Source organism: Aquimarina agarilytica ZC1, assembly GCF_000255455.1.
In the GTDB taxonomy this organism is placed as follows: domain Bacteria; phylum Bacteroidota; class Bacteroidia; order Flavobacteriales; family Flavobacteriaceae; genus Aquimarina; species Aquimarina agarilytica.
The window spans coordinates 1-95,935 of record NZ_JH621250.1; the positions used below are offsets into that span (position 1 = coordinate 1).

Genomic DNA, 95,935 nt, shown 5'->3' on the forward strand with positions numbered 1-95,935 from the left:
AATCCAAAACTTGAATTTATCAAATTTTGGATTTTTTATGTATAATTTATGAGAATCAGGCTATTCTCTGAATGCGCCTTTTAATACTAATTAAGCATTAACTACTTGTTCTTCATGTTTGCCTTCAGCTATTTCTTCAACTAGCTTATCAATAAAATCAGGCAAATCTGCAGGTTTTCTACTGGTTACTAAACCACTATCCACTACAACAGATTTATCGACCCATTTGGCTCCTGCGTTAATTACATCGTCTTTTATACTATGGTATGAGGTCACTTCTCTATTCTCAATCACTCCTGCACTAATTAATAACCATGGCGCATGACAAATAGCCCCTACAGGCTTTCCACTTTCAAAAAACGAACGAATAAAACTTAATACATTTTCATTTACTCTCAACAGATCTGGGTTGGCAACACCTCCTGGTAAAACCAAAGCATTATAATCTGCTTCGCTTACATCTTCAATTACACGATCTACCGTGATCGATTTCCCCCAATTATCACCATCCCAACTCTTAATTTCACCTAGTTTTAATGAAATAACGTGTACCTCTGCCCCAGCTTCTTTTAAAGCTTCGAAAGGTCGAAATAATTCTGATTTTTCAAATCCGTTGGCAGCTAAAATTGCTACTTTTTTGTTGTCTAAATTCATGTTGAAAAAATTTTATTTTTAAAAAGCATCATTGCTTGTTATATAAAATTATTAGTAATCTGATTGAAAAAATAACTGTATCGATTTACAAAATAACGCTATCAATTTGAAGTAAACTACCTCGGAGCAAGCCCACGAGGCATTCGTTTGATACAAGCTTTCAATTTCGAGGCAAGCCTCGGGGTATTATACCCTTTGGCGGTGCCAATAAATGTTAAAAAATGCGCCTGCAAGAATGTCTTTTTTTTGAGTTCGAACAAGATCTAAAGGAGCACACTAAAACGCCTATGCATGCATAAATTAGCTAAAAAAAATATGATAACAATAGTACTACTTATAACCGCGATTTCAGTTGGATTTGGTTTACTAGCTATTTTCGCCTTAGAATATAGAGCAATAAAGAAATCTCTCAATAAGATTTCTATAAAGTCTGAAAACAATGCTAGCATAAAACGTTTTTAAAATTATTACTGCAATGAAAATGCTAATAATAGCTCTATTTTCATTGAATAATTAAAACAATAAAAGCTACTCAAATAATGAATAGCTTTTATTGTTTTATTTAATTTTAAGTAAGTAAGACTAGAATTTTTTAAGTATTTTATTTATTAGTACCGACAAACCGTATTTACCAGCAAGCTGCAACAACGGCGAGGTAATAAAACTTGAAACACTTAATTGACTCGACGTAATATTTTTTAGCGCTTTTATTTCTTCCACAGCTATTTTACGTTTCAACTGTAATATAGTCAAGTCTTTTTCTATTTGCTGAAAACTAGTATAATTCATTTTTTTATTTTTTTTGGATAAAAAAAGTTTTGCTTATTTTTTTTATAATGTGGCTATCAATAAGTGGTTTTCTTAGTAAATAAATTAGCGTACCTAAAGCAAATAGTATTAATGCCGTATAGAGTAGTGCTAAATTATCGTTTTCTAGATAATCTCCCCAAGCCAACACACCTGCAACAATTACTAATATCAAGCCCATAAAGCAGAGACCTCCTATAAGTAAAATTTTGGCCAACAGTGCAAATAAAAAAGACAACTGTTGAAACACTTTTAATTCAATATAATCTTGGGTAGCATCAATATAATCTTCTCCACTTTCGGTGGCTTTTTTTGATGCTAATTTTACCGAGTCAAGTACACTCATAACTTATTGAATTTACGCTGTTAAACTAGAAGTGCTTTTGTTTGTATTTTTTCTAATTTGCTTATTTTTTTCTTTTAAAATTGCTAATTTGTTTTCTAATGTAGTTATTAAATCTTCTGCTTTATAACTCGTGTTATTTACTATGCTTTCCACTTGCTCATCCAGCGTTTGAGTTTTTGAATTGATACTACTCACTACATTATTCTTTAGGTGATTAGTCTCGTCAACAATTTTTGATTTTAATGTATGGGCTTCATCTTGAATTGAATGTTTTAAGTTTTCAGCTTCATCTGCTAATTTATTGGTGGCTTTTGTTACCTTATCATTAATTAAATTTCTTGTAACTTTCCCTTTGTTTGGAGCATATAACATGCCTAAAATGGCTCCAGTTGCTAAACCTGCCAATATTCCAATTCCTTTATTACTACTATCACTCATAATTTCTTTTTTAATGGTTACTACTTGACTTACTTCACAAATATGACTAATCTATTCAGTTTTTATTAGCTCGATAAAAAAAGAACTGTGCTGCATAAAAAATCTCTTTTTAATTAAAAGCCTCCAATTATAATAGAGGACTAAAAAAACGAGCACATCCCTCGATCAAACGCTGTTTAATGGATCGAGTTTTAAAAGATTCTAGATCTAATTTTTCGCAAGATTGACAATCCTCTAAAAAAATTGAGTTCAGTTTGCTGGCGATTTTTTCATTATAAATTAAAACATTAGTTTCAAAATTGTGTTCAAAACTACGGTGATCAAAATTGCCCGAACCTACTGAAGCTACCTCCGTATCTACTACAATGACTTTACTATGAGTAAATCTTCCATAAAGTAGATAGATCTCTACTCCTACTTCCAACAACTCTTCAAAATAAGAAAACATGCTATAAGTTGCCATTCTAGAATCTGTTTTTTTTGGTACTAAGATTCGAACATTTACACCACTCAATGCCGCAATTTTTATAGCCTGTAACAAAGATTGATTGGGCACAAAATAAGGATTGGTAATACTTATGCTTTTTTGCGCAATATTTATAAGCATCAAATACTGCTGAAGTACTGAAAGCTGCTCAGAATCTGGACCACTAGCCACTAATTGAATATCCGTATTCCCTTTTTTAGATTGTTCTGGCAAATAATGATCTCCCAAAAGCAGTTCTTTATTACTGGCAAAAAAATAATCTTTTATAAATACACGATGTAAACTATTAACAATAGGACCTGATAATTTTAAATGCATATCTTCCCATTTACCTAAGTCATCCTCAGCATTTATATACTTATCAGAAATATTCATCCCTCCTGCAAAAGCGACTTTACCATCAATAATTATTGCCTTACGGTGATTTCTATAATTCATGGTAAACAAAAAACTTCCATAACGCAACGGCATTACTGGAAAAACACTAGCTCCTAAAATTTTTAATTTCTTTAAGGTACTACGCTTAGCATGATAACTACCAAAGGCATCGTATATAATACGCACTTCTAAGCCTTCCTTTATTTTTTGTATTAGTAATTGAGCTAATCTGTCCAATACTTCTCCTTCTTCAAAAATATAGTACTGCAAGTGTATAAATTTTTGAGCCTGAGAAATGGATTCAAAAATGTAATCATAAGCCAAAGCTGCATCATCCAAAATTTGCACATTATTATGGGCTAAAACTTTAAAATGAGTTGTTTGCTCAATTAAACTGGCAAGTCGTTGTTTATTGATAGCCTTAAAGATAACTTCTGACTTAGTATTAACATCGCTATCGAAATTTTTATCATACAATTGCCTCTTGTTAGTCTGTTTTAATTGAAAAAATTTGAATTTTCTTCGGTTTATACCCAAAAACAAGTATAAAATAACTCCCACAAAAGGAAAGAATAAGACCAACAATAGCCAACTAAAGGATCGTGTTGGTCTTACCCCAAATAATATAATAACCACAACAGTAGGTAAAGCTACTATTAAGTGTATGGTAAAAATAATCCAAAACATAAATAAAATTAAAGTAAAAACGGATACCCTGTAAAGATATCCGTTATAATTTTAAAGGTAATCATTATTTATACCCTGCGTCCTCTTATCAATGAAATTATAAATAAAATTAAAAATAAAAAAAAGCATATTTTAGCTATAGTTGCAGCTCCTGAGGCAATACCTCCAAAGCCCAAAACTCCTGCTATTAATGCTAATACTACGAATGTAACTGTCCAACCTAACATAATTTTTCGATTTTAGTTAATTGTTAAGTTTTATACTTAACTTATACAACAAATTACTTTAAATAAATACATTTTAGTTAACTGTAAAAAAATAATGATTGGTTCAATAAAAAGTTTTTAGCGTAACTATAGTAACTTTATTTATTTTTGTAAGGCTTTTATATAGCTATCAATTAATATTTTGAATAAGTTATTGAATCTTAAAATAGTATGACTAAAAAATTTCAAATTACCGATAAAAAAGCCAAAAACATTGTCATTGGAATGGCAGAGCACTTCGGTATTGACTATGAACATGATATTAATGAATATTGCATAAGAATTCCCGAAACGGAAGGTTCTGGTTACGTAAAAGCAACTATTTTTGACTGTGGTATAAGTGTGATTGAAGCGGATTATCTTATTAAACAGCAATTCAATTTTAAATTAGAAAACGATCTTATTAACCCCTTAAAATTAATCTTTAACAGGAAATCAACCTTTATCCATAAATTTACTGGTAAAAAAGAGGCTCACGAGGTTAAAAATCTCGAAAATATGATCGCTTCTGCCTCTCCGAAATTCCCTCATGACTTTTCAATACCTGCCAATAATCCTATATGCCTATTTAGCTTAGAGATTAACCGAAAAAAATTCGAAAATTATATTGAGGATTTTTTAAGTGATATGAATGAAGATTTAATTCAATTATTTAGGGATGTAAACGGTCTAAATGAATTTTATCACAAATCCCAATTCAGTTTGGAAATTTCTGAATTAATCTCTGATTTTACCGACTGTGACTTAGAGGGATTTATGCGTTCTGTATATTTGGAAAGTAAAGCTAAGGAAATATTAGTGCTCCAACTAGAACAGTATTTAGATGATTTAAACGAGCCCGAAAAGCGTAAAATTCTCAGACAAGCCACTATTGAGAGCGTAAAAAAAGCCGTAGATATAATTAAAACTGAAATAGATAGTATTGATAATGTATCGAAATTGGCTAAAAGAGTTGGACTGAGTGCAAATTCGCTTCAGCAAGGTTTCCGTGTACTGCACAAAGTTTCGGTAAACGATTTTATAAAAAATTACAGGATTGAAAAAGCCAAATTACTTATTGAAACTACAGCACTTAACATCACTGAAATTACATATCAAATTGGTATAAATTCGCGCAGTTATTTTTCAAAATTATTTAAAGAGAAATATGGAATAAATCCAAGCCAATATTACGCTAAAGTCCGCTCAAATAAAAAAGATGATACTATTTCTGCGTAACGTAATTTACGTCTAAACAATTTTGTTTAATAAGCAACTGATCACCTACCTCTATAAATTATTAGTAAAGTTCGGGAAGATTTTTATACACTACTGGTTCTAACATGCTATTATAAGTTATTCCCATTTTATAGAGTTCTTTGGCAATGGTATGTGATTTTAATTCTAACTGACTATCTTTTTCTAAAAGTTTAGTGATATCATTATTTGTTGAAGAATTTGACACCCAAACATCTTTTTCATTTTTAGATAAAATCTTCGGTGAATAGTCACTCAAATTTTGAATTTTTTTTATTGATGGTTCTACTTTATTTAAAAGGATGCTAAACGTAATAAAACCATCTGCAAGTTTATTGTAATACCCAGCCAAGTAAAACGGCTTTTTGTTTTTGGCATACACATAAAAGGGAAAAATTTCACCCTTATACAGGTAAGTCGTAAAAAAACCAGTAACAATAACTGCACATCTTTTTAAATTAACTGAATCTTTAAGGAAGGTATTGGATATAAAATCTTTTTTTTCGATGGTTAATGTATCAATTATAGTTTGAAAAACCTGCCAATCTTCATGATAATTGTCTGGCAAAAGCCCCCATATACCATATTCAATTTCTTTATCATTATCCGAAATAATTAAAGGCACAATAGTTTCTTCAAATCCTGTAACTACTGGATTGGAAACATAAATATTTGGATATTTCAATGGCATTCCAACATGCGCTTCCAAAGTTTCTCTAGCTGCTGTATTTGATATTTTATACTTCATAATTGTAATAGCAAAGTAACATCAACTTTCGCGTTACTTATAGTCCTATAAAATTTTTAATGTACTCATATACTGTAATAAAATATATTGCCTTTTTATTGAAATCAATTATTACACTGATCATTAAAGCTATTAAGCGTTGTAATATATTACTGCCTAAAAAACAAAAGTACTTACAACGCTTACATCTAATAACACTAAATTCTAGCTATTCAATTTGATTAAGCAACTATTATAAAACTAATTAATATCTTCTAAAGATTTAACTGTTGCTAAGCTATTTTGAATCATTGACAACTGACTTTCTATAATATTTTTAGCCTGTGCAGAAAGATATGTTTCATTTAACACCTCTTTGTAATCCTCTACAGCCTTTTTTTCACCACGAATGGCTTCCTCAAGTATAGCTTCGTTATTATCTACAGAAAATGTAGTTTTCAAATCCATCCATACGCGATGAGCAGAACCTTGCATGCTACCCTCAGTTTCGGTGGCATCTTCTCCTAAGGAGCCAATAACTGCTTTTAACTGATCGGCAAACATTTCACGTTCTGTAACCTTTTTATCAAAATATGACTTTAACGAAACATCTTTTACATTTTCGAAAGCCATTTCATAACCTTTTTTGGCATCAATAGTTCTTGCTAATAATTCATTTACTTTGCTTCCTGTTTTTTCAGAATATGTTTCCATTTTTACTTGTTTTGTGTTTTGCTAACTCAATAAAGATGTGAGTTATTTACATCGTCTACGTCAAAATTATTATAATAACACACTGACTATTAATTCAAAAAATAGATTTCTTGACTCTAAAAATGGCTTTAACACATTTTAACTAACGATCAATAAATAGCTAAGCGGTAAGGCTTTTAATGTTTTCTAGAGAATTACTTTAATCATTTACACATAAACAATATCACTAGAACGAATGCGGCATAACCAAGGCTGGAGTACAAATGCTTTCTGAAAATAATGTATTTGCCTATTAGTAAATGAGAACGTATAGCTACCTTTTGAGCTAACAAAAAATGACCACTAATCATAATTTTGTACTATATAAATTTAAAACCATATGAACATGAATTATTTAAATATGAACAAAGAAGAGGTTGAACCAGTAGTAAATAAGTTAAATATCTTATTGGCTGAATATCACATGTATTACCAGAAATTAAGAAATTTTCACTGGAACATCGTTGGCAAAAGCTTTTTTGATTTACACGAAAAATTTGAAGAATTATATGGAGATGCCAGAATTAAAATTGACGAAATTGCTGAACGCATACTTACGTTAGGATACCATCCAGTAAGTCAATATAGTGATTACATGAAAATTGCTATAATTAAGGAATCTGATTCTTTGATAACCGATCGAGAAATGGTAGAAATCTTATTAACAGATCATTCCACATTGCTTGCTACCATGAAAAATGTAATTAGTAAAGCAGGTCCTATTGGAGATGAGGGAACAATAGATATGATAGGTGCTTATATCCGTGAGTTAGAAAAATCTAGTTGGATGCTTAACGCTTGGTCAAAAAAGACTGACGAAACTTTAAATACATTAAGTATTTCTAAAATAGCTTAATAAAAACTTATGAAAGAAAACGAAATTATTGAAAATGCAAAGAAGCCTTTAGAAATGATATTAGGTAAATTAGGTGATTGGTATGAATCGCTGATTATTAATTTACCTAATATTGCGATTGCCATCGTTGTATTGATTATTTCATATTTACTTTCGCGATTAGTATTTAATTTAACCATTAAAGCTACAAACAATAGAATAAAACAAAAATCTGTACAGCGATTAGTAGCTAGAGGATTAGCTATTGTTGTTGTTTTAATGGGTTTATTTTTAGCACTTGGTGCACTTAACTTAGGCAAAACGTTAACAGGTTTGCTGTCTGCTGCTGGTGTTTCTGGTATTGTTATTGGTTTAGCATTACAAGGGACTTTATCAAATATGATCTCGGGTATTGTGCTTTCTTTTAGAGAAAATATTCAATTAGGCAATTGGATTGAATCTAGCGGATTTTCGGGTGAAGTTACTGATATCAATCTTAACTATTTTGTGCTGAAAGAAGCCGACAATAATTATGTGGTTATACCTAATAAAACAATTTTAGAAAGTCCTTTTAAAAATTATTCACTAACTACGCAAATGCGTATAACTATTGAATGTGGTGTAGGTTATGGAACTGATTTAGAAAAAGCGCAGCGTATTGTTTTAGATATTATTAGTACATATTTTAACCAAAAAGATATTGGTAGAGAATCCGAATTTTATTATACCGAGTTTGGCGATAGTTCAATTAATTTTATTTGCCGTTTTTGGGTGGATGGAGAAAGCAGTTTAGAAAAATTACAAGCCAAGAGCAAAGCAATTATAGAAATCAAAAAGGCTTTTGATAAAGAAAATATTAATATCCCATTCCCTATCAGAACATTGGAATTTAATGACAAACTGAGCCTAAAAGCCTCAGAGAATAATAAAAATTCCATATCCATTAATTAGAATCATAAAATTAACTAGCATACAAGCTAAACAAAGCATTTATCTTTAATAAAAAAACGTAAATTATGAATAACGTATATGAATATACAAACGTAAGTGGAAGCGAACGTTTAGAATCTTTTTTTGAAAGTAAAATAAAAAAATTAGAAAAAAAATACCCTTTTATTACTCGTGCAGATATTTTTTTTAAAAAAGAAAACACAAATAACGATACTAATAAAAACTGTGGTATTCGGATAAGCGCTCCAGGACCTAGACTTTATGCCGAAGCTACCGAAAATAGTTTTGAAGAAGCTATTACAACAGCCATCAAAAGCTTAGATGTACAGTTAGAAAAAAAGAAAAGTCTATTCAATATTAATTTGAATTAAAATGCTTATTCATAATCGAAACTATGGGTTATAAATACCATAGTTTCGGTTATGACTGAAAGTTACCATCTTTTTAAACATCCATTTTTGCTCTTAGCTATTAACAATAGAAATTTGATAAATATATAAAAGCCAAAAGCTAACTGCCAAGAGCTCTTTGTCCTATTTTTAGAGACTTTATTTATCTATTAGCTACGATACCAAATTATTTTCAATTCAAATTGATGAACGTTTTTGAAAAAAGCTCTTTCTCTGTAAAAAAAACTACACTCATATTCGTTATTGGTGTAGTTTGCTTGTTGAGTATTTCTTTACTTGCTTTTAGAGAACTCCTTGCGCTAAAAGATTCCTATACTTGGGTAAATCACACCTTTAATGTTGAAAATCATATTAGAAAAGTTTCTGGTAATATTGACGAATATTACATTCAAAGATTACAATCCGCAGATAACGATAGTATTAACAATGTTAACGAATTAGCTACAGAACAAAAAATATACATTGATTCCATACGAAGTCTTACAAGTGATAATTTATACCAACAACAGAATAGTATCAAACTAGCTGTATTGACCAATGAATTTTATAATGACTCCAATAGTATAAGTAATTCTAATATAGAAACCTTATATAAAAAAATTCAGCATTCTATTGATACAATGCTACTAGAAGAACAACGTTTGTTATTAAAAAGGCAAAAAACTTTTGAAGAAAAAACACGGGCTTCTCTCATACTATTTCTAATAGTTATTATTGTTGTCATAGGATTTTTCACGTATACTTATATACGAATCAACAAAAATAGGTTTGAACTTCAGCATACGCAACAGTTTTTAAATAGAATCATTTCAAGCACAGATAATATTACCTCGTATTTCTCTCCAATCTATAATGCAGATAATGAACTTATCGATTTTAAAATTGTTTTTACTAGCGAAGATATCAAAGAAGTAATTGGTGAAAAATCTACAAAAATAAGAGGAAAATTAGTTTCTGAAGTATATCCTATTCTCTTCAAAAATGGGGTTTTTGACATATTAAAATCTTGTGTTGAAAATCCTGGAGAACTCAAAAACTATGTGCGCAAATTTAACTTTATTGGCGAGGATTTTTGGTTTGATAGTTCGGCATTAGAACTTGATGGTGGCGTAGTTATTAGTTCTAAAAATATTACAAAGCTTATAACTACCGAACAAAAAACAAAAAAATTAAATAAACAACTTACTAAACAAAACAAAGCTTTAGTAACTAGTAATGAAGAATTGGAAGCTTTTAGCCGAATTGCAAGCCATGATTTGCAAGAACCTTTGCGTAAAATACAAATGTTTGTTGATCGGGTTTTTGAATCCGATGTGGATAATTTATCCAGTTCTGGAAAAAAATACTTAGCAAAATCTATGGATGCTGCCGATCGCATGCAAAATTTAATTAAATATTTACTCACTTACTCTCGTGTAAATCGAAAGGACGCCAAATTAACAACAGTTGATCTAAATACAATAATTAACTCGGTAAGTACCGAATTTTTTGAAGCACTTCAAAATTCAAATGCTGTAATTACCACCGAAACGCTTCCTGTAATCAAAGGAGTAGCATTTCAGTTAGAACAACTATTTAATAATTTAATTTCAAACTCAATAAAATACCGAGATGCTCACCGACCTTTAAAAATTAAAATTAGCAGTAAAATTGTATCAGGTACTTCACTTCCTAAAACTATAGCAACCAAACCAGAAAAAACCTATTATTGTATTGAAGTTAATGATAATGGTATTGGGTTTGATGAACAAAATAGCACTCATATTTTCGAAATATTTCAACGCTTGCATCTAAAAGACGAATATTCTGGCTATGGCATTGGTCTGTCTATTTGTAAAAAAATTATGCATTTCCACGAAGGCTATATTAGTGCTTATGGAGAAAAAGATAAAGGTGCCACTTTTCAGCTATTTTTCCCGAAAAAAAACCTATAATACTTTAATTCAAATAGTTGAATTAAAAAAACAACAAGACTTCTAAGTTTACATTTAGTATATACCCTATATCCTTTTACAAAATCACACAAAGTGTGACTAATTATTGTTGTATTTTAATCAAAATTATTTGATAGAGCACACATTTGTTTTATAAGAGTTGAAATAATCTATTTTAAAAAAAATGGAATAATTAACTTTACCAAATAATTTTAAACGAATGAATAATTTGTTTAGCTAAAAGTATCGATGAAATTATATCTTAAATACGACATTAATAAAACTTTTAAAAGTGTGCTTGAAGAGCAATTAAATAAACTTGAAATATCCTATCAAATCAATGGCTTAGGTGAAGTTGAATTTATGGAAAGTGTTAGTATTGAAAAAATGAAAGAATTGACTACACTTCTTTCTATTTATGGTATTTCTATTGTGAATGATCACAAAACTCAAATGGTTCAAAAAATTAAAGATCTAATTACCGAGGCTATTAACTCGAATGAAAAAGTAACTACTAACTTTTCCACCTATATAGCCGAAAATTTAGGCTACTCCTACGCTTATTTATCTAGTCTATTTTCTAAAACAACTTACACATCAATCGAAAATTATATTATCATTACCAAAGTAGATAAGGTTAAAGAGCTTATTACCGCTCAACATTTAACACTTACAGAAGTTGCTCATCAGCTAGGTTACAGTAGTGTAGCACATTTATCTGGGCAGTTTAAAAAAACTACAGGATTAACACCTACCCTATTTCAAAAAATAATTAAACAACGTAAAAAACTAGGATAAGATGGTTAGAGATGCACTACACATAGTTTTAGTTGATGATGACGAAGACGATAGAGACTTTTTTAGAGAAGCTATTGAAGAAATTGATATGGATACCACTTTGTCGATGTTTGTAAATGGCCAAGAATTTTTGGATCACATTACCATACCCAATCAAAAACTACCTCAAATCGTATTTTTAGATTTAAATATGCCCATTAAAAATGGTTTGGAATGCCTAAAAGAAATCAAAGAAAATAATCTTTTAGAAAAATTATCGGTAGCTATTTATTCAACATCATCTTCTGAAGAAGATATTGAACGTACTTTTGTGTTAGGAGCCAATGTGTACATAAACAAACCCAATAGTTTTAAAAAATTAAAAAAAGCTGTTGAAGAAGTATTAAAAGTGAATTGGCAATACCACACTTCAAATCTTAATAAAGAAAATTTTTTGTTGAGAGTATAACTGACTAAGCTTACATTTAAAAAAAAAATTCCATATCAATACACTTTCTATTTGGTATTATTTATGATTTTAAGAATAACCAATTGGGTTAATTCTTAAATCAATTATGAGTTATATTGCAATTAAACCTTTCACACAATTACAACAAATTGTTAGTAAAAAATAGTTCAAACAATTTATGTTAGACTTTAACAACCATAGTTTTCTGAATGAGGTATTAAAATATTCTGAAGGAATGATTTCATTCTTTAAGCCAGTGTATACCGAAGGGCGAATTACAGATTACAAATTATATTTTTTATCTGAAAATTTCAAAAAATATATTCACTTAGAAATTGATTTAATTTTACACAAAAAACTCTCCGAAGTATTTCCCGTAATTTTTCAAAACGGAATGTTCGAAATTTTCAATTCGTGCATGAATAAAGCAGATTTTGAAATAAACTTTGAACGCAGAATAGACTTTTGTAAAAATAAGGTACGGTTTGAAAATAAAGCCATTAAGTACAACGAATATATTTTATTAAGTTCTAAAGAAATTACAAGACTTAAAAGCGCTGAAACCAAATTAAAGCAAGTATTAAAAGATGTTTAATACAATAACACCATATTAAATGATTCCGAATCCATATCAAAAACAGGTAGTTTTAGATGGAATCTGAAAAAAAACTCTTGGCAATTTTCAAAAAATATGATAGCATTCTTTGATCAATTTCAAGTTACTGCTGAGCAATACAATAACTTGGGTGTTTTTAGCTTATTAAACGATACTGATAAAGAAAAATTAACTAATGAAATTGAAAATTTTAATTTTATAGTAATCAACAAATTAAAAACCACAACTTATTTTTCATTAAGAGCTGGTTTTTCACCTTCTAAAACAGGACCTATTTTATTAGGTGTTATAAAAGATATTACTGAGATCACCAATAATGCATTTTTGCTAAAAAGTAAAAACTCTGAATTAATAAAATCAAATGAAGAATTGGCTTCTTTTAACCAAGTGGTAAGTCATGACCTGCAGGAACCTCTAAGAAAAATTCAGATGTTTATATCAAGAATAAACAGCGAAAATTCTGAAGAAAAAAATAAAAATTACCTCAGTAAAATTGCCGACACATCAAATAAAATGCAACAACTTATTAAAAGTATTTTGCATTATGCTTCATTAGACGCTAATGAACACAAATTTGTGGAACTGGATCTTACTACTATAATTAATGATACCATTGATGATTTAGATCAACAAATTGAGGATGCACATGCTAAAGTCGAAGTAAAAAATCTTCCCTTTGTTAATGGGGAATACCACCTTTTAAAACAATTGTTTAATAATCTTTTAAGCAATGCCATAAAATACAGAAAACCCAATAAGGATTTAATTATTAGTATTGAAAACGAATCTTTTTTAGAAGACACATTACATATTAACAATAAAATTTGCTTGTCTAGTAAAGATTATCATAAAATATCAATTAATGATAATGGTATTGGTTTTGATCAACAATTTGCTCCTAAAATTTTTAAAGTCTTTCAAAGGCTTCATAACTTTTCTGAATCTAAAGGTACTGGCATTGGCCTAGCAATAGCCGAAAAGGTAATTAAAATTCATCAGGGATTAATTGATGTAAGTAGTCACCCCAATCAAGGCACTTCGTTTTATTTATATTTACCTAAAAACGCTTAAGTATGGACAATCCATCTTCATTATATCCAAAAGAAATAAACTTAACTAACTGCGATAAAGAGCCCATTTATCTAATTGGTCATGAACAAGATTTTGGATACTTAATGGCTTTGGATAAAGATGTGTATACCATCAATTTTATAAGCGAAAATATCTTAGATATCCTTCCAAACTCTAATAAAGCTATCAGTGATTTAACTATTGCTGATTTTATTAATGAAACTACACTCAACAAAATTACCAGTGATATTTCTAGCGAAAAATCATCCCAACTAACTACAACTATTGATACTAAGGAGTATACACTGATTTATCACCTCAGCGGTTCACAATTACTATTAGAACTTGAGCAAAAAGTGATAACTACCGATATATTTAAGTATCAAGAAAATTTAACGCTTGCCATGAGCGAACTCAATGCTGTGGAAGATGAATTTTCAATGTGTGATAAAGCAGCGGAATTAATTAAAAATTTTTATGAGTACGATCGGGTAATGATCTATAAATTTGATGCGCAATGGAATGGTCAAGTCATTGCAGAACGTAAAGAAGATGAATTAGAAAGCTGGCTAGGATTGCACTACCCTGCAACCGATATTCCGCAGCAAGCACGTAAATTATTTTTAAAGCAAGGAGTCCGAATTATTGAAAATGTAAGTTCAAAACCCGTACCGATTAGAAGTATGGGAAATGCTACTGTTCTGGATTTATCTAGGAGTGAAACACGTTCGGTTTCTCCAATTCACATCGAGTATCTAGAAAATATGAAGGTAAATGCTACCTTAACAGCGGCCATAATTTTTCAAGATGAATTATGGGGATTAATTGCTTGTCATAACTATAGCCCAAAGTTTATCAATCATTTTCAGCGATTATCTTGTAAATTTATAACGCAGGTTTTTTCTAGTCAATTAGGATTACGAGCTGCCAACTCTTTATTAAAAAAAGTAAACACCTCAACCAATGTACGCTCTGTACTTATTGAACAAATGAGTCAAAATTGGGATATCCATGCAGGTCTTTCTGGTGGTAAGTATACTATTCTAAATATTACCGAGGCGCATGGAGCTGCCATTTGTATCAATAACAAAATAACTACGGTTGGAATTACACCAAATGATCAAGATATTAAAGCGCTAATAGAAGCTTTTTTTAACTCCGAAGATTCTAGAGTTTTTAGAACTTCAAATTTAGAAGGTGATTTCAATAAATTTGCTACTATAAGCGATATCGCTTCTGGGGTACTAGGCATATTCATTTCTAAAACTAGAAAAGATGCTTTATTATGGTTTAAACCAGAAGTATTGCAAAGTGTTAATTGGGCAGGAAATCCTGAAAAATCTATTGTTCAGGAATCCAATGCTAGGATTTCACCTAGAAAGTCATTCGAAAAATGGTCGCAACAACGTAGCGGTCACAGTGATTCATGGAAAGATTATGAAATTGCGGCAGTAAAAGCTTTAAAAGAAAATATCTCTGAAATTATTATTCAGAAATATGACGAAATTACCGAACTCAATCAAAAACTTAAAATAGCTTATAAGGAATTAGAGTCCTTTAGTTATAGTATTTCTCATGATTTACGTTCTCCGTTAAGAGGTATCGACGGATATGCCCAAATTATAAAAGAAGATTATTATGCTACACTTGATGATTATGGTAAACAAGCTGTAGAAACTATTATTAGTTCAACTGGTAAAATGAATTTGTTGATAGATGATATTTTATCTTTTTCTGGATTAGGGAAAAAAAATACTAGCATTACTGAATTTGATATGAATCAGCTGGTCAAAGAGGTACTCAACTACTTACATGTAAAACAAACCGATAATTATCCTAATATAAATGCATCTCAATTACCAAAAATTTTTGGAGACCGATCCATAATTTTTCAGTTACTCACAAATTTGATTGGTAATGCCATTAAATATTCGTCAAGAGTATCCAATCCAACTATTGAAATAAGTTATGTAAACGACACCTTTTTTGTTAAAGATAACGGTATTGGATTTGACCAAAAACATCATAAAAAATTATTTGGTATTTTTAGTCGTTTGGTCAATGATGATTATGAAGGCAGTGGTATTGGTTTAGCAGTCTCACACAGAATAATTGAAAAACACAACGGCAAAATTTGGGCGGAAAGCGAACCCGATAAAGGTGCTACTTTTTATTTTACTTTAAATACAACTAATGAAGACTAAGTATATCTTATCTATTGAGGACAATAGTACCGACATCGAATTAATGAATCGTATTTTTAAAAAACAAATCGAACAATGCGAAGTCAAATACATTCAAGATGGAGAATCAGCTATTCAATTTTTTGAGTCTCAAGATTTTGAAGACCATCCCCCCAAATGTATTTTACTAGATATTAAACTACCTAAAATGAATGGACTGGAAGTATTAGATTATTTTAGAAATAAAAAAAAGATAAAAACTATTCCAGTGATTATGCTTAGCTCATCGGATAGGCCCGAAGAAATTGAAGAAACTTATAATCTAGGAGGAAATAGTTTTATTGAAAAACCAAAGGATTTTTTAGACCTCAAAGAAAAATTGCCAACTATAGTTAACTATTGGGTTAATTTTAATAAATAATATGTTACAAGAACTTAGAGCAGCCACCAAACCAATACACGATAAAGCAGAAACACTCTCTTTAGCTAGTAAAATTATTGATCACACTATTACCAAAGAAGAATACAAACAATTGCTTTTACAACATTTTAAAATTTATAGTGCTGTGGAAATCTTTGTAATTAAAAATAAAGCCCTATTACCAAATCCAATATGTACATATGCAGGTAAGCTTAAGTCTTCAAAATTAAAACAAGATTTAAAAGAAAACTACGGCATTTGTGAATCTGATCTACCACAAATTACTCCCATACAATTGCCTGCAACATTACCCAGTATTTTAGGAGCACTTTATGTAATTGAAGGCTCGATGCTTGGTGGGTTATTGATTAAAAAGAATTTACAAGAATGTGTTCAGCTTAATTTTATAACAGAGCATTATTTTTTTAATGATCATCCCAAAGATGTAATTTCAAAATGGAAAAGCTTTTGCACTTACATAGAATCCACTTCTTTTAGCAAAGAAGAAACTGCAATGGCTACTTATGCTGCCGAAGAAACTTTCACAATTTTTATTAATAATTATATATCATCACAAAATAAGTTATAAAATTAAGCTGAACACATCCGTAAACATTAGTTCCTACTGGTGCATAAAGATCCAATCCATCATGTTTTCCTCCAGACCTACCTTTGTAATCACTCTTAATAGGAGTCCACTGACTATCAGAATACCACCCTCTTAGTTCCATATTGTCTAATGGTTGTCTCCATAAACTTTTCTTATACGATTTGCTGATAATAATTTCGTATAAATATGCTGAATTATTTTTTGTTAGTCTAAGGCAAAAAAATCAAGCATAGCCTTAGTTACGATTGCTTTTTTTAACGCCAGAATAGTGAAAAAGAAACAGCATATATGCGAAATTTTTGTTAGTAAATCGTATTATTCCTTAACCCAAACTGTTTTCCTTCTTCTTTTAACCATACATTAGGTGTGGCGTCAAAAACTTCATCATAGAGTACTTCTTTCCAATTCTTATCCTTACTCTCTGCATCAATAACTAGGTATAGTTTTGTTTCCTTACATTCTGTCAAATACTCTAAATATTCTTCTTTCTTATTAGCATCTTTTGGTTCAAGGGTTAGTTTGGCTATAGCCCAGTTTTTAAAATCATCTTTGTTTTCAATAGTTTCGCTATCACATCCAAACTCCCCAACGGTAGCTACAATACACTTTACTTGCTTGTCGTTTTGTTGTACCGAAATTGCTTTATTTAATTCTTCAATACCATCTGCTTTGGCTTGCTTCAAGTTTATTTTAATTTCTTTATCGAGTAAATTTTCGGTTTTAATAACCACATATATTTCATCGCCTAGGTTTGCCGAATCTATTTTTTCAAAAGTGACCTTTTCTTTTAATAATGGGATTTTTATAACTTCCCCTTTGTTATATTCATTTTTGATAAGTACGCTTATTATTTTATCTACAGAGGAACGCTTTTTTTTTGTTTAAATGTCCATTTTTAGTTTCTTTATTAAAAATAATAGTGGCTATTTTCTTTTTTCCTGCTTCGGTACTGGTATTATTACCATCACTCCCAAAAGTATACTCTAAAGTTTCGGAGCTATTAACCTCTGTAGATACCTTTTTGTCAATATAAGCAGTATTTACTCTTTTGTATTGTATGTTTAGTGTGTTCCTTGGTTTAATTGTTGTATTTGCCATAATTAACTTTCAATTGTTTCGGGTTGTCCTTCTTGCTGCGCTACAACTTGGAGTCTTATTTTATCCTTATCACTATTAATTATATAGCCTCTTATAATATCATCTTCTAAAAAGGTTCCATTATACATAAAATCTTTAGCTTGATTGGACAAATTAATATCTGTGGTTTCGCCCACACCGTTTTCTGTATGTAATACCACATAAACTTCATCGCCAATTTGAGGTTCTGCAACTTCATTTCCTTCTAAATCGGTATAATAACAGTCAATAACTTTAAGCCCTTGAGTTTCTCTAACTATTGGTGCTGGTTGTTCTTCAAAAGCGGTACCATCATCCCAAGTTTGTTTATGTATGGTGTCATTATTTCCATTTATGCGAAGAATACCAGCGGTTATGGTTATAGTATAATTCATAGGTTCTGACGATTGTGACCCATAAATATAGGTTGCCGAAGTGGCGTAAGCATTTGCAAATTCCATTTTAAAACCAATGCTAGCACCATCTCTAGCCATAATTTCAATACGGCCACTTTTTTGCATCGAGCTATGTATAGTCCAATCTAGCATACTTAAGTCTTTGTCAGTGCTAGGAATAGTTACTTCTAGTTGGCCACCTCTTGGAATACTACATGGTTTATTATTGACTCCAAGGCTTTGATTAAAATTGAAAAATAAATGAAGTAGTCTGTACTTTTTATTGTCCAAATATAGGTATGCATTTATCATTTAGTTGGTTCTATCTGATTTTAAGTCAAATGTATACTATAGATAGATTAATAAGAATGTTGATTTAGTAGTATTATTCTTATAGAAATATAAAAAATCAATATCTATTTTCTAAAAACTGTATAACGTTTTCCAAAAATCGTGTAACAAAATACAAGGACTACTCCTGTAACTTTGTAAACACAAAACAAAAAAAACTCAAAAAAACAATATACCATGGAAAACGCAATAAAATATACTGAGGTTAAAACATATTTCACATTATTAGAAGAGCAACTTCAAGGTCGTTTTGAACAAGTTTACGGGGAGCAAATTATGAATATTAATAACTTAATTGCAAAAGGAACCGTAAAAGCTGTAGAAGTTAGAAAAAATAAATTCTACTTTGAGTTTGATTTAGAGGTTAAAAGAGAATTCAGTCTTGAAATACCACCTAAAGGATACAACGCAATCAACTTTTTATATTGCGAAAATGGTCAAATAGATCATGCTTTTGGTGAGTCAAATGTGTATAATACCATTAATGAATTTCAAACGGCAATTGTAGCCCACAAAACACAAAAAACCGTTTTGAGGTTTAGAGCAAATTCAAAAACAAATTTTATTATAATATCTGTTTGTAATCAAGGTGATACCAAACCTTCGCCGATGATTGCTACGATACATTCTTTATTTACTAATAAAATGGAGAATAATAAATTTGCCTATTTTGGATCAATAAACTTGAAAATTTCCGAACAAATAAGTGCCTTAAAAAATATTACTGAAACAGGTATTGTTAGAAAGCTTTTACTAGATGGTACAGTCCAATTAATATTAGGCATGGAAATTAAACACCACAAAGAAGACCTTGCCAACAAAGCAGTACATTCGAGTTCCTTAACTCGTAGAGAACTAGTGATCATTAAAAAAATTGGGGAACGTATAAAAAACAATGTTGCAGATCAATACAGTATAGAAATGTTAATGGATGAAACTGGAATTTCTGCTTCAAAATTACAAGAAGGCTTTAAATTACTATACAATAGAACAGTAACAGACTACATTAAAAATTTGCGTGTAGAAGAATCAGAACGCTTAATTTGCGAAACAGATTTAAATGTATCTCAAATAGTATATACCATAGGTTTTAGCAGTCGTAGTTATTTTTCTAAAATATTTCGTCAAAAATATGGGTGTAGCCCAAATGAATATTTGAATAAGCGAAGAGTAGCCGTATCGGCATAAAATATATTAGTTAGTTTTATTTATTAGTTGGTTTGAACCCTTCATTAACACCATTGTGCTGATTGAAGGGTTTTTTATCTCCGTTAGATATATAAAGTGATTGAAAAAAATCGCGTATCTCGTTTTTTTATACAATTCATACATTAAAAAACAGTTCAACCACTTTTGAATGAGGTCACTTACAAAAAACATCAAAAACACAAAACCCCTTGAATTTCAAGGGGTTTGTTTTGTAGCGAGAACGAGATTTGAACTCGTGACCTCCGGGTTATGAATCCGACGCTCTAACCAACTGAGCTACCTCGCCGTTTTTGTCTGCTAACACTAAACATAACGCCTAGCCCTTTAGCGGGTGCAAATATAGTAAGTTATATCAATTCTCCAAAAACAAATTGTATTAATTTTTTTATATTGATTTTTGTATGGACAATAATTAATCTATATATTGTCTGCCTAACATTACAATTGATTATGTCTAGTAAAATTAAATACGAATTAGAATTCATTATACATGCGTCACCCCAAATGCTATATAACTATATATCATCACCTTCTGGCCTATCGGAATGGTTTGCTGATAATGTAAATTCACGTGGTGAGTTATATACCTTTATATGGGATGACAGTGAAGAACAAGCTAAATTACTTTCTAAAAAAAATAACGAAAAGGTCCGTTTTCAATGGCTAGATGACGAAGATGAAGATTATTTCTTTGAAATTCGAATTCAGGTTGATGAAATTACTAAGGATGTTTCCCTAATGGTAACTGATTTTTCTGATGATGACGAATTGGAAGAAAATAAAATGTTATGGGAAAATACCATTGGAAATTTAAAGCATGTTATTGGGTCTGTATAGAAAAAATAACTTTTTATAACTGTATATTTGTCCCTTATTTTAAGGGACTTTTTTTATGATTAATTTTAATGGAGAAATAGTATCAAATACTCAAGCTAACCTAAGTGTATTTAACAGAGGTTTTGCTTATGGTGATGCTGTATTTGAAACTATTCGTGTAAATGGAAATACCATTTTATTTTGGGAAGATCATTATTTCCGTTTAATGGCTTCAATGCGAATTTTACGAATGCGCATTCCTATGGAGTTTACATTAGAATACCTTGAAAAACAAATACTAGACACTGTAGCAAGTCACGGTATACCAAAAAACCAAAGCATACGTGTTAAATTGAGTGTTTTTAGAGACAGTGATGGATTATATACCCCTCAAAAAAACAGTGTTGGTTTTTTTATTAGTATTGCAAAAATTAGTCAAGCCTTTTACACCCTAAATGATATAAAAACAACCCCTTATGAAGTTGAATTGTATAAAGATCATTTAGTAGCGAATGATTTACTATCAACTTTAAAAACGAACAATAGAATATTGAATGTTTTATCTGGAATTTTTGCTAAAGAAAATGGTTTTGCAAATGTACTTCTTTTAAATACAGAAAAAAAGGTTATTGAAGCAAGTAACGGAAATATTTTCTTGATAAAAGGAAACACTGTTAAAACTCCACCCACAGCTGATGGTTGTATAAGTGGTGTTTTAAAAAAGCAATTACTTCGAATTCTTAAAGAAAATAAGGAAATAACCCTAACAGAATCATCTATATCAGCCTTTGAACTTCAAAAAGCTGATGAACTATTTGTTACTAATGTTATAAGTGGAATTACATCAATTTCAAAATATCGTAAAAAATATTTTTCAACTGATGTAACTAAAAAAATATTGAATTTATTGAATACGGATATTCGATTAAAGAAATAATTTAATTATCCGAAGGATTATCTGGTGAATTTGCCCACAGCAAATACTCCCCTCCTAAATCAAGCATGTATTCCCTCCAAAAATCCTGTGTAGGTTTGGAAATCATATTACATAAATCTGAATTTACGGCAACCCATAAATTTGAGTTCATCTCTTCGTTTAATTGATCCGAAGACCAACCTGAATACCCTAAAAAGAATTTAATATCCTCTGGTGTTATTTCTCCTTTTATAATTAAATCTGCTACTACATTAAAATCGCCACCCCAAAATATATTTGAACAAATTTCGACACTATTAGGTATTAGGTGAGGTATTTTATGAATAAAATACAAACTGTCCTGTTCAACAGGACCTCCATTAAAAATTCTGAATTCATTAGTTATATTGGGGATAACGTCAGCTAACGTATACGTTAGTGGCTTATTCATTATAAAACCTATTGAACCATTGCCGCTATGGTCAGCAATTAAAACAACAGAGCGTTGAAATGATACATCACCTATAATTGAAGGTTCTGCAACAAGTATACTGCCTGTTTTTGGTTTAGTTAATAGCATTTTGTGGTAGTTTTGTTTATTGTCTAAAAATTAGTTTTGAATTACATAAATTTAAATTAAAATTCAATACAAAGCAATTTTTATTGAAATAATCACACTCAAACCCTTAAAAAATTAGCATATGATTAATAATTAACGATTTACATTTAAACAAATACTAAATTCACGTTAATAAAAATGAACTAATATATATAAATAGTGTTCCAAAAACTTAAAAATACAAAGAGGAGCCTATAAAAAGCTCCTCTTGTAATTGAAAAAAAATATTTATTAGTTTACTGAAGCAGATAATTCAGAACCTGCTTTAAACTTAACTACATTTTTAGCAGCAATTTTTATAGTTTTTCCAGTTTGAGGATTTCTTCCATCTCTTGCAGCTCTTTCAGAAACTGACCATGATCCGAATCCTACAAGTGATACACGATCTCCTTGTTTTAAAGTTTTTTCAACATCACCTAAAAAAGTTTCAAGAGCAACTTTTGCAGCAGCCTTAGTTATACCTGCGCTTTCAGCCATGCTTTCAATTAATTCTGTTTTATTCATAATTACTGATTTAAAATTAGTATAGTGTTTAATCGTTTCTTTGATTATACACACACAAAATTATATGCTTTTTGCTCTCATGCAAGTGGTAGCCTACGTTTTAGGGCTTTTTGTTAATAAAACATAGCGATTGTTAATAAAACTAGTCATTAAAACGGTATTAAAACGTTTGAAATCGGTCTTTTTACATTAAATAGGCATCTTCATCAAAAGAATAGCCATTCAATAAATCCTTAACTTCCATTGCTTTTTTACCCGGAAGCTGCATTTTATTAACATAAATACAACCATCTTTAACGAAAATACATATCTTTTTATCGACTATTTTTAATGCTCCAACAGTTTCATTATGCAGCTCTTTTTCAAAAGAAACATTTAAAATCTTTACCTGTTGCTTTTTATTCTTATCGTTTAAATAACACCAAGCTGATGGATATGGACTTAAGCCTCTTACCAAATTATAAATAATCTTTCCATCTAATGACCAATCTATTTTGGTATTTTCTTTAGTTAATTTATAAGCTGTTTTAGGTTCTTTTTCTGGTTGAGCAGTAGTCTGTACTTCTCCTTTTTCTATTAAGTCAACCGTTTGTAATACCAACTGTGCTCCTCGTAGCATTAAACGATCATGTAATGCTCCCGCATTATCGGTATTCGATATAGGAATTTGTTGTTGTAAAATTACATTTCCCGTATCTATTTTTTCATCAATAAAAAAAGTGGTATTTCCGGTTACTGTTTCTCCATTAATCACTGCCCAGTTTATAGGTGCTGCTCCCCTATACTCTGGTAATAATGAAGCATGTAAATTAAATGTCCCAAGCCTTGGCATTGCCCAAACTACTTTTGGTAACATTCTAAATGCTACAATAATCTGTAAATCTGCCTCTAAAGCTTTCAATGCTTCTAAAAAAGATTCCGCCTTTAAATTTGTAGGCTGAAGTATCGGTAAATTCACCGAGTCGGCATAAGTTTTTACTGCCGAGGCACGTAATTTTTGTCCTCTCCCTGCTGGTCTATCTGGTGCTGTAATTACACCTACCACATTATATTCATTTTCAACTAAACTTTTTAGGGTAGCTACTGCAAAATCAGGAGTTCCCATAAAAACTATTTTTAGTTTTTTCATGCTTGTATTAATTTATATGTATTATCTGACTGAATGCTTATAATGCCTTCTTCCATTAAGCTTTGCAAGATACGAATAAGGTCAACTTCGGCATATTTCAAATCGGCTAAAATTGTACGAGAATCTTTAGCTTCATGAGCTAATATTTTTTTTATTTCTTGTTTTATAGTTGCATCACTAATAACTGACTTATCTTTCTTTTTAATACAAACAGAACATATGCCACAATGAGTGGAGTCTTCATCAAAATATTTTAATAATTGTATGGACTTACATACTTCGTTATTTTCTACATAATTGATAACTTCTTTTATTTTTCGAAATTTATTTTCTAAATGAACCTTTATATACTTAGAAATACCATTAATGGCTATTTCATCTTCTCGGGGCTGTAAATACACCAATTGACTATCATAAGCTTCATTATGAAAATAAATAATTTCCTGTGCAGCAAGTTTTTGCAATTTTTCAATTAAAGCATGCTGAGATATTTTAAGTGTTTGCGAAATTTTCTCTAAATCAATTTGTATACGATCTACATATATTCCTGGGTAACTTCGTCCTAACTGACTCAAAATAGGTTCATAGCCAGGATGCTGATCAATAAAATTATTTAAAACATGAATGGAAACTTGTATTTGTAATAGTGTAGTTTCCTTAAATACTTCTGTAAAACTTAAAATTCCGTTTTTATCCAAAATTTTAAACGTAGCATATACTTTTGATTTTGATAATTGATAACGCTCACAAAATTTAGAAAACTCAATATAATAGGGGTGATCCTCACCTTCGCCATAACTAATTTGTAAATAACTTGATAATTTCCGATAAGTGTATTTTATAAAATCAATATCTGGAGTTTGAGAATGGTATTGATTTTTTAATTTTTGAACAGCATTCCCTGTTTGTAACAATAGTGCATATGCTGGTTTCCCATCACGCCCTGCCCTACCGGCCTCCTGAAAATAACTTTCGATACTTTGCGGAATATGCATATGAACCACTGTACGCACATCGGATTTATCAATTCCCATTCCAAAAGCATTTGTCGCTACCATTACTTGAACCTCATTTTGCATCCAAGCTTTAAAATTTGATTGTTTTATTTTTGAATGCAATCCTCCGTGATAGGTTACACATTTTATATTATGGTCTGTAAGGTAATCGGCTATTTTTTTTGTCGAATTCCGTCGCGGAACATATATTATTGTCGCCCCTTTTTGTTTATTCACTATTTGTAATAACAGGTATTTTTTATCCTGTGTTTTATAAATACCATAACTCAAATTAGTCCTTTTATAGGACGTTTTAACTAATTGATGATCGCTAAAATTCAATTGCGTAACAATATCACCCTGTACCTGTTTAGTGGCTGTAGCAGTAAGTGCTACTAAGGGAATATTAGGTAACAATTCACGCAGTTTATTTAACAATAAATAAGAAGGTCTAAAATCATGACCCCACTGTGAAATACAATGGGCTTCATCAACAGCTAATAATGAAACATTCATTTTTTGAATACGTTCCTTTACTAATTCCTGTTGTAAGCGCTCTGGTGACACATATAAAAACTTATAATTTCCGTGTATACAATTAGTAAGCAATCTATCTAATTCAGAAAAAGAAGTGCCACTAGGTAGCATCATTGCCTTTATTCCTTTTTCTTTTAATTGTGCTACTTGATCTTCCATTAAAGCGACCAATGGAGAAATTACCAAACAAATTCCATTGTTAATCAAAGCGGGTACTTGATAACAAATTGACTTGCCTCCTCCCGTTGGCATAAGAACTAATGTATCTTTCTTATCAAGAACGGACTGTATAATTTCACGTTGCCTAGACCTAAAACCATCATAGCCCCAATACGTTTTTAATATAGCTTCGGGGGTTTTCATTTACAATGGTTTAAAATGAACAAAACACGATCGGTAACAGTCCCAAATGGCACTTCAATAATTGCATACCCATAACTTAAATAGGTGTTTTTTATATGCTCAAAAACAGTCTTTGCTTGTTCAAATGTTTCATATCGTTCCTTATCCTGTATATGAATTTCACTCCATGGTGGAAGTAAAAAAACTTCATCATAAATAGCTGCTTTACATTCCAATAAAAACGATTCTGGAATGGGTTGATTAGCATACTCCATGTAAGCCACTACATCAAGCATACCTCGATCATAAAAACTATAAGGTTCAGTTACTTGATCGGCTTCTTTAAATTGCACTAGCCTACTTTGTAAAATAGCGGTATTAAATGCTTCTGGTTGTGTTAAAAAAGGTTGGGCTATTCCCTTTTTCTGTGCTTCGCGAATTAAATCCCTAGAAACCTCGTGAAAACAATGCTTACCAAGTCTTTCTAATTCATTAATTAAAGTAGTTTTTCCTGAACTTGGTCCTCCAGACAATACAATTCTTTTAGTTTTCACGTGTTTTTTAGCTAATTTCAGTATAATTTTTATCAAATAAAAACCTTCTCTTCTTTTGATCCTAAAAGATAAGCTACTATCAAATAAAATACTACTATAATTTGATTACTAAAAAAATTTAAATCACTCCATTTATTGATTTGTTACTCACTTAATGTGGTTTGTAATATTAATGAACTTATTTTCCCTACATCATCTGGAAAAACAATACTGACATTTGTTTCTTTTTCAAGTAAAGCTGTTTCAAAAGGAATTTCGATCACACCAAAAAAATCATCTCTTGCAACTTGATCATAGCCTTTCCAATTATTAGGCACTTCAACCTCAGTACCATTTATACTAATTTTTGGTTTTTTAGACCTATCATGCTTACGCCCTATTCCCATTTTTAACACCGCACTGCCTTCCCCAACAGGGACATTTGTAAATGCAAAATCATTGGGAATATTAGCCTCAATATCTTTTAAATACGTGTTTGAATAAGTGTTCACTACTTTCTTTATAGATGTAAAAGATATATTGGATGCTAATTCATAAGCTAAAATCACTGTCTCATGAGGTATCAATGTTATTTCTTTAGGTGCTTCTTCTAGTTTTTCTTTAGTAAAAACAGGAGCATCGTTATCATAAATTTTCAAAGCTTTCTTGGTCACTTTTTTTACTTTTGTTCCAAGTGGCTCTAGTTGTAATGCTATCTTTTGATTTTTATCATCTATATTACTCAAAGCAACATATAAGGTCTTATTATTTAAAAATGCTTGAGTCTGAATATCTGGATTAGAGGATTCTATATCCACTCGCTTTCCTTTAACTTCTTTCCATAGATCATAAAAATGAATTCGAGCTGTAAACTTCCAATCACTTAATAATGGCTTATTAGGATTACTTGTTTTTTCAATAGTTAAGGGCCGCCATAAAACTGCTTGATACGGTTCATAATTATTTTTTTCATTTATATGCCATGTAGCTTTTCCAGTTATAAAAGGAATCGAAATAAGCATACGATCTTCGCGATCAAGCAAACTAAACAATATATGATTTATTGAACGTACGGTTTGTATACTTTTGGCATCACTATACTCGGGAGCATACCCCTCCTCAATAGCTCCATACTCCGTAATGGCATGGGGTTTTATTTTTTTCCATTTTATAAAACTATAGGCTTCAATCAAATCCAATATAGCCTCTGCATTACTACCAGATCTAATGTTATCTTGCCCCGCTACATTTATCCCATCATATAAATGTGTAGCAAAAGCATCCATATGCTCCCCTGCTGTGTCCATAAACATTTTCATGTTCTCATTCCAATGATCAAAATTATTCAACTCCATGGAAGGCCATGCCGATGAATAACCCACTACTTTTATATTCGATAAAGCAGGAGTTTTATGAAAAGCCTTTCCACATTCGGCAAACAACTGAGCCATTTGTTTTTTTATCTGCACTTGTTTTAAAGGATCCCATCCTCCTGTATAAAAATCCTTAGCATGCACAAAAGGTTCATTCATCGGTTCAAAAAAGGCCGGACGCTCATTTACATGATACATATAGTATTCAACGGCCCACTTTGCCGCTTTTTTTGTATCCATACCATTAACAAAAGCATCTCTAGGATGTGCAGTTGCTATATTTTGAATAACTTTAAATGCAGATTTTATTTTTCCTTTTTTACTAAATGGATACTTGCCAACCTGTTTTGTTTTATTTTTTGCTTCGGCAAAAGGCCCCCAAAACATCCGTCCTTTATTTACATTATATTTACTCATCAATTGATTCATATCCGAATCATCTGACGAGTTGTGTATATTAAAATAAACATCTCTATTTAAGGTAGACACATCTCCTAAAAATTTTTGACATCTAGGATTGATACGCACTTCTGTTAGTTGCGCTTTCGCAGAAGTAATAATGCTAATCACTGTAAGAATACGTAACAAATAAGTGGGTATCATAATGAAATGTTTTACTTTTTTTAAAGATACTACTATAATAAGTTAATCTTAGCTGTATTGTTTTTAATAGGCATACATATGGTTAAGTCTTATACGATTTACTAACAAAATTTCGCATATATGCTGTTTCTTTTTCACTATTCTGGCGTTAAAAAAGCAATCGTAACTAAGGCTATGCTTTTTCCTGCGAGCATCAACTGGCTCATCACTATAGTGCTGCCCTGCCTTAGACTAACAAAAAATAATTCAGCATATTTATACGAAATTATTATCAGCAAATCGTATTAATTATAAAACACTTTGGGGTATAACAAAAAAAGGAAGCATAAACAGCTTCCTTTTTTATTATCAAACTTGGTAATACCAAATTTATGCTACAAACAATGGACGTCCAGACATCATTGCATTTACTTTTTCTTTTACTTGTTTTAAAACAGCTTCATTCTCTGTATTTTCAATAACCTCATCAATTAAATCAATTACAGTTTTAAAATCAGCTTCTTTTAAACCACGAGTAGTTGCTGCTGCAACACCAATTCGAATACCCGATGTAATAAATGGTGATTTATCATCAAAGGGAACCATATTTTTATTTACAGTAATATCTGCTACTCCTAAAGCTTCTTCAGCAACTTTTCCTGAAACATTTTTACTACGTAAATCAACTAACATCATATGGTTATCCGTACCATTTGAAATTACTTTATAACCTTTAGCTACCAATGCATCTGCCGCTACTTTAGCATTTTTTTGTAATTGAATACAATATTCTTTAAACTTAGGATCTAAAGCTTCGCCAAAAGCAATTGCTTTTGCTGCAATAACATGCTCTAATGGGCCTCCTTGATTTCCTGGAAAAACGGCACTATTAAGCATAGAAGACATTTTTCTCAACTTTCCATTTTTTAATGTAATCCCTTGTGGGTTATCAAAATCCTCACCCATTAAAATAAGACCTCCACGTGGTCCTCTTAATGTTTTATGAGTAGTCGTAGTTACAATATGACAGTGTGCAATAGGGCTTTGTAATAATCCCGCCGCTATTAAACCTGCAGGGTGCGCCATATCTGCCAATAAAATAGCATTTACACTATCGGCTATTTGGCGGAAACGCTTATAATCAATTTCACGAGAGTAAGCAGATGCTCCAGCTATTATTAATTTTGGTTGTTCTTTTTCTGCTATTTCCTGGATTTTATCATAATTTAATTCTCCAGTAGCTTCTTCAACACCATAAAAACTTGGGGAATATAATTTACCCGAAAAGTTAACAGATGAACCATGTGTTAAATGTCCTCCGTGAGATAAATCAAAACCTAAAATTTTATCACCTGGCTTAATGGTTGCTGCAAAAACAGCTGTATTTGCTTGTGATCCTGAGTGAGGTTGCACATTAGCATAAGCCGCTCCAAAAAGCTCTTTTGCTCTATCAATAGCTATTTGCTCCACTATATCAACAACTTCACAACCTCCATAATATCTTTTACCAGGATATCCTTCAGCATATTTATTTGTTAATACTGAACCTTGTGCTTCCATCACCTGGTCACTTACAAAGTTTTCAGAAGCAATTAGTTCCAAACCTTTTAATTGGCGTTGATTTTCTTGCTCAATTAGGTCAAAAATTCGTTGATCGCGTTGCATTGAATGTTCTTTAAAATTGAAAGTGCAAAAATAAACATTCATTTTCAATACATCACCCTCAACAAATTAAAAAATAACTTTTTAATTGCTCAATCTTTAATTCGACCAGTTTTTATCCAAATAGCTATTCTAAAAATTGATAACCTATTTATTTAATTTACTCATTTAATAGCCTAAAACAGCTAAGATTAATAGCTGAACTTTATACTTTTTTATTTACTAAAACATTAGAGTTGTATTGGTTAAAAAAATAAGCATACTCAAAAATGAAAAAAAATTCTTACAAACAACTAAAAATCAACACATAACATTTTTATCAATAAAAAGCTTTTTCTAGCAATCTTTAAACAATAATATTCGTCTTATATTTATCACCTAATTTAAAATAATTTGATATGACCCAAATAGATCAAATTGAGTTAAATAACTTAAAACACAAAGCTGAAAATGCTTTACAAGAAAATGTAGGTTTAAAAAAGCAGCGAACTATCCTTGCAATAGTTTCAGCAATACTTCTTTTATTATTTTTAAGCTGTATTATTTATTTCTCTACAACGTCCATTACTCAAAATAATTTAGAAGAAAAAGGCTTAACGCTCATATCATCTGAAGAATACAAAACCCTGATTGATTTCAAACATGGTATTGCTGAACAAAAGCAATTGGAAGCAGAAGAAAAAGAAGAACTAGCAAATCTGGAAACTGAAGATGAACCTGAAATTACAGAAACTGCACAACCTAGTATTGATGATCAAATTATTTACGCCATACAAATAGGTGCGTTGGATGAAAAAAGTATTTCATTATACACTGACTCTTTTCCTCAATTTAGAGAATTTTATACCGATGAATTTTATAAATATACCTTAGGAGCTTTTGAGAGTTTAGAAGAAGCCCAAATTTTTAGAAAAGAGGTACTTCAAATGGGATTTGAAGATGCATTTATTGGTTCATACAAAAACGGTAAGCGTATTCGTATTGAAGAAGCTTACTAAATTAAATTCATCATTTATTTCTTGCCACTGCTTTTAGTTTTCACATAGCTAATCATTATGAATATCGTAATAAAAAGCGTTTATTTTGTGATATTCTCATTACCCTAAAGAAAAATAGTTAAAAAAAACTTAAAATAGAAAAACAAGGTAGGGTAAAAGTATAACTCACTCGTAATAAGGTTTTAACACTTTAAAACACTTTAACATGAGTACACTAAAAACATGTCTTGGAGTTGCTTTGGTGAGCACTTTTTTTGTGAGTTATCAAGTAAGCGCGCAACAAGAAAAGCCTAATGATCTGCTAGATTATTTACACACCAATCAACTATCAAATTTTAAAATTACAAAAACCGCATCTGGAATTAAAGGCACCAGAATGATGGAACAAAATATTTTTTGTAATAAAAACTTAACTGGCTTAAACGCCGAAGAATTAAAAAGAATAACTAATAAATCAAATGCATTAAAATCTACAAATACAAGTTTACCTGCCTTTAGTGAAACAGAATTAGATTTATCAAACACAAATGATGAAGCACCTGAAAAAATTAATTTAAATGTAGGAAGTTCCAACAACCAAATTAATAGATTTACCATTAATGGTATTTATGGAAAAAAATTAGACCTAAGCGAAGCTATTTCAATAGGAGATTTTGCTGAAGCACTTGACGAGGATAATGATGAGATAGATAATGCCACTCCATTACCCGAATTTCCAAGCAGTTTTTCAACAATTAGTGCTACTGGCTTTTTAGGTGATGGTAGGCATAGTACCCAAGGAACTGGCTATGGTGATTTTGATGTTTATGGCATTGACCTGAAAGCAGGTGAATCAATTAATGTTATAATTGAAGCAACCGGTGGACGTATTGACCCAGGAATTGCAACAACTGATAATTTGGGTGCACCAACTGGACAGATAGCACTAGAAAAAAATAATCCAAATTCTATAGCTATAACAGCTAGATTCACCGGTACCCATTATATTGCTGTATTTGATATTGATAATGTATTACGAGAAGTGGAAGTAGATGGTCGCTTGGGACAGGAATTTGTTTTTAGTATAGTAGATGTAGATCCAGACTTTAGATTTCCTACACCAGATAAAGCAGGTCCTTATAAATTAACTGTAACCAAAGTAGCTAAACCAGATATAGATTCCTTTGAATTACCTCTAAAAAAAGGAGATGTACTCGCTTGTTCTTTTACTAACACTGTGCTTATGGGTTTAAAATCAAAAAAAGATAACAAATTTGTATTTTTACCTCAATCACCTACACCTATTAGAAATTTCCTTCCGCAAGACACTTCTTTTCCTCTGGGGGGTACTGCCGATTTACAGTTTGTTATTCCCGAAACAGGTGATTATATTTTACAATCATTTGGTCTTGCAGATATTTATGAAGGTGAAGTTTTAGTCACTCGATCAGGTTTGGAATCTGTCCATAGAGGTAAAAAGCAAATTATTTATTTAGACTTTACTGGGTTTACAGGTTTACCTACAGATTTTCAAAATATTGATCCTGATCTAGTTTTAACACCTGAAGCAAAAAAAATATTAGAAACAGAAATTACATTTCAAGCCTTTGAAAACTATCTTGAAAATTGGGGTATAGTAAACACAAAACAAAATAGAACTGATTTGGCCAACCAAATCAAAAATGTAGTCTCCGAAAATTTTCAAGATATTATTGAATCACAAATTAATCCTAATGCCAATACCCTTATAGTTAGTGATTATGGTTCTCCCTTTCTTGGTACCGCTATCCCTAAGTTTTTGAACAAATTAAACCTTCCTTTTAGTCGAATTATAATTGGCGGAAGTACCGAAGAAGTCGGTTTTAATACTATAGGCCTAGCTCAAACTCTTGATGTTGGTAATTTTAAATTAGATGATGATGCTTTTGTGCTATTAGATGATTTGAGTAGTCAAAAAGCTAGTGATACTGATACAGGAGATGATATTAATATACTTGATAACGACGATATTGATATTCAATTCAATCAAAATGATTTACCCGATTCTAAAGAAGTTAGCTTAAATTTTATACCAATTGTTGAAAATAATATTGAAACATTCAAACAACTAATAGCCGTTGGTGTTGGTAATATTGCCGCTCACGAAATTGGACATCTTTTAGGAAATTTACATACCAATAACTCAAATGATAAACTTTCTATAATGGATGCTGGTGGAAATGGAGTAACTACAACTGTAGGTATATCTAAAAAAGGAGGCAAATTTGGTGATGAAAACACCGTGGACGTTGATTTTGTAACAGATGATTATGCACGTAACGAAGTTCCATTAGGAATAAATAACACCGTTATTAATACTGCTTTTGCACTAAGCCGAACTTTTAAAAAGCGCTATGGATATAAATCATTAGATAATTCAATTACAGAAGATATTACATCTGCCGAATTTGAATTAAAAAAACTAGAAGATCAAGTATTAGCTCAACTTAAAAATGATTTTAGTCCTTCTAAAATTAGTATTGATAATAATTTCATTTCTGCCAATAGTTCTGCAAAATTAGATCTAACATCTACTGTAAATGGTACAGCTACCGTTGATATTTATGATATTAATGGAAAAAAAATAAGTCAACTATTAAATAGCACCATTAATGAAAATGAAACCATAAACTTATCGATTGTACCGACTGAATTAAAAGCAACAACAGGTGTTTATATTTGTAAAGTTACGTTACCGAACAAAACAAAAACTATTAAACTTGTTATTGAGTAATCTTAACTATTGTTTTATTTTTAAACACATAAATTGAAAAATGAAATGATATATATATGAACTATTTTTTCATATAGCATTAGACTAAGTTTTTAAAATAATTGTACATTAAAAAACCCTAAGATTTGATTGATTTCAAATCTTAGGGTTTTATTTGTATTTAAAACTTTGAATTAAATTATCTCATCCCAAGTAAGTATTGTCCCCTTCAGAACAATCAACATCTACTGATATTTAAATGAAAATATAGTCGTACTTTCAAATTTTTCTTTTCCTTTTAAAATAGATTTAGGTCCATTAATATTGGGACCATTAGGATAACGATGGGTTTCAAAACATAATGCTTTATATTTCCCATATTGCACTCCATTTTCACGTTTCAATTCATTAGAAGTGAATTTCCCTGTATAAAACAACACTCCAGGTTCCGACGTGCTTACTTCCATTGTTAGTCCTTTTTCTGGACATGTTATGCTTGCCACGTTTTCTAAGGCAAAATTATTTTTATCAAAAATATAATAATGCTCAAAACCATCATTCATGGCTTCATGCACATTTTTTATTGTTTTTGCAGTTCGTAAATCATCAGCTGCTCCATTTAAATCAACAATAGCACCAGTACAAGCACCACCTTCGTCCATTGCTAATTTTTTACCTGCTTTTATAGTTACTTGATGCTCCTCTATTGAGGTAGCAAAACCCGATAAATTAAAATAAGTGTGATTAGTCATTGTAAATGGGGTGTCCTCATCACTTAAGGCTTCATAATCAATTTTTAATTCATTTTCTGCCGTTAAAGTAAACATAACGGAAACAGTTACATTACCAGGGAAACCTTCTTCCATATCTAAACTATCCAAACGCATTTTCACTGCTGTTCCCTCGGGTGTATTAAATGGTTGCGCTATCCACATACGCTTGTCATAACCAACATTCCCTCCGTGCAAGTTATTATCTCCACAATTCTGTGCAATACAAAAATGCTCCCCGTTTAAAAAGAATTCGGCATCTTTAATTTGAGAGCAATAACGACCAACTGTACTTCCAAAATATGGTGCATTATCTTGATAGGCATCAGAAAAATAACTTTCAAATGAGTCAAAACCACAAGTGATCTCTTCTATTTCACCCTTTAAATTAGGCACTTTAATAGATGTAATTGTGGCTCCATAATTCATTATATGAACCTCCATACCATTAACATTAGTTAGTACATATTTTTCTACTACGCTGTCTTTATAGACTCCAAAGGTTAATTGTTCAAGGCTCATAAGTATGTTAAAGTTAGGTTGCTTGTAAATTTACGCTCACTACAAGGTTGCAGTGAGCGTAAAAAATTAAAGTTTGCAATTGCAAACTTTAATTTTTTTTAATTTAAGGAATTATTTTTCAAATTCAGCAAGTTTTTTCCAATCAAATTCTACCCCAACACCAGGAGTATCTGGTGCAACTGCTCTATAGTTTTCTACAACTAAAGGACGAGTCGTATATTCATCAATTGGGAAACTATGCACCTCTAACCAACCCGAATTAGGTTGTGATGATACTAAACTTACATGCAATTCTTGCATTCCGTGCGAACATACAGGAATATTATTTTCATCAGCTAATTTAGCCGCTTTTAACCATCCTGTAACTCCACCACAATTAGAAGCATCTGGTTGTATGAATGATAATTTTGATTGTTCAAAAGCATATTCAAATTCATGAATAGTATGTAAATTCTCTCCCATAGCTAATGGAAAACCAGTTTTTTCAACTATTTCAGCATATCCTTTATAGTTATCTGGAATAATTGGTTCTTCAAACCAAGTAATATCACATTCTTTAAAACGCTCAATAGCTTCAATAGCTTTTTCAATAGACATCGAATAATTGGCATCGACCATAAAAGTAACATCTGGTCCAATAAATTCACGCACTGCTTTGATACGTTCGATATCTTCGTCTAAATTTTCACGACCTATTTTTATTTTAACAGCATTAAAGCCTCTGTCCATGTAAGATTTCATGTTTCCTAAAAGCTTTTCTAATGGGAACATTAGATCAATACCTCCACAATAGGCTTTACAAGTATTTCCTTGCCCTCCAGCTACTTTCCATAATGGCTGACCTAACTTTTTACAACGGATATCCCAAAGTGCAATGTCCACTGCCGAAATAGCAAAAGATGCAATTCCTCCACGACCTACATAATGTATGTGCCATTCTAAAAAATCATAAATACTATCAATATCAGCACCATCCTGTCCTTTTAAAGCATCGGCAAAATCGTAATCAACCATAGCTTTAATAGCACGACCACCTTTACCACCAGTATAGGTATATCCTGTTCCTTCCGATCCGTCTTCTAAAGTTACGGTTACCGTAACTAACTCAAAGTGATAATGATCTCCGTGTTTTGCATCCGAAAGCACTTCTGGAAGTGGTACTTCAAAAAGACGTGCTTTTACATTTGAAATTTTTGTACTCATAAAATTTATACTATTCTTTATATGCCGTAAAAATAATAAAACTTCCTTTTAAAAAAGGACTATTCTAAAATGAGTTTTGTATAAATAACCTTAAGAAAAAAGCAACAAACATACATACATAACTCACTGTATAATAACAGTTTTTATTAAAATTTATGCAATTATCTTTTTTCTAGATTAATACTTTATGTAAAATGTTTTCTTTTCTAAATATTGCTCAAATCCATATTTCCCATCTTCACCCCCAGAGCCACTTAATTTATAGCCATTATGAAAACCTTGATGCTGTTCTCCATGACCACGATTCACATAAATTTCACCACACTCAAGCGCATCATTACAACGCATAATAGTTTGCATATCTTTAGTAAAAATCATGGCTGTCAACCCATATTCGGAATCATTTGCGTATTCGATTACTTGGTCAAAGTCCTTGAACTTAATTACAGGTAAAATTGGTCCAAATGCTTCTCTATGCACCACTGTCATTTCCTGTGTAACATCTGTAAAAACTGTAGGCTCAAACCAAAATCCTTTTTCAAATTCAGCCCCTTCAGGTCGTTTACCTCCATGTGCTAGAGTAGCCCCTTCTTCTAAACTTACCTTTACCAAATCCTCCATATTTTTGAATTCATTCGCATTTACTTTGGGTCCCATTTGAGAAGATCTATCTAGTGGATTTCCTACTTTTAGGTGCTTTACCTTATCCATGAATTTCTCCATAAATACATCATAAATAGCTTCATGCACATACATACGCTCATTACACGTACATACTTGCCCACAGTTATCAAAACGTGATTGAAATGTAGCTTCTACAGCAATATCTAAATCAGCATCGGCAAATACAATACTTGGCGCTTTACCTCCTAGTTCCAACTGTACATGAGTTAAATTATCGGCCGCAGTTCTAAAAATAGCTTGTCCTGCAGGTGTACTCCCTGTCATGGTCACCATTTTAGTAATTGGGTTTTTTACCAATGCATTCCCAAGTACCCTACCCGTTCCTGTTACTATATTTAAAAGTCCTTTAGGTATTCCTACTTTTTCGGCCATAAAACCTAGCTCCAAAGTAGCCAAAGGAGTTTCCTCCGTAGGTTTAATTACTACGGCATTTCCAGCTACCAAAGCCGGTCCTAATTTTCTTCCTGCCAAAGCAAGTGGAAAATTCCAAGCTGTAATTGCTACCACTACTCCCCTAGGGATTTTATGAATATAAATATGTTCATCCTCATTATCCGAAGGTAAAATATCACCTTCAATGTGACGTGCCCAATCACAGGCGTAATCAATAAAGGAAGCACATGCTTCTACCTCATTCTCGGCAACAGAAATAAGTTTCCCTTGTTCTTTAGTTAATAACTCAGATAAATAAGGTTTATTCGCTCTAATTTCAACAGCTAACTTCCTTAATAACTCTGCTCTTTTTCTTGCTGGAACTTTTTTCCATTCTTTCTGAGCTTTTTCTGCTGCTTTTAAAGCAATTTCCGCATCAGCTTCCCCTCCCATTTCTATAGTGGCCACAACACTTTCGTCAATAGGACTAATAATTTCTAGTGTTTCTCCAGTAGTTGATTTTACCCACGCTCCATCAATAAATAATTGATATTGTTTTAATGACATAATATGCTTTTTGATACGTTTAATTTTTTTGTTGAGGAACTATATCTTTTAAAAATAAAGTTAGAAAATTACATTTCCCACAACCTGCTCCCAATATAATAAACTAGAGTTATATACTACAAAATAAAACCTGTAAGATTAATTATCTTACAGGTTTTATTATATCAATTTTGATTATTTAAATCAAAAAATTAAAATGACTGGCTTAGTACTTTACGTAGAAAGTTTTCTTTTCTAAATACTGCTCAAATCCATATTTTCCATCTTCACCACCAGAACCACTTAATTTGTATCCGTTATGGAAACCTTGGTGCTGCTCTCCGTGACCTCTATTTACATAGATTTCACCACACTCAAGCTCGTCATTACAACGTAAAATTGTAGCCATATCTTTTGTAAATACCATTGCCGCTAAACCATACTCACAGTCATTAGCATAACCAATAACTTGGTCAAAGTCTGTAAATTTGATCACTGGCAAAATAGGTCCGAAAGATTCTTCGTGAACAATAGTCATATCCTGAGTTACATCAGTTAAAACTGTTGGCTCAAACCAGTGTCCTTTTTCAAATTCTGCTCCTTCAGGTCGTTTACCTCCATGTGCTAAAGTAGCTCCTTCTTCTAAACTTACTTTTACTAAATGCTCCATGTTTTTCAACTCGTTTGCATTTACTTTAGGTCCCATTTGAGTATCTCTGTTTAATGGATTACCTACTTTAAAGCTTTTTACTTTCTCCATGAATTTCTCCATAAATACATCGTAAATATCTTCATGCACATACATACGCTCATTACAAGTACAAACTTGTCCACAATTATCAAAACGTGAATTGAACGTGGCATCAACAGCAACATCAATATCAGCATCAGCAAACACAATACTTGGTGCTTTTCCACCTAACTCTAACTGAACGTGAGTTAAGTTTTTTGCAGCAGCTTTAAAAATAGATTGCCCAGCAGGTGTACTACCTGTCATGGTCACCATTTTAGTAATTGGGTTTTCAACTAAAGCATTACCTAATACTCTACCAGAACCTGTAACAACGTTTAATAAACCTTTAGGAAGCCCTACTTTTTCAGCAAGGAAACCTAACTCTAATGTTGCCAAAGGAGTTTCTTGAGTTGGCTTAATAACCACTGCGTTACCTGCTACTAAAGCTGGCCCTAATTTTCTTCCTGCCAAAGCAAGTGGGAAATTCCAAGCTGTAATAGCAACCACTACACCTCTAGGAATTTTATGAATATAAATATGCTCATTTTCATTATCCGAAGGTAAAATATCACCCTCAATATGACGTGCCCAGTCACATGCATATTCAATAAAAGTAGCGGTAACTTCAACTTCGATTTCTGCTAAAGAGATGATTTTACCTTGCTCTCTAGTTAATAAATCAGCTAAATAGGCTTTGTTTGCTCTAATTTCAGCAGCAAACTTACGCATTAATTCAGCACGTTTTCTTGCTGGAACTTTTTTCCACTCTTTTTGTGCTTTTTCTGCTGCTTCTAATGCAATATTTGCATCTTCTTCAACTCCCATCGCCACTTCTCCAACAACACTTTCGTCAATAGGACTTGTAATTTCGGCAGTTTTACCAGTAGTAGAATCTACCCATTCACCACCTATAAATAATTGATATTTTTTTGCTGACATACAATAAAATTTAATACGTTATAAAAAGTTATTTTGGGTTATCTCCCCATCCATCCACCGTCTACTAATGTAATAGAACCATGCATGTAATCTGATGCTTTTGAACATAAGAATACAATTGGTCCAGCAAAGTCAGTTGGCTCTCCCCAACGACCTGCAGGAATACGTGCTAAAATAGAATCGGCACGCTCTGGGTTATTACGTAAAGCTTCTGTATTATCGGTAGCAATGTAACCTGGAGCAATTCCATTAACATTTACTCCTTTACCAGCCCACTCATTAGCAAAAGCCATGATCATTTGACCAATTGCTCCTTTACTTGCAGCATAACCTGGTACAGTAATACCTCCTTGGTATGTTAATAATGATGCTGTAAATACAATTTTACCTGAACCACGCGCGATCATGTCTTTACCTAACTCACGTGTTAAAATAAATTGTGCATTCTGGTTTACTTCAATTACTTTATCCCACATTTCATCTGGATGTTCTGCAGCAGGAGTTCTTAAAATAGTCCCGGCATTATTAACCAAAATATCAATTTGAGAATGATCTGCTTTAACTGCTTTAATAAAAGCATAAAGTGCTTTTCTATCTGAAAAATCACACTGATAAGCAGTAAATTTTCTACCTAATGCAGTTACTTCTTTTTCAATCTCGCTACCGGTTAACTCTAATGAAGCTGAAACACCAATGATATCAGCACCTGCTTCTGCTAAAGCGATGGCCATTCCTTTTCCAATTCCTCGTTTACATCCAGTAACAACTGCTACTTTTCCTTGTAAACTAAAGCTATTTAATATACTCATTACAATTTAGTTTAACATTTACAGCACTCTTATTTACTGTAAACTTGCTTATTTTAGTTTGTTTGTTTAACCCAAATTATGCATTAAAAAATCTATTCCGTATCAAAATCTCTGCAAAATCAAAGGCTTTGTTGCTTTTTTTGATTTAACCATATCGGTGCTATGCTGAAAATCAAGAAAATGCTCCACTGCATCAGCTGGCTCTTTCATAACAAGCCAAACCTTTGGCTTGTTATTTCAGCTCTAATAAGCTTTCAATACTGATAACGAAGTTCTAATCCATAATGCGGGTAATCTATTAAGAAACAAAAAGTATCAACATTTGATATTGATACTTTTGCTTATTATTTTTATGCTTGACAGTCCATTAAAACTTTCATCCCGTCAGGGTTATTATCTATATTTTCAAATACTTGTTGAATATTTGATAAAGGCTGTACATCCGTAATCATTTCTTCGAATGGTAATTCATTAGCCGTGATTAATGAAATTGCTTTTTCATAATCTTCTCTTTCATATACTCTGGCTCCAATTAATTTTAATTCTTTCCAGAAGAATTTAAATAAATCAACAGGTTTCTTTTCTCCATGTATCGCAACCATAAGGATACGTCCTCTAATACCTGCAACCTCAGTCATAATATCCAAAGCTGGTTGTACACCGGCTACTTCAAAAACAACATCTGCTAAACGTCCTTCTGTTTGTTCTTTTACGTAAGAAACTAAATCTACTTTAATTGGATTAACAGCATCAAAACCTAACTCTTTAGCCTTAGCAATACGATTTTCATTTACTTCAGAAATAATCACATTTGCTCCGGCATCCTTAGCTACCATTGCCACTAACAAACCGATTGGTCCACCACCTAAAACCACAGCAGTTTCACCTCTTGTTAGTTCACTTAAACGCACATCATGCGCTGCTACCGATAACGGCTCAATAAGAGCTGCTAATTTTAAATCTGTTTCCTCTTTTAATTTATGTAATGTAAAAGCTGGAACATTCCAATATTGTTGCATTGAACCTGGACTATCAATTCCAATGAATTTCAAATCCTCACATACATGATTGAAACCTTTATCTGAAGCTTTTGCTCCTCTATCATCCAATGGACGAACAACTACTTTTTCTCCTTCTGCATATCCTGTAACACCCTCTCCAATAGCATCAATTGTACCAGACATTTCGTGTCCAATAGTTAATGGAGCGTCCACACGCTTATCCATCATACCATGATAAATATGTACATCAGTACCACAAACACCACTATAAGCTACTTTTATACGAACTTCACCCGCTTTTGGAGCTTCAACTTCCTTTTCTATTATAGAGAATGTTTTATTCCCTTCGTAAATACTTGCTTTCATTAATTATATAATTACCTAAATTTAGTCTTTCGCTATTTTTTATAAAACTTTATCAATAATATGTGTAAATCTATATTTCAAAAACAGACTATACATTTGATTTTAAAATAATTTAAACGATCTATTATTACATCGTTATCCTAATTTTTCAATAGGTATAAAAACTATTTTAATATACTTTCAAAAATAAAACACCATCAAAACCATGTTTAAAAACACTAGTCCCCTAAAAGGAGACTAAAAGTATTATTTTTTTTCCATTTTTATATGTTAATTTTCAGACACTTCTCATTGCTTTAAAACCTCGCAACAATCTGTTTACCAAATAAAAAACATCTCAAATACTATTAAAATGTAAAAAAAAAGAAATAGCTCATTTTTGAAGCCTTAAAAGTATGAAAAAATACATTGATATATCCACCTCTAATAAGGTTAATTTAATCCATCTATTTCTTATCAAATTACAACCCCATAGATCATAGGATTTACTATAAATTCATTAATACTAAATACAAGTATTGACCTCTTTTACATTGAACTTTATTAAAAGAAATTTCAACTACTAAAATCCACTTAATAAACTTAGTCTATACGAACTATCTTAGCACCTATAGCTTTTAAACGACCATCAATATCTTCATAACCTCGATCAATTTGTTCAATATTATGAATAGTTGATGTTCCTTTTGCACTTAAAGCGGCTATTAACAATGATATTCCAGCTCTAATATCTGGTGAAGTCATCGTAGTTGCTTTTAACGAAGATTTAAAATCATGCCCCATTACATTAGCCCTATGTGGATCACATAAAATAATTTTAGCTCCCATATCGATCAATTTGTCCACAAAAAACAAACGACTCTCAAACATTTTTTGATGTATTAGCACTTCTCCTTTTGCTTGAGTGGCTACTACGAGAATAATACTCAACAAATCTGGGGTAAACCCTGGCCAAGGGGCATCACTAATAGTCATAAATGAACCATCAATAAACGTGTCTATTTGATATCCATCTGTATGTGCCGGGATATACATATCATCCCCTTTTTTCTCAATAGTTATTCCTAATTTTCGGAATGTACTGGGTATTTGACCCAAATTTTCCCAGCTTACATTTTTTATGGTAAGCTCACTTTTGGTCATAGCTGCCAAACCTACCCATGATCCAATTTCAATCATGTCTGGCAAAATACGATGATTACAACCTCCTAAAGAAGCGACACCTTCTATAGTTAATAAGTTAGAACCTATTCCCTGTACATTAGCTCCCATTGCCACCATCATTTTACACAACTGTTGTAAATAAGGTTCGCAAGCAGCATTATATATAGTAGTTGTACCTTTTGCTAACACAGCTGCCATAACAATATTAGCTGTACCTGTAACCGAAGCTTCATCCAATAACATATCCGCTCCAACTAATCCATTTGGAGCCTCAACACCATAAAAACGTTCAGATTTATTGAATTTAAATTCAGCACCCAGGTTAATAAAACCTGTAAAATGTGTATCCAAACGACGACGACCAATTTTATCACCGCCTGGTGTTGGAATATAGCCTTTTCCAAAACGAGCTAATAACGGACCAACAATCATTATAGACCCTCGAATACCACTCCCCTCTTTTTTAAATTGATCACTTTCTAAATATCCTAAATTTAGATCATCACTTTGGAATGAATATTTACCTTTTCCTAACTTTTGGATTTTAACACCCAAATTTTCTAAAATGGCAATCAGTTTATTAACATCTCTAATATCAGGAATATTTTCAATAATCACTTTTTCAGGAGTTAATAATACGGCACACAAAATTTGTAATGCTTCATTTTTTGCTCCTTGTGGCGTTATTTCACCTTTAAGTGAATGTCCACCTTCAATTTGAAATGTTCCCATGTATATAGTTAGTTGTTAATTTGTCTTTTAGTTACGTCTCTTTTTATAATTATTATTGTTGTTCGAACGGTATTTTTTTCCATTATTACTACCGCTGTTGTTGTTATTGTTATAACGTTTTTTTGTCTTCATTAAACTTGATGCGTTTGACAAGTCTTCATTGCTATTTTGCAAGTCAATTTTACCATCACTCAACTCAAACAAATGTCTAAAAATCAATTCGTCTTCAACGGTATCTTTATTCCAATTTAAAAAACATTTTTTCATATGATTTGCAATCGTAAAAATCAATGCTTCTTTTAAATCTCCATCTTCCCAGCTATTAGCTACATTAATCATTCTAATAATATTGTTTCCATAAAAACGATATTTAGGATGATTTTGAGGGTATTCTAAAGGCTCTGGTCGTTGTAATAATTCTTCTTGAGTTAAAATAGGAAAGGGTGCATCTACATCCAATCTAAATTTACTAATAATAAACAATTGATCCCATAGCTTGTGCTGAAAATCGGCAACATCGCGTAAATGAGGTTGCATATTCCCCATTACTCCTATGATTGCCTTAGCCACCTTATTGCGTTCTTCCCTATCCTCTATAGCAATAGCATGATCGATCATTTTTTGAATATGACGTCCATACTCGAGAATAACGAGCTGTTCACGCTCGGTGTTGTACTCTAAATTTTGTGTATGCATATACTTTTTGTGAAGTGAGTAATGCTTGCTTGTAGAAGAAACTATATCAAGCATCTCTATTTTCATTGTGCAAATTAGTGAAAAAAAACAGGAATTACACTAATCTATTTAAAAATGATTCGAATAGATTTTCAATTAATTTTTCCTATCTACACCAACTTCTTTATAGTTTGTTGTTTTTGTTTTCCCAAAACCAACTATAACGAAATCACTCCTACTATTTTTTCAGCGACCTCCTTATATTTTGCTATAACAGCATCAGGATTTTTTAGCTTTAATTTAATGGAGTAACTCTCGTATTTCCCTGACTTGGATTTTTTTGAAGTAATCACCGCTCCTTGATTATCAAAAATAGCCAGCAATGTTTTTGACTGATCGGGTTGAGCAGGTACAATAAATTTATACAAATAAACATTAGGCCATAAACTAGTCTGTATTAATTGATCTTTTAGCTTAGCATAAAATTCATCTGGATTAGTTTCCTTACTCATAGTATAAAATTGGGATTATGTTTGATGTGTTCAAACTTAGCGAAGACAAAAGTAAAATTCAGAACTATGAAATCATAATTCTGAATTATTTATTTTAACCCCTATTGGGTATTAGAAATTATAACGAAGGTTTAATCTATTTTTCTACTCCTATTTTTCTTCAAATAGGAACAGAAAAAACAAATTCAATTACCTATTTATCAATAGAACCTAAAACGCGTTTCATAAAGCTATTTAATGCTTCTTTTTGCGAAGCTCCTTCATTTATTAGCTTTTTAACCTCGAGTGCTCCATACATATTCGAGATTAGTTCTCCGATAACATCTAATTCTTCATCCTTTAAAGAAGCTACTTCTGTTAATCCTTCTAAAGTTTCAATGGTTTCAATCACAAAATCTTCATCATTCTCCTCAATAAAAGAAGTAAGGTGTTTAATTATTGGTAGCTTCATCAACTAATTCTTTTAAAGATTCAAATTTATTTGTTTGTACTTGATTTAAAAATTCTCCCTTTTTAAATGCAGCAAAAGTTGGTAGGTTATCTACATTTGCTAATTTTCTAGATTCTGGAAATTTTTCTGCATCAACAATCACAAAAGGAATCTCCCCATTTTCAGTTGACAATTTTTTAAACTTAGGCTTCATAATACGACAGTTACCACACCATGTTGCCGAGTATTGCACCAAAACCGTATCATTATCAGCTACAATTTGCCCTAAACTATCTGTATCTAATTCTTGTAACATATATTTATTTTTTTTGAATAATCAATTAATACCATTTCATTTACTAATGGCTTTAAAGATTTTTTTGTCCTTTTTTCAAAACCAAAACAATCTTTTTAGTTTCTCGTCTCGAAACGAATCGAGACGAGATATTTAGTTTAAGCCTTTAACTTAAAAACTTTTTTTTAGTGAGAAGCTAAATATTCAGCTGTTCCTTTAGCATTAGGAGACATTGCCTCTTTTCCTTCTTCCCAGTTTGCTGGACATACCTCTCCATGTTTTTGTACGTGAGCATAAGCATCAATCAAACGTAAAAATTCTGCTACGTTACGTCCAACTGGCATATGGTTTATACCTTCATGAAATACTGTTCCTTCTTCGTCAATTAAATAAGTAGCTCTGTAAGTTACATTATCTCCATCAACTAAAACCGTACCCGTTTCCTCATTGTAACGCTCATTGGTAACATCTAAAATACCTAATTGACTAGATAAGTTACGGTTGCTATCTGCTAAAATTGGGTAAGTAACTCCCTCAATTCCACCATTATCTTTAGCTGTATTTAACCATGCAAAGTGCACCTCTGGTGTATCACATGAAGCTCCGATTACTAATGTATTTCTTTTTTCGAATTCACCTAAAGCTTCTTGAAAAGCGTGTAATTCTGTTGGACAAACAAATGTGAAGTCTTTTGGGTACCAAAATAAAAGTACTTTTTTACCTTTATTTTTAGCTTCTTCAAGTACATTAATTTTGAACGTATCACCCATATCGTTCATTGCATCAACGTCTAAATTTGGGAATTGCTTTCCTACAAATGCCATGTTTTTAATTTTAAAATGAATTATTATTTAATTTTCTTTGACAAATATAAAGCGAAGATTCGTTCAAAAATCGTATTTTGAATTCTAAATTGCTATAAAACTATAAGTTTTAATTATTACAAATACATCATTAATATTGAATAGATCTATAAAAAAAATCTTAAGTGTATTATTATCAGTGTTTTTATCTTTTTTCGTTTTTGCAAACGAAGATCAAAATGAAGAGGCTACAGAACCCACTATGTCTATTCAAGAGCTGAACGAGAGCATTATAAAGGCTGCTAACCTTCAAAAAAACAATGAATATTACAAAGCCATGGAATTAGCCCAAGATGCTAAGGTTGTAGCTATGTATTATGATGACTCATCTGCTCTTGCCAAAATATATAATATTATTGGTTACAGTTACAAAGTAAATGGCGAATTAAATAAAGCATTTCAAAATTATACAAAAGCTGCAGTACATGCTCGTTTATCGTCAAATTTCGAATTAGTACACAATGTATATTACAGTTTGGCCGAGCTCACTAATTTACAAAAAAGACCTATTGAGGAAAGCATCGATTACTACGAGAAAATTGACAAATATGCGACACTCACAAATGATTCCACTGAAGTCCTTACCGCTAATAATAAAATTGCTCAACTATATTTATTAAACAAAACAGCGGATAGTGTTGTAATTCCTTATTTAGATAAAGCAACCCAATATAGCTCTTACGAAATTAGCCCTAATGAAAGTGTGCGATTAAATTATTTATGGGCCTATTATTATATTCAAAATGGTGAATATACGGAAGCTGATAATTTTTTGGAAAACATAACCTATGAGGGACTCAAAAAAGACAAAAAAGATGAATTTAGCGAGTTATACAAAATTAAATCTCTAATTAATTTTGAGAAAGGAGATTTCCAAAGTGCCTATCACGATCTTCAAAAATATGAGCAATTAGAAAAACAAAAACTTAGTAGAGAAAAACTAAAAGAGGTTACCATTGCTAATGCTAAGTTTGAAGTTGATAATTACAAACTCAATCTAGAACAAATAAAAGGGGACATTCGCGAAAAAGAAACACAACTAACACAATGGAAAACTAGTATTTTTTTAGGAAGTGCCGTGTTAATTATAAGTTTAGCTTTCCTTATCAGTTCCATTAGAAACAATTATGTTCGAAAAAAGCTTAATAATAATTTACTTGAAAAAAATCAAGAATTATTAGAAGCCAAAGAAACAGCTGAACAAGTTTCACGATTAAAATCTCAATTTGTATCAACAGTAAGTCATGAACTAAGAACACCTTTGTATGGAGTAATAGGCTTAACACAACTTTTAAGAGAAAATCCAGATAGTGAAAGTAGAAAGGAATATTTAGATTCCTTAAAATTTTCTGGAGATTATTTATTAGCTCTTATCAATGATGTTTTACAATTAAGTAAAATTGAAACTAAAGAAATTGTTGTTGAAGACGCTCCTTTTAATTTAAAAATATTAATAGACAGCATAGTCAAATCTTTACACAATAAACGCCATAAAAACAACAATAAAGTTCATGTCGAAATTGATCCTTTTATTGATGAAATTATTGTTGGTGACTCCGTAAGGCTATCTCAAATTATTATTAATTTGGTCGGAAATTCACTAAAATTCACTTCCAACGGTAATGTTTGGATCAAAATACTCAAAGAAAAAGAAACGCCTGATTTATACCAATTAAGGTTTATAATTAAAGATGATGGGATTGGAATTCCAAAGGATAAACAAAAAACCATTTTTGAAAACTTTGAGCAAGTTAAAAATGCCAATTCGGAATACCAAGGTACCGGTCTTGGATTATCTATTGTTAAAAAATTAATAGACATTTATAAAAGTGAGATTACTGTTGAAAGTGAAATTGGAAATGGTGCTGAATTTACTTTTTCATTACCTATTAAACGTACCGAACAAAAACAATTAGATAACGATAATACTAATGACGATAAGTATATTGAAATAGGAACTACAACTAAATTAGATATCCTAATTGTTGATGACAATAAGATTAATCAAATTGTTACTAAAAACATACTAGACAAAAAAGGTTATACTACCACTATTTGTGATAATGGATTGCAAGCTATTGAGAAAGCTAAAGCACATAAATACGACTTAATCCTTATGGATGTAAATATGCCAGGTATGGGAGGACTAGAAGCTACTCAAAACATTCGAAAATTTGATGTCCAAACTCCAATTATTGCGCTAACGGCTGTTGAAGAAAAAGAAATGATTGACGAAGCCTTTGCCGCTGGAATGAATGATCTTATAGTTAAACCATACGATACGCATAATTTCTACCAAACGATAATTAAAAATATAAAAAAACCTAGCCTTGCTAGTTAATACACACACATGAAATTAGACATTTTAGCTGTTGGAGCACACCCCGATGATATTGAATTAAGTTGTGCCGGTACTTTAGCTAAGGAAATTGCAGCTGGTAAAAAAGTAGGCGTCTTAGATTTAACACGTGGTGAATTAGGGTCTAGGGGATCTGCAGAAATTAGAGACCAAGAAGCCGCTGAAGCTTCTAAAATTTTAGGTTTACACGTTCGTGAAAATTTAGGCTTTAGAGATGGTTTTTTTACAAATGATGAATTCCATCAAAAAGAAATCATAAGAATTATTCGTAAATATCAACCCGAAATTGTGCTATGTAATGCCATTGATGACCGGCATATTGATCACGGCAAGGGCAGTCAATTAACTTCCAATGCTTGTTTTTTATCTGGTTTACGTAGAATTGAAACCGAATTAAATGGAGAACTTCAAAAAGAATGGAGACCCAAGCATGTATACCATTATATCCAATGGAAAGAAATAGAACCTGATTTTGTAGTAGACATTACAGGTTTTAATGACATAAAAATGGCATCTGTTCAAGCATATAAAACTCAATTTTTTAGTGACAAAGGGAAGCCTGGCGAACCACAGACCCCTATTTCAAATAAAAATTTTTACGACAGTATCGATTATCGCGCTCGTAACTTAGGACGCTTAATTGGAGTTGATTACGCCGAGGGTTACACCACTGAACGCTACGTAGCTGTAAACTCTATTACAGATTTAATTTAAAAAAATCATTTTTTACTTTGTAGATATGTAAAGAGTGAGTATCTTTGCACCCGAATTAAATGGTGGTTGTAGCTCAGTTGGTTAGAGCATTGGTTTGTGGTACCAAGGGTCGCGGGTTCGAATCCCGTCTTCCACCCCATTTATTTAAAAACCTCTTGTTTTTACAAGAGGTTTTTTGTTTATTTATACGACCATAGGACGACATTAGCCTTTAAAAACTATTTCCACTTTAAATATAATTTCCTTCCACTTTTAATTGTCATCTCCTTAAATTCTGACCGTATTATATAATCATTCGTCTCTAAATGAAAAAATAGCCCTAAAAAAACCAAATGTGTTATAGCTTAGTATTTGATTTTCATATTTTAACATTAAATATTTAACTCAGCTCTAATTAATAACAATGTACACAACAACACAACACAAATTATTACCTACAAAAGTAGTTTTAATGTTAATTTTTTTAACACTACTACCAAAGCATTTAGCTGCTCAAAAAAATGAAAACACTAAAAATTTTGAATGGTTTGATACCAATAAATCATTTGAAAAAAGAGCTAAAGCCTTAGTCGCTTCGCTTACGCTAGAAGAAAAAATTTCGTTAATGGTAGACCAAAGTGCTCCAATTGACCGTTTAAACATCCCGGAATACAATTGGTGGAATGAATGTTTACATGGTGTTGCTCGAAATGGTAGAGCCACAGTTTTTCCTCAAGCCATTGGACTGGCTGCAACATTTGACCAAGATTTAATTTTTAAAGTAGCAGACGCCATTTCAACCGAAGCCAGAGCCAAATTTAATGCCTCTATAGCTATAGGAAACAGAGGCAAATATGCAGGTTTAACCTTTTGGACTCCGAATATTAATATTTTTAGAGATCCGCGTTGGGGACGTGGACAGGAAACCTATGGTGAAGACCCTTATTTAACAAGTCAAATAGGTGTTAATTTTGTAAAAGGACTACAAGGAAATCATCCTAAATATTTAAAGTCTGCTGCTTGCGCTAAGCATTATGCGGTACATTCTGGTCCCGAAGAATTACGCCATGAATTTGATGCTATTGCCTCAAAAAAAGACATGGCAGAGACCTACTTACCCGCCTTTGAAGCTTTGGTTAAAGAAGCAAAAGTTGAAGGTGTAATGGGGGCTTACAATAGAGTAAACGGCGAAGGCGCTTGTGCTAGTCCTTATTTATTAGAAAAATTACTAAAAGATACTTGGGGTTTTAAAGGCTATATTGTTTCGGACTGTTGGGCTTTGAGTGATTTGCACAAATTCCATAAAGTAACGCAAACTGCCGAAGAATCTGCTGCTGCTGCCTTAAATGTAGGTTTAAATGTAAATTGCGGTAATGTGTACCCTGCTTTGGATGGCGCCATTAAACAAGGTTTAACTTCCGAAAAGCAATTGGACAACGTATTACAGCATCAATTATTAACACGCTTCAAGTTAGGATTTTTTGATCCTTCAAACAACAATCCTTATAACAAAATTACTACCGATGTTGTGGATAGTGAAGCCCATAGAGCTATTGCTTTAGAAGCTGCTCAAAAATCTATTGTACTACTCAAAAATAACAACAATCTATTGCCTTTAAAAAAGGATTTAAAATCTGTTTATGTAGCCGGACCGAATGCCGCACGAGAAGATGTATTGTTAGGAAATTACTATGGAGTAACTTCTAAAACGCAAACTATTTTAGATGGTATCGTATCCAAAGTAAGTGCAGGAACTTCTATAAATTACAAACAAGGGCTACTACCCTTTCAAAAAAATGTAAACCCTATTGATTGGTCTACAGGTGAAATATCTCGTGCCGATGTTGGTATTATAGTAATGGGACTTTCGGGCAATTATGAAGGTGAAGAAGGTGAAGCCATTGCTTCTGAATCCAAAGGAGATCGTGTTGATATTCGATTACCACAAAATCAAATAGATTATATTAAAAAAATAAAGGCTAAAAATACGGGGAATCCATTAGTTTTGGTTCTTACCGGAGGATCTCCCATTGCCATGCCCGAAGTCTATGATTTAGTCGATGCTATTGTTTTTGCATGGTACCCTGGAGAAGAAGGCGGACAAGCTGTAGCTGATATTCTATTTGGTGATGTAGTACCTTCTGGTAAATTACCTATTACCTTTCCTAAATCAGTAGATGATTTACCCCCTTATAATGATTATGCAATGAAAGGACGGACGTATAAATACATGACTAAAACTCCCCAATTCCCTTTTGGATTTGGACTTTCGTACACCTCATTCAAATATGATAATTTAAAAGTTTACAAAGAAAAAGCTAGCTTTTCCATTACTAATAATGGCAATGTTGATGCCGAAGAAGTAGCACAAGTATACGTAAGTTCACCTAATGCAGGTAAAGGCGATCCCTTAAACACTTTGGTTGGCTTTACTCGAGTTTCTTTAAAAGCTGGAGCAACCAAACAAGTGAGCATTCCTTTTTCAAAAAAAGCATTTGTTCAATTTGATTCGGATGGCAAAGAAATCACCCGAAAAGGAACATATACTATTCATGTAGGTGGTGCCTCACCAAATACAATTACTACTACTTTAGGTATTGATGTAATTTCATCACCTTTTAATATGTAATACGATTTGCAAAAAAAAGAGTGAGATTATAAATATTTATAATCTCACTCTTTTTAAATTATTCCTATAATTTGCTACCTAAGTTGAGTAAATCGAATACCTAATTCTTTTTCTAAGTTTCTTAAAAACTTTACTTCTTTATGATCTACAAAAGCTATAGATATTCCCGTTTTACCGCCACGAGCTGTTCGACCACTACGGTGTACATAATACTCTGATTGATCTGGTAATTGATAATGTAATACAAAAGCTAAATTAGCTACATCAATCCCTCGAGCTGCCACATCGGTAGCCACTAATAAATTCAATTTTTTGTTTTTAAAAGCACGCATCACCTTATCACGCTCCTTTTGCTGCATATCGCCTTCCAAAACACCTACTTCAAAACCACGTTTAAGTAACTGCTCGGTTAAACTACGTGCCGCCACTTTAGTTCTAGAAAAAATAATACCACGTTCATTTTTATTTCCTTTAAGAAAATAAGTCATAGTATCCACCTTATTAGCTTCTTCTCCAACTACAAATTGGTGTGCTATTTTAGTATTAACAGCATCATTTTTATCAACTGTTATTTGTAATGCATTAGGTGAAAGGTATTTTTTAACTATGCCTTGCAATGCTTGTGGCATAGTTGCCGAAAACAACCATATATTGCGATTACTACTTATAGTACCTAAAATAAAATCAAGATCTTTTTTAAAGCCCATGCTTAGCATTTCATCCGCCTCATCCAATACTATCGTATTAATGTAACGAATATCAACTGCTTTACGCTTTATCAAATCCACCAAACGCCCCGGTGTAGCAACTACAATATGTGTAGTACGCTGTAGGCGTTGTATTTGACGATCTATTTTTTCACCTCCAAAAACAGTTTCGGTAAAAATTTTATCGGTGTATTTCGTAAAACGAAATAATTGTTTTTGTATCTGCTGCGCCAATTCACGGGTTGGCGCCAATATCAATGATTGCGTTTGATGCTTATTAGCATCAGTATGCATTAGCAACGGTAAACCAAATGCAGCTGTTTTACCCGTCCCAGTTTGGGCTTTTCCTATAAAATCATTGCCTTGTTCTAACAATAATGGAATAGCTTGTTCTTGAATTTTTGAAGGGGTAGTAATTCCTAACTCTTTTAAACCTTTGTTTAAATCTTCAGAAATTCCCAGTTGCGTAAATGACATACTTTATTTTTTTGCAAAGGTAGCTTTTTATAAACTGTAAACTACATTTCGTACTGTTGATCACTCCCTTTAATAACCTCGGTTTTTCCATGTGGAGAAGGTTTCCCGGTTTCGTCCAAGTTTACCATAGTAATATTATCTACAGTAATAATAGGTTGACGTGTCATTTTGTTACGCGCTTCGCACTTTAATACTAATGACGAATTTCCAAATTTAACCACTTCAAGTCCAATTTCAACAATATCACCTGGCATGGCCGAACTCACAAAATTAATCTCGGACATATACTTGGTCACCACACGACTACTTTCTAACTGAATTACAGAATACAATCCAGCTTCTTCATCTATCCATTCTAATAAACGCCCTCCAAATAACGTTCCATAAGGATTTAAATCACCTGGCTTTACTATGTTTCTACTATGATATCTCATTTATTTATTTTTACTTCTATAATTTACAAAATTAATACTTTGTCATTAGCTAATTACTACGGTTTTTACATTTACAAATGCCTTTATTCCTTCTTGCGAAAGCTCTCGCCCTAAACCAGATGCTTTACTTCCGCCAAAAGGCAATTCGGGCATACTTTTTACAAGGGAGTTTACAAACACTGCCCCATCCTGAAACTTAGGTATTAATGATCTCATTTGAGTTACATCTTTAGAAAATAACGAAACTCCTAAGCCATAGGCTGTATGGTTAGCTAATGCTACAGCTTCATCAACAGTTTTAAAACTAGTAACAGCTAATACAGGACCAAAAGTTTCTTGCGAAAACAAAGGCATATCGGGTGTTACATTACTTATAATAGTAGGTTCAAAATGATAATCATGGCTATTCCCTCCTAACAGTACTAAAGCTCCCATTTGAATTGATTGCGATACTTGCTGTTCTAAATTTAAAACAAACTCTCGTTTTGCTAATACACTAATTTGGGTAGTTTCCTCCGTTGGATTCCCTATTTTTAAAGTTCGCACCTTTTCTACTAAAAGCTGCATAAATTCTGCTTTTATTTCTTCGGCAATAAGCAAACGTTTTCCCGCTATACAACTTTGCCCATTGTTTAAAAAACGAGATTGCACACATATATCTACCGTTTTTTCAACATCTGCATCCTTAAAAACGACTAAAGCATTGCTCCCTCCCAATTCCAATATCATTGGTTTCAATTCACCTCCCGCAACGGCGCCAACTGCTTTTCCCGCTTTGGTACTCCCAGTTAAGCTTACTCCTTTAATAATATCATTAGCTATTAAATTTTCAGTGTTTTTATTCGTAATAAATAAATTTACGTAAGGTTCAATATCTTGAATAGCTGTATTAAAAATTTCTTCTAACAGCAGAGCGCATTCTGGTACATTTAACGCATGTTTTATAACCACTGTATTACCAGCTATTAGTGTGGGTATCGCAAAACGAAATACTTGCCAAAAAGGAAAATTCCATGGCATAATTCCTAAAATAACACCTAAAGGCTCATAAATTTTTATCCCTTCGGGAGCTGTTTTTAGTACTCTTTCTTCCAAAAATTCAACCGCATTAGCTGCATAATAATCACATAAATCGGCACATTTATCTATTTCTGCATAGGAATCTGAAATGGGTTTACCCATTTCTGTAGTAATCAACAGTGCCGCTTTTTCCTTATTTTTTAACAGTACTTCTTTTAGCTTTTCTATATATTTTACTCTATTTGCTACTGAGCCTTGACTCCATTCAAAATAAGCTTCATTTGCCGAAATTAATTTATCCTTTACCTCCTGTGTACTATGATAAGTAAACTCTAATATACGTTTACCGGTAAATGGATTGGTACTATAAAACATGTTTTCGTTGTTCGTTGTTCGTTGTTCGTTGTTCAAAATTACAAAATCAAGCGTAGTGTTCATAAGCCTGTTAATATGTTTCGCTCATTTTTTTTTATGAATTTACATTTATTGTATCTTTAAATGGTTACCTAGAGTTAAATTTATACATACTTTAAATGTATTTTAATTTTTAGTTAAGCTTAATAGGTATTCAGCCCTCTTTGAGGGATAAACATCTTTATTATGAAAGCAAGAGATTTAAAACTCAGTGAGCTTCGTCCTCAAATTCTTTCAGCGAAAATTCTGCCAGGCATGCGTGCCGAAGAATTGTTCCAAAACACCACACTCCGTCCTATTATTAAGTTACAAAATGACTTATTAATTGCTGTGTTTAAAAACTATATCCGGAAGAATAAAAATCGTTTTTACGACATCAACCTCGAAAAACGTTTACTATACATAGAACATGCTATTCAAAAAGACATTAAATTTAGAAATAGCTTAAAAGGAATTATTTTGGGACAATTCACTATTGAAGAATATGAATTGTATACCAAAAATTCTTCTGCACTAAACAAGCGTATGATGAATTTAGTGATTCAACGTATACAAGATCAAGTCCAATTATTGGAACCCAATTGTGTCTTAAATTAAGTCCTATTCAAAAAAGAACCTCAATTGAGATTCTTTTTTTTATGTAAACAAAACCTTACTAACAAAAAAAGATGAAAACTTTACAGTTTACCTTTTAGTAACATTGTTAAAGCATGGAAAGAATGCTTAAATTTGCATCGTAAAAATAGGAATACAATTCATACTGATATGATTCACTTTTTTGGAAATCCCAATTCAAAAGTATTTGCTGTTCAAACCAGCGCTGAAATTTCTTCAGAAAACATTCAAAAATTATCATGGTTATTTGGCGACCAACAAAAAATTGAAGCGACTGCTATAGACGCTTTTTTTATTGGCCCAAGAGCTGCTATGATAACACCATGGAGTACTAATGCCGTTGAAATTACTCAAAATATGGCCATTGAAGGAATTATTCGTATTGAAGAATTTACAGCTTCTACAGCCGATTTTGCTGATTTTGACCCCATGCTTTCGGAAAAGTTTTCTAGTTTAAATCAAGAAACCTTTACTATTGATATCGAACCTGAAGCCGTATTGCCTATTGAAGATATTGCCACTTACAACAAACAAGAAGGTTTAGCCTTAAGTGATGAAGAAGTAGCTTACTTAAATAGTGTAGCCGAAAAAATTGGAAGAAAGCTAACCGATTCTGAAGTTTTTGGATTTTCGCAAGTAAATTCGGAACACTGTCGTCACAAAATTTTTAATGGAACCTTTGTGATTGATGGTGAAGAAAAACCTACTTCATTATTTAAATTAATTAAAAAAACATCACAAGAGCATCCAAACACTATTATTTCTGCATATAAAGATAATGTTGCTTTTGTAAAAGGACCAAAAGCCACTCAATTTGCTCCTAAAACACCTAACAAGCCTGATTTTTATGAAGAAACAGCCTTTGACAGTGTAATTTCGCTTAAAGCTGAAACACATAATTTTCCTACTACTGTGGAACCTTTTAATGGTGCTGCCACAGGTGCTGGTGGTGAAATTAGAGATCGTTTAGCTGGTGGAAAAGGATCTTTACCTTTGGCTGGAACAGCTGTTTATATGACTTCGTATTCTCGTTTAGAGGAGAACCGTCCTTGGGAACAAAAAGTAGAAGAAAGAAAATGGTTGTACCAAACGCCAATGGATATTTTAATCAAAGCTTCAAACGGAGCTTCGGACTTTGGAAATAAATTTGGACAACCTTTAATTACGGGTTCGGTGCTTACTTTTGAACATGAAGAAGATGCTCGATTAGTTGGTTTTGATAAAGTAATTATGCAAGCTGGTGGTATTGGTTATGGGAAAGAAAATCAAGCTTTAAAAGATACACCAAATACAGGTGACGAAATTGTTATCCTTGGAGGTGAAAATTACCGTATTGGTATGGGAGGAGCTGCCGTTTCTTCTGCAGATACAGGAGGCAATAATTCTGGAATCGAATTAAATGCCATTCAACGTTCCAATCCCGAGATGCAAAAACGTGCTGCCAACGCTATCCGCGGAATGGTAGAAAGTGACCAAAACACCATTGTTTCTATTCATGATCACGGAGCGGGTGGACACTTAAACTGTTTATCTGAATTGGTTGAAGAAACGGGTGGAAAAATAGACTTAGATAAATTGCCTGTAGGTGACCCAACACTTTCTGCTAAAGAAATTATTGGAAACGAGTCTCAAGAACGAATGGGATTGGTTATTGATTCTAAAAGTTTAGAAACCCTTACCGAAATTGCTGAACGTGAACGCGCTCCTATTTATAATGTGGGTAAAGTAACTGGTGATGATCGATTTACTTTTGAATCAGCTACCACTGGTGAAAAACCAATGGATTTAGCTTTGGAAGATATGTTCGGAAGCTCGCCAAAAACAATTATGACTGACGAAACAGTTACGTATAATTACGAAGCTCTAAGTTATGATAAATCAAAAATAGAAGATTACTTAAAACAAGTATTACAATTAGAAGCTGTAGCTTGTAAAGACTGGTTAACGAACAAAGTAGACCGTTGTGTAGGTGGTAAAGTGGCCAAACAACAATGTGTTGGACCATTACAATTACCATTAAACAATGTAGGGGTAATGGCTTTAGATTATACTAGTACTAATGGTATTGCGACTTCAATTGGTCATTCCCCTTTAACAGGCTTAATTGATCCTGCTGCAGGGAGTAAAAATGCTATTGCAGAATCATTAACCAATTTAGTTTGGGCTCCTTTAGGCGAAGGATTAAAGTCAGTTTCCTTATCTGCCAACTGGATGTGGCCCTGTAATAATAAAGGTGAAGATGCTCGTTTATATACTGCTGTAGAAGCGGTTTCTGAATTTGCCATCAACTTAGGTATTAACGTTCCTACGGGTAAAGATTCTTTATCAATGAAACAAAAATACCCTGACAAGGATGTTATTGCTCCAGGTACGGTTATTATTTCCGCAGCTGGTCATTGTAACGAAATTAACAAAGTAGTTGAACCTGTGTTACAAAAGGATGGTGGTGCCATTTATTATATTAATATTTCTGAAGATGACTTTAAATTAGGAGGCTCATCATTTGCTCAGATATTGAACAAAATAGGAAACGAAGCGCCTTCAATTAAAAATGACGAAAAATTTGCTACTACATTTAACACGATTCAGCAACTCATTGCCGACGATCAAATTTTAGCAGGTCACGATATTGGTTCTGGAGGTTTAATTACCACCTTACTAGAATTGTGTTTTGCTGATGTTGATTTAGGAGCTAACCTTGACCTTTCTGCGTTGAATGAAGCAGATACGACTAAAGTACTGTTTGCCGAAAATATTGGTTTAGTATTCCAAGCAAAAGATAACACTGCCGTAGAAGATACACTTAGTAAAGCAAAAATCAGTTTCCAAAAAATTGGGACTGTTGTGGAAAGTGATCGTTTAAATATTAAAAACCAAAATGATTCTTTAAGCTTATCAATTTCTGAATTGCGTGATGTTTGGTTTAAAACATCTTATTTATTAGATGCCAAACAAAGTGGCGAAGCTAAAGCTAAAGAACGTTTTGATAATTATAAAAATCAAGCCTTACAATTTAGCTTCCCTGCTAATTTTGATGGAAACAAACCAGTACTAAATACTGCAATTGGCAAAAGACCAAAAGCAGCTATTATTCGTGAAAAAGGAAGTAATTCTGAGCGAGAAATGGCTAATTCACTTTACTTAGCTGGTTTTGATGTTAAGGATGTACACATGACCGATTTAATATCGGGTCGTGAAACCTTAGAGGATATTCAATTTATTGGAGCCGTGGGTGGTTTTTCAAACTCAGACGTGTTAGGTTCTGCTAAAGGTTGGGCTGGTGCATTTAAATATAATGAAAAGGCAAAGACTGCTTTAGAAAATTTCTTTAAGCGAGATGATACGTTATCTGTGGGGATTTGTAATGGATGTCAATTATGGGTTGAGTTAGGGTTGATGGATCAAGAATTAACTCAAAAAGCAAAAATGCTTCATAATGATTCACATAAACACGAGAGTAATTTTACTTCGGTTAAAATTCAAAAAAACAACTCTGTCATGCTTTCTAATTTAGAAGGAACTACATTAGGTGTTTGGATTTCGCATGGGGAAGGAAAATTTAATTTACCTGAAACAGAAAACAACTACCATATTGTTGCTAAATACGGATACGAAGGCTACCCAGCTAATCCTAATGGCTCTAGCTACAATACAGCTATGTTAGCTACAAAAGATGGACGTCACTTGGCTACAATGCCACATATTGAACGTTCTATTTTCCAATGGAATTGGGCTAATTACCCTACAAATCGTAAAGATCAGGTTTCACCTTGGTTACAGGCCTTTGTTAATGCACGTGTTTGGATTGAAAAGCAGAAATAATAAACAGTAAACAACTGTATAAAATAAAAGCCCTGATTAAAATTCATCAATCAGGGCTTTTACTTTTATGATATATTTTATTATAAACTAACCTTTTGCTTTTTCCATTTACCTGATAAGTATTTTTCTCCCACAGATATTTCTTTTATTTCTTTAGCAGGGACTCCATAAGCTAACCTAAAATTTTCTACATCTTTGTTTACCAAAGCTCCTGCTCCTACAATACTATGCATTCCTATATGTATTGAGTGAATAATATTTGCGCCCAAACAAATTGCCGAAAAAGTGTCAATAATTACATTACCTCCTACTGTTACGCCTGGTGCTAAACTTGAATAATCGTTTATTTTACTTTCATGCCCAAAATTTACTCCCGTATTCAAAATACAGAATTCCCCTACCTTAGCTTCAGCATTCAAAGTAGCAGATGCCAATATAACACTACCTTTGCCAATGGTAACTGTTTTGCTAATTATAGCAGATGGGTGAATCACAGTAATAAATTCAAAATCAGGAACCAATCGCTTTATTTTTTCAACTAACGAAAAACGTGTCCAATTGTCCCCAATAGCTATCACACCTCTCGTTATACCTTGATCATATAATTGCGAAATCAAGTCTTCGGTTCCTAAAATTTCATAATCAAGAACTTTTTCTCCAACAGGCTTAAAAGAATCTATAAAACCATGAATTGAATATTCTTCATTAAGTTCAATAGCTTCTGCTACCACTTTACCGTGACCTGATGCTCCAATAATAAGAACTTTTTCCATTTTTTATTGAATTGAAACTGCAATCTAATCATTTAATTTTTAATACTATTATTCAATTTAATTTTACAAATCACTTATCGATATTTCTAGTATTTCAACCTTTGTTATTCATTTCATTTACCATAACTCTCCTTTTTCCTGAAGCTAACAATGGAATCTCATCCACATATTCATTTGTAATAGTAGCTTCCTTTCCTAAATATTGTTTTAAATCAGTTTTTAATTGTTCTAGTCTTAAAAATTCTTTGTCAATATTTAACTTAATATGGTATGTTCCGACTGATTTTTGAATAAGTTGACATTGTTTTAATTCGGGATAATTGTTTACTAATAAAATTAAATTTACATTTATGACTTCTCCAGAAGTATTATAAATAGTATCTATTTTTCTTCCATGAACTTTTTCTAAAGCTAGGTTTCCTTCTATTATTTTTTTTATTCCAACATCACCTGTATCATATCTAATCATTGGCATAGCATAATTATATAAATCTGTTACTACTATTCTACCTATCTTACCATCTTTCACAGGTGTGTCAGATTCTAAATTTAAAATTTCTATTAAATAACTCGCTTCATTAATTAAAAAATAATCTTTATTCAATGGCTGTTGTGCTAATATTCCGTTCTCAACGTTTGAATACCTTGATACTACATTCACATCAAAGTATGTCTTCATTTTTTGCTTAGTGTAAGTATTTAAACTTTCGGATATTGCTATCGCAGATTTTAACTTGTATGCTGGAACAGTATTGTTATTTTTATCTAAATATTTACAAATACTTTCAAAAGCAGAAGCATAGCCTAACCAACTATTTGACGCGCTACTTTTTGATAAATTAGTAAGTATTGATAATTTACATTCATCTTTCTGTAAATCAAAAACATCTATGGGCACTATATTTTGTATAAATTTTACGAGAGAAGATTTTTGTTCAAAGGCTTTCCACATTCTAAAATAAGTAATTCGAAAACCTAACCTAAAACCGGCTTTTTCAGAAAAGTATAGATTATCTGCTATATTTCTAATTTTTTTTAACTTATTCTGAAACACCTCAAAAGGTGTTCCTGTAGAACCACTTGTCCTTACTTTAAAAATTTGATTTTCAGAAAATTTAATAGATTTAAAATCATCACTATGTGCTCTAATGATATTTTTATTTACTACAGGAAAATCATTAACTGAATTGTAACTAGTTAATTTTTTATAATACTCAGTAGTAGTAATAGCATGAGTTAATATATTTTTTAGCGCAATTTGCTTCTTTTCAATTACCTCTTTATCATTAGGGTTTTCGTTTAAAAATTGAATTTCTTTAAAATACTTTTTTTTGATTCCTCTTTTAACTAAATCAATACTCCAAAAGATCTTATTCCTTAGTAATTCTGACAATTTCATAATTAAAAAATTAAGCTTCCGACATGATTTCTTTAAACAACGGATGTTTTAAATAGCCCCCATAGGCTATATCTGGAGTAACAAAAGAATTATTGTCATTACCTTCAATAATAACTGGCCCACTTGGACTAATAGCTATATCCCATCCAATAATGCGATCTGGAATATGAAGCACTGCTTTTTTTATTAAATCACAAGCTTCATTGAAAAAAGGGATTTCAAAACCATCAAAAACCACTCCTGTATCTGGGTGGCTTGTTAATTGTTCTCCTCCATATTTCATTAATTGATGACTCTTTCCTTTTAACTTGCCTTCCTCTAAATCAACGCTAACATAAAAACCACCAGAACTACCATTATCAACTACATTTCCTCCCCTACCAAATCGCATAAAAGCTGAAAGAATATGTATTTGATTATGCTTGTCTATATAAGTATCAAAACGAATTGTGTTTACACTATATTTATATATTTTATTAATCTTTTCGTGTTGTTCTATTACTTCTTGATGAATGCAATCATTTTCTAAAATATAAGATCCAAAAATTGCTAATTCATTTTTAAGGTTTTCATCTGTTAATAAAAAACATCCATTACCTCCCATTTCGGTAATTGACTTTACAAATATTTGATTTGTATTAGATTCCTTGAAAACACGCTCAAAAAAATACTTCAAATGTTCCTGAGAATTAGTATATGACGTAATTGAATTATTAAAAAATCTGCTCTTAAAATTATAACTCAATAAAGCAGGAGTAGGTAAGCTATTCTTCTCCATAAATAATGAAAAAGCTAATTTATTACGTAACAAAGAAGCATACTGAAAATGATGTAATTTTTTTGACAAAGTGATTTTATCCACTTCTGCACTACTTAAATAGTCTAAATAATTATTGCTATTTTTCCTGTATAAAAATTTTCCAAAATAAAAATATGGAAACTCCTTTTTCTTTATTCCAAAAATTATAGCTTCTTTAATTATCTGTATTATTCCCTTTCTATTCGTATCATTTGTAATAACCAAAAGTCGTTTTTTTAACAGGTATATCTTTTGTTTCATAATAAGAAAAGAGAATAATAGTTTCTAGTTAATTAGTGCTTTATATTCTTTTAGCAATTGTTGCCACACGAATGTTCTTTCATAGCTATTGACTATTACCGCTCTTGAGTTACTTCCTAAATCTTCTTTTAATTTATGATCAATTAGTAATTTTTTCATAGAACTATACAAAGCTTTAGTACTTTGTACTGGAATAATTAACCCATTAATACCTTCACTAACAATTTCATTACATCCATTAATATCTGTTACTATGCTAGGCAATCCCATTGCCCCAGCTTGCATAACTACATTTGGGAAGCCTTCTCTGTAACTTGGAAAAGTTAACACGTCTGCTATCGAGAAAAAAGGTCTAACGTCGTTCTGCCAGCCTACTGAAATAATATTCGAATTTGTATTAATTTCTGTTTCAGTATCAGGTAATAGAGGATCTAAATCTTTCTCATAAGTGCCAACTAATAATAATTTTGCTTGGTCAAATTCTACACTGATCTTTTTAAAAGCTTCAATTAATTCATTAATTCCCTTATCTTTTACCAACCTACCAACAAAAAGAAAAACTACATCTGACTGTTTTATTGATAATTGTTTTTTTAAATCTTCTTTTTCAGAATCTGAATATAAACTTGGATCAAAATATGATGTATCTATTCCATTTGAGCTTCCTTTAGCTATTACTTTTGTTTTCTCTTCTGCTATAAACTTATTCTCAACTATAATATCTTTTAAACCATATGAGTTAGGGTAAATTTTAGTTGCACATGAATAGGTAAGCTTTTCAACAAAATTTAATAATTTTCTTTTTGGACCTGTAACCACTAAAAGTGGTAATCCTGCTATAGTGTGTAACCTATTAGGCACACCCGCTAGTTTAGCGGCTAACATTCCTAGAGTTCCCGCTTTTGGTGTATGACTATGTACTATATCCGGTTTCTCTTTTTTAAAAACTTTATACAATTGATATACCGCTTTTAAATCTTTAATCGGAGTAATTTTCCGAGTCATTTCGACAGGTATAACTCGAATACCCTCATCCTCAGCTACATTATAAATAGTACTATTTATACTAGCACTTCCTTCACTAGATATCCCTAGAATTTCGTAATAATTAGACATAAATTTCAATTGTCCTTTTAATAGTCCTCCTAATGATACAGGAACAGTAGTTACTCTAATTATTTTTGCCATTGCTATAAAGCTGTTGTAATTTATGAAGGTAAATATAATGGAAAAAGTGTTTCTTCCTTTTTTATTTTGTCATGTAGTCCTTACATCTATTTAAAAAATGTAATTAAACATCGGTATGAAGTAAGTAAATTTATTCCGACAATAAATTTACATTTTTATTTAAAATTATACTACAAATAAGAATACTACGTTATCGTAAGAAAATTCGTTTACATTTACATTTTGTAGGAAATTATTGTTAAAATTATTAAAAAAATGTTAATTAAGATATTGAAAACATGTTTTTAATCGATTAATTACGTTTTTTACAGATTAAATGACGTTATTGCAACACAAATTTATAATACTCAACTAAAAGAAAACTAAAATGAAACACACATTTTATTACCTACTCGTACTTTTATCAGTTACATATTTTTCATCCTGTAGTACTGATAGCCTTGAAGAATTAGATCTAAAAAAAGATACCCCTGAAACAATTACTGGGATTGATGATCCTGAAAAAGATCCCTCCCCTAAAGAAGACCCCAAAGAATCTCCTACTAAAGAACCTGTAGCCGCTCCCCAAAAAGATCCGTTGGCTTCTTGTGATGATTTTGATTGGACAAATATTATTGATAATAAAATTACAATTGACTGCATAGTTAATCTTAATGGTAAAACTATTGATATTCCTAATAATACCACAGTGATTTATGAAGGTGGTGACGTTAAAAATGGTACATTAAATTTTGCTAGTAATGGAAAAATTGATGGTGAGCTATTAAATGCGTCACTAGATTTAAATGGAGATGTACAACTTTCTAAAGATGAATTTGAATTCATTCCTAACCGATGGGAAATTGTTGAAGGAAGGGTAAATAATGATGTTGCTAGTAAAAATAAAGATAATTTGAAAAAAAATCTTTATTATATGAAAGAGTTAGGTGCAAAAACTTTTATAATCGATAAAATTGATGCATTTTTTAAAGTAGATGAACCATCTGGGAAACCTGTTCCCACTGCTTTTGCTATTACGATACCTTCAGATTTCCATTTAAAAATGACTAATAATACTCATTTACGAATGCAACCTAATGCTTATAAGCAACCTGTTCTTTTATCCATACTAAGTGTTTCAAACGTAACCGTTGAAGGAGGGGTTTTACATGGAGAAAGAGATGAGCATGATTATTCTAGTGGTGGTACACATGAATGGCCAACTTTATTAAGTATAAAAGCTGGTCAAAACATTGTTATAAGAAATATTACTATGCAAGATGCAACTGGAGATGGAATAGCTGTTTCTGCTTTAGGACATTCTTTTGACCCTCATTATACTCAATCAAACAATGTATTGATTGAAAACAACAAATTTTTAAGAAATAGACGTAATAATATGTCTATAACTGATGGATATGATATTACTGTTCAAAATAATGACTTTATAGATGCTGGAATACACACTAACAAATCACGTGGTGTTGCTCCAGGATTTGCTATAGATATAGAACCTGTTAGAGGTTCTGATCCTAGAGGTCCATTCCAAATTGCACATGATATAATAATTAGAAACAACAGAGAAAGAGGAAGTAGAGTTGGTGGTTTTACAGTTCATACAGGAGATCGTGTTATTTTTGAAGGTAATGAAATGTCTAACGAAATTTCCTATTCTACAGCTACAGAGATTACTATAAGAAATAACACATTCAATGCTATTACCGAAAAAATAAAAAACAATGGTACTGCAATTGTGGCAGGAAGATTTGATAGATTTGAAAGAAATTTTGGTAGCAAAGTATATGGTAATACTATTACTGGATATTCTACAGGAATAAAAATGTCAAATACTGATTTAGAAGTTTATGAAAATAAAATTTTTGAATGTAAAACAGGTTTAAGTATTGAAACAATAACGAATTCTAAAATTTACGAAAATAAAATAACTAGCAAAAGAGCTAAAAGTGATGGTATAATGAATTCTGCTCAAGCCAAATATTTTGACAATATTATTGTTAGTAAAAATATAATAGATGTAATGAGAGCTGCGTTCTTATTTTCTGGTATAAATGACGAAGCTGATCAAAGTAATTACAGTTTTAGTGTAAGTGGGAACATGTTTATAAAAAATGGAGCAACCTTTAATTCTACAAATGGTTTTTCCTTCAATGATAATAATTTCAAAAATGGTGGTATTAGAATTGAGAATTCTGAGAATGGTGAGCTAAAGAATAATACAATCAAATCTACTTCATCTCATGGTGTAAGATTAGATAGAGGTTGTAAAAATATTAAAATTGAAAATCACAAAATTTCTGTTACTGGCAATTTCAAATGTATCACTCAAACAGCAAATGATGGTATAGATATTGAAATTATAGACATACAATGTGAAGGTTAGTAAATAAATTTTAATCAACTAATTTTTTAAAAAGCTCAATATAAGATGTTACCATTATGTTAATATCAAAATATTGAGCTTTTTTTATACATTGAGTTGCTACTTTAGCAGAAAAAGTATCATTATTTAACAAATCTATAATAGTATCAGCTAATTCTTTATAATTACTATCTTCAAAAACAATCCCAGAACCATCAACAATATCCCCTAACCCAGGTGTATTTGATGCTATAAAAGGTTTCCCCGATGCCATTCCTTCAATGCATGATAGAGATAAGCCCTCATAATGCGATGATAAAGCCACTATATCTACTGACTTTAATAAACGAGGCACATCATTCCTGATTCCTAAAAAGAATACTCTATCTTCTATTTGTTCTGTTTTTATAAAATTTTTGTATTCTTCAATTAAAGGACCGCTCCCTACTAATAGTAATTTTACATTTTTAGGCAATAATTGAATTGCTTTTATCAACGTTTTTTGATCCTTTTGAGGTGTAAAACTAGCTACTTGCAACACTAATTTATCCAAATCTTCAAAACCAAGCTCTTCTTTTGTATAAGCTATTGCTTGTTGAATCTTTTTAAGATCAATACCATTGTGGATTTTTGTAATACGTTTTGTTTTTTCATTAACACTTAAATGTTTCTTTAAATTAACATCAACTGCTTCAGAAATTGTAACTGTTTTTTTGAATTGTTTATATACTAAACGATCAATTATTTTAAATATAAAAATTGATCTCCTTCTATTAGTAGTATTATGCTCTGTGAATATAATAGGCTTCTTTTTTAAACTAAAAAAGTTTGCAAATGCCACCCAATAAGATACTGGGAATAAATGTGCATGAATTATATCGTAGTTTTTGAAAAAAGATTTTATTTTAAAAACATGTAATGGATTATAAATATTTCCTACTAAACTATAAACTTGAATAGTATTATTAGCTATTTTTAAACTATCAAATAATGGTGTTTTTTCTCCATTTAAAAGTAGTATATTAATTTCAATCCCTTTTTTTGCGAACAATAATGAAGTTTCAACTACAAGTTTTTCTGCTCCTCCTGCTCCTAACGAATTTATAACCTGTAAAACTTTCATTTTTTAACTTTGTTTATATATAAAACATAACTATACAATAGTATTCCAAAAGGAATGGCCAGAATGGTTAAAAAAGGCTTTGATGTTTTACGTAAAAAATTAATATCACATAATTGTATACTATGTGATACATAATGAACAGCATTTTTAAATTTTACTTTAAAATAATTTGAATGTTTTAGTGTAACTAACCTAGCATATTGAAATCCTTTTGGGTGCCTAAAATACTGTTTTATAATATTCCTAGAAGATCCATCTTCCATATATTCTACTATACATAACACTTTATTCAAACAAAGAAACTTATATTCTTTACCTATTAATAAATATAAAATGCCCAATGGAACAAAACGTTCTCCTTCAAAAACAGGATAAGGATCATATTCTTTAACAATACTTGAAACTAAGACCATTTTTTTATCTCCAGAAATTTTATATTTATAATAAATTTCTTCTAAAGTTGTCTCTGTAAGCTCTTTGGGAAATTTATTTCCGATTATTTCACCATTTTTATAGGCATCAAGCCCTATAAAACCTGCAATTCCTTTTTTATCTCCTATTGATTTCCAAAAAGAAATAATATGATTTACCGCGTCATCTGGCATAAAATCATCCGAATCAATACAAACATTTAGTTCTGTTTTAATCAATCTATATGCTGCATTATGTCCCCCATGCATTCCAGTGTTTTCCTGATAATGATATTGAATTGAAATTGCATCTTCTTTAATCCATGATTGTACTAGATTTTTTGTATCATCCGTTGACCCATCATCAATAATCAACCAAACAAAATCATTATTACTTTGCCTTTTCAGACTTTCATAACACTGCCCTAAACAATATGCTCTATTATATGTAGGTGTAAAAATAGTAAGTGTTTTCATTTTAAAATTTTATTAGCCATAATAAACTAGCCACATTAAATAGGTAAACGAAAAATAGGCTATAACAACTTTTGCTATAACTACTTCTTGAAATTCAAAAAATTGCTTTTTTAGAAAAGGATAAATAATGATAATTGCCATCAAAAACCAGGATAAATAAGCAAAACGATTTGAAAAATTGGCTCTAATTACCAAAATCCAAAAACTATTACAAATCAGATATACTCCATAAATTTGATTGTAAAACTTATCTTCAAATTCATTTTTTATTACAAAATACCATCCTGTGAATACTGCAAAAGAACTGTAAAAAATAAAATCCCAACGAAAGCCTGTTTTTCCAACGTTTTCTACTGTTGTATTTTCACTCAAATAGGCTGCTAATCTATCATCTCCAAAACCTAAAACAGTAAAAACACTAATCAAAGCCCCACCTATGACAAATGATAAGGGTATAGAAAATAACCAGGCTTTAATATAAGTCATAGGTTTATTATAAAACAAAGTCACTATATAGGCCATTATTGGCAGCAAAAGTGTTTTGTGGAATAAAGCTGCTAAAACAAAAAACAATAACATTAATGCTTTTTTATTATAATAACACAACCCCCATAAAAACATAGATGTAGCCACTCCATTTCTAATACCATTTACTCCGTATGTATAAAAAGAAAATGACACCAAAAACATAAAAAAAGCATAAAACCAATATTCTTCAAAATGTATTTTTGAAATTAAATACATTGGAAAAATGTATAAAAACTCAGTAATAAAAAAAAAACCATATACACTTGTAAAATTTGATAAAAACTTTATGTAGTAATGAAATACAAAATCTTTTTTAATTGTTACAGGTTCTCCTAGACTATAAGCATTAAAATACTTAGAATAAGTTCCCATATCACCAAAATAGCGGCCACTTATGGGGCGTAATCCTAAGTAAGCAATTGACAAAAATAACAACACAAAACCTACCGTTTTTAAAAACAAAATATTCTTTGGGTCATCAATATCTAAAGTGTAGGCATGTATTAAGTTTGCCAATACTAAAAAAAGGCATACATGTACATAAATAGAATAATAATGTTCTAAAGGAATTAAAGTTATCATTTAAGCTGTCCTTTTAATTCACTTGCAAGCTTTTTCGATCTTATGCTAACTCCATCTCCATTTAAATGATATGAGGTATCATAGAACAGTACATCTTTGTAAACATGATCTTTTGGTGAATCTAATATGTTAAAATTCCCATATTTTTTTAGTGCCTTTTCTATAGCTAAAATTGTTTTTTTATTCTTTGTATAGGTTGACCTACATAAACTAGGAAATGATATAAAAAACTTAGCTCCTTTTCTTTTAATTTGATCATTAACTGAATTTAAAAATTCAATTACATCAACATTAACCACTCCATTGAAATTATAAAGCTTTAAATCTTCATTTTTATCATCCCAATGTGTATAATGATCTCCAAATTTATTAATTGAAAACTCGGTGTAATTTTTTTCCGAATTCGTTCTTCGTGGTTTATTTTTCGCTTTATTATACACAAAAGATTTTATTTTATCAAACGAAAACTGTGGTATAAATTCTGAAATACTAGCTAATTGCTGAAACGATATTAATTTTAAATTACTTGGCTTAACGGTTAATGAAAATAATAAGGGTTCTTTTCCGTAATAATTATCACCAATAAAATGTGAATATTCTGGAGATAACACAATGACATCACCCTCATTAACAAATTGCAAAACATCTTCAATAATATATTTTAAACCATAACCTGCATGTATAGCATGATTAACTACAGGATAATTTAAATCATCTTGTAGAATTTGACTATTAAATCCAAAAACTACATTTGAGCCACCTGTTAGCACTACTTTTGGTTGTTTATTTTGTTGCAATAAATTATGTTTAGCAACTAAACTATAATCCACACTGCGAACAGGATTATTATTGGGAAGTATCAAACCTACAAAAACAAAAAGAAATACACCTATGGCAAATACAACACTATATTTTATAAAATGCTTCATCATTAAAATTGAAAATAAATAAATTCTTGTTTTTCTGCACCAAACCAAAATATGATTATGATCAAAATATAATAAATTAACCAACGGCTAAATTTATTCATTTTTAATTCATTCATATACAATCCATGTTTATTATTTCGTTGGAACCATTCAACAATTACAAGAACAATTATAAAAACCAAAGGTTTTAAGCTTACTTCGGGTACAGAAATTATAGATGAAGAAATCATATTTTTTATATAACTGAATGCTGAATGGACATTAGGTGCTCTAAAAAATATCCAAGCTATCAGTGTTATAAAAAACGTAAGTATTATTTTGATAAACTCTTTAGGCTCTACAAAAATACTATTTGATGCAATCGCATTAGTATTTACTCTATTTTTATTGAGTAATAGAAGGGGTAAAAAATATAATGCATTTAATAATCCCCATATTATAAAGGTCCAATTTGCACCATGCCAAAATCCACTAACAATAAAAATAATAAATGTATTTCTCACTTTCATCCAAACTCCTCCTCGGCTTCCTCCCAAAGGAATATACACATAATCTCTAAACCAGGTTGTTAATGATATATGCCATTTTCTCCAAAACTCAGCTATATCTCGGGAAAAATAAGGGAAAGCAAAATTTTGCATTAAGTTAAATCCAAATAAGCGTGCCGTTCCTATGGCAATATCAGAATATCCTGAAAAATCTCCGTATATCTGAAAAGCAAAAAACAAAGCTCCTATAAAAAGCGTACTACTATTAAAATCCGTATAGCTATCAAAAACTTCATTTACTATTATAGCGCAATTATCTGCAATAACAATTTTTTTAAAAAGTCCCCATAATATCTGCCTTAAACCATCTTTAGCCTTTTCTAAATCAAATGTTCTTTTAGTGTAAAATTGAGGTAATAAATTAGTAGCTCGCTCTATTGGACCTGCTACTAATTGAGGAAAAAAACTAACAAACGAAAAAAATGCTATTGGATCTTTGGTTGGCTTTAACTGTCCGCGATACACATCAATAGTATAACTCATTGTCTGAAAAGTATAAAAACTTATTCCTACAGGTAATACAATATCTAATGTTAAAGTATCTATTTGGTAACCTAATGATAGTAAGCCTTCTTTTAAAGAATTGGAAAAAAAATTAAAATATTTAAATACCCCTAAAAAACCTAGATTTATTAGCATACTTAAAGTTAACCACTTTTTTTTATCCTTTTTTTGGTTAGTCTTTTCTATAAAAATCCCACAATAAAAATCTATGATAGAGCTAAAAATTATTAAAGATAAAAACCTCCAATCCCACCAACCATAAAAAATATAACTAACTACTAAAAGTAAAAAGTTTTGAAGCTTAATAGTTTTATTAAAAACAAACCAATACAACAAAAAAACTGTTGGTAAAAAAATTAAATATTGAATTGAATTAAAAATCATACTGCTATATTATACTTTTTCATATTCAAAAATATTCAACCATTTATTCATTATTTTTTCGTCACTAAACCTTTTAACATTCTTATAGGCTTTTATTCCCATTTCAAATCTTTGCTTTGGATTTTTAATTAAATATATTATTTCTCTTGCCAAGTCTTCTACATCATTATATTCAACTAAAATTCCATCGACACCATCTTTTATTATATTTCTTGGACCTGTAGGGCTATCAAAAGAAACTATTGGCAAACCACAACTCATTGCCTCTAGAAGAACCATTGGAAAACATTCAGTTATTGATGTCATTGCATACAATGAAGCATTCAACATTTCATTTTTTAAATTATCTGTTGCCCCTTTTAACGTAACTTTATTTTCTAAACCTATTTTTTTTATTTGTTTTTCTAATACTTCTACATAGCTAGGTTCCCCATCTCCATATATATCTAAGTTCCAATTAGGGTAACTTTCATTAACTATCTTCCATGCCATAATTAATTTTTCAAAACCTTTTACTGGTGCTATCCTTCCTGCACTTATTACCCTATTGTTACTTAATTCTGAAATACCATCTGGAAAAAATGATAAAGCATTAGGTATTACAATCTTATTATTTGATTTATAATAATTAAGTTCATCTTCATTTAATAACGCTAAATAATTATATTTAGACTCAAAAAAATCTACAACTTTGTACATTATTTTTTTTATCAGAGAAGAATTATTTTGTCTATTATGATAATAAAAATGTCTAGAAGAATGATATTCTTTTATTAAAATTTTATTCGAGCATAATAATGGCATAAAATAAAATCCAAACTCATAATTACAAACAACAACAATATCTGGATCTATTTTATTGATAATTTTATTTAATTTTTTAAAATGTTTAAATACATTTTTAAAATTTATTGGATGAAAAAAACTTAAACTTCTATCATAATTTATCCCTAAATCATGAAACGATACATTATCACTCATTCCATAACAAACTGGTTGATTTTTCTGTTGAAATGTAATTACATTTAATTCTATATCAGTTTTTTCATTTAAATAATTTAATTTATTTGAAATAACCCTTTCTAAACCTCCATGTAAATAAACTTGATCTGTATAGTAAACTATCTTCATCATTTGCATTTAAATAAAACTAACTATTGTTTTTTATTAGCATTCTTCTAAAAAAAACAATTAAAAAAAACAATTGTTTTCTGTTAGCAAAATAAACAAATAATCGCTTTTTGAATTTCATATTATTTGAATTCAGAGGATATATCGATTCTTTTTTAAGATCTTTTATTACTCCTTTTATTGTTAAATAATCATAATTGAATCTAAATAAACTAAAAAATAGACCATACAAATAGTTATTTAGCCAAAATTTAAAAAATATATTTCTATTGATATTGCTTTTCTTTTTAAGAAATTGATTTAACTTAAGAGCTATAACAACACTATCATTGGCTAAATTTAACAAATGACTTTTACTTCTTTTATTACTTACTGAATTTAAATTAACTACATAATTATATGGGGTCAATTTAGTCGTAATTATTTTATTTGATAAATAGTGTAATTTAAAACTAAACTCAAAATCTTCTGCAGTAATAACACTTGTATCAAAAAGAATTTTTCCTTTCTCAATTATCTCTTTTTTTATTATTTTAAAGCATACGGAATTTACATAAACTTTTTTTTCTATAAGATCTTGACTATTCAATACTTCATTTTCATATGTTATACTTGAATATACATCCCCTTCAGCAGAAACTATTTTATGACCAAATAAAAATATATCTGGTTCTTCCTTCAATAATATTTTATACGCCTCGCTTATAAAATTAATATCAATGTAATCATCTGAATCAACGAACCATAAATATTTACCTTTAGCTTTTTTAATACCTAAATTTCTTGTCTCACTAACACCGCCATTTTCTTTATTATCTAACTTTAAAAATTGATATTCTTGACTTAATATCATTAATTTATTCAGGCTATTGTCTGAGGAACCATCGTCGATTAAAATTAATTCAATATCACTATAATCTTTTAACTGATCTGCTATAGATCTAACGCATCTTTCTATAAAATTTTCAACATTGTATACAGGTATTATTATGGATAGTAACATATTAAATTATCAAATAAATTATTTTTTATAGTAATATTTTTGCCTCAATTTTAACAAACCTGAATATTTCACAAAACTATTAATGGTTTTAACACCAAAAATTTTCATCAATTTTTTTTTTATGCTTGGTAAAAAAATCTGTTTTTTTGGCACCCAAGACATCGCAAAATGATGTATCGAATAGGTATTATCTGTTTTTTCAATAACACCCGTTCCATGATTTTTAGCACAAAAGTAATCTTCTGGAAACATATACAAAGTTTGAATATCTTGCTCTTGTTTTTCTGCAGTAATAATTTCTGGAAATACTTCTTTTAAAGTTTTGATTTGACTAATTTGAGACATCATTATTCTAGGTAAAGTTTGTGTATTAAATGTCCCTTCGGGATTTATAAATTCTTTCCCATCATAATAGTCCAAACACTTTTTTAGCCAATCAGCATTTTTCTCTGCTCCAAAAATACCTGCTTCTATAATTCCTTTTCCCTCTGTTCCTATAAAATAAGGACGCTTTAATAAATCATCAAAACTTTTTACTACTTCAATATCAGTATCCATATAAATACCTCCATAATTATAAACAGCATATAATCGAATAAAATCAGCTGCAAAAGCATACTTTTTGGTTTCGAATGCTTGTTTTACCCATATGCTATCCTCTAAATTGAACCTATTGGTATCCCAATGAATAAATTCATAATCGGGTAATTTTTCTTTCCAAGTATCAATACACTTTTGTATAAGTGGTGGATATTCATCAGTACTCAACCAGCAGAAATGTATAATTTTAGGTATCATATTTTACTTGTTTTTATAATTTAATATAAAATTAGGGATCAGTGTTTTAATAGCTATCTTGGTAATATTAAAATCTCCAGTATAATATTTAAACGACTTTAAAATATTAAAAAAACCATTAATTTTTTGAGAAATATTTCCCTCACACAAAGTATATGCTTTTCTATAGTAAAACCTATGCAAAAGATACTTCCATTCTTTATTTGTAAACAATTGTTTATGTTTTATTTCAAAGGAGTGCAATGTATGTAATGCTTCAATAATTTTATTACTTGCAGATAATGAAATTCTAAAATCATTGTGTTCAACCAAAGTCAATAATTGTTTATCAAGTATGCCTATTTTATAACCTTGTTCTAAAAATTTATAATGAAAATACTTGTCCTGAAACCTAGGTATTTCTGAAAAACCTTTTAATTTAACAAATACTTCTTTTTTTATTAAAAGCATCGAGGTAAACAAGTTTCCATCTAAAATAGTTTCTTTTAAATCTATTCCTCTTGCTTTATTTTCTCTGGAGATAATTTGTTTATGATCTTCATCAATTCTAAACATGGAACACATACAAGCGTCAAATGATCTATTCTTATTTAAAAATTCTAACTGTTCTTCTATTTTAGTAGGCTCATAAAAATCATCATCGTCTAAAAATGCAATTACATTTCCATTGGCTTTATAAGCCCCTGTATTTCTAGCGGCACAACCTCCCTTATTAAATTCGTGCTCAATATACCTGATGAATTGTTTGTCAATATATGGCTGTAACATTCTCTTAGTATCCTTCCTAAACTCATCATCATTATTATCATCGACTACAATAATTTCAATTGACCTATGTGTTTGCTTAAGTACACTATCAATAGCAATAGGCAAACGTAAACTTCTTTTATATGTAGGAATAATTACTGATACCAACATAAACTATAAATTAGGGTGTTTTTTTGAAAAATAAGCGTCGTTAGAGATCATTTTTTTTAAACTTTCAATATCTCTTTCTGCTAAAGTACGTTGTCCTTTTCCTACTACAATTTCTCCAACTCCTACATCTTTAGATACTGTAGTTCCCATTCCTATAATAGCACCATCTGCTATAGAAATACCCGGAAGAATATTTACATTTTGACCAATCCATACGGCCTTTCCAATCGTAGTTTTTCTTTTATCATAAGTATCATCATAAGGTACTAAATTGTCCGATTTGTAACTATGGTTCCCTGAATGTATACATACATTTCTACTAATAACTGTTCCATCACCTATTTGCACTCCACCAATAGCCATAATAAAACAATTATCACCTATACGTACATGATTCCCAATTTCTAAATTTTCAGGATGATAAATAGTTCCTCCCGCCTTAAATAATACATTTTTTCCTAAATTTTTAAAATGTGGTTTTTGAGAGTTTATTACAAAATCATCTATCTCTTTTTTTAAATAGCCCCAATATAAAGCTGCAATTTTTTTTGATATATATGTAAGTATTTTTCGCTTCATATTACCTCTTAAATTTTAAAAAAAGTTTTTTTTCATATTCGTTTAACACGAAAAAATAAGTCATTCCTAAATACAAGACAGCATATAATGATGCTTTTAGCATAAAATATCCCCAACTAAGTCCAAACAAATTATTTATAAAATACCCTATACTTAAAGAGATTAATAAAATAAGGATCAATTTCCCAAAGGTTTCTTTAAAAAAACTCTTCATATCTAAATTTAGCTTTTTATCAAAATACCAATTCATTATTATTTGAGATATCACCCAAAAAATAGAGTAACTCCATGTTATTGCCCAATAGCCATAGTATGGAGATAATAATGCTCCCAGTAAAATTCCTAGTGAGATTGTAAAAAAATATACTTTTGCTTTAAACTTAAATTTCCCAGTGGCTTCGATTAATGAATTAGCGAAATTTTGAACCAATGGCAAAACATATGCCGTCATTATTATCACAGTTATTAAATAAGAATCTTTGTACTCTGGTCCTACCCATAATTCAATAAAATCCTGACCAAAAAGTATAAATTCTGCCCAAATGAAAATTAATAGAAAAGTTAGTATCCTTCCTACTTTTACAAACATCTCAGTCAATTCTTGTCTTGAGCTATTTTCTTCAACCATGAAAGTAGCTTTTGGCAAAAAAACACTATTTATAGCTCCTGCAAAAGCTCCAAAATACCCACTTAAAACAATCCCTATTGCAAATATCGCTACAGCCTCGGTACTAATTGTTACACCTAAAATCATTTGTCCTGATTTCCAAAAAAGCTGACCAATCATTGCAAAAACAAAAATCCAAACCGAATAATTAAAAATAGTACGAATCAGTTCTTTATCAAAAATTACTAACTTTATTTTAACTTTCATAATTTTTAAAACATAGTACATGTTTACAAAAATTATCAATATGTTTAAACCCGTATCAATGGCTACAATTGATATTGATTTACCACCATAAAGTAATATAGTTACTACTAATAATGATCGAATCACATATCTTACTATATTCACCAATCTAGGAAAAACAAATTCTTCATAACCACTACAAATCCCTGTAAATGCCTGACCTGGTAATGTAATAGACATATTTAAGACTAATAGTAACATTAATATTTTTGCCTTTTCAAGCTCTTCTAAACTTAAAGAGCTTCCAAAAATAGATTCTATATTAAAATAAGCTAACGAACCTAATATTAATACAAAAAATGAAATTACTGTATAAATTAAAAAAACAGTTGCTAAAAAGTTTTTTTCACCTTCTTTATCTTTATTAGCTCTATATTTTGCTACAAATCGAACTATAGTATTACTTAAACCAAAATCTAAAAGAGAAATATACCCTACAAAAGAACCCAATAATATATATAGACCATACTCCGATTGTCCTAAACTTTTTATGATAAAAGGAGTAAGCAATAGACCTACAATATTTGTTAAAAATATTGTAGCGTAAGATAAAATAGCTCCCTTTTTTAATTGACTCAAATTCTACTGTTTTAATTAATATTGAATGTAATTGTTGTACTTATTGAAATATCATATCACAATCTCCCATCTACTTTTTCTTTCAAAATGCCTTTCACATCATACAAAACCCCATTAGGAATAAGTAATGATTTCAAATCTAACTCCAAATACTCTTTATGAGCCACTGTTAATACAACAGCATCAAACTTTTGAACAGGTAACGTATTCGTTGTTTCTAAACCATATTCATGCTTTACTTCTTCTGTATTTGCCCAAGGGTCATATATAGTCACGTTTGTTCCAAAATCATTTAAGTTATTTATGACATCAACTGCACGTGTATTCCGAACATCAGGACAATTCTCTTTAAAAGTAATCCCTAGTACTAAAACATTCGCTCCTTTTATTCGAATATCATGTTTTACCATCAGTTTTATTATTTCAGATGATACATACTGCCCCATACTATCATTTAATCGACGGCCAGCTAAAATAATTTCTGGATGATATCCAAACTCTTGAGCACGTTGTGCTAAATAATAAGGATCTACACCAATACAATGACCACCAACTAAACCTGGTTTAAATGGTAAAAAATTCCATTTTGTCCCCGCAGCTTCTAAAACTGCATGCGTATCAATATCCATTAAATTAAAAATTTTAGCCAACTCATTCACAAAAGCAATATTGATATCTCGTTGTGAATTTTCAATCACTTTAGCCGCTTCGGCAACTTTTATTGTTGGTGCCAAATGTGTTCCAGCTGTAATTACAGAATTATATAATTCATCTACTTTTTTTCCAATTTCTGGAGTGGAACCTGCGGTTACTTTTAATATCTTATCTACAGTATGTAATTTATCCCCTGGGTTAATACGTTCTGGAGAATAACCTGCATAAAAATCATCGTTGAATTTTAAACCACTTACTTTTTCTAGTACAGGAATACACTCTTCTTCTGTTACTCCAGGATATACTGTAGATTCATAAATTACTATATCTCCTTTCTTTAATACCTTTCCTACCGTCTCACTAGACTTGTATAAAGGAGTTAAATCTGGTCTGTTATTTTTATCAACAGGAGTTGGAACCGTAACAATATAATAATTACAATCACTAATATCCCCTAAATCATTGGTACAATATAAACCTTGTGAATCATTAGCAGATTGCTTTAAAACAGCATTTAAAACTGTATCGTCAACCTCTAATGTTGAATCATTCCCGGACTGTAATTCTTTTATTCTATTTTCATTTATATCAAAACCTACCACTGAATATTTAGTAGCAAAAAGTCTTGCCAAAGGTAAACCTACATATCCTAAACCAATGATTGCCATCTTAATACCTTTCATAACCTAACTTATTTTAAATTTTCCCAATACCAATCCACCGCTTCTTTCAAACCTGATTTTATATCAAATTTTGGATCGTAATTTAATAATGATTTTGCTTTATCTACAGAAGCTAATGAATGCGGTACATCTCCTCTACGTTCTGGTCCAAACTTTATTTCAACACCTGCAATTTTTGGATCATACATCGATAAATTTTCTTTTAAAAGTGAAGTCAACTCATTTAATGTAGTACGCTCACCAAATGCAGTATTATATACATTATTTAAAGCTTCCGAATTATCTGAAGCCATAGCTAACATATTCATTTGAATTACATTATCTATATATGTAAAATCTCTGGAATATGATCCATCCCCATTAATTACAGGTGATTCATGTTTCATGAGTTGCATAACAAATTTTGGAATAACAGCTGCATATGCTCCGTTAGGATCTTGCTTACGACCAAACACATTAAAATAACGTAAACCAATAGTATCCAGGTTATACGTTTTCTTAAAGTTATTCGCATACAATTCATTTACATATTTAGTAATTGCATATGGAGATAATGGATTCCCTATTTTATCTTCTACCTTAGGCATGGAAATTGAATCTCCATATGTAGAAGAACTTGCTGCATAAATAAAACGCTTTACATTATTATCCCTTGCCGCTACCAACATATTTAAAAAGCCACCAACATTTACGTCATTTGTTGTAATAGGATCATTAATTGATCTTGGAACAGATCCTAATGCGGCTTGGTGTAAAATAAAATCCACACCATTACACGCTTTTTGACAATCTTCAAGATTTCTTATATCACCTTTGATAAAAGTAAAATTTGGATTTTTTTCTAAAGGAATAATATTTTTTTTGTGTCCTGTCGCAAAATTATCAAATGCTACTACTGTACTACCGATTTTTAACAAGGATTCACAAAGATTAGACCCAATAAAACCTGCTGCTCCAGTTACAAGTATTTTTGAAGATTTTAATAATGCTAATTGTTCATTAGTCATAGATAGAGAGTATTACGTTTTTTATACCAAAACCATTTTTATGGCAGCGCTAAAGTATGTCTAAAAATGTAAGAAAACAACCCCAAAAAATTAATAAAACTTTAACTCTCTTAACATTATACATTTTACAATCACTTTTTTTTCCATAATCAAAAGATATGCAAAATAGCTTTACAACGGTTCAAAAAAATATAAAACACTAAAAAACAAAAATTTAAAAAAAGCAAAAATTTAAAAAAAGCAAAAATTAAATTCATAATTTACAATTGATATTTAATAACAGTAAAAAACCATCTATTAAATAGATGGTTTTTTACTGTTATTAAATATTTTAAAATTAACAATCCCAAAGAAACTTATAAAGTCTAAATACTAAAATTATTTAATCTGAAATTATTCAATTACGATTTGTTCATACGTTTGTTTTCCCTCACCTGTATCTTCAATATTTATTATGTATATCGATGGTGGTAAATTTTGCACATTTATACGTATTTGATCATTTTCAATTACTTTTATATCCTCGGTAACTTCTTCCCCTAGCAGATTAAAAATTTTAATTTCCAAATTACCAGATGTATCTTTTGTAGTTATATTTAATATATCATCCGCTGGGATTGGAAAAATTGCCACTGATAATTCTTTATCAAAATCATTAAGCGATAAAGCGTCACAATCCTCTTGTGCTACTCTAGTGACTTTTATTGAATTTGATAAATTATAATTACCCCCTAAGTCTGCAGCGTTTTTTCCTACTTCAGCTCCAGTTAATGAACCGTCATGACTTAAATGCCATACCAAACAAACTCCTACTCCAGCGGCATCAAAATCTGGAATGGTAAAACTTGGAGGAGTACCTAATATGTTTAAATCTTCGTCGGTAATTACCCAAACCATTTCTGATCCTACAGCACCTTCTAAAACTATATCATCGGCGCCTATATTATCGGCTTCGCCGTCCACACAAAAAGTAAATGGACCTCCAGTTATTGTTCCTCCGTCCACGGATGCTGATCTGGTCACTTTTATAGAATTTGATAAATCATAATTACCGCCTAAATCTGCAGCGTTTTTTCCTACTTCAGCTCCGGTTAATGTACCGTCATGACTTAAATGCCATACCAAACAAACTCCTACTCCAGCGGCATCAAAATCTGGAATGGTAAAACTTGGAGGAGTACCTAATATGTTTAAATCTTCGTCGGTAATTACCCAAACCATTTCTGATCCTACAGCACCTTCTAAAACTATATCATCGGCGCCTATGTTATCAGCTTCACCATCAACAATAAATTCAAAGGGACCTCCAGTAATTGTTCCACCATCTACAGATGCGGATCTGGTCACTTTTATAGAATTTGATAAATCATAATTACCCCCTAAATCTGCAGCGTTTTTTCCTACTTCAGCTCCGGTTAATGTACCGTCATGACTTAAATGCCATACCAAACAAACTCCTACTCCAGCGGCATCAAAATCTGGAATGGTAAAACTTGGAGGAGTACCTAATATGTTTAAATCTTCGTCAGTAATTACCCAAACCATTTCTGTACCTACAGCACCTTCTAAAACAATATCATCGGCGCCTATGTTATCTGCTTCACCATCAACAATAAACTCAAATGGGCCTCCAGTAATTGTTCCTCCGTCCACAGATGCTGACCTGGTTACTTTTATAGAATTTGATAAATCATAATTACCCCCTAAATCTGCAGCGTTTTTTCCTACTTCAGCTCCGGTTAATGAACCATCATGACTTAAATGCCATACCAAACAAACACCTACTCCCGCCGCATCAAAATCTGGAATGGTAAAACTTGGAGGAGTACCTAATATGTTTAAATCTTCGTCAGTAATTACCCAAACCATTTCTGACCCTACTGCACCTTCCAAAACAATATCATCGGCGCCTATGTTATCGGCTTCACCATCCACAATAAACTCAAATGGACCTCCAGTTATTGTTCCTCCATCTACAGATACTTGCCATTGATCGACTCCATTTTCTGAACCGTCCGAAATATACATATATGGACCTTCTCCCATAATGAAATCTCCTTTTTCCCAAAGACCTTGAGTTATCGCCAAACTTTCTCTGATATTTCCGCCAACTTTCCATTGTACGAAATCAACAACAGCAGATGCTGTGGTGAAACTAGGCGAGTTATAAAGAGACAAACCGCTTCCCTCAACTGGCATTACATATGGCAATACTATACTTTGTGTCGCTGGTAAATTAATTAACCCACTTATAGGTGTTAAATCTCCTATTTTTTTATAAGTCCCCGGTCCCAAGCAAAGCCAATAATTATTCAAATCAACGGCTTGGTTACCAAAATTTGTTATGGTTACTTGGTTCGTTTCTGTATTTACGTTTGTAAATCTCGGAATTACATTCGCATTAGTTACCAATATTCCTCCCAAAAAAGCAATAAAAAATAATACAATTAGTTTTTGTTTGTGTAAAAAACGTTTCATGATTATACAATTTAATTAAACAAAATTTTCATCTTGCCGCAAAATTATAATCAAATAAAGCCTTCACATGTTAGCTACCTAACATTATTAAAATTAATGTGTTAAATAAATTACAATTAACAATTATTAACAAAAAAAGCATCAAAATTTATTTGATGCTTTTTTTAAAACGTATTAAAAAACTATTTTTTTTGTACTTCAATATTTTTAAAGCATAACTTATTAATTCTTTTTTTGATTTCATGTAGTAAGCTTCAAACACCTCATATTGCTCCCTTAAAACCTGATGACTATCCCTATAAATTATATCACATTCAGTACCTACACATTCAGTACCTACACATTCCAAAATCCCTCCAATTTTATTATCATGTGCCTTTATTTCTTCTATTAAAATTTCAGATTTTACTTTTAAATCTCCCATCTTATTTTCTAGAAAGGCATGTGTATTAAACAGATCTTCTGTATAAGGGTCAAATGAAATAGAATTCAATAAATCATTCCTTATAAAATTTATCTCATAATTAATAAACTCTAACTTGGTTAACCAGCCTTTAATACTCTCATGAATATCTTCAACACTTTTGTCTATCGTTAAAAAAACCTCCTCCATAATCCATATTTTTTAAGTTAAAACATAAATTTACAGTTAAAATATCATCTTATCGATATTAATTATTAAACAATTAACATAATTGATATTAAAAACAAGACAAAAACTTGATTATACTAATAATAAGTTACTTAGAATAGATTTTATTTAATTTATCTATAAAAGGGCAGAACTCTATTTATCAAACAATGGTCAGTAAATAATCCTCGGAGCAAGCCCACGAGGCATTAAAATAATTTTAGCTGATTATCTTTTTTCAAAACCTTATACTCTTCTTCAATCCCTTGATTTTTGACATATTTTGCAATCATCTGTTCTGTGCCATGTTGACCAACTGTATTAACAAAATACCCCTTGCCCCAAAATTCGCCTCCCCATAATTGTTTTTTCACCTCTGGGCAACGTCGAAAAACTTCCCGTGCTATCAAAATACTACTCTTCTATATTTAGCACTACTCACCAAATGATACAGCAAAACTGTAACATTATGACTCTTATGGATATATTTACTATTTTGGGACATCGAGTCACAAAATAGTAATAATTAACGAGGCAAGCCTCGAGGTATTAAACCTGATAGCGAATAAAATTAATCTATCATTGAATATTTCACTTTATAAATAAACCTAAATATCTACAAGCTTTTTTTCTTTTAGATTTGCTTGTTCAACAAATAAATCTTTAAATAATATTTCGGCTAATTTTTTAGAAAAAGTAGCTATCCTACCTCCATGTTCCACATGCCAAATAGCTTTATTATCAATTACATTACCACTTAATAAAGGGCCATTTATATAAAATGATTTAGATGCTTTCATATTATTATCAACACAAAAACCTCTGTTTGATTTGTTTAATTTACAAATTCCATTACTCATCAAATTTATTAAAAGGGTATTTTCATTTTGTTCATGTTTAATATCACACCCTCCGGTACAATTAATTATAATATCTATGGAATCATTTATAGAAGTCGTTATATTTTCTTTTGAAATATACATTACTTCCATTTTAGTCTCATTAATATTTATCCCTGAAAATTTCCCCGCCATATAGGTTATTCTCTTTTCTTTTTCTAAATCTAGAACAACCTGAGAATAATGCTCCCCTGCTTCTCTTTGTCTTTTCCCTATTTCATTTCCATAAAATGAAGCAAACTGCTCTTTTTCTTCGTGGTTTAACTTTTTTAGTAAATCATGAAGTATTAATGAAATTGGTTGTATAGAATAAATCGCACTTATATTATTTTCTTCAGCAAAGTCAAGGTCATTTTTACAAGCTTCCGCTATTTTAAAAGCTTTTACAACTGTATCAGAATTAAGTAAATTTATAAGATGAATTGGAATAAATTTTATAGTATCATCATAATCCACATAAAAATCAGGTAATTTTTTCTGTGGTGAAAGTGTATAAAAATGATTTATTCTTGACCCTATTCCCGAATAATCATTTAACTTATAAACTAATTCTATAGCACTAGCATTAGTTCCTAAAATAAGAATATTTACTTTTTTATTTCCTATAAAATCTTTAATCCGATTTAGAGTATTACTTATGCTTGAATTATAAGGATCCTCAACTAGTAAAGCATAATCACATACTTTTTCTAGTATAGAAGTAGCAAACAATCTTCGATTAGGCACTGAACCAACTCCCAGGACTACTTTTTTTGTTACAAGCTTTTCTTTTTTTTGCTTAAATGAAATAAGATATGTATCATTCTTATTTTCAATGTTTTGCACCTCATCGTTTATAAAATCAACAGATAGACTCCCTTTGTTCGTCAAATAATTAATTTTGCTAGTAATCATTGATGTAATATACTTCCCAAAAAAACTTCTAGGTATAAATAAATCATTCCATATATTAGCCCTAATGGCTTTTTCATTCTCGACGTACCATTTTTTTATTAATTCTCCTCCACAAAAAAGGGTTTCTGATAAAAGCCATGATTTATTAATTGACAGCCAGTCTGTGAATTTTTTTAACTCATCAATCGGTAAAAATTTACTAAGTGGCTTTATTAGTAATGTAGAATCAGAAGATCTATATCCATATGGTATCCCCGTGTAAAATTCTTTAGCCTTTTCAACTATAGTAATATTTAATGTCTTATCTATTTTTGATTTATCAAATTTTTCTAATAATTCTAAAAGTGTAAAAGAAGAAGAAATCCCAGATCCTACAAAAACTAAATCATTAATTTTATTTTTTATTACTGGAAAATTACGCTTAATGATCCGTCCTGGATTACCTACAACCGTTGAATAATCAGGAATGTCATTAATTATAACTGCTCCTGCACCAATGGTACACCATTTTCCTATTTTCACTTTAGGAATTACACATGCACTCACTCCAATATGGGTGCCCTCTCCTATTTCGACATGTCCGCATAATGCTGCTTGCGGAGAAATATGTGCATAATCGCCAATTATATTGTCATGATCAATACTTGCCCCAGTATTAATAATCACATGCTTTCCTACTTTTGTATTCGGCTGAATAATTGCTCCCGCAAACACCACTGTCCCTTCACCTATTAAAGAATTTTCAGATACTATTGCTGTTGGATGTATTGCTTTACTGTACTTATTATTGATTAATGATGCTATTTCTGCTCTCTCCTTATTATTTCCAATACAAATAATAAAAGGATTTCCTTTATGAGCAAATCCTTCAAAATCATTACGAACTCCTTTGTTTATAACAGGGACTTTAAAATGTTTTCTTGCTGAATAATCATCGTAATAACTTTCAACGTCAACCCCTGTTAAATTTAGTGTTTCTTTAATTACTTGTGAATGACCACCAGCTCCGTAAAGCCTAATAAATGATGCTTTTCTATCTTTTTTATTTACCATTTAATCAGTTATTTTCTTTAAAACTACTGCAAATTACGAATGAAATGTAGGAATTTAAGTAAGTAAATATATAACAATTAACATTTTACAATAATAAAAAGCGCTAATAATCAACAATATGTAAGTTTTTATTTACACTATACTTACAAAAAAAAGATCATCTACTAAATTTGTAGATGATCTTTTCATTTTTAAATAAATATCAATTTTATATGATATAAAACTATTTATTTCGCAATATTAACAGCTCTTGTTTCCCTAATTACTGTAATTTTAACTTGGCCTGGATAAGTCATATCCGTTTGAATTTTCTGAGAAATTTCAAAAGATAATGCCGCTGCTTTTTCATCACTTACTTTCTCACTTTCAACTATAACGCGTAATTCACGTCCCGCTTGAATAGCATAAGCTTTCTTTACTCCTTGGAATCCAAATGCTATAGCTTCTAAATCTTTTAAACGTTGAATGTAAGAATCCAATACTTGACGTCTAGCCCCTGGTCTGGCACCACTAATGGCATCACACACCTGAATAATTGGTGACAATAATGATGTCATTTCTACTTCATCATGGTGCGCACCTATTGCATTACACACCTCTGGTTTTTCGCCATATTTTTCAGCCCATTGCATCCCTAAAATTGCGTGAGGCACCTCTGTCTCCGTTTCTGGCACTTTACCTATATCATGTAATAATCCTGCTCTTTTGGCTAATTTGGGGTTCAAACCTAATTCCGATGCCATCACTCCACACAGCTTAGCAACTTCACGCGAATGCTGTAATAAATTTTGACCGTATGAAGAGCGATATTTCATTCGCCCAACTGTTTTAATTAATTCAGGGTGTAAACCATGAATTCCTAAATCAATAACTGTACGCTTACCCACTTCTGCTATTTCTTCGTCAATTTGCTTACGTGTTTTTCTAACTACTTCTTCAATTCGAGCTGGATGAATACGCCCATCCGTTACTAGTTTGTGAAGTGATAAACGTGCTACTTCTCTTCGAACAGAATCAAAACAAGATAAAATAATAGCTTCGGGAGTATCATCAACAATAATTTCCACCCCTGTAGCTGCTTCTATTGCCCTAATGTTACGTCCTTCCCTACCTATAATACGACCTTTAACATCATCATTTTCAATATTAAATACAGAAACACAATTTTCAACAGCTTCCTCTGTACCTATACGTTGAATCGTATTAATCACAACTTTTTTTGCTTCCTGCTGTGCAGTAAGCTTAGCTTCTTCAATTGTATCTTGGATAAAAGACATGGCATCTGTTTTTGCCTTATCTTTTAATGATTCCACTAATTGTTCTTTAGCTTCATCTGCCGAAAGGTTTGAAATTGTTTCTAATTCCTTTACTTTCTTATCTAAAATATTTGCTAATTTTTCTTCCTTATCTGTAAGCTTTTCTTTTAACTCATTGTTACTTTTTAACTTTGACTCTAAAGATTGGTTTAACTTTTTGTTTTTGGAAAGTTCACTTGAAACTTGTGATTCTTTATCTCTTGTTCTCTTTTCAGATTCTGCCATTTTTTTATCTCTCGATAAAATCACCTTTTCATGTTCTGCCTTAAGCTCAATAAATTTCTCTTTAGCTTGTAAAATTTTATCCTTTTTCAAGGATTCAGCTTCTATTTTAGCCTCTTTAAGCATTGACTTTACAGTCTTTTCCGCCTCAGCTATTTTGCCTGCTCCTTTCTTTTTTTCTAGAATTTTAGAAATCACAAATCCTAGTACAACGCCTACAACCAGTGCAGGTACGAGTATAATTAAATCCATAGTTTAGTTAAATGTATATATAAAAAAAGCCTGCATTAGTTTGGTTTTGTATAAACTCTGTAAAAACAGGTTTAGGGCTAACTGGCTGCTCGATAATCCATTCTAGATGGCACGCTCTTACAACACAAAACTCACCCTTTTCAAATAAATTCTTGTTGAGTTTATCAAAAAAGTACTAATACAGGCAGTAACTTTGTTTTTTATGAACGTTTTGATAGTACAACATCAACTTGATCAATTAAATTTTCTAATCTATTTGTTGATGTTATAATATCCTTTTCTTTATTAATCGACTTTTGCTCAGTTTGAGATGCAAACTGCAAGGCACACATTGCCAATACATCTTGCTTATCCCTTACCGCGTAATTTTGCTCAAATTGCTTAATTAATTGATTAATTTTTTTTGCAGCAATCCTCAATCCTTCTTCCTCTTCTGGCATAGCAGTCATCGGGTACACCCTATCTGCAATTGACAATTTTATTTTTAGTCTTTCAGCCATATACAAAATTACGAAAGTTGTGCTATACACTGGTCAATCTCCTTAACTAGTGCATTTATTTTAAGCTTAGTCTCTCTTTTATATTCGTCACTACCAAGTAAAGCATTTGCATTTTTAAGCAAATCATTTTGATGCTTCAATTCAGTTAATTTTTGCTTCAACCCTTCATTATCTGCTTCCCTTTGCTCTAAAGCTAACTGTAACGTTTGATTCTTTTCTTCAAGGACGGTATACTTATTAAGCAATACCTTTAATCTACCTTCAAGAGAATCAATCAATTGTTCAAAACGCTCATTCATACACAAAATGCGTTACTAATACTTACAAAGTTAACATACCCTAGCTATCTTGCAAGTTCAAATTAAGTTTTTATTAAATCTTTTCTTAATCCATAATAATTTCTATAGTTTCGTTTTGGTATTTTTTTTGCTATCAAAATTATTTGGAATTATTATTGAGTTTTAACCCATAATAATCTTTATATTAAATACTACGTAATCAGATAGTAACGAAAAAAGCACACTTATTTTATGAAATATTTCTTATTACTTTTCTTTTCTTTTCTAATAACGAAAAATAGTTGGAGTCAAATTCCTGAAAACTATTTTACTAGCCCTTTAAAAATCCCACTTGTATTATCGGGCACATTTGGAGAGTTACGAAGTAATCATTTTCATTCGGGTCTGGATATAAAAACTCAAGGAAAAAAAGGTATTAATACACATTCCGTAGCCCAAGGCCATGTAAGCCGTATCAAAATATCTGAAGGAGGCTACGGTAAAGCCATTTATATTAAACACCCCAATGGATACACAACAGTTTATGCACACCTTGAAAAGTTTGCTCCAAAGATAGAAGCTTATGTCAAGAAAAAGCAATATGCTAAAGAATCTTATAGCATTGAATTGTATCCAAAAGCTAGTGAACTTCCTGTATTAAAAGATGAAATTATAGCTTACACTGGAAATAGTGGTGGTAGTGGTGGTCCTCACTTACATTTTGAAATTAGGGATGCCCAATCAAGACCTATGAACCCTATGCTGTTTGGTATTGATATTCCGGACACAAAAAAACCTCTAGTAAACAGTGTATGGTTATATCCACTAACACAAGATTCTCATATTAATGGACAGTACCAGCCTTATCGTTTAAAAATTAATACCCATAAAAACGGTACACTAACTACCACTCCTGTAAAAGCCTGTGGTGAAATTGGTATTGGTGTGAGCACTTACGACAGACAGAATGCTGCTCCAAACAAAAATGGCGTTTATAAAATTCATACTAAATTAAATGGTACTCCTAATTTTGAGCTCATTATGAAACGTTTTTCTTTTTCGGAAACACGTTATATCAATAGGTTACTAGATTACAGCTATTGGTCTGAAAATAAAAGTAGGATTACCAAGCTTTTTATAGAAAATAACAACCCATTAAGTATTTATAACAACAATTATGGTAATGGATATATTTCGGTAACTAATGAACTCTCATATACAGTAGATCTTAGTATTTCTGATATAAAAGGAAACACAAAATCTATTTTTATTCCCATTACTGGAGAAGCTCTACCTTCCTCAAGAAATAATATTTCTATAAGTTCCCCTTATTTTGCCTTACCTGAAGAATCTTTTTCATACAAAAATGATTATGTCTCATTTACAATACCTAAAAAAGCTGTTTATGAATCTGTTCCTATACAAATTACCGATTTACCAAACAATAAAATCCAAATACATGATGATTCGGTTCCCTTGCATAAATACATGCATCTTTCGTTTTCGTTGAAAAATCAAATACTTCCTAATCAGTGTTATGTAGGGACCTATACCGATGAAAAAAAACCTAAATATGTTGGTGCCAATAAAGTAAAAAATCGAATTACGGCCAGAACTCGTAGCTTTGGTAAATTTGGTGTATTTACCGATAGCATAGCACCAAAAATAAAACCTATAAACTTTAGTAATAAAAAATGGATATCCAATAATAAAACGCTTAAAGTGTGGATTGAAGACCTACAAACTGGAATAAAAAATTACAAGGCAACTATTAATGGTAATTTTGCGTTAATGGAATACGATTATAAAACAAATTTACTTGTTTATAACTTTGAAGATGGTATTAGCACTCAAGGTGAAAACAACTTAAAGGTCTATGTTGAAGATAATGTGGGAAATAATACTATTTTTGAAGCTGTATTTTACAGGAAATAACAGACAAACTAACTAATTTGAAAACTACTCTTTTTTTAATTTTAAGCCTATTTACATTAAGCATATACGCACAAACAGCTGAAGTAAAAGGTATTGTTCTAGATGAATTTAATAATCCAATAAATGGAGCCGAGGTTGTATCGGATACAAATACAGGAACACAAACCGATGCTAATGGTGTATACTTATTAGCTATCCCTGCTAATAAACAAGTAACCATTACTATAAATTACACGGGATTAAAAAAAGTATCATTCCAAGTTTTACTAAAACCAAATCAGCAATATGAGTTTAACCCTGTTTTAAAAACAGATGTAGAACAAATTTCTGAAGTTGTAATTACTGGTACCAGCCGAAAAGATGTGGAAGGTATTGTTAATCTAGATCCAAAAACCATTCGTAATACGCCATCTGCCAATGCTGGTGTCGAAGGTTTACTTAAAACTCTACCTGGAGTTAGTAATAATAATGAACTAAGTACTCAATACAATGTACGTGGTGGGAATTTTGATGAAAATTTAGTCTATGTAAATGAAATTGAAGTATATCGTCCTTTTTTAATTCGCTCGGGACAACAAGAAGGTTTAAGTTTTGTTAATACTGATTTGGTAAGCAATGTCGATTTTTCTGCTGGTGGGTTTCAAGCAAAATATGGTGATAAATTATCCTCTGTGCTTGATGTAACTTATAAAACTCCAAAAAAATTAGGAGCACGTGCCGAATTGAGTTTATTAGGAGGTAGCCTTGCCTTACAAGGTATTTCTAAAGACGCTAATACGACTGCTATGCTTGGTTTGCGTTACCGTGATAATAGCCTTCTGGTTGATGCTCGAGATACTAATAGTAATTTCCGTCCGCGCTTTGGCGATATTCAAACATATATAACGCATAACTTCTCTTCCAAATTTGCACTAAGCTTTTTAGGAAACGTTGCCATCAATTTATATGATTTAGAGCCAATTAGCAGAAGAACCAATTTTGGTACTCTAGATAGTCCCCGAGCACTTACAGTTGTTTATGACGGACAGGAAAATGATCGATACCAAACGTTATTTGGTGCTTTTAAAGGAACATATAAACCTAATAAAGACTTAAGCTTACGTTTAATTGCTTCGGGCTATCATACCCAAGAGCAGGAGTATTTTGATTTTTTAGCACAATATCGGGTTGGAAAAGTAAATGCAGCCATTGGAAGTGATTCCTTTGGAGAAATCGAATCAATTGAAGGTATTGGAGCTCAAATATCACATGCCCGTAATGATTTAGACGCCTTAATTTTTAATATTGAACACCGAGGTACTTACACTAAAAATGACAATCAGTTTGATTGGGGTTTAAAATATACTAATGAAAATGTGCGGGATCGTGTTCGTGAATATGAATTTGTGGATAACTCTGGCTTTTTTGTAGCTTCTCCTTTTAAAGAACAAATTGTAGATCCTACTCCCGAAGACCCTTTAGATGGAGATCCAAGAGACAATCGTAATGACAGACGTATCATACCTTTTAGTAACGTTCGAGCCAAAAATGAAATAAGTATTCATAGACTATCAAATTATGCACAGTGGAGTAAAAAAATATTCATCAATGACCACAAAGCATGGTTAAACGCTGGTATACGTTCCCAACAATGGCAAATAACTAATAGTGCCGGTAAGGCAATAAGCAAAAGACAAATTACAGTAAGCCCTAGAGCGCAATTTACCATTAAACCGAATTGGAAAAAGGATATGTTATTCCGTTTATCAACTGGTTTGTATCACCAGCCCCCGTTTTATAGAGAATTGCGTGATAGTTTAGGTACCGTAGTCCCTAATGTAAAGGCTCAACAATCATTTCATATTTCATTAAGTAATGATTATAGCTTTAAAATGTGGGATCGTGCATTTAAACTTACTTCCGAAGTGTATTACAAAAAACTTTCCGATGTAAACACCTATACTTTGGAAAATGTACGTATACGTTATCGGGCAAATAATAATGCTGAAGCTTTTGCTCAAGGTTTAGATTTACGAATTAATGGAGAGTTTGTCCCAGGAACAGAATCATGGTTTAGTTTTGGCTATTTACGTACGGAAGAAAATCTAGACAACCGAGGATATATTGCTCGTCCAACTGATCAGCGTTTAAAATTTGGAGTACTTTTTCAAGATTATGTTAAAAGCATTCCCAATTTAAAAATGTATTTAAATTTAGTATATCAAACTGGACTACCAGGAGGATCTCCTAGTTCTGCTGATCCTTATAAATTTCAATCACGCTTAAATGACTATCGTCGGGTAGACGTAGGGACATCCTATGTTATTGTTGATGGAGAAAAGAAAAAAGCAAAAACACTGCGTTTTTTAAATAATTTTGAAACTTTTGAAATAGGTATTGAAGTATTTAACTTATTTAACCTTCAAAACTCCATTACTAATACTTTTGTACGAGACGCAAATAGTTTAAGAGAGTTTGCTGTTCCTAACTTTTTAACACCTCGTTTACTCAATGTTAAATTAAGAATGAGTCTGTAACTAATAATACTTTGAATAATTAATGATATAATAGGCCAAAACAAAAGCTTATTTTACCATTAATTATTCAACTGTACGTTCTATTATTCTTCTTTTAAGGATTTGTGGACCATAAAGAAGCCCCTTTTAACATTGCTCGTCTTGGTAGCTTTAAACCTGCTACAATTAATTCAGCAAAATCATCTGGTTGCAATACTTTATCTGGATTACCATCCGTTATTCCTAACTCAAAAGCCATATCTGAAGCAATTGTACTTGGCGTTAATGTACAAACTCGAATGTTATTTTTTCTAACTTCTTTCATTAATGAATCCGAAAAGCCTATCACTCCAAATTTAGATGCAGCATAAGCCGAAATGCTAGCATTTCCCGACAGGCCTGCTGTTGATGAAATATTTATTATATCTCCTTCATTTTTATCAATCAAAAATGGCAACACCTCTTTAGTTACAAAATACATACCTAGTAGATTGGTTTGTATAATACTTGTCCATTCGGACACTTCCATTTCCATTACCGAACCAAAAGCAGCTATACCAGCATTATTTACTAGAATATCTACCTCTCCAAATTCAGTAATTATTTGCTTTATCCCTACTTGTACCTCATTATAATTACCTACATCAAAAACAGCATAAATTGCTTGTACTCCTAGTTGCTTCAATTCTTTAACTACCTCTTGCAATTTATTTTCATTACGACCAGTTATGGCAACATCCATACCTTCCTTAGCCAGTGCTAATGCAGTAGCTTTACCTAAGCCCCTACTTCCACCTGTTATTATTGCTTTCTTATTTTTTAAATTTTCCATTGTCTTATCGAGTTTGACTTTTAAATATAAATTTTAATAACTGTCAGTGTATAAAACTAATTTCAGCTCAATAAAGGCTGTAAATATTAACACATTTTAACACTTGATCCTTAAAGCTTACGTAATTTTGTAAAAAATAAATTATGCCAAAAAAACCTGATCAAGTTGTTTTTGATAATGAATTACAAGCCTACAATGCAAAAATTACACCTTATGCCACCAATGTAGGCGCTCCTAAAATTGAAATTACAGATATCACTCATTGGAAAAATAACACCATTAATAAGGTAAACCATCAATTAGGTGCTAAATTCAAAGAAATTCAAGAAGAATACCAAAAATTAATGCAACAATATGAGTACAATACACTCATTTACGAAGCAAAATTTAGTTTTGAACCCACTGTTGGAAAAATCTATCACCTTTATAAAAAAGAAGATGAAAGTACATTTCTTTCGTTACTTTCGCCTCAAGAATGTAAATTTAATTTTATTAAAAGTTTCCGCTTAAATGCAAATCAAATATGGGAAGTAATTTAATATTCAATCTTTTTAGGTTTGTGTTTTAAATTTAAAAAAAACAATCCTAACATTGGCCCAATTGCCAATATCCAATAAATATAAGTCTCGGAGTAATGAAGCTGTAAATAACTTAATACTTGGATACTCACAATAGTTATAGAAAACCCTATACAATTCACCAAAGTAATAGCAGTTCCTTTGTATGTTACGGGTGCTGATTGTGCTACTAAAGTTGATAATTGTGGCGAATCACTAATAACAAACATTCCCCAAAGAAGCATAAATGAAATAAACAAAAAAGAAGGAGCTTGTACTACTATAGGAAATAGCAAACAACAAATTAACGATCCTAATAAACTTCCTTTAGCCACCAATTGGCTTGAATATTTAGCTGTTAATAAACCACCCCAAACACAGGATACAAAACCAATTCCAATTATTATAAAAGTCCATAGACTTATATTCAAATTAGTATGATTTACGCTATTGTATAAACCTATAAAAAAAGGAACAAAAGCCCAAAAGGTGTATAGCTCCCACATGTGTCCAAAATATCCAAATGAAGCTTTTCTAAAGCCTTTTGATCTAAACATTTGAAACATCACTTTGGGTTGAAACTTAGCTCCCGTTTTACTGTATTCTCCATTGGGAACTAAAAAGCCAACCAGTAATGCTCCGATTATTGACAAGGCTGATGTTAAACCTATTACAACAAACAAGCTATTCTTTAAAGCTATATAATTAAAAAAATGGGGTATGGATGTTCCTAATACTAAAGTACCAACAAGTAGGCCTAAAGCCCTACCCAATCCATTTTTAAAATGATCTGCTGCCAATTTAATCCCTACTGGATAAATACCCGCTAAACAAACTCCTGTAACAAACCTAAATAAAGTAATGCTATAAAATGTATTAAAACTTAGTAAAAGTCCTATATTACTACATGCTGAAATTATAGCACAATACATAAAAACTTTTGTTGCCAAAAACCGATCAGAAATACTCCAAATTGCAAATATTAAAGTGCCAATAATGAACCCAAACTGAATAACAGATGTAAAAAAACCTACACTATCCTTAGGTATTTCATATGCTATTGTTAATTCGGGCATTATAGCATTTACAGCAAACCATACCGAAGTACACATAAACTGCGCAATAACTATAAAAAAAAGTATTCTTTGTTGTTTCAAAAATTAAATTTTTATATAATAAGTACAAGGTACTATATAAGCTAAACTTTTTAGTCTTATTCAAAAATATTCCTTACGGACTTAATAATATAATTCTGTAATAAGCTTTTATTATTTTTCAAAAATAAATTTAAAAAAAAACACTTCTAAACTTAAAAAAGTAACTATATTTGCAATCCGAAATAGAAAACTATTATCGGGGTGTAGCGTAGCCCGGTCATCGCGCCTCGTTTGGGACGAGGAGGTCGCAGGTTCGA

At 31.2% G+C, this 95,935-nt stretch carries 85 protein-coding genes, 2 tRNA genes, 1 other RNA gene and 1 pseudogene; 27 read left to right on the forward strand and 62 right to left on the reverse strand.

The features are described 5' to 3' along the window. Positions 1-90: 90 nt before the first annotated feature. The 6 genes from KQA_RS0203755 to KQA_RS19815 all read right to left on the reverse strand — a co-directional run bounded on the left by KQA_RS0203755 (position 91) and on the right by KQA_RS19815 (position 4,024). Positions 91-654, reverse strand: coding sequence for a type 1 glutamine amidotransferase domain-containing protein (locus tag KQA_RS0203755; protein ID WP_010178251.1), 564 nt, complete (start codon positions 652-654; stop codon positions 91-93). A 582-nt stretch (positions 655-1,236) separates the two neighbouring features. Further along, a complete protein-coding gene (locus KQA_RS0203765) occupies positions 1,237-1,443 on the reverse strand; it encodes a hypothetical protein (RefSeq protein ID WP_010178253.1) in 207 nt (68 codons plus the stop codon). A gap of 4 nt (positions 1,444-1,447) precedes the next feature. Continuing rightward, entirely contained in the window at positions 1,448-1,807 is a 360-nt protein-coding gene (locus KQA_RS0203770) for a hypothetical protein (protein WP_010178258.1), read from the reverse strand. A gap of 12 nt (positions 1,808-1,819) precedes the next feature. After that, on the reverse strand, positions 1,820-2,245 hold the full coding sequence (locus KQA_RS0203775; protein WP_010178261.1) for a YtxH domain-containing protein: 426 nt from the start codon (positions 2,243-2,245) through the stop codon (positions 1,820-1,822). 127 nt (positions 2,246-2,372) lie between these two features. Further along, a complete protein-coding gene (gene cls, locus KQA_RS0203780) occupies positions 2,373-3,797 on the reverse strand; it encodes a cardiolipin synthase (RefSeq protein ID WP_029209446.1) in 1,425 nt (474 codons plus the stop codon). A gap of 68 nt (positions 3,798-3,865) precedes the next feature. Next, positions 3,866-4,024, reverse strand: a complete 159-nt coding sequence (locus KQA_RS19815; RefSeq protein WP_010178266.1) for a DUF1328 domain-containing protein — start codon at positions 4,022-4,024, stop codon at positions 3,866-3,868. A 210-nt stretch (positions 4,025-4,234) separates the two neighbouring features. Here KQA_RS19815 and KQA_RS0203790 point away from each other — a divergent pair, with 210 nt between their 5' ends. Beyond that, positions 4,235-5,281, forward strand: a complete 1,047-nt coding sequence (locus KQA_RS0203790; protein ID WP_010178268.1) for a helix-turn-helix domain-containing protein — start codon at positions 4,235-4,237, stop codon at positions 5,279-5,281. A gap of 61 nt (positions 5,282-5,342) precedes the next feature. Here KQA_RS0203790 and KQA_RS0203795 read toward each other — a convergent pair whose 3' ends face one another. After that, a complete protein-coding gene (locus KQA_RS0203795) occupies positions 5,343-6,047 on the reverse strand; it encodes an SOS response-associated peptidase family protein (RefSeq protein WP_010178270.1) in 705 nt (234 codons plus the stop codon). 240 nt (positions 6,048-6,287) lie between these two features. Next, the gene (locus KQA_RS0203800; RefSeq protein WP_010178272.1) at positions 6,288-6,740 is read right to left on the reverse strand and encodes a ferritin-like domain-containing protein; all 453 of its coding nucleotides are present in this window, start codon (positions 6,738-6,740) and stop codon (positions 6,288-6,290) included. A 385-nt stretch (positions 6,741-7,125) separates the two neighbouring features. Between KQA_RS0203800 and KQA_RS0203805 the strand changes: the two genes are divergently transcribed. From KQA_RS0203805 to KQA_RS18480, 11 genes are all read left to right on the forward strand, one after another. After that, entirely contained in the window at positions 7,126-7,635 is a 510-nt protein-coding gene (locus KQA_RS0203805) for a Dps family protein (protein WP_010178274.1), read from the forward strand. A 9-nt stretch (positions 7,636-7,644) separates the two neighbouring features. Further along, positions 7,645-8,565 (forward strand): mechanosensitive ion channel family protein, encoded by a 921-nt coding sequence (locus KQA_RS0203810; protein WP_010178276.1) that lies wholly within the window; start codon positions 7,645-7,647, stop codon positions 8,563-8,565. A gap of 65 nt (positions 8,566-8,630) precedes the next feature. Next, positions 8,631-8,936 (forward strand): ribosome hibernation-promoting factor, HPF/YfiA family, encoded by a 306-nt coding sequence (hpf, locus tag KQA_RS0203815; protein ID WP_010178278.1) that lies wholly within the window; start codon positions 8,631-8,633, stop codon positions 8,934-8,936. 224 nt (positions 8,937-9,160) lie between these two features. Then, a complete protein-coding gene (locus KQA_RS19470; RefSeq protein WP_010178280.1) occupies positions 9,161-10,909 on the forward strand; it encodes an ATP-binding protein in 1,749 nt (582 codons plus the stop codon). 249 nt (positions 10,910-11,158) lie between these two features. After that, a complete protein-coding gene (locus KQA_RS0203825) occupies positions 11,159-11,707 on the forward strand; it encodes a helix-turn-helix domain-containing protein (protein ID WP_010178281.1) in 549 nt (182 codons plus the stop codon). 1 nt (position 11,708) lies between these two features. Further along, entirely contained in the window at positions 11,709-12,155 is a 447-nt protein-coding gene (locus KQA_RS0203830; RefSeq protein ID WP_010178282.1) for a response regulator, read from the forward strand. Positions 12,156-12,333: 178 nt separating this feature from the next. After that, positions 12,334-12,750: a hypothetical protein gene (locus KQA_RS0203835; RefSeq protein WP_029209447.1), complete on the forward strand. Its 417-nt coding sequence runs from the start codon at positions 12,334-12,336 to the stop codon at positions 12,748-12,750. Positions 12,751-12,846: 96 nt separating this feature from the next. Then, entirely contained in the window at positions 12,847-13,842 is a 996-nt protein-coding gene (locus KQA_RS18475) for a sensor histidine kinase (protein WP_050858520.1), read from the forward strand. A 2-nt stretch (positions 13,843-13,844) separates the two neighbouring features. Next, positions 13,845-16,046 carry an ATP-binding protein gene (locus tag KQA_RS0203845; protein WP_010178283.1) on the forward strand — a complete coding sequence of 734 codons (2,202 nt, stop codon included), beginning with the start codon at positions 13,845-13,847 and terminating at the stop codon, positions 16,044-16,046. Next, positions 16,036-16,446 carry a response regulator gene (locus KQA_RS0203850; protein ID WP_010178284.1) on the forward strand — a complete coding sequence of 137 codons (411 nt, stop codon included), beginning with the start codon at positions 16,036-16,038 and terminating at the stop codon, positions 16,444-16,446. Before KQA_RS0203845 ends, KQA_RS0203850 begins: the two co-directional genes overlap by 11 nt. A 1-nt stretch (position 16,447) precedes the next feature. Beyond that, complete coding sequence (locus KQA_RS18480; RefSeq protein WP_010178286.1) at positions 16,448-17,035, forward strand: biliverdin-producing heme oxygenase; 588 nt, start codon at positions 16,448-16,450, stop codon at positions 17,033-17,035. On the opposite strand, the gene KQA_RS20170 is transcribed toward KQA_RS18480, so the two are convergent. From KQA_RS20170 to tssD, 4 genes are all read right to left on the reverse strand, one after another. Next, a complete protein-coding gene (locus KQA_RS20170; RefSeq protein ID WP_010178287.1) occupies positions 17,001-17,177 on the reverse strand; it encodes a hypothetical protein in 177 nt (58 codons plus the stop codon). The genes KQA_RS18480 and KQA_RS20170 overlap by 35 nt on opposite strands. Positions 17,178-17,358: 181 nt before the next feature. Beyond that, on the reverse strand, positions 17,359-17,739 hold the full coding sequence (locus KQA_RS0203865) for a hypothetical protein (protein ID WP_157366581.1): 381 nt from the start codon (positions 17,737-17,739) through the stop codon (positions 17,359-17,361). 169 nt (positions 17,740-17,908) lie between these two features. Next, the gene (locus KQA_RS0203870) at positions 17,909-18,154 is read right to left on the reverse strand and encodes a hypothetical protein (protein WP_010178291.1); all 246 of its coding nucleotides are present in this window, start codon (positions 18,152-18,154) and stop codon (positions 17,909-17,911) included. Positions 18,155-18,156: 2 nt separating this feature from the next. After that, positions 18,157-18,879, reverse strand: a complete 723-nt coding sequence (tssD, locus tag KQA_RS0203875) for a type VI secretion system tube protein TssD (RefSeq protein ID WP_010178293.1) — start codon at positions 18,877-18,879, stop codon at positions 18,157-18,159. A 216-nt stretch (positions 18,880-19,095) separates the two neighbouring features. Here tssD and KQA_RS0203880 point away from each other — a divergent pair, with 216 nt between their 5' ends. Beyond that, positions 19,096-20,106 carry a helix-turn-helix domain-containing protein gene (locus tag KQA_RS0203880; RefSeq protein WP_010178295.1) on the forward strand — a complete coding sequence of 337 codons (1,011 nt, stop codon included), beginning with the start codon at positions 19,096-19,098 and terminating at the stop codon, positions 20,104-20,106. A gap of 233 nt (positions 20,107-20,339) precedes the next feature. Here the strand turns inward: KQA_RS0203880 and KQA_RS0203885 are convergent. After that, positions 20,340-20,413: transfer RNA gene (locus KQA_RS0203885), tRNA-Met, on the reverse strand. A gap of 164 nt (positions 20,414-20,577) precedes the next feature. Between KQA_RS0203885 and KQA_RS0203890 the strand changes: the two genes are divergently transcribed. Both KQA_RS0203890 and KQA_RS0203895 read left to right on the forward strand, forming a co-directional pair. Continuing rightward, positions 20,578-20,964, forward strand: a complete 387-nt coding sequence (locus KQA_RS0203890; protein ID WP_010178301.1) for an START-like domain-containing protein — start codon at positions 20,578-20,580, stop codon at positions 20,962-20,964. 55 nt (positions 20,965-21,019) lie between these two features. Next, positions 21,020-21,880, forward strand: a complete 861-nt coding sequence (locus KQA_RS0203895) for an aminotransferase class IV (protein WP_010178303.1) — start codon at positions 21,020-21,022, stop codon at positions 21,878-21,880. Position 21,881: 1 nt separating this feature from the next. Here the strand turns inward: KQA_RS0203895 and KQA_RS0203900 are convergent, their stop codons facing one another. The 7 genes from KQA_RS0203900 to glyA form a co-directional block, all read right to left on the reverse strand. Continuing rightward, complete coding sequence (locus tag KQA_RS0203900) at positions 21,882-22,439, reverse strand: YqgE/AlgH family protein (protein ID WP_010178310.1); 558 nt, start codon at positions 22,437-22,439, stop codon at positions 21,882-21,884. Positions 22,440-22,709: 270 nt separating this feature from the next. Next, complete coding sequence (locus tag KQA_RS0203905) at positions 22,710-22,982, reverse strand: HU family DNA-binding protein (protein ID WP_010178312.1); 273 nt, start codon at positions 22,980-22,982, stop codon at positions 22,710-22,712. 184 nt (positions 22,983-23,166) lie between these two features. Further along, positions 23,167-24,111 (reverse strand): methionyl-tRNA formyltransferase, encoded by a 945-nt coding sequence (gene fmt / locus KQA_RS0203910; RefSeq protein ID WP_010178314.1) that lies wholly within the window; start codon positions 24,109-24,111, stop codon positions 23,167-23,169. Next, on the reverse strand, positions 24,108-26,006 hold the full coding sequence (locus KQA_RS0203915) for a RecQ family ATP-dependent DNA helicase (protein ID WP_010178316.1): 1,899 nt from the start codon (positions 26,004-26,006) through the stop codon (positions 24,108-24,110). The genes fmt and KQA_RS0203915 overlap by 4 nt, the downstream gene beginning before the upstream one ends. After that, on the reverse strand, positions 26,003-26,539 hold the full coding sequence (locus KQA_RS0203920) for an AAA family ATPase (RefSeq protein WP_010178318.1): 537 nt from the start codon (positions 26,537-26,539) through the stop codon (positions 26,003-26,005). The genes KQA_RS0203915 and KQA_RS0203920 overlap by 4 nt, the downstream gene beginning before the upstream one ends. 143 nt (positions 26,540-26,682) lie before the next feature. Then, positions 26,683-28,494 (reverse strand): hypothetical protein, encoded by a 1,812-nt coding sequence (locus tag KQA_RS0203925; RefSeq protein WP_010178319.1) that lies wholly within the window; start codon positions 28,492-28,494, stop codon positions 26,683-26,685. A gap of 369 nt (positions 28,495-28,863) precedes the next feature. Further along, positions 28,864-30,138 (reverse strand): serine hydroxymethyltransferase, encoded by a 1,275-nt coding sequence (gene glyA, locus KQA_RS0203930; protein WP_010178320.1) that lies wholly within the window; start codon positions 30,136-30,138, stop codon positions 28,864-28,866. A 395-nt stretch (positions 30,139-30,533) separates the two neighbouring features. Here glyA and KQA_RS0203935 point away from each other — a divergent pair, with 395 nt between their 5' ends. Both KQA_RS0203935 and KQA_RS0203940 read left to right on the forward strand, forming a co-directional pair. Continuing rightward, positions 30,534-31,133 carry a hypothetical protein gene (locus KQA_RS0203935; protein WP_010178321.1) on the forward strand — a complete coding sequence of 200 codons (600 nt, stop codon included), beginning with the start codon at positions 30,534-30,536 and terminating at the stop codon, positions 31,131-31,133. Positions 31,134-31,338: 205 nt separating this feature from the next. Continuing rightward, a complete protein-coding gene (locus tag KQA_RS0203940; RefSeq protein WP_010178323.1) occupies positions 31,339-33,885 on the forward strand; it encodes a T9SS type A sorting domain-containing protein in 2,547 nt (848 codons plus the stop codon). A 224-nt stretch (positions 33,886-34,109) separates the two neighbouring features. On the opposite strand, the gene KQA_RS0203945 is transcribed toward KQA_RS0203940, so the two are convergent. The 12 genes from KQA_RS0203945 to KQA_RS0204005 form a co-directional block, all read right to left on the reverse strand. Beyond that, positions 34,110-35,156, reverse strand: coding sequence for an aldose epimerase family protein (locus tag KQA_RS0203945; protein WP_010178325.1), 1,047 nt, complete (start codon positions 35,154-35,156; stop codon positions 34,110-34,112). A gap of 111 nt (positions 35,157-35,267) precedes the next feature. Next, positions 35,268-36,359, reverse strand: a complete 1,092-nt coding sequence (locus tag KQA_RS0203950) for a mandelate racemase/muconate lactonizing enzyme family protein (protein WP_010178327.1) — start codon at positions 36,357-36,359, stop codon at positions 35,268-35,270. A 177-nt stretch (positions 36,360-36,536) separates the two neighbouring features. Then, positions 36,537-37,982 (reverse strand): aldehyde dehydrogenase, encoded by a 1,446-nt coding sequence (gene aldA, locus KQA_RS0203955; RefSeq protein ID WP_010178329.1) that lies wholly within the window; start codon positions 37,980-37,982, stop codon positions 36,537-36,539. Positions 37,983-38,187: 205 nt separating this feature from the next. Continuing rightward, positions 38,188-39,633, reverse strand: a complete 1,446-nt coding sequence (aldA, locus tag KQA_RS0203960; RefSeq protein ID WP_010178330.1) for an aldehyde dehydrogenase — start codon at positions 39,631-39,633, stop codon at positions 38,188-38,190. 38 nt (positions 39,634-39,671) lie between these two features. Beyond that, entirely contained in the window at positions 39,672-40,436 is a 765-nt protein-coding gene (locus tag KQA_RS0203965) for an SDR family NAD(P)-dependent oxidoreductase (protein WP_198283106.1), read from the reverse strand. 356 nt (positions 40,437-40,792) lie between these two features. Beyond that, entirely contained in the window at positions 40,793-41,809 is a 1,017-nt protein-coding gene (locus KQA_RS0203975; protein WP_010178332.1) for a zinc-dependent alcohol dehydrogenase, read from the reverse strand. A 582-nt stretch (positions 41,810-42,391) separates the two neighbouring features. Further along, on the reverse strand, positions 42,392-43,705 hold the full coding sequence (murA, locus tag KQA_RS0203980) for a UDP-N-acetylglucosamine 1-carboxyvinyltransferase (RefSeq protein WP_010178333.1): 1,314 nt from the start codon (positions 43,703-43,705) through the stop codon (positions 42,392-42,394). A gap of 27 nt (positions 43,706-43,732) precedes the next feature. Continuing rightward, positions 43,733-44,401, reverse strand: a complete 669-nt coding sequence (locus KQA_RS0203985; RefSeq protein WP_010178334.1) for a DUF4290 domain-containing protein — start codon at positions 44,399-44,401, stop codon at positions 43,733-43,735. Between the two features lie 197 nt (positions 44,402-44,598). Continuing rightward, on the reverse strand, positions 44,599-44,892 hold the full coding sequence (locus KQA_RS0203990; RefSeq protein ID WP_010178335.1) for a DUF493 family protein: 294 nt from the start codon (positions 44,890-44,892) through the stop codon (positions 44,599-44,601). A 193-nt stretch (positions 44,893-45,085) separates the two neighbouring features. Continuing rightward, complete coding sequence (locus KQA_RS0203995) at positions 45,086-45,343, reverse strand: DUF6952 family protein (protein WP_010178337.1); 258 nt, start codon at positions 45,341-45,343, stop codon at positions 45,086-45,088. Beyond that, a complete protein-coding gene (locus KQA_RS0204000) occupies positions 45,324-45,638 on the reverse strand; it encodes a thioredoxin family protein (protein ID WP_010178339.1) in 315 nt (104 codons plus the stop codon). The genes KQA_RS0203995 and KQA_RS0204000 overlap by 20 nt, the downstream gene beginning before the upstream one ends. Before the next feature lie 164 nt (positions 45,639-45,802). After that, positions 45,803-46,441 (reverse strand): peroxiredoxin, encoded by a 639-nt coding sequence (locus KQA_RS0204005; protein WP_010178346.1) that lies wholly within the window; start codon positions 46,439-46,441, stop codon positions 45,803-45,805. 136 nt (positions 46,442-46,577) lie between these two features. On the opposite strand from KQA_RS0204005, the gene KQA_RS0204010 reads away from it, so the two are divergent. The 4 genes from KQA_RS0204010 (at position 46,578) to KQA_RS0204025 (ending at position 52,161) form a co-directional block, all read left to right on the forward strand. After that, a complete protein-coding gene (locus tag KQA_RS0204010; protein ID WP_232285849.1) occupies positions 46,578-48,821 on the forward strand; it encodes a response regulator in 2,244 nt (747 codons plus the stop codon). A 9-nt stretch (positions 48,822-48,830) separates the two neighbouring features. Next, a complete protein-coding gene (gene bshB1 / locus KQA_RS0204015; RefSeq protein ID WP_010178350.1) occupies positions 48,831-49,553 on the forward strand; it encodes a bacillithiol biosynthesis deacetylase BshB1 in 723 nt (240 codons plus the stop codon). A gap of 62 nt (positions 49,554-49,615) precedes the next feature. Further along, positions 49,616-49,692: transfer RNA gene (locus tag KQA_RS0204020), tRNA-His, on the forward strand. 312 nt (positions 49,693-50,004) lie between these two features. After that, entirely contained in the window at positions 50,005-52,161 is a 2,157-nt protein-coding gene (locus KQA_RS0204025; RefSeq protein ID WP_029209448.1) for a glycoside hydrolase family 3 C-terminal domain-containing protein, read from the forward strand. 74 nt (positions 52,162-52,235) lie between these two features. Here KQA_RS0204025 and KQA_RS0204030 read toward each other — a convergent pair whose 3' ends face one another. Genes KQA_RS0204030 through KQA_RS0204040 form a run of 3 tightly spaced genes read right to left on the reverse strand, consistent with a single transcriptional unit; the run spans position 52,236 to position 55,237 of the window. Next, the gene (locus KQA_RS0204030; protein WP_010178353.1) at positions 52,236-53,345 is read right to left on the reverse strand and encodes a DEAD/DEAH box helicase; all 1,110 of its coding nucleotides are present in this window, start codon (positions 53,343-53,345) and stop codon (positions 52,236-52,238) included. 41 nt (positions 53,346-53,386) lie between these two features. Next, on the reverse strand, positions 53,387-53,779 hold the full coding sequence (locus KQA_RS0204035; RefSeq protein ID WP_010178354.1) for an acyl-CoA thioesterase: 393 nt from the start codon (positions 53,777-53,779) through the stop codon (positions 53,387-53,389). Between the two features lie 45 nt (positions 53,780-53,824). Continuing rightward, positions 53,825-55,237, reverse strand: a complete 1,413-nt coding sequence (locus KQA_RS0204040; protein WP_010178355.1) for an aldehyde dehydrogenase family protein — start codon at positions 55,235-55,237, stop codon at positions 53,825-53,827. A gap of 162 nt (positions 55,238-55,399) precedes the next feature. On the opposite strand from KQA_RS0204040, the gene KQA_RS0204045 reads away from it, so the two are divergent. After that, positions 55,400-55,810, forward strand: a complete 411-nt coding sequence (locus tag KQA_RS0204045; RefSeq protein WP_010178356.1) for a hypothetical protein — start codon at positions 55,400-55,402, stop codon at positions 55,808-55,810. A 168-nt stretch (positions 55,811-55,978) separates the two neighbouring features. Further along, positions 55,979-59,650, forward strand: a complete 3,672-nt coding sequence (purL, locus tag KQA_RS0204050; RefSeq protein WP_010178357.1) for a phosphoribosylformylglycinamidine synthase — start codon at positions 55,979-55,981, stop codon at positions 59,648-59,650. Between the two features lie 80 nt (positions 59,651-59,730). On the opposite strand, the gene KQA_RS0204055 is transcribed toward purL, so the two are convergent. The 4 genes from KQA_RS0204055 to KQA_RS0204070 form a co-directional block, all read right to left on the reverse strand. Then, positions 59,731-60,423 carry an acetyltransferase gene (locus KQA_RS0204055; RefSeq protein WP_010178358.1) on the reverse strand — a complete coding sequence of 231 codons (693 nt, stop codon included), beginning with the start codon at positions 60,421-60,423 and terminating at the stop codon, positions 59,731-59,733. 94 nt (positions 60,424-60,517) lie between these two features. Next, positions 60,518-61,822: a phenylacetate--CoA ligase family protein gene (locus KQA_RS0204060; protein ID WP_010178367.1), complete on the reverse strand. Its 1,305-nt coding sequence runs from the start codon at positions 61,820-61,822 to the stop codon at positions 60,518-60,520. A 10-nt stretch (positions 61,823-61,832) separates the two neighbouring features. After that, positions 61,833-62,882, reverse strand: coding sequence for a sugar-transfer associated ATP-grasp domain-containing protein (locus tag KQA_RS0204065; RefSeq protein WP_050858521.1), 1,050 nt, complete (start codon positions 62,880-62,882; stop codon positions 61,833-61,835). 24 nt (positions 62,883-62,906) lie between these two features. Beyond that, complete coding sequence (locus tag KQA_RS0204070) at positions 62,907-64,070, reverse strand: glycosyltransferase family 4 protein (RefSeq protein ID WP_010178372.1); 1,164 nt, start codon at positions 64,068-64,070, stop codon at positions 62,907-62,909. Between the two features lie 367 nt (positions 64,071-64,437). Between KQA_RS0204070 and KQA_RS0204075 the strand changes: the two genes are divergently transcribed. After that, entirely contained in the window at positions 64,438-66,450 is a 2,013-nt protein-coding gene (locus KQA_RS0204075) for a right-handed parallel beta-helix repeat-containing protein (RefSeq protein WP_010178373.1), read from the forward strand. A 10-nt stretch (positions 66,451-66,460) separates the two neighbouring features. Here the strand turns inward: KQA_RS0204075 and KQA_RS0204080 are convergent, their stop codons facing one another. The 21 genes and pseudogenes from KQA_RS0204080 to KQA_RS0204180 all read right to left on the reverse strand — a co-directional run bounded on the left by KQA_RS0204080 (position 66,461) and on the right by KQA_RS0204180 (position 88,723). After that, a complete protein-coding gene (locus KQA_RS0204080; protein WP_010178375.1) occupies positions 66,461-67,552 on the reverse strand; it encodes a glycosyltransferase in 1,092 nt (363 codons plus the stop codon). Next, a complete protein-coding gene (locus KQA_RS0204085) occupies positions 67,549-68,439 on the reverse strand; it encodes a glycosyltransferase family 2 protein (RefSeq protein WP_010178377.1) in 891 nt (296 codons plus the stop codon). The genes KQA_RS0204080 and KQA_RS0204085 overlap by 4 nt, the downstream gene beginning before the upstream one ends. 12 nt (positions 68,440-68,451) lie before the next feature. Continuing rightward, positions 68,452-69,549 (reverse strand): EpsG family protein, encoded by a 1,098-nt coding sequence (locus KQA_RS0204090; protein WP_010178380.1) that lies wholly within the window; start codon positions 69,547-69,549, stop codon positions 68,452-68,454. After that, positions 69,546-70,478, reverse strand: coding sequence for a hypothetical protein (locus KQA_RS0204095; protein WP_157366582.1), 933 nt, complete (start codon positions 70,476-70,478; stop codon positions 69,546-69,548). The genes KQA_RS0204090 and KQA_RS0204095 overlap by 4 nt, the downstream gene beginning before the upstream one ends. Positions 70,479-70,480: 2 nt before the next feature. Next, entirely contained in the window at positions 70,481-71,914 is a 1,434-nt protein-coding gene (locus KQA_RS0204100) for an MBOAT family O-acyltransferase (RefSeq protein ID WP_010178383.1), read from the reverse strand. Positions 71,915-71,923: 9 nt separating this feature from the next. Then, entirely contained in the window at positions 71,924-73,048 is a 1,125-nt protein-coding gene (locus KQA_RS0204105; protein WP_157366583.1) for a glycosyltransferase family 4 protein, read from the reverse strand. Positions 73,049-73,064: 16 nt separating this feature from the next. Then, entirely contained in the window at positions 73,065-74,048 is a 984-nt protein-coding gene (locus KQA_RS0204110) for a glycosyltransferase family 2 protein (RefSeq protein WP_010178385.1), read from the reverse strand. Between the two features lie 18 nt (positions 74,049-74,066). Further along, positions 74,067-74,846 (reverse strand): glycosyltransferase family 32 protein, encoded by a 780-nt coding sequence (locus tag KQA_RS0204115; RefSeq protein ID WP_010178386.1) that lies wholly within the window; start codon positions 74,844-74,846, stop codon positions 74,067-74,069. A 3-nt stretch (positions 74,847-74,849) separates the two neighbouring features. After that, a complete protein-coding gene (locus KQA_RS0204120; RefSeq protein WP_010178388.1) occupies positions 74,850-75,764 on the reverse strand; it encodes a glycosyltransferase family 2 protein in 915 nt (304 codons plus the stop codon). 3 nt (positions 75,765-75,767) lie between these two features. Continuing rightward, complete coding sequence (locus KQA_RS0204125) at positions 75,768-76,343, reverse strand: acyltransferase (protein WP_010178390.1); 576 nt, start codon at positions 76,341-76,343, stop codon at positions 75,768-75,770. 1 nt (position 76,344) lies between these two features. After that, positions 76,345-77,835 (reverse strand): lipopolysaccharide biosynthesis protein, encoded by a 1,491-nt coding sequence (locus KQA_RS0204130; RefSeq protein ID WP_010178392.1) that lies wholly within the window; start codon positions 77,833-77,835, stop codon positions 76,345-76,347. 56 nt (positions 77,836-77,891) lie between these two features. Continuing rightward, positions 77,892-79,172 carry a nucleotide sugar dehydrogenase gene (locus KQA_RS0204135; RefSeq protein ID WP_010178394.1) on the reverse strand — a complete coding sequence of 427 codons (1,281 nt, stop codon included), beginning with the start codon at positions 79,170-79,172 and terminating at the stop codon, positions 77,892-77,894. An 8-nt stretch (positions 79,173-79,180) separates the two neighbouring features. Beyond that, positions 79,181-80,179, reverse strand: coding sequence for an SDR family oxidoreductase (locus KQA_RS0204140; protein WP_010178396.1), 999 nt, complete (start codon positions 80,177-80,179; stop codon positions 79,181-79,183). 393 nt (positions 80,180-80,572) lie between these two features. Continuing rightward, positions 80,573-82,657 carry a T9SS type A sorting domain-containing protein gene (locus tag KQA_RS19475; RefSeq protein ID WP_010178398.1) on the reverse strand — a complete coding sequence of 695 codons (2,085 nt, stop codon included), beginning with the start codon at positions 82,655-82,657 and terminating at the stop codon, positions 80,573-80,575. Between the two features lie 148 nt (positions 82,658-82,805). Further along, entirely contained in the window at positions 82,806-83,270 is a 465-nt protein-coding gene (locus KQA_RS0204155) for a hypothetical protein (RefSeq protein ID WP_010178400.1), read from the reverse strand. A 227-nt stretch (positions 83,271-83,497) separates the two neighbouring features. Then, positions 83,498-83,793 (reverse strand): annotated as a pseudogene (locus KQA_RS18490) (transposase). A 103-nt stretch (positions 83,794-83,896) separates the two neighbouring features. After that, positions 83,897-86,134 carry a NeuD/PglB/VioB family sugar acetyltransferase gene (locus KQA_RS19825; RefSeq protein WP_010178405.1) on the reverse strand — a complete coding sequence of 746 codons (2,238 nt, stop codon included), beginning with the start codon at positions 86,132-86,134 and terminating at the stop codon, positions 83,897-83,899. 227 nt (positions 86,135-86,361) lie between these two features. Next, entirely contained in the window at positions 86,362-87,924 is a 1,563-nt protein-coding gene (gene rny / locus KQA_RS0204170) for a ribonuclease Y (RefSeq protein WP_010178406.1), read from the reverse strand. A gap of 52 nt (positions 87,925-87,976) precedes the next feature. Further along, a non-coding RNA gene (ssrS, locus tag KQA_RS19830) (6S RNA) lies at positions 87,977-88,085 on the reverse strand. Positions 88,086-88,124: 39 nt separating this feature from the next. Further along, complete coding sequence (locus KQA_RS0204175) at positions 88,125-88,424, reverse strand: cell division protein ZapA (RefSeq protein ID WP_010178407.1); 300 nt, start codon at positions 88,422-88,424, stop codon at positions 88,125-88,127. A gap of 8 nt (positions 88,425-88,432) precedes the next feature. After that, positions 88,433-88,723, reverse strand: a complete 291-nt coding sequence (locus tag KQA_RS0204180) for a hypothetical protein (RefSeq protein WP_010178408.1) — start codon at positions 88,721-88,723, stop codon at positions 88,433-88,435. A gap of 231 nt (positions 88,724-88,954) precedes the next feature. Here KQA_RS0204180 and KQA_RS0204185 point away from each other — a divergent pair, with 231 nt between their 5' ends. Continuing rightward, positions 88,955-90,637 carry a M23 family metallopeptidase gene (locus tag KQA_RS0204185; protein WP_010178409.1) on the forward strand — a complete coding sequence of 561 codons (1,683 nt, stop codon included), beginning with the start codon at positions 88,955-88,957 and terminating at the stop codon, positions 90,635-90,637. Between the two features lie 17 nt (positions 90,638-90,654). Continuing rightward, positions 90,655-93,153 (forward strand): TonB-dependent receptor, encoded by a 2,499-nt coding sequence (locus tag KQA_RS0204190; RefSeq protein WP_010178410.1) that lies wholly within the window; start codon positions 90,655-90,657, stop codon positions 93,151-93,153. A gap of 94 nt (positions 93,154-93,247) precedes the next feature. Here the strand turns inward: KQA_RS0204190 and KQA_RS0204195 are convergent, their stop codons facing one another. Then, complete coding sequence (locus tag KQA_RS0204195; RefSeq protein ID WP_010178412.1) at positions 93,248-93,964, reverse strand: 3-ketoacyl-ACP reductase; 717 nt, start codon at positions 93,962-93,964, stop codon at positions 93,248-93,250. A 143-nt stretch (positions 93,965-94,107) separates the two neighbouring features. On the opposite strand from KQA_RS0204195, the gene KQA_RS0204200 reads away from it, so the two are divergent. Further along, positions 94,108-94,503, forward strand: coding sequence for a DUF2452 domain-containing protein (locus tag KQA_RS0204200; RefSeq protein WP_010178414.1), 396 nt, complete (start codon positions 94,108-94,110; stop codon positions 94,501-94,503). Here the strand turns inward: KQA_RS0204200 and KQA_RS0204205 are convergent. Further along, entirely contained in the window at positions 94,500-95,678 is a 1,179-nt protein-coding gene (locus tag KQA_RS0204205) for an MFS transporter (protein WP_010178416.1), read from the reverse strand. The genes KQA_RS0204200 and KQA_RS0204205 overlap by 4 nt on opposite strands. Between the last annotated feature and the right edge of the window lie 257 nt (positions 95,679-95,935).

Excerpts from the sequence above, each read along its gene's own strand:
- KQA_RS0204080 (WP_010178375.1), bottom strand. The coding sequence starts at position 67,552 with ATGAAAGTTTTACAGGTTATAAATTCGTTAGGAGCAGGAGGAGCAGAA.
- KQA_RS19475 (WP_010178398.1), bottom strand. The coding sequence starts at position 82,657 with ATGAAACGTTTTTTACACAAACAAAAACTAATTGTATTATTTTTTATT.
- KQA_RS0203995 (WP_010178337.1), bottom strand. The coding sequence starts at position 45,343 with ATGAAGCTACCAATAATTAAACACCTTACTTCTTTTATTGAGGAGAAT.
- KQA_RS0204095 (WP_157366582.1), bottom strand. The coding sequence starts at position 70,478 with ATGAAGCATTTTATAAAATATAGTGTTGTATTTGCCATAGGTGTATTT.
- KQA_RS0204035 (WP_010178354.1), bottom strand. The coding sequence starts at position 53,779 with ATGAGATATCATAGTAGAAACATAGTAAAGCCAGGTGATTTAAATCCT.
- KQA_RS0203990 (WP_010178335.1), bottom strand. The coding sequence starts at position 44,892 with ATGAGTAAGGAAACTAATCCAGATGAATTTTATGCTAAGCTAAAAGAT.
- tssD (WP_010178293.1), bottom strand. The coding sequence starts at position 18,879 with ATGATAAATGCATACCTATATTTGGACAATAAAAAGTACAGACTACTT.
- KQA_RS0204060 (WP_010178367.1), bottom strand. The coding sequence starts at position 61,822 with ATGAAATTGTCAGAATTACTAAGGAATAAGATCTTTTGGAGTATTGAT.
- aldA (WP_010178330.1), bottom strand. The coding sequence starts at position 39,633 with ATGTCAGCAAAAAAATATCAATTATTTATAGGTGGTGAATGGGTAGAT.
- KQA_RS0203805 (WP_010178274.1), top strand. The coding sequence starts at position 7,126 with ATGAATTATTTAAATATGAACAAAGAAGAGGTTGAACCAGTAGTAAAT.
- KQA_RS0203810 (WP_010178276.1), top strand. The coding sequence starts at position 7,645 with ATGAAAGAAAACGAAATTATTGAAAATGCAAAGAAGCCTTTAGAAATG.
- cls (WP_029209446.1), bottom strand. The coding sequence starts at position 3,797 with ATGTTTTGGATTATTTTTACCATACACTTAATAGTAGCTTTACCTACT.
- KQA_RS0203795 (WP_010178270.1), bottom strand. The coding sequence starts at position 6,047 with ATGAAGTATAAAATATCAAATACAGCAGCTAGAGAAACTTTGGAAGCG.
- KQA_RS0203755 (WP_010178251.1), bottom strand. The coding sequence starts at position 654 with ATGAATTTAGACAACAAAAAAGTAGCAATTTTAGCTGCCAACGGATTT.
- KQA_RS0204195 (WP_010178412.1), bottom strand. The coding sequence starts at position 93,964 with ATGGAAAATTTAAAAAATAAGAAAGCAATAATAACAGGTGGAAGTAGG.
- KQA_RS0204085 (WP_010178377.1), bottom strand. The coding sequence starts at position 68,439 with ATGAAAACACTTACTATTTTTACACCTACATATAATAGAGCATATTGT.
- murA (WP_010178333.1), bottom strand. The coding sequence starts at position 43,705 with ATGGGAACATTTCAAATTGAAGGTGGACATTCACTTAAAGGTGAAATA.
- KQA_RS19825 (WP_010178405.1), bottom strand. The coding sequence starts at position 86,134 with ATGGTAAATAAAAAAGATAGAAAAGCATCATTTATTAGGCTTTACGGA.
- KQA_RS0204045 (WP_010178356.1), top strand. The coding sequence starts at position 55,400 with ATGAAAGCAAGAGATTTAAAACTCAGTGAGCTTCGTCCTCAAATTCTT.
- KQA_RS0204155 (WP_010178400.1), bottom strand. The coding sequence starts at position 83,270 with ATGGAGGAGGTTTTTTTAACGATAGACAAAAGTGTTGAAGATATTCAT.
- KQA_RS18480 (WP_010178286.1), top strand. The coding sequence starts at position 16,448 with ATGTTACAAGAACTTAGAGCAGCCACCAAACCAATACACGATAAAGCA.
- KQA_RS0204140 (WP_010178396.1), bottom strand. The coding sequence starts at position 80,179 with ATGACTAATGAACAATTAGCATTATTAAAATCTTCAAAAATACTTGTA.
- KQA_RS0203915 (WP_010178316.1), bottom strand. The coding sequence starts at position 26,006 with ATGAAAACCCCCGAAGCTATATTAAAAACGTATTGGGGCTATGATGGT.
- glyA (WP_010178320.1), bottom strand. The coding sequence starts at position 30,138 with ATGCAACGCGATCAACGAATTTTTGACCTAATTGAGCAAGAAAATCAA.
- KQA_RS0204025 (WP_029209448.1), top strand. The coding sequence starts at position 50,005 with ATGTTAATTTTTTTAACACTACTACCAAAGCATTTAGCTGCTCAAAAA.
- KQA_RS0203870 (WP_010178291.1), bottom strand. The coding sequence starts at position 18,154 with ATGGCAAATACAACAATTAAACCAAGGAACACACTAAACATACAATAC.
- KQA_RS0203835 (WP_029209447.1), top strand. The coding sequence starts at position 12,334 with ATGTTAGACTTTAACAACCATAGTTTTCTGAATGAGGTATTAAAATAT.
- KQA_RS0204075 (WP_010178373.1), top strand. The coding sequence starts at position 64,438 with ATGAAACACACATTTTATTACCTACTCGTACTTTTATCAGTTACATAT.
- KQA_RS19815 (WP_010178266.1), bottom strand. The coding sequence starts at position 4,024 with ATGTTAGGTTGGACAGTTACATTCGTAGTATTAGCATTAATAGCAGGA.
- KQA_RS0203940 (WP_010178323.1), top strand. The coding sequence starts at position 31,339 with ATGAGTACACTAAAAACATGTCTTGGAGTTGCTTTGGTGAGCACTTTT.
- KQA_RS0204180 (WP_010178408.1), bottom strand. The coding sequence starts at position 88,723 with ATGAATGAGCGTTTTGAACAATTGATTGATTCTCTTGAAGGTAGATTA.
- purL (WP_010178357.1), top strand. The coding sequence starts at position 55,979 with ATGATTCACTTTTTTGGAAATCCCAATTCAAAAGTATTTGCTGTTCAA.
- KQA_RS0204100 (WP_010178383.1), bottom strand. The coding sequence starts at position 71,914 with ATGATTTTTAATTCAATTCAATATTTAATTTTTTTACCAACAGTTTTT.
- KQA_RS0204185 (WP_010178409.1), top strand. The coding sequence starts at position 88,955 with ATGAAATATTTCTTATTACTTTTCTTTTCTTTTCTAATAACGAAAAAT.
- KQA_RS0203790 (WP_010178268.1), top strand. The coding sequence starts at position 4,235 with ATGACTAAAAAATTTCAAATTACCGATAAAAAAGCCAAAAACATTGTC.
- KQA_RS0203770 (WP_010178258.1), bottom strand. The coding sequence starts at position 1,807 with ATGAGTGTACTTGACTCGGTAAAATTAGCATCAAAAAAAGCCACCGAA.
- KQA_RS0204110 (WP_010178385.1), bottom strand. The coding sequence starts at position 74,048 with ATGTTACTATCCATAATAATACCTGTATACAATGTTGAAAATTTTATA.
- KQA_RS0203765 (WP_010178253.1), bottom strand. The coding sequence starts at position 1,443 with ATGAATTATACTAGTTTTCAGCAAATAGAAAAAGACTTGACTATATTA.
- KQA_RS20170 (WP_010178287.1), bottom strand. The coding sequence starts at position 17,177 with ATGGAACTAAGAGGGTGGTATTCTGATAGTCAGTGGACTCCTATTAAG.
- KQA_RS0203845 (WP_010178283.1), top strand. The coding sequence starts at position 13,845 with ATGGACAATCCATCTTCATTATATCCAAAAGAAATAAACTTAACTAAC.
- aldA (WP_010178329.1), bottom strand. The coding sequence starts at position 37,982 with ATGTCATTAAAACAATATCAATTATTTATTGATGGAGCGTGGGTAAAA.
- KQA_RS0203800 (WP_010178272.1), bottom strand. The coding sequence starts at position 6,740 with ATGGAAACATATTCTGAAAAAACAGGAAGCAAAGTAAATGAATTATTA.
- KQA_RS0204055 (WP_010178358.1), bottom strand. The coding sequence starts at position 60,423 with ATGGAAAAAGTTCTTATTATTGGAGCATCAGGTCACGGTAAAGTGGTA.
- KQA_RS0203985 (WP_010178334.1), bottom strand. The coding sequence starts at position 44,401 with ATGCATACACAAAATTTAGAGTACAACACCGAGCGTGAACAGCTCGTT.
- KQA_RS0204120 (WP_010178388.1), bottom strand. The coding sequence starts at position 75,764 with ATGTTGGTATCAGTAATTATTCCTACATATAAAAGAAGTTTACGTTTG.
- KQA_RS0204040 (WP_010178355.1), bottom strand. The coding sequence starts at position 55,237 with ATGAACACTACGCTTGATTTTGTAATTTTGAACAACGAACAACGAACA.
- KQA_RS0203895 (WP_010178303.1), top strand. The coding sequence starts at position 21,020 with ATGATTAATTTTAATGGAGAAATAGTATCAAATACTCAAGCTAACCTA.
- KQA_RS0203830 (WP_010178282.1), top strand. The coding sequence starts at position 11,709 with ATGGTTAGAGATGCACTACACATAGTTTTAGTTGATGATGACGAAGAC.
- KQA_RS0204200 (WP_010178414.1), top strand. The coding sequence starts at position 94,108 with ATGCCAAAAAAACCTGATCAAGTTGTTTTTGATAATGAATTACAAGCC.
- bshB1 (WP_010178350.1), top strand. The coding sequence starts at position 48,831 with ATGAAATTAGACATTTTAGCTGTTGGAGCACACCCCGATGATATTGAA.
- KQA_RS0204030 (WP_010178353.1), bottom strand. The coding sequence starts at position 53,345 with ATGTCATTTACGCAACTGGGAATTTCTGAAGATTTAAACAAAGGTTTA.
- rny (WP_010178406.1), bottom strand. The coding sequence starts at position 87,924 with ATGGATTTAATTATACTCGTACCTGCACTGGTTGTAGGCGTTGTACTA.
- KQA_RS0203825 (WP_010178281.1), top strand. The coding sequence starts at position 11,159 with ATGAAATTATATCTTAAATACGACATTAATAAAACTTTTAAAAGTGTG.
- KQA_RS18475 (WP_050858520.1), top strand. The coding sequence starts at position 12,847 with ATGATAGCATTCTTTGATCAATTTCAAGTTACTGCTGAGCAATACAAT.
- KQA_RS0203975 (WP_010178332.1), bottom strand. The coding sequence starts at position 41,809 with ATGAAAGCAAGTATTTACGAAGGGAATAAAACATTCTCTATAATAGAA.
- fmt (WP_010178314.1), bottom strand. The coding sequence starts at position 24,111 with ATGAAAAAACTAAAAATAGTTTTTATGGGAACTCCTGATTTTGCAGTA.
- KQA_RS0203925 (WP_010178319.1), bottom strand. The coding sequence starts at position 28,494 with ATGATACCCACTTATTTGTTACGTATTCTTACAGTGATTAGCATTATT.
- KQA_RS0203905 (WP_010178312.1), bottom strand. The coding sequence starts at position 22,982 with ATGAATAAAACAGAATTAATTGAAAGCATGGCTGAAAGCGCAGGTATA.
- KQA_RS0203950 (WP_010178327.1), bottom strand. The coding sequence starts at position 36,359 with ATGAGTACAAAAATTTCAAATGTAAAAGCACGTCTTTTTGAAGTACCA.
- KQA_RS0203890 (WP_010178301.1), top strand. The coding sequence starts at position 20,578 with ATGTCTAGTAAAATTAAATACGAATTAGAATTCATTATACATGCGTCA.
- KQA_RS0204115 (WP_010178386.1), bottom strand. The coding sequence starts at position 74,846 with ATGATACCTAAAATTATACATTTCTGCTGGTTGAGTACTGATGAATAT.
- hpf (WP_010178278.1), top strand. The coding sequence starts at position 8,631 with ATGAATAACGTATATGAATATACAAACGTAAGTGGAAGCGAACGTTTA.
- KQA_RS0204090 (WP_010178380.1), bottom strand. The coding sequence starts at position 69,549 with ATGATAACTTTAATTCCTTTAGAACATTATTATTCTATTTATGTACAT.
- KQA_RS0204000 (WP_010178339.1), bottom strand. The coding sequence starts at position 45,638 with ATGTTACAAGAATTAGATACAGATAGTTTAGGGCAAATTGTAGCTGAT.
- KQA_RS0203900 (WP_010178310.1), bottom strand. The coding sequence starts at position 22,439 with ATGCTATTAACTAAACCAAAAACAGGCAGTATACTTGTTGCAGAACCT.
- KQA_RS0203880 (WP_010178295.1), top strand. The coding sequence starts at position 19,096 with ATGGAAAACGCAATAAAATATACTGAGGTTAAAACATATTTCACATTA.
- KQA_RS0203775 (WP_010178261.1), bottom strand. The coding sequence starts at position 2,245 with ATGAGTGATAGTAGTAATAAAGGAATTGGAATATTGGCAGGTTTAGCA.
- KQA_RS19470 (WP_010178280.1), top strand. The coding sequence starts at position 9,161 with ATGAACGTTTTTGAAAAAAGCTCTTTCTCTGTAAAAAAAACTACACTC.
- KQA_RS0203945 (WP_010178325.1), bottom strand. The coding sequence starts at position 35,156 with ATGAGCCTTGAACAATTAACCTTTGGAGTCTATAAAGACAGCGTAGTA.
- KQA_RS0204135 (WP_010178394.1), bottom strand. The coding sequence starts at position 79,172 with ATGAAAGGTATTAAGATGGCAATCATTGGTTTAGGATATGTAGGTTTA.
- KQA_RS0204175 (WP_010178407.1), bottom strand. The coding sequence starts at position 88,424 with ATGGCTGAAAGACTAAAAATAAAATTGTCAATTGCAGATAGGGTGTAC.
- KQA_RS0204005 (WP_010178346.1), bottom strand. The coding sequence starts at position 46,441 with ATGGCATTTGTAGGAAAGCAATTCCCAAATTTAGACGTTGATGCAATG.
- KQA_RS0204125 (WP_010178390.1), bottom strand. The coding sequence starts at position 76,343 with ATGAAGCGAAAAATACTTACATATATATCAAAAAAAATTGCAGCTTTA.
- KQA_RS0204070 (WP_010178372.1), bottom strand. The coding sequence starts at position 64,070 with ATGGCAAAAATAATTAGAGTAACTACTGTTCCTGTATCATTAGGAGGA.
- KQA_RS0203935 (WP_010178321.1), top strand. The coding sequence starts at position 30,534 with ATGACCCAAATAGATCAAATTGAGTTAAATAACTTAAAACACAAAGCT.
- KQA_RS0204065 (WP_050858521.1), bottom strand. The coding sequence starts at position 62,882 with ATGAAACAAAAGATATACCTGTTAAAAAAACGACTTTTGGTTATTACA.
- KQA_RS0204105 (WP_157366583.1), bottom strand. The coding sequence starts at position 73,048 with ATGATGAAGATAGTTTACTATACAGATCAAGTTTATTTACATGGAGGT.
- KQA_RS0203850 (WP_010178284.1), top strand. The coding sequence starts at position 16,036 with ATGAAGACTAAGTATATCTTATCTATTGAGGACAATAGTACCGACATC.